The sequence below is a fragment of the Dechloromonas sp. TW-R-39-2 genome, assembly GCF_016864195.1.
In the GTDB taxonomy this organism is placed as follows: domain Bacteria; phylum Pseudomonadota; class Gammaproteobacteria; order Burkholderiales; family Rhodocyclaceae; genus Azonexus.
Genome location: NZ_CP045202.1, coordinates 336697 through 451174, shown reverse-complemented (window position 1 = coordinate 451174; position 114478 = coordinate 336697). Strand labels below are relative to the sequence as shown.

Here is a 114478-nt window from a genome sequence, read left to right as displayed (position 1 = left end):
CAAGCGCGACGGAATGGAAGCAACCGGAAAAACATGGAGCGCCGAGGAAGAGGCAGCCTTCAAGGCGCCAATCCGCGAGCAGTATGAAACCCAGGGCCACCCCTATTACGCCAGCGCCCGACTGTGGGACGACGGCATCATCGATCCGGCCGATACGCGCCGCGTCCTTGGCCTTGGCCTTTCTGCCTCGATGAATGCCCCGGCCGAAGAAACCAAGTTCGGCATCTTCCGGATGTAAGGAAAAGACATGTTTACGACACTCGAAATCGAACTCGCCGGCCAGGTGGCCACTATCTGGATGAACCGTCCGGAGATGCATAACGCCTTCGACGAAACACTGATCACCGAACTGACTGCCGCCTGCATCGCGCTGGATGAAGATGCCGACGTGCGCGTCGTCGTCCTCGCCGGACGCGGCAAGAGCTTCTCGGCCGGTGCCGACCTCAACTGGATGAAGCGAGCCGCCAACAACGGCGTCGATGACAATCTCAATGATGCTCGTGCGCTGGCTCGCATGCTGCGTGTTCTCGCCGAAATGAAGAAACCGACCATCGCCCGCGTCCAGGGCGCCGCTCTCGGCGGCGGCACCGGCCTGACCGCCGCCTGCGACATCGCCGTGGCTTCGACCAAGGCCTTCTTTGCTACCTCGGAAGTCAAATTCGGCATCATTCCATCGGCCATCAGCCCTTACGTCGTCCGGGCCATCGGCGCGCGTCAGGCCTATCGCTACTTCCAGTCGGCCGAGCGGATCGACGCCAGCCGTGCCCGCGAACTTGGTCTGGTCCATGAAACCGTCGAGCCTGAAGCACTCGATGCCAAGGTTGCCGAAATTGTCGCCGCACTGATCCAGGGGGGTCCGCTTGCCCAGGCTGCGGCCAAGGATTTGATCCGTGCCGTCGACAACAAGCCGATCAACGACAACGTTGTCGAAGATACCGCCCACCGCATCGCCCATTTGCGCGCCACGCCAGAAGCCAGAGACGGCATCGCCGCCTTCCTCGACAAACGCTCGCCGGCATGGATGGGGGAATAAGCCATGTTTAATAAAACGCTCATCGCCAAGCGCGGTGACCAGTCCCGCAGGGACGCAGCGACGAAGTCAAACTGCCTGCGTGCGCAGCACGCTCAGGCGATTTCCCCGCGGGAGAACCAGCATGTTTAACAAAATCCTGATCGCAAACCGCGGGGAAATCGCCTGCCGCGTCATCAAGACTGCCCGCCGCATGGGCATTCGTACCGTTGCCGTCTATTCCGAAGCCGATGCCAATGCGCGCCACGTGCGTCTCGCCGACGAAGCCGTGTTGCTTGGCCCGGCCGCCGCCCGCGAATCGTACCTGGTCGCCGACAAGATCGTCGAAGCCTGCAAGCGCACCGGCGCGCAGGCTGTCCATCCCGGCTACGGTTTCCTTTCCGAGAACGCCGACTTTGCCGACGCGCTGGCGGCCAACGGCATCGCCTTCATTGGCCCGCCGGCCTCGGCCATTCGTGCCATGGGCTCCAAATCCGAAGCCAAGAAACTGATGGGCAAAGCCGCCGTGCCGCTCACCCCGGGTTATCACGGCGATGATCAGACCCCGGCCCTGCTCCACAAGGAAGCCGATGCCATTGGCTACCCGGTACTGATCAAGGCTGCCGCAGGCGGCGGTGGCAAGGGCATGCGGCTGGTTGAAAAGAGCGAGGATTTCCCGGATGCACTGGCTTCGTGCAAGCGCGAGGCGATTTCCAGCTTCGGTGACGACCATGTATTGATCGAAAAATACATTACCAAGCCGCGCCACATCGAAATTCAGGTTTTTGCCGACTCGCTCGGCAACTGCGTCTATCTGTTCGAGCGCGACTGTTCGGTGCAGCGCCGCCACCAGAAGGTGCTGGAAGAAGCGCCGGCCCCAGGCATGACGCTGGAGCGCCGCCGCCAGATGGGCGAGGCTGCCGTTGCCGCAGCCAAGGCTGTCGGTTACGTCGGTGCCGGCACGGTCGAGTTCATCGCCAATCAGGATGGCTCGTTCTATTTCATGGAAATGAACACCCGCCTGCAGGTCGAGCACCCGGTGACTGAAATGATCACCGGGCAGGATCTGGTCGAATGGCAATTGCGCGTCGCCGCCGGCCAGCCGCTGCCGCTCGCTCAGGAGCAATTGCAGATTCGCGGCCACGCGTTGGAAGCCCGGATCTACGCAGAGGATGCCAACAAGGGCTTCCTGCCCTCGACCGGCAAGTTGATCCGCCTCGCCCCACCGGCTGAAAGCATTCACGTTCGCGTCGATACCGGTGTCGAGGAAGGTGACGAAATCACCCCCTACTACGACCCGATGATCGCCAAGCTGATCGTCTGGGACGAGCATCGCGATGCCGCACTGGCCCGCATGCGCAAGGCGCTGGCCGATTACCAGGTGGCCGGCGTGACGACCAATATCGATTTCCTGTCGCGCCTCGTCGCCTGCCCGGCTTTTGCCGGCGCCGACCTCGATACCGGCCTGATCGAACGTCAGAAGGACTTTCTCTTCCCGCCCGTTCAGGCCGTGCCGCGCGATGCGCTGCTCGTTGCAACGGTCGGCGAATTGCTCTGGGAGCAACACGAAGCGAAGCAGAAAGCCAAGACCAGCGGCGATCCGTGGTCACCGTGGCATGCCCGCGACGGCTGGCGGATGAACCTGTCCGCTGCCCGCATGGTCGGTTTCCGCGATGGCGACAGCCTGATCGAAGCACAAGTCCGCTACCAGCGCGATCAATGGGCGATCACTATCCATGGCGAAACGACGCTGGCGCGCGGTAAAAAACTGGACGGCGATGCTTTTGCCGTCGAACTCGACGACCGCCGGCTGGTCGCCAGCGTTGTCGCGGTCGACGACAAGCGCAGCATCTTTTTGAACGGCAGCACCTGCACGCTGTTGCGAGACGATCCGCTGCATCTGGTCGAAGCTGGCGGCGCCCAAGGTGGCGGCCTGACCGCACCGATGCCGGGCAAGGTTGTTGCGCTGCTCGCCCAGGTCGGTCAAAAGGTGGAAAAAGGCACGCCGCTGCTGATTCTCGAAGCGATGAAGATGGAACATACCATCACCGCGCCGGCCGCCGGCACCGTCAAAGCCTTTTGCTACGCCGCCGGCGAGCAGGTCAGCGACGGCGCGGCACTGGTCGAGTTCGAAACTGTTTGATTGACCAACGCCTTGTGGCGGCCAGACAAGCGGCCGCCACAAGCACAATAAATCGAATGCGCCCCCGCAAGAGGGGCCACGGAGACAAGATGAACATGCAAAGTTACGTCCACGGGGCCAGTAACCAACCCCTGATCGGCCAAACCATCGGCGCATATTTTGACGAGGTCTGTGCCCGCTTCGCCGAGCGCGAAGCACTGGTCGTTCGCCACCAGAACGTGCGGATGACTTACGCCACGCTCAAGGAAACCGTCGATAACCTAGCCTGCGGCCTGCGCCGTCTTGGCCTGAAACCCGGCGAGCGAATCGGCATCTGGTCGCAAAACAACACGGAGTGGGTACTCACACAGTTTGCCACCGCCAAGGCCGGCCTGGTGATGGTCAATATCAACCCGGCTTACCGACGCTCGGAACTGGAATACGTACTCAACAAGGTCGGCTGTCGCGCCCTGATCCTCGCCCCCAGCTTCAAGTCGAGCAACTATCTGGAAATGCTGCAGGATCTGGCACCGGAACTGGCCAGCGGCACACCGGGCGATATCCAGTGCGCCCGCCTGCCTGAGTTGAAGCACGTCATCCGGATGGGTGAGGAACGCACGCCGGGCATGCTCAACTTCGATACCCTGCGTCTGCCGGCTGCCCGTCACGAACTCAATGCACTGGCCGAACTGGCCGAAACGCTGCAATTCGACGACCCGATCAATATCCAGTTCACCTCCGGCACAACCGGCGCGCCCAAGGGCGCCACGCTGTCGCACCACAACATCCTGAACAACGGTTTCTTCATCGGCGAAGCAATGCGCCTGACACCGGAAGACCGCCTGTGCATTCCGGTACCGCTCTACCACTGCTTCGGCATGGTGCTCGGTAACCTGGCCTGCCTGACGCACGGCTCGGCAATGATTTTCCCCGGCGAAGGTTTCGATCCGCTGTCGACGCTTGAAACTGTCGCCGAGGAGCAATGCACGGCCCTGCACGGCGTTCCGACCATGTTCATCGCCGTGCTTGATCACCCCGATTTCGCCAAATATGACCTGTCGCGTCTGCGTACCGGCATCATGGCTGGCAGCCCCTGCCCGATCGAGGTCATGAAGCGTGTGCTCGACCAGATGCACATGAACGAAGTAACCATCGCCTACGGCATGACCGAAACCTCGCCGGTGTCCTTCCAAAGCTCGGTCGATGACCCGGTTGAGCGTCGCGTCTCGACCGTCGGCCGCGTCCAGCCACACGTCGAAGTCAAGATCGTCGATACCGACGGCCGTATCGTGCCACGTGGCACGGCCGGCGAATTGCTGACCCGCGGCTATTCGGTGATGCTCGGTTACTGGGGTGACGAAGTCCGGACCCGCGAAGCGATCGACGCCGCCGGCTGGATGCATACCGGTGATCTGGCGGTGATCGACGAAGCCGGCTACTGCAATATCGTCGGCCGCCTCAAAGACATGGTGATTCGCGGCGGCGAGAACATTTACCCGCGCGAAATCGAGGAGTTTCTCTATCGCCACCCGAAAGTGCAGGACGTTCAGGTGATCGGCGTACCGGATCCCAAATATGGCGAGGAACTGTGTGCCTGGATTATCCTGAAACCTGGCCAGAACGCGACGGACCAGGACATCCGCGATTTCTGTCAGGGCCAGATTGCCCACTACAAGGTGCCACGCCACATCCGTTTCGTCGAAAACTTCCCGATGACCATCACCGGCAAGATCCAGAAGTTCATGATGCGCAACGCGATGAAGCAGGAACTGGGCATTCAGGAACAAGCTCACGCCTGAGTAATCGCCGATTGACCCGATTCAAGGAAAGCCAAGATGTCGCTACCGAACAAAGTAAAGATTGTCGAAGTCGGGCCGCGTGACGGCCTGCAAAACGAAAAGCAGGTCGTTCCGACCGAAATCAAGATCGAACTGATCAACCGGCTGGCCGATGCCGGCGTCAGCGTCATCGAGGCCACCTCCTTCGTCTCGCCCAAATGGGTGCCGCAGATGGGTGACAACAGCGCGGTAATGGCCGGCATCACCCGCCACCCTGCTGCGGTCTACCCGGTTTTGACGCCCAATTTGCAGGGCTTTGACTCGGCCGTACAGGCCGGTGCGACTGAAGTCGCCATTTTTGGTGCCGCCTCCGAGAGTTTTTCGCGCAAAAACATCAATTGCTCCATCGCCGAGAGCCTGAAACGCTTCGAACCCATCGTTTCAGCCGCATCGGCACTGGAAATCAAGGTTCGCGGCTACGTTTCCTGCGTCGTCGGCTGTCCCTACGAGGGCGCCATCGATCCGGAACAGGCGGCCAGCGTCGCCCAGACCCTGTTCGACATGGGCTGCTACGAAGTCTCGCTCGGCGACACCATCGGCGTCGGCAATCCGGCTTCGATCAGCCGGATGATCGAAGCCTGCGCCAAACGCATCCCGGTCGCCAAATTGGCCGGCCACTATCACGACACCTACGGCATGGCGATTGCCAACATTCATGCCTCACTGCAGGCAGGCGTCTCCGTTTTCGACAGTTCGATCGCCGGGCTGGGTGGCTGCCCCTACGCCAAGGGCGCATCCGGCAATGTCGCGACGGAAGATGTTGTCTATTTATTGCACGGGCTAGGCATTGAAACCGGCATCGATCTGGCTAAACTGGCGCTTATCGGCGACTGGATTTCCAGTGCCATCAATCGCCCGAATGGCGCCAAGGCCGGCCGGGCTTTATGTAGCCAAGCGAGCGTGTGAGTCTTTTTTCCAGCGTCACCGATCTATTCAAACCAACTCCGCCTCCCAGTCCGATGCTCAGTCATGCATTCGACCGGGTTGCCGAGTTGGTCAATCCGATGCTCAAGGCGGCACCCGGTTTTCAGCACCGCCTGCAATTGCCGCTCGAACATGCCCTCGGCTATTGCGACGGCTTGATCGCTGCACTGCCTGGCCCGGTCGACATCAATCGACAGGCGTTTTCCAACGATCCGCTGGTCCATGCGCTGTTTGCAACCGCCGATGACATTGACCAGATGCTCGGCCGCAGCCAGGCCATTCGTGACTTTCTGGCCGAACCGGCTTGCTGGGAAAACGAATATTTTTACGCCTTGTTCGCCGCCCGCCGCCAGCAGAAAAAACAGCTCGGCATGGCCCAGCAGGGCGACATGATCCAGAACGACGTTCCCCAACTAGTTCTCTATTTCTCGGACCAGACGCTGATCGAACCCTGCTGCCAGCTTGAAACCACGCTGGAAAAACTCCGCCAGCGCGCGCTGGACAGTTTGCTGCGTACCTTCCATGACCACGTTGAAACGCTGCGTCAGGAACGCGAGGGCCTGCGCGCCGACGCCTCGGCCGAACGGGCGCACCTGACCATTCTGCAAGGCACGACACCGGGTAACGCTTACGAGGTACATACCCGGCATCTGGCCGACCTCGATGCACGCCTGCGCCAGACTGCCGAATTGTTGATGCCCGAGCACCTGATCGAGGCGCTGGCCGATTTCCTTCTGGCCCCCGAGCCATCGCTCAAACTGACCCCTTACAGCGTCAACGTTGACCGCCTCGGTGTGGTCAGCGATAAGACCGCCGATGACGATCTCAGCGTGCACACCCTCAATTTCCCGGAACTAACGGCCCGCGACAAGCGTCTTCATCTCGTCACACTCGCCCGCATTCACCGCGACGAGGCCCTTGAGGCCGTTGAAATGGTGCGCGACCAGCAACATCGTTTCATGCTCATCTAAATGCTCAAATCACCCTGTATCAACGTCTGCCGGATGGATGCCCGCAGCGGCCTGTGCACCGGCTGTTTCCGGACAATTGAAGAAATCACCGTCTGGGCACGTACGGACGACCATGAGCGGCGCAACATCCTGAACCGGATCGCTACACGCCGTTCAGCCAGCAGTGCTGCAGACACCGCCCCCCAGCGCCAGAACACGAACTGAATTCATGAACAACGAAGAAGATCTCTACCTCTGCGTCGGCATCTGTCAGGCTGACCCCGATTCCGGCTACTGCCTTGGCTGCGGTCGTCCACCAATCGATTCGCCGCAAATCGTCGCCGAACTCAGCCCTCCGGTTTTTTCAGCCCCCACGACAAGCAACGACCCGGATACGCCGGAATGAGTCTCGACCTGCCGGAAACACTGGTCGTTCTTGAGCGTGGTTGGCTCTCAGCCAACAATATTCTCTGTTTCGATGGCGACCAGGCCACCCTGGTCGACAGTGGCTATTCGACCCATGCTGCGCAAACCGTCGAACTGGTGGGGCACACGCTGGCGGGTCGATCCCTCAAGCGGCTGATCAACACCCATTCACACTCCGATCACATCGGCGGCAATGCCGCCTTGCAGGCCGCATTCGGCTGTGAAATTGCCGTACCGGCCGGCCTGCACGCCACCATTGCCGACTGGGATGAAGACGCCCTGCTGCTTTCGCCGCTCGGCCAGCAATCAACCCGCTTTCAACACGATCTGCTGATCGGAGCCGGCAGCGAACTGGAAATGGGCGAACTGGTCTGGCAGGCGCTGGCCGTTCCCGGTCACGACATGGAAGCGCTGGCCTACTTCAATCCGGAAAAAGGCATCCTGATTTCTGGCGACGCCCTGTGGGAAAATGGTTTTGGCGTCATTTTTCCGGAACTGCTCGGCGAAGCCGACGGCTTGCGAAGCACCCGGGAAACGCTGGACATGCTCGCTCGACTACCGATACAAACAGTCATTCCCGGCCATGGCAGCCCGTTTGCCACGGTCGACACGGCTTTTGAGCGTGCTTTTCGTCGGCTCGCCGGTTTCGAAGCCAATATCGAACTGCTCGCCTGGCATGCGATCAAGGTGATTACCGCCTTCGCCATGATGGAGAAGCGGCGCCTGCCGATTGCCGAATTCCCGACCTTCATTCTTGGCCTGCCTTTCGCCACCGACGTCAATCGCCGCTACCTCAATTTGCGCGACGACCAACTGGTCGAACGTCTGGAACGGGAACTCCTGCTCGTCAATGCCCTGCGAATGGAAGATGGTGAACTACTGGCCGGTTAGACGGGGTCAGGGCTTCGGCAAGGCCTGCTGAACCAGCCGGACCCAGTAATTAACGCCCAGGGTCAGCAATTCATCGTTGAAATCGTAATGCGGGTTGTGCAGCGTGCAGCCGCCGGTTCCCGGGCCGTTACCAAGCCAGACGTAGCAACCCGGCTTTTCCCGCAGCATGTAGGCAAAATCCTCTGCGCCCATAGACGGCAAGATATCAGTGAGCACTCGCTCTCTTCCAAATACCGATGCAGCAATATCCCGACAGAAATTTGCCTCCGGAACGCTGTTGACCGTAGGCGGATAGCGATGATCAAAATGAACACTGATCTGAGCCGCATTGGCCGCAGCAATCCCGCTGCACAAACGTTCGATCGCCCGCTCGACGCTTTCCTGAACCTCCGGCTTGAAACTGCGGATCGTGCCGCGCAACACCACTTCTTCCGGAATAATGTTCCAGGCCTCGCCGGCATGGAACTGGGTCACACTGACCACGGCTGAGTCGCAAGGATGCAATGTGCGGCTGACCACCGTTTGCAGGGCCTGGACCAGTTGCGCACCGGCGACGATCGAATCGACGCCCTGATGCGGCATCGCGGCGTGGCAACCATGGCCGCGCACGATAATTTCGAAACCACAGGTACCGGCCATGACCGGGCCAGGCATCACCGCCATTTCGCCAACAGGAATGCCCGGCCAGTTATGCAGGCCGAACACCGACTCGACCGGGAAGCGCTCGAACAAACCATCCTCGATCATCACCGCTGCGCCGCCCTCCGACTCTTCGGCTGGCTGAAAAATGAACACGGCAATTCCGTCAAAATCAGGTTCGGCCGCAAGATAACGGGCAGCACCGAGCAGCATCGCCGTATGACCATCGTGGCCGCAGGCGTGCATTTTCCCGGCATGCCGCGAATGATGGGGAAATTCGTTCAATTCGGCGAGCGGCAAGGCATCCATATCGGCCCGCAAGCCGATCATCCGGCCAGAAGTACCGGCCCGCAAGACACCCACCACACCGGTCTTGGCAATCCCGCGATGGACTTCGAGGCCGTAGCGTTCAAGTTCGCGCGCGACCAGATCGGCCGTTCTGTTTTCGTCGAAAGCCAGTTCCGGATGAGCGTGAATATCGCGCCTTTGCGCGGTCAACTCGGCGAGAAAGGGCAAATTGAGCAAAGGAAGGGTCGGGGGCATGGGTGTCTCCTTGTTTCCTTCAATTATGCCTTGGGTTGATCCGGCGCGTCGCCTTGATTATGCTCCGTCAGATGGATCTCATTCTGATTAGCGGCCTCTCCGGCTCAGGCAAGTCCGTCGCCCTCAATCTTCTCGAAGATGCTGGCTACTACTGCGTCGACAACCTGCCGGTCGTGATGCTGACTGTCCTTATCCGGATGCTCGGCGAAGAAAGCATCAAGAAAGTCGCTGTTGGCATCGATGCCCGCTCCGGTGATGGGATCGAACGCCTGCCGGGCAAACTGGAAATCCTGCGCGATGAAGGTATCCGGCTCAACTTCCTGTTCCTCTACGCCAACGATGAAACGCTGCTCAAGCGTTATTCCGAATCACGCCGCCGCCATCCGCTCGCTACCGAAGGCCAGACGCTGGAAGAGGCCATCCGCGCCGAGCGCGATCTGATCAGCCCGATTTCCGATCTCGGCCATCGTATCGATACCAGCAATCTGAAAGCCAACGCCCTGCGCGAGTGGGTACGCCAGTTCATCGAAGCCGAGCCCGGCCAGGGCCTGACGCTGATGTTCGAGTCGTTTGGCTTCAAACATGGCCTGCCGCTCGATGCCGATCTGGTCTTCGATGTCCGCTGCCTGCCCAACCCGCACTACGACCCGCAGTTGCGTCCACTGACCGGTCGGGACCAGCCGGTGGTCTCTTTCCTCGAAGCCGAAGCCGAAGTCTGCCGGATGCGCGTCGATATCCGCCGCTTCGTCGCCGACTGGCTGCCGAGCTATATCCGCGACAACCGCAACTACCTGACGGTCGCCATCGGCTGCACCGGCGGACAGCACCGCTCGGTGTATATCGCCGAGTGGCTAAGCCGCGAATTCGCCAGCCAGGCTCGTGTGCTGGTCCGTCACCGGACCCTGGCCGGCAGTTGATGCCCTGGCTGGCCCTGATTCGTCCGGGCGACTGGCTGATCCTGCTGGCCGGTATCGGCATTGTCGGCGTCAGCATCCCGGTTTTCTGGCAGGGAGGCTTGGCCGACCGCGCAATCATCCGCCAGGAAGGCCTGATTTTCGCTGAAATCGATTTGCGCAGCCGCAAGCTGCTTGAAGTCCCCGGCCCGCTCGGCACGACGCTGATCGCCATTGAACCGGGCCGCGCCCGCGTCGTCTCCGACCCCGGTCCACGTCAATATTGTGTCCGCCAAGGCTGGCTGATGCGCCCCGGCGAAATCGCCATTTGTGCCCCGAATCGCGTCAGTCTGCAAATCAGCGGCCGAACCCGTGTCTATGACTCGATCAGTTATTGAACTCCGCGTCAGCGACGAAGACCGGCGCGTGGCCTGGCTGGCAACGGCTGCCGTCGGTCTGTCACTGGTCGATGCAGCAATTCCCTCCCCGCTGCCCGGCATCAAACCCGGATTGGCCAATATCGTCACGCTCGTCGTCCTGGCCCGCTACGGCTGGGGCACGGCGGTCTGGGTCAGCGGCCTGCGTGTACTGGCCGGCAGCCTGCTGCTTGGCTACTTTCTTGCGCCCGGCTTTTTCCTGTCGCTAACCGGCACCACGCTCAGCCTGCTGGCGCTGGGCCTTGCCCACCATCTGCCAGGCCGCTGGTTCGGTCCGGTCAGTCTGTCCATCCTCGCCGCTTTTGCCCACATCGGCGGGCAGTTGCTGCTCGCCAGGCTCTGGCTGATTCCGCACGATGGCGTTTTCCTGCTGACGCCCGTCTTTGCCGGTGCGGCACTGTTCTTTGGCACCATCAACGGTCTGATCGCAGCTAAACTGCTGGCTGAACCCGCTGCTTCGGAACAACACCATGCCTAAGACCATCTGCCTTGCACTGACCGGCGCCTCCGGCATGCCTTACGGCTTGCGCCTGCTCGAATGCCTGCTGGAAGCCGGCTGCAAGGTCCAGTTACTCTATTCGCAGGCATCGCAAGTCGTTGCCCGGCAGGAAATGGAGTTCGAGCTGCCTTCGCGGCCAAGCGACGCAAAAACCGCACTGCTCGCCCGCCTTCCTGCGGTCGACGCCGAAAAACTGGCTGTTTTCGGGCGTGAGGAATGGTTTGCCCCGGTGGCTTCCGGCTCCAATCCACCCGACGCCATGGTCATCTGCCCCTGCTCGATGGGTACCTTGGCGGCTATCGCCCAAGGATTGGCCGACAACCTGATCGAACGCGCGGCCGATGTCGTCCTCAAGGAAGGCCGCAAGTTAGTGCTGGTTCCACGTGAAACGCCGTTTTCCGCGATTCATCTGGAAAACATGCTCAGACTGTCGCGGGCCGGCGCCGTCATCCTGCCGCCCAGCCCCGGCTTCTACCACCATCCTCAAAGCGTGCAGGACATTGTCGACTTCGTCGTCGCGCGCGTCATGGACCAACTCGGCATATCGCATACGCTGATGCAGCGCTGGGGCGAATAATGGGCTGGTTCGGCATCGGTCGGAACATGGGCGAATCACCCCGCGAAACCCGGGCAATTCCGCTCTTCCCGCTCAAGACCGTGCTTTTCCCCGGCGGCATCCTGCCGCTCAAGGTCTTCGAACAACGCTACCTCGACATGGCCGCAGCGTGCATGAAGGACAATCAGCCCTTCGGCGTTTGCCTGATTGCCCAAGGCGAAGAAACCGGTGCTGCCGCAGACACCCAGCCGGTCGGCACGCTGGCCCGGATCAGCCATTGGGACATGGAGCAGCTGGGCATCCTGCAGATCACTGCCCATGGTGGCCAACGCTTCCGCATCCTTGAAACGCAGCAGAACAAGGACAAATTGCTCGAAGCCGAGGTCGAGCTGATCGCCGACCAGAGCGCGACACTCCCTCCCCAGCATCAGCGCCTGCTCCCGCTGCTGCGCAAGATCATCAGCGACCTCGGCTCGGAACGCATGCCGGAGCCGCACCGCTTCGACGATGCCGAGTGGGTCGGTTATCGCATTACTGAAATATTGCCAATTCAGAATCTGGCCAAGCAAAAGCTGCTTGAACTCGACGATCCACTTTCCCGACTTGAAATTCTTGAGAAATTCCTCGTTCAGCGGAAGCTGCTCGATTAGTCGAGCAGCTAAAGGCAGCCCAAAGTTCGTCAGCCTTGCGATTGATTCGCCCGGACAACAGCGAAATTGATGCGCGTCGACGGCTAGAAAAACACGACCCACGTTACACTGTTGCAGCCTACACATCAGGAAGCACAATGAGCTTGGATGTTCGTACCATCATGCTGGTCTTTTCGGCCCTGACACTCATGTTTTCGGGCCTTCTGGCACTGGTAGGAAGATACACCGGCAACGTCAAGGGGGTCGGGCATTGGGCACTGGCCAATCTGCTGATGGCGAGCGGGTTTGCTTTCTCTTACTCGTTCAGCACTACCTTACCCAATCAATTGCTGTGGCCTATCGTTGCCGCATCGGTACTCATTGTTAGCGGACTTTGCCTCCAATACGCCGGCATCCAGCGTTTCAAGGAAAAACCGATCAACTGGAAATTCGTGGCGATAGCGGTGGCGGCAATATTCTTCAGCGGGATATGGTTCACCGGAATTCACAACAATGTCACCAACCGCGCAATTGTAAACTCCATCGTCTTCGGCATTGTTTTTATCGCCTGCGCTCGCGAATTATTGATCCCCGCCGAGGCACCACTCAGGATTGCCTACTGGCTGACAGGAATCAGCTTTGGCGCACTCTCCGTGCTGGTTTTCGCCAGGGCAGCCATCCTGTGGCAATCATCAACCGAATCCTACGGCCTTTTCCAGAACATCCCGATCAATCCGCTGACTTTCCTCGGTATCTGCCTGCTTCAGTTCAGCACCATGTTCGGCTTTGTTCTGATGCTTGCCTATCGCCTGGTCGGCGAACTGGCCAAACTCGCCTCGCAGGACCCATTGACTGGCGCATTCAATCGTCGCCGGCTGGAAGAGGAAGCCTTGCGGGTGCAAGCGCGCAGCATTCGTACCGGCAAACCAATGGCCGTCATGATGATCGATGTGGATCACTTCAAAACGGTGAATGACCGCTTCGGCCATCAAGTCGGTGACGAAGTCCTCAAGCACGTCGCAAAAATCATCGAAACAACCATTCGGGCAGACGACTATTTTGGCCGCTACGGAGGCGAAGAGTTCTGCATTTTGCTCCCCTCCACCGCCAAGGATGAAGCCTATGCGATGGGAGAGCGGTTGCGACAAATCTACGCCGACACGTCCTACCTGTTCGACGGCCAGCACATACACAGCACCATCAGCATCGGCATTGCCGACTCAGCCGATGTGGGAACAGAATTCAAAACCCTGGTCCAGGCGGCCGACAAAGCACTCTACGAAGCCAAGCAAGCAGGCCGCAATCTCGTCATGCAACACGCCAGCGTCGCGATGTTTGCTTGAATCCGGTTTGAATGCTTCCGGGCAAGGTTTTCTGCCAGTAGACTCTGCCCAGACAACAAAAAAGCCAACCGCATTTGGGTTGGCTTTTTCTTTTGCAGATCAACGACCTGCCTGAATTCGATGTGGAGCGGGCGATGGGAATCGAACCCACGGCTCTAGCTTGGGAAGCTAGGGTATTACCATTATACGACGCCCGCTCAGGCGTCCAGACCGGCATTCTAAGCGCAGAAGCAGCGCGGTTCAATCTCAATCGGCGAGTTTGCGATACTGGCCAGCGTGGAAAAGCAACGGAACGAGGTCAGCGGTTTCGTTGAAGCGTTCAACCCGGCCGATAAAAATGGTGTGGTCACCGGCGGGATGCTGGGTTTCGTTGGCGACTTCGAAGGTTGCACAGCAGTTCGGGAAGACCGGGGCACCACCTGCACCGGCTTGCCAGGGCAGGCCGACAAAGCGGTCGGTCGGCCAGGTGGCGAAGCGATTCGACAGATCCTGCTGGTCGACCGCGAGAATGTTGATGGCGTGGTGGCTGGTGCGGCGGAAGGCTTCGAGGTTGTGCGAGTGGTTGTCCAGGCACCAAAGGACCAGCGCGGGTTCGAGCGAAACGGCCGAGAAGGAATTGATGGTCAATCCAATCGGGTGGCCATCGGGGTCGATGGCGGTCACTACGGCGATGCCGGTGGCAAAGCGCCCAAGGGCGTTACGCAGGGCTCGGCTATCGGTCAGGGATTGGGTCATCTCGGTTTGATTTGCGTCAAAAGGCCGTATTATCCGTGCTCCCGGAGCACACGTCGAGGCAGAATTTGGCCAATCACCCTTCATTTAACGAACGCCTGATTGCCTGGCAGAAGATTGCCGGGCGTCACGACCTGCCCTGGCAGCAGACGCGCGACCCTTATCGCGTCTGGCTCTCGGAGATCATGCTGCAGCAAACGCAGGTCGCCACGGTGATTCCGTATTACCAGCGTTTTCTCGACAGTTTTCCCGATGTCGCCAGCCTGGCAGCGGCACCAATCGATCGGGTGATCGAGCATTGGGCCGGTTTGGGCTATTACGCCCGGGCGCGCAACCTGCATCGCTGCGCCCAGCAAGTTGTCGCGGTCTACGCTGGAAAATTTCCGGATTTGCCCGAGCAGCTCGCCGAATTGCCCGGTATTGGCCGGTCGACCGCAGCAGCCATCGCCGCATTTTGTTTCGGCAAAAAGGCGGCGATTCTCGACGGTAACGTCAAACGCGTTCTCTGCCGGCAATTTGGCATCGAAGGTTTTCCTGGTGCAACGGCAGTCGACCGCGAACTTTGGCGACTGGCCGAAAGCCTGTTGCCGGATAGCGATATCGCGGTCTACACGCAGGGCTTGATGGATCTCGGCGCAACCTTATGCACGCGCAGCCGGCCACGCTGCGATGATTGCCCGATGGGCAGCGACTGCATCGCCCGGCGCGATGGCCGGCAGGCCGAATTGCCGATGGCCAAACCCCGTCCGGCAGTGCCCGAACGTAGCGCCAGCTTTGTCCTGATCAGCGATGGTGCGCGATTGCTGCTTGAACGGCGGCCACCGAGCGGCTTGTGGGGCGGTTTGCTGGTTCCGCCGGAAGGCGAAACCGAGGCCGTACTCTCGCGACTCGGACTGCAAGCCTTGCAACAGCGCCCGCTACCGCCGCTCAAACATGCTTTCACGCATTTCCGCCTGACTTTGCAGCCGGTGCTGTGCACGGTTGCGCCGGTTCAGACAACGGGTGAAAGCGGGCTTGAGTGGATTGATTTGAGCCGGGCCGCCGAGGCCGGCGTACCGACGCCGATCAAGAAGCTGATCAGACAGGTTGCCAGCGCAAGGGGCTGATGCCCCAACGCTCGTAATCTTCGGCGCTGACGATCTGGCCGTAGTGGTTGCCGATCTTGCGCGACAGGTCGACCTCGACCGGTGCGACGTATTGCCGGCGTCCGCCATGGAAAATCACCCTGACCACCGGTGCCAGCAGGTTATCCTGGTGGATGCGCTCAACCACGCCGAGATGCCCGCTTTCCAGCTTGACCAGGGTGCCGACCGGGTAAATGCCGACGGTACGCACAAAAGCCAAGACCAGCTCGGGATCAAAGTCGCTGCCCCCTTGATCGAACAGCTGACGCAAGGCCAGCGACGGTGAAATGGCGGGCCGGTAAGGCCGATCCGAAGTCATCGCATCGTAGGTATCGACAATGGCCGCCATCCGCCCGGCCAGAGAAATCTCGTCGCCAGCCATGCGATAGGGATAGCCGCAGCCGTTGTAGCGTTCGTGGTGTTCCAGCACCACGGCGACCGAGGTTTCCGACAAACGGGTTGTCGCCTCCAGCACTGCCAGCCCTTCCTCGACGTGGCTTTGCACCACGCTGAACTCGGACTTCGACAACGAACCGGGGCGCGTCATCAATTTGGCATCAATCGCCGAATGGCCGATATCCTTGAGCATCGTGCCGAGCGCCAGCTTTTCCAGTTCCGGCTGGGGCATGCCTTGTTGCTGGCCAAAGGCGATGATCAATGCCGACGTCGCCACGGCATGTTCGGTGGCATAAGCATCCATCCGTTTCAAGCGGGCCAGCGGGGCCAGCGCATCCGGATTACGAATCACCGACTCGATCATCTTGCCGACGACCGGCTCAAGGCGCGCGGCATCGACATCGCGACCAGCCTGTGCGGCGAGCACCAGATCGGTCACCATGCCGCTGGCTTCGTGAATCAGGCGTGCGGCCCGGCGCCGCTCCTCGCCCAGCGACACCTTGGGCTGGCGGGCACGCACAGCCTCGACCAGCGTTTCAATCTTTTTCTCGACAACATTGATCCGGGCAATCGGCGACACAGGCGGCAGATCAAGCCCACGCTCGGTATCGATGCTGACGTCCTTGAAACCCTCGGCAATCAGTTTCTGGACATGCGCCTGATCGCGAATCGGAAAACGTCGGCGCCAGATCGAGTGGTCCAGCCAGCGTCGGTGCAAATCGACGACATACATGCCGGGCAACAGCTCATGAACGGAAATTTTGCGAATCACGCGTGCGCCCTGGCTGGCCTATTGCTCGGACTTGGCGGCTGCTTCGGCAGCCCGGCGCTCGGCCTTTTCCACCTGGCGCGCATGGCGGGCTTCGTGGTCGGCGCGTTTCTTTTGCTGGCGCTCGGCATCTGCCGCACGCCGCTTCAACCCTTCTTCAGCCTTGAGCGATTTGCTCGCACGCGTCGCAGCTTCAGCCTCGGCGGCTGCCTTGCGCTCGGCAGCGGTATCGCTCGCCCTGACGTCCAGCTCAGCCTCGCGCTTCGGCACTTCTGCAGCACGCCGTAATGCCTTGTCGCTGGCCTGCTCTTTTTTGACCTGACGCTCCATGGCCCGGCCTTCGTTATCCAGGCGCTGCCCTTCATTGGCCTCGGCGACGTATTCGGCCTGCACGGTCTCCTGGCAGGCATAAACCCGAAAAGTCTTGAAACACTCGGCGTTTTTCTTCTCGAACAGCTTGCTTGCAGCATCTTTCCTGGCCTTGCCATCGCGCTGCAAGGTAGCGGCTTTTTCAAGACGTGCCTCCCAGTCTGCAAGCTGGGCAGGATCAGGCGGGTTTTCTGCGGCCCCGGCCGAAAACGTAACTGCCAGCAAGGCAATTACGAGGGCAGCCACTGATAGGGGTCGATTTTCCATTTTTCAAAACTTTCAAAACTTGCGATGCGATCCTGCACCTTCGAAAGATCAACGATCTCGGGCGGGACGTAATGTGACTGGCCGGCATGGTAGAAAACACGCACTACCGGCTCCAGCAGATTGCCTTCGTTTTGCTCAGTGACGACGCCCATCCGCTTGCTTTCCAGACGGACCAGTGTACCAGCAGGATAAATGCCGATGGCACGAATAAACGATTGCACCAGTTGCGGATCGAAATGATGCGAGCTCCATTCGAGCAGTTTCTTCAGCGCCTGCGTCGGTGACATGCCACGGTGGTAGACCCGCTCCGACGAAATGGCATCGTAAACATCAACAATTGCCGCCATCTGGCCATGCAGGGAAATCTGCTTGCCGGACATGGCATGCGGATATCCCGTGCCGTCAAAGCGTTCGTGATGCTGGCTGATGACCTGCATCGATACCTCACCCAGCCCCGGCATCGTGCGCAACAGGTGAACACCTTCATCGACGTGCGATTTGATGCGCTCAAACTCGTCATCATTCAGCTTGCCTGGCTTGTTCAGGATTTCGTCCGGCACGCAGGCCTTGCCGACATCGTGCAGCAAAGCACCGAGGGCGAGTTCCTTGACTGTCTCACGGGGCAATTTCATGCCGCGGGCGAATGCCACCATCAATGCACAAACGCTGACCGAGTGCTCAAAAGTGTAATCGTCATGGGTCTTCAGATGCGCCAGCGGCAACAAGGCATCCTGATGGCGAAAGATCGAATCGACCATGTTTTCAACCAGCGGTTCGAGACGTTCAATCTGGATCTGCTGGCCCAGGCGAATATCTTCCAGCATGTTGCGCACGATCTTGTTGGCCTCGCCGTGCAAGCGCCGGGCACGCGCCACCTCTTCGCGCAATTCGACGACCACCGGCTTTTCGGCCTGCTTCTGGGCAATTTCCAGCATCCGGCGTTCAAGGTCGGCATTGACATCGTGCTGCGTCGGGGCGGCCCAGACATCGGCGCCCTTGATCGTGTCGATGTATAGCGTCTTGATACCCAGCTTGACGATCTTTTCAACCGTCGCCTGATCGCGTACCGCGAAGGCGTTGGAAAAAAACGGATGATCGAGCCAGCCACAATTCAAATCGTGGATGTACATCCCGGGAAGAAGCTGGTCGGCGCGAATCTGCTTGATCATGCACGGGATTTTATCAGCCCGCCGCTATAATTCGCCGCCAAATCAATGTTGCTGCCATGATCGCCCTCCGCCAAGTCACTTTTGCCCGCGCCGGCCGCCCGCTGGTCGTCGACGCCTCCGTCCAACTCCACACAGGCTGGAAAGTGGGCGTCGTCGGTGCCAACGGCTGCGGCAAATCCAGCCTGTTTGCCCTGCTCTCGGGCGAGCTGCATGCCGAATCCGGTGATGTCGAACTGCCGGCCAGCTGGCATATCGCCCGCGTCACGCAGGAAACACCGGCCCTGCCCGATGCGGCACTCGATTTTGTGCTGGATGGCGACCTTGAGCTACGTCGTGTCGAACGCGAACTGGCAGCGGCAGAAGCCCGTGGCGACGGTGAAGCGATCGGCCACCTGCACGCCCGTTACGGCGAAATCGACGGTTATTCAGCCAAGGCCCGGGCGGCCGAGGTGCTGCATGGTCTGGGTTTCAAGGACGCCGATTTCTCCCGGCCGGTCGCCGAGTTTTCCGGCGGCTGGCGGGTTCGTCTGAATCTGGCCCGTGCGCTGTCCTGCCGTGCCGACTTGTTGTTGCTCGACGAACCGACCAACCACCTCGATCTGGATGCCGTGTTCTGGCTTGAAAGCTGGCTGAAGAACACGCCCGCCACGCTGCTGCTGATTTCCCACGACCGCGATTTCCTCGATGCGGTGGTCGGCCAGATCATCGCCATCGATCTTCAGCGCCTGAGCCTGACCAGCGGTGGCTATTCCGACTACGAACGAGCCCGCGCCGCCCGTCTGGCCGCCCAGCAATCAGCCTTCGAAGCTCAACAGCGCGTCGTCGCCCATCTCAACAGTTTCATCGAACGCTTCCGCGCCAAAGCGACCAAGGCGCGTCAGGCCCAAAGCCGGATCAAGATGCTGGAGCGCATGGAAACCGTCGCCGCGGCTCACGTCGATTCACCTTTCCATTTCAGCTTCCGCGAGCCGAGCGCCCTGCCCGATCCCTTGCTGACCATTGAAAAAGCGTCTGCCGGCTATGTCGACCGCAAGATTCTCGACAACATCTCGATGACGCTGCGCCCCGGCTGCCGCATCGGCCTGCTCGGCCGCAACGGAGCCGGCAAATCGACGCTGATCAAGCTGCTGGCCGGAGCCATCGAACAATTGCACGGCGAACGCAAGGAAGCCAAGGCGCTCAACATCGGCTACTTCGCCCAGCACCAGCTCGAACAACTGCGCCTGGACGAGTCGCCGCTGCAACATCTGGTGCGTCTCGAACCGACGACGCCGGAACAGGAATTGCGCGACTACATCGGCGGGTTCGATTTCCGCGGCGACATGGCGATGCGCGCCATCGAACCCTTCTCAGGCGGCGAGAAATCACGGCTGGCGCTGGCCCTGCTGATCCGCACCAAACCGAATCTGCTGCTGCTCGACGAACCGACCAATCACCTCGATCTGGAAATGCGCGAAGCACTGACTTTCGCGCTGCAGGATTACGAAGGCGGCGTCGTTTTCGTATCGCACGACCGCCACCTGTTGCGCACCTGTGCCGACGACCTGCTGCTCGTCGCCGACGGCAAGGCGGTGGCTTTTGATGGCGATCTGGACGACTACGCCGCCTGGCTGGCCGCCCAGCGCAATGCCGAGCGGGCCGCCGAACCCGATGTCGCCGCCGAGAAAAATGAACGCCTGCAACAACGGGCCGATGCCAAGGCCAGCCGTCAGGCCGTGCTCGCCCAGCGTCGACCGCTGGTCAAGGAAATCGAGCAGCTGGAAAAGAAGCTGGCCAAGTGGAATGAGGAAAAAGCGGCGCTCGAAACGCAATTTGCCGATCCTGAGTTCTATGCTGCGGTCGACCGCGCCAAAAGCGAAGAAATGCACAAACAGGCCGGCTGGCTTGGCGAGCAGATCGACGAGGCCGAAATGCGTTGGCTGGAAGTCCACGAAGCGCTGGAAGCACTGCCGGCCGTCGACTGATCAGCGCAAATTTCGATGACCGGAACAGGACGGCAAGGGGCTTTTGTTATGCTGCCGCTTTTCACCGGCCGCCGCCTAAGCTGGCGATAAACCTATATTTTGGAGTGGCAGACATGGCCTCCTTGCAAGAACAGTTTTTGAAAGCCGGTCTGGTCGACAAGAAGAAAGTCCGACAGGCCAACCACGAGAAAACCAACCAGAAGAAGGACGAGCGCCGCAGCGGTACGCAAAGCGTTGATGAAATCCGTCTGGCAGCGCTCGAAACACAGCGCAAGAATGCCGAACGGGCGCGCGAACTGAACGCCCAGCGCGATGCCGCTGCCCGGCAAAAGGCCATCGCTGCGCAAATCGTCCAGATGATTCAGCAGAATCGCCAGGGCAAGGGTGGCGGTGACATCGCCTACAACTTCACGCACGACAACAAGATCAAGCGGATCTACGTTTCTGCTGCAGTCCAGACACACTTGGTTGCCGGACGGCTGGTCATTGTCTGCCAGGGCGAGAGCACCGAGCTGGTGCCACGGGTCATCGCCGACAAGATCGCCGAGCGCGATGCTTCGCTCGTCGTGCGGGTCAACAAGACCAGCAATGAGGTCGAGGCCGACGATCCGTATGCCGACTTCAAGATCCCTGACGATTTGATGTGGTAAATCCTGGTTGATCGGTGCCTGACGCAGGCCCGGTCAATCGACAAAACCCGTACAAAGCAGGCAAAAACCCGCCTTGCATCGGGTAAAATCCCGTTTTTCCGACTATTCCGCAGGAGCCCACCGTGAAAATCGTCTGCCTTGACCTCGAAGGGGTCCTTGTTCCCGAAATCTGGATCGAATTCTCCAAGCGTACCGGCATTCCCGAACTGATGCGCACGACGCGCGAAGAGCCGGATTACGACAAGCTGATGAGCTATCGCCTGAACATCCTGCGCGAGCACAAGCTCGGCCTGCCGGACATCCAGAAGGTGATCGCCGAAATGGGCCCGATGGACGGCGCCCGTGCCTTCCTCGACCAGCTGCGCGAGGACTATCAGGTCATCATCCTGTCCGACACCTTCTACGAATTCGCCCACCCGCTGATGCGCCAACTGGGCTGGCCGACGCTGTTCTGCCATTCGCTCGAAGCCGACGCCTCCGGCATGCTGGTCAATTACCACCTGCGCATGCCGAACCAGAAGCAGGAAGCAGTTCAGCGCTTCAAGGAACTGAATTTCACCATCGTCGCGGCCGGTGATTCGTACAACGACACCGCGATGCTCGGCGAAGCCCACGGCGGCATCCTGTTCCATCCGCCGGAAAACGTCATCCGCGAATTCCCGCAGTTCCCGGTGGTGCTCAACTACGACGCGCTGCGCGCCGAAATCGACAAGGCTTTCGCCAAGGCAGCTTAAGGCAACATGCACAACGACCGTTTCTACACGCTTTCCGCTTCCTGTCCCGACCAGGTCGGCATCATCGCCAAAGTGTCCGGCTTCATCGCCGGCCAGGGCGGCTGGATTCTTGAGTCCAGCTTCCATTCCGATGCGCTGACCAACCGCTATTTCATGCGGTTGGAGATCAAGGCCAGTTCGCTGCCCTGCCTGCTGGCCGAGTTCCGCGAACGTTTTCGGACGGAAGTTGCAGAGCCCCTGTCGATGGACTGGCGGATCAATGACAGCGCCGTCAAGAAACGTGTCGTCGTACTGGTTTCCAAGCAGGAACACTGCCTCTACGACCTGCTGGCCCGCTGGCAGGCCAAGGAACTCGATATCGAGATTCCCTGCGTCATCTCCAATCACGACACCTTCCGCGGCTTCGTCGAGTGGCACGGCATTCCCTTCCATCATGTGCCGGTCACGGCCGACAACAAGCAAGGGGCTTACGCCGAAATTCAGCGCATCTTCGACGACGTGCGCGGCGACACGATGGTCCTGGCGCGCTACATGCAGATCCTGTCGCCGGCACTGTGCGACGCGCTGCCCGGCAAGATCATCAACATCCACCATTCCTTCCTGCCCAGCTTCGCCGGTGCCAAGCCCTACCATCAGGCTTACACCCGTGGCGTCAAGCTGATCGGCGCAACCTGCCACTACGTGACCAGCGAACTGGATGCCGGGCCGATCATCGAGCAGGACGTCATCCGCATCGACCATTCGGACTCGCCGGACGACATGGTGCGCTACGGCAAGGATGCCGAAAAAACGGTGCTGGCCCGCGGCCTGCGCTATCACCTGGAAGACCGGGTGCTGGTGCACGGCAACAAGACGGTCGTCTTCCGCTGATGCTGATCCGGCGCGACGACTCCCTGCTGCTGGTCGTCGATCTCCAGCAAAAGCTGGCGCCGGCCATTTTTGAGGGCGAGCAGGCCATCGCCAACAGCGTTCGCCTCCTGAATGGGGCTCGCCAGCTGGGTGTTCCCGGCTTTGTCTCGGAACAATATGTGCGCGGCCTCGGCCCCAGTGTCGATGCCATTCGCGATGCCGCAACTGCGCAAATAGCGGCAAACTCCACGGTCAACGTCCGTTTTTTCGAGAAAACGCACTTTTCCTGCGCCGCGGAACCCGGTATCACCGAATTGCTGCGCAGCACCCATCGTTCACAGGTCATCCTGACCGGGACGGAAACCCACGTCTGCGTGCTGCAAACCGCATTCGGCCTGCTCGACGCAGGCTTTGAGGTTTATCTCGTCGCCGATGCCTCTTCTTCACGGACGGCGGCAAACCGGCAGTTCGCCATCGAGCGCATGCGTGCTGCCGGCATCGGTATCGTGACGACCGAAATGGTTCTCTTCGAATGGCTGCATCGAGCCGGCACCGATGAGTTCCGCGCCCTACTTCCACTGATCAAGTAAGCCCCTGGTCCGGCCGCCATGGGCGGCCGGCAGCGATGTGAATTCCGGACAAAAAAACGGGCACCCGAAGGTGCCCGAAGGGAGAGAGCAAAAAACCGTTTGAATTAGTGGTGGTAAGCCGTTTCGCCGTGCGAGGTGAGGTCGAGACCTTCACGCTCTTCATCTTCCGGCACACGCAGACCAATCACGATATCAACCAGTTTGAAGGCGACGATGGAGACCACGCCGGACCAGACCACGACGGTACCGACGCCCCACAGCTGGCTGATCACTTGTGCCGTCATGTCGTAAGGACCGACAGCATTGGCGACGTAGTCATAGACCCCCGTACCACCCAGTGCCGGGTCAGCGAAGACACCGGTGAGGATCGCACCGAGGATGCCGCCGACGCCATGCACGCCGAAGACGTCGAGCGAGTCGTCGATACCGAGCAGCTTCTTCAGGCCATTGACACCCCACAGGCAAACCACACCCGCCAGCAGGCCGATGACGATCGAGCCCATCACGCCGACAAAACCGGCTGCCGGAGTAATTGCCACCAGGCCGGCAACGGCACCGGAAGCAGCACCCAGCATGGAAGGCTTACCCTTCAGGATCCATTCGGCACACATCCAGGAGAGAGCAGCACAAGACGTGGCAACCCAGGTGTTGACCATGGCCAGCGCAGCGCCGCCTGAGGCTTCGAGCGCAGAGCCGGCGTTGAAGCCGAACCAGCCGAACCACAGCAGGGAAGCACCGATCATCGTGAAGGTCAGGGAGTGCGGGGCCATCGAAACATTGCCCAGACCCGTACGCTTGCCAATCAACCAGGCACCAACCAGACCGGCAACAGCGGCGTTGATGTGCACCACGGTACCGCCGGCAAAGTCGAGCGCGCCCTTCTGGAACAGGAAACCAGCCGTCTTGGCAGCAGCTTCACCAGCCGCAGCATCGATGTAGGCATCCGGACCGGCCCAATACCAGACCATGTGAGCCATCGGAATGTATGACAGCGTGAACCAGATGATCATGAAGACCAGGATCGCGGCAAACTTGGCACGTTCAGCAAAGGCACCGACGATCAGACCACAGGTAATCGCTGCGAAAGCGCCCTGGAAGATGACGAAAGCCAGCTCGGAGATGACAACGCCCTTGGAGAAGGTTGCGCCCACCGATTCGACAGTCACACCCTTGAGGAAGAGCTTGTCGAGCACGCCGAAGAACTCGTTGCCTTCGGTGAATGCGGCGGAGTAGCCGTAGATCACCCAGAGAACGGAAATCAGCGAGAAGGTGACGAACACCTGCATCAGCACCGACAACATGTTCTTGGTGCGCACCAGGCCACCGTAGAACAGGGCCAAACCCGGAATCGACATCAGAATGACCAGTGCAGCACTGACCATGACCCAGGCGTTATCACCCTTGTTGGGGACCAAGGGTGCAGCTGCCGGAGCAGCAACCGGGGTAGCTGCGGCTGGCGCAGCTGCAGCGACAGCCGCGGGGGCTGCAACGGCGGCGGCAACCGGGGTCGCTGCTTCCTTTTCTTCAGCCCAGGCCGGTGCGCCGAAGGTAACGGCACCGACCAGAGCAAGCAATGCAAATAGGCGTTTCATGGTTTGCTCCTTAAAGGGCATCGGTACCGGTTTCGCCGGTCCGGATACGAACAACCTGCTCAACGTCGAAGACAAAAATCTTGCCGTCACCGATCTTGCCGGTGCTGGCCGATTTTTCGATCGCTTCGATCACCTGATCCAGCTGCTCGCTCTTCACGGCAGCCTCGATTTTCACTTTCGGCAGGAAATCGACGACATATTCAGCGCCCCGATACAGTTCGGTATGCCCTTTTTGCCGGCCGAAACCCTTCACTTCAGTGACGGTGATGCCCTGCACGCCAATGGCAGACAGTGCTTCACGCACTTCGTCAAGCTTGAATGGCTTGATGATGGCGGTTACGAATTTCATGAATAATTCCCCAGTAGATTGTTAGCTTGTTTTCCACCGCCGGTGCCGGCCGGGTCACCCACGGTGGAAAAAGGCTTAAGTCAAATTAAAAAGTTTTGGTGAAAGACGCTGCCAGAACGCCCTTGGATGCATCCTTGGTTGCCCAGTTGTAGGCTTCACCGGATTTGCCCTTGGCCGTGGTATCGGTATAAGCCAGACCCACGACACCGAAGCCAACATCCTTGGTAGCGCCCAGCTTCCAGTCGGTGTAGGAAGCAGCACCGTAGTTCTTGATGTTCTGACGACCGAGGTGAGCGATCAGGTTGAACGTTTCATCAACCGGGTAGGTCACCGTCAGGTCGGTGTAGTTGGAACCTTGCGTCTTCGCATCGGCCGCAGTACCACCCCAGTTGAAAATGCTGTTGGAAACAACGTGGTTGTACTTCAGGCTGACGATCTTCCAGCTACCACCGATATAGGCTTCGGTCGTGTTTGCCGTCACGCCGGCGGCACCCTGAAACTGGCCTGGGTAGAAGTAACGAATAGCACCGACGTCATAACCGAAATCACCGATGGCACCCTTGTAGCCGCCGTAAAGGTCGAGCTCGACACGGTTACCCTTCTGAACCTGGAGGTCCTTGCGGTCGGTCCATTCAATCGAAGAACCCCAGGCGCCGATATACAGGCCGCTCGAATGGGCATAGTCGACACCGGCTTGCAGGGCTGGCTGGTGCTGGCTCTGGCTGATACCGCGGAAAACGTAGTCGGAAACGACGCCAACATTGGCGGTCAGGGCCGGAGCCGGGGCAGCATCTTCGGCGAAGGCCGGAACAGCAAAGGCACTAACCAGAGCCAGGGCAATCAGTGATTTCTTCATGGTTTCTCTCCTGCAAGCAAAATAAAATAAACAAAAATGTTTTATGCAGCTCAACAGTAGCAGGAGGCGTGCCAGCCTCATTTTTGATCAAAATCAAAGGATCTCCCTGCGATTACGGCTCCCAACCGAAAACAGACGCACCAATCGAGTGCGTAGACTTTATTGCCCGCACCACCGACGAGCGGCCATCCTGAAAAGTGACTTACGCCGCTGTGTTACACTGGCCGATCACGGAGGAACCTCATGCTCGACCCCAAAACCATGGAAGAAATCGGCGCCAAGATGAGCGCCCTGCTGGCCAGCTCACCCGCCAAGGACATCGAAAGAAACGCCAAGGCCGTCATGAGCGGCATGTTTTCCAAGCTTGATCTGGTCACCCGCGAAGAGTTTGATATTCAGGCTCAGGTGCTGGCCCGCACTCGCGAGAAGCTCAAGCAACTCGAAGCCCGTGTCGAGGCCCTGGAAAAAGCCCGCTCGGGCGAGTAATCCACATGGCGCTAGCCGTCGCTCACAGCCGAGGGCTTGACGGTCTCAACGCCCCACCGGTCATCGTCGAGGTTCATCTGGCCAGTGGCCTGCCCAGTTTTGCATTGGTCGGCCTGCCGGATACCGAAGTCAAGGAAGCGCGCGACCGCGTGCGCGCTGCCATCGTCAATTCCGGCTTTGAATTCCCGAGCAAGCGCATCACGGTCAACCTTGCCCCGGCCGATTTACCAAAAGAGTCGGGCCGTTTCGATCTGCCAATCGCTCTCGGCATCCTTGCTGCCAGCGGCCAGATTCCGGCCCGCGCACTGGCTGATTACGAATTTGCCGGCGAGTTGTCTCTTTCCGGGGAATTACGTCCGGTTCGCGGCGCACTGGCCATGGCACTCCAGACAGGCCAGGGCAAGGCCTTCATCCTGCCCGAAAGCAGCGCTCACGAAGCCGCCCTGACCGGGAGCGATCATATTTTTGCCGCCCGCTCCCTGCTTCAAGTCTGCGCACATCTGGGCGGCCAGCAGGCTTTACCCCGAGCTGTCGCGGTCGACGACAGAAAAGCGCCGGTTTTCCCCGACTTGAATGAAGTGCGCGGTCAGACACAAGCCAAACGTGTGCTGGAAATCGCTGCCGCTGGAAATCACTCGCTGCTGATGATCGGTCCGCCTGGCTCAGGAAAGTCGATGCTGGCGGCCCGCCTGCCCGGCCTGATGCCAGCCCTCGATCCCGATGCGGCACGCAGTTCGGCGGCCGTGCTGTCCCTCACCGGCCTGTTCCGACCGGAAAACTTCGGCGTCCGACCCTATCGCCAGCCTCATCACACAGCATCTGCCGTCGCGCTGGTTGGCGGCGGCAATCCGCCCCGCCCAGGCGAAATCAGCCTGGCACATCAGGGCGTGCTTTTTCTCGATGAACTGGTCGAATTTGATCGCAAGGTCCTTGAAACCCTGCGCGAACCGCTGGAGTCCGGCCGTGTGCACATTGCCCGTGCCGCCCGGCATGCTGAATTTCCTGCCGAGTTTCAGCTGATTGGGGCGATGAATCCGTGCCCATGCGGCTTTCACGGTGACAGCCAGGGAAAATGCCGGTGCACTCCCGACCAGATCGCCCGTTACCGCGGCAAGCTTTCCGGCCCGTTTCTTGACCGCATCGATCTGCTTATTGAAGTTCCCGCCCTGCCAGCCGACACGCTGGCCGAACAAGCCGCAGGAGAAGCATCGGCGACGGTTCGGGCACGCGTCGAAACAGCGCAGGCCCGACAACGGGCTCGCCAGCACAAACCAAATGCCCGCCTGAATTCAGCTGAAGTCGATCAGTGCTGCAGTCCCGATGAAGCCGGAAAACAGCTGCTTAAACAAGCCACTATACGGCTCAATCTGTCAGCCCGCGCCTGGCACCGCATTCTCAAGGTTGCACGCACCATCGCCGATCTGGCCGCCAGCCACGACATCACCGCCGCGCATATTGCCGAAGCCATCCAGTACCGCCGCCTTGCCCATGACTGAACCCAAAGCCGCACCGCGCGGCATTGCGCTGCTGCTTGCCGCGCTCTCGGCCCTCGGGCCATTCTCGATCGACACTTACCTGCCGTCCTTCCACGACATCGCCGACAAACTCGGGGCGACGCAGCTTGAAGTCCAGCAAACGCTCTCCGCTTATTTGCTGGCCTTTGCGGTGATGACGCTATGGCATGGCGCCATTTCAGACCGCTTTGGCCGACGCCGAGTCATTCTGATCGCCCTCGCCCTGTTCGGTATTGCTTCGGCCGGCTGCGTATTTGCGACCTGCATCGAACATCTCTGGTTCTGGCGCGCCATGCAGGGCGTGACCGCCGGGGCCGGCATCGTCATCAGCCGGGCGATTGTCCGCGATCTTTTCGACGGCCCGGCCGCTCAGCGCCTGATGTCGCAAATCACCATGATGTTTGCCTTGGCCCCGGCCGTCGCCCCCGTCATCGGTGGCTGGCTGCAAACCTTTTTTGGCTGGCGTTCGATTTTTGCCTTTCTTGTCCTGTCGACCGCAGCACTCTGGCTGGCCTGCTGGAAACTGCTGCCGGAAACCCTGCCGCCGGAAAAGCGCCAGTCGCTGCGCCCCGGCTACCTTGGCCGCACTTACTGGAAAGTATTTACCTCACCGGCGTTCCTCTTTGCCTGTGCGGCCCTGTCGCTGAATTTTGTCGGGTTCTTCATTTACGTCCTGTCGGCCCCGGTTTTCCTGATGCAGCACCTTGGCATCGATGAAACCGGCTTCCTCTGGCTGTTCGGGCCGGCCATGTGCGGACTGATGAGCGGCTCGTGGCTCTCCGGGCGACTGGCCGGAAAACGTTCCCTGAGCGGCACCATCGCACTCGGCTACGGAATAATGGCCAGCGCTGCGACGATCAACCTCGTGTTGAATCTGGCATTGCCGCCCGCCCTGCCATGGAGTGTGCTGCCGCTTTTTATTTACACCCTGGGTATGGCTTTGGCGATGCCCTGCCTGACCATCCTGGCGCTTGACCCTTTTCCCGATCAGCGCGGACTGGCGGCATCCTGCCAGACTTTTTTCCAGTCCGGATTCAACAGCCTGGCCGCCGGCCTGATCGCCCCGCTTCTCTGGGGATCGACCTTGACGCTGGCGCTCGGCATGGGTGGCATGCTGCTGCTCGGCGGACTGGCCGCACTGGCGCACCAGAAATCACGACTGTTGCCAGGGTAGACCGCGAAAACGCCAGCCGCCCAGCGTGCCGCGATGAAAATCCTCGTCAAGCGGACCTTCGAACCCTTCCAGCACATTGATCACCTGGGTAAACCCCGCCGCTTCGAGTGCCTGGCCGGCATCGAGCGAGCGCGTACCGCTCCGGCAAATGATCAGCACCGGCCGAGACAGATCTCCCTTGACCAGCCGCCGGACCTTGTCGGCAAACGCCGGGTCGATTTCCCAATCCGGCCCTTCCTGCCAGGCAACATGTTCGGCGCCAAGCGGATGACCGACATACATGTGCTCGATTTCCGTCCGGCAATCAAGCAGAACGGCTTCAGGCTGCAAGCCAAGCAAGGCGTAAGCGGCGGCGGGATCGAGGCTGTGCATCGGGGAATCCGTAAATCAGGGTATGCCGATATTATGAAAGCTTGTCAGCCAAAGCGTAAACTGGGCGAATCAACGATCGGGAGAATTCATGAAATTACGTCACTGGATCAGCAACGCCCTCGGCGCCTTGCTTGCCGCCTGCCTGCCGGCCTGCGACATGGTCAATCTGCCGAACATCAAACCCGGCATCACCAGCGCCAGCGAAGTCCGCTCGCGCATGGGCAATCCCGGCTTCGAATTCAGCAACCCGGATGGCAGCGTCACCTGGGAATACAGCCGCCAGCCAAGCGGGGTGCATTGCTACATGATCACCATTGGTGGCGACCAGATCGTCCGGACCATCGAACAGGTTCTGACCGAGACCAACTTCGCCCGCGTACGCGATGGCATGAGTCGCGATGAAATCCGCCGCCTGCTCGGCACGCCGGGCAGCAAAACCATCTTCGACAACCTGGGCGAAGACATCTGGGAATGGCACGTCGAAGGCACGCCATCGACAGAAGAAACCTACTTCATGGTGCATTTTGACCTGAAGACCGGCGGCGCTCGCAAGACCGCCAAGCGTGTGGCAATGAAAGGCTAAATAAATCAAGGCACTTGGCAGTCTTGGCAGCGGCCGGTAAACTAGCGGTTCTGCCGAGGAGCGCTGCGACCCTGAGATGGGGCCAGGCTCGGCAATGATCAACGGCGCTCGCAAACCCCAAACCGGTTTGTGGCGCCGTTCGTTTTTGCGGCGTCCCCGGTGTATTCAAGCTTTGCCGAGGTGATCCAGATGCAATCCGACCGTACCGCCGAACTATCCGCCCTGCTCCAGCAACGCCTGCTCGTCCTCGACGGCGCCATGGGCACCATGATCCAGCGCCACGGGTTGCAGGAAGCCGACTACCGCGGCACGAGGTTTGCCAATCACCCGCACGACCTCAAAGGCAACAACGACCTGCTGGTCCTCACCCGACCGGACGTGATCGGAGGGATCCACCGCGAATACCTTGAAGCTGGCGCCGACATTCTCGAAACCTGCACCTTCAATTCGACCGCCGTCTCGCAAGCCGACTACAAGCTTGAAGCCATCGTCTACGAACTGAATTTCGAAGGTGCCGCACTGGCCCGCCGCCTGTGCGACGAATTCACCGCTGCCAATCCAGCCAAGCCGCGCTTCGTCGCCGGCGTGCTCGGCCCGACCAGCCGCACCGCCTCGATTTCGCCGGACGTGAATGATCCGGGCTACCGCAACGTGACTTTCGACGCGCTGGTCACCGACTACCTCGAAGCGATCAGGGGCTTGGTTGAGGGCGGCGCCGACATCCTGCTCGTCGAAACCGTGTTCGATACGCTAAACGCCAAGGCGGCACTGTTCGCCATCGAACAATTCTTCGATAACGCCGGCCGTCGCTGGCCAGTGATGATTTCCGGCACGATTACCGACGCCTCCGGCCGCACCCTCTCCGGCCAGACCGCCGAGGCTTTCTGGAATTCGCTGAACCACGTCAAGCCACTCTCCTTCGGCCTGAACTGCGCCCTCGGTGCCAACGAACTGCGCCAGTACGTCGAGGAACTGTCGCGCGTCTGCGATTGCTTCGTCTCGGCCCACCCCAACGCCGGCCTGCCAAACGCCTTCGGCGGCTACGACGAAACACCCGAAATGTTGGCCGACGAAATCGAAAGCTGGGCCAAGACCGGCATCGTCAATATCGTCGGCGGTTGCTGCGGCACCTCACCGGATCACATTCGTGTCATTGCTCAACGGGTCGCTGCGGTCAACCCGCGAAAAGTGCCGGAAATCGAGAAGAAACTGCGTCTTTCCGGCCTTGAACCGTTCAATGTCGGCGCCGATTCGCTGTACGTGAACGTCGGCGAGCGGACCAACGTCACCGGCTCGAAAGCCTTCGCCCGCATGATCCTCGAAGGCCGCTTCGACGATGCGCTGGCCGTCGCCCGCCAGCAGGTCGAGAACGGCGCCCAGGTCATCGACATCAATATGGACGAGGCGATGCTCGACTCGCTCGCCGCGATGGACAAGTTCCTCAAGCTGATCGCTTCGGAACCGGATATTTCCCGTGTGCCGATCATGATCGACTCGTCGAAGTGGGAAGTTATCGAGGCCGGCCTCAAGTGCATCCAGGGCAAGGGCATCGTCAATTCGATCTCGATGAAGGAAGGCGAAGCCAAGTTCCTCGAACAAGCCAAGCTGGCCCGCCGCTACGGCGCCGCGGTGATCGTCATGGCCTTCGACGAAAAGGGCCAGGCCGACACCTTTGCCCGCAAGACCGAGATTTCCAAGCGTGCTTACGAGCTGTTGCTGAGCATCGGTTTCCCGGCCGAAGACATCATCTTCGACCCGAACATCTTTGCCATCGCCACCGGCATTCCCGAACACGACAATTACGCCGTCGATTTCATCGAATCCGTCCGCTGGATCAAGCAGAACCTGCCGCACGCCCACATTTCGGGTGGTGTTTCCAACGTCTCCTTCAGCTTCCGCGGCAACGATCCGGTGCGTGAAGCGATCCACACCGTTTTCCTCTACCACGCCATCCAGAACGGCATGACCATGGGCATCGTCAATGCCGGCATGCTCGGTGTTTACGATGATCTGGAACCGGTGCTGCGCGAGAAGGTTGAAGATGTCGTACTCAACCGCAATCCAGGCGCCGGTGAAGCACTGGTCGATTTCGCCCAGACGGTGAAAGAAGGCAAGGCCAAGGATAGCGGTCCGGATTTGTCGTGGCGCGAACAGTCGGTTGAGAAGCGCCTGGAACACGCGCTGATCAAGGGCATTACCGATTTCGTCGTGGCCGATACCGAAGAAGTGCGTGCCCAGTTGGAAGCCCGGGGCAAGCCGCCGCTCGCCGTCATCGAAGGCCCGCTGATGGCCGGCATGAACCACGTCGGCGACCTTTTCGGCGCCGGCAAGATGTTCCTGCCGCAAGTCGTCAAATCGGCCCGCGTCATGAAACAGGCGGTCGCCCACCTGCTGCCCTACATCGAAGCGGAAAAGACCCGTACCGGCCTGGGCAGCAAGGGCAAGATCCTGATGGCCACGGTCAAGGGCGACGTGCACGACATCGGCAAGAACATCGTCGGCGTCGTGCTCGGTTGCAACGGCTACGATGTCGTCGATTTGGGCGTCATGGTTTCCTGCGACAACATCCTGAAAGCCGCGCTGGAGCATCGCGTCGACATCATCGGCCTGTCCGGCCTGATCACCCCGTCGCTGGAAGAAATGGCCCACGTCGCCAGCGAAATGCAACGCCTGAACATGAAGCAGCCGCTGTTGATCGGCGGCGCGACGACCAGCCGCGCCCACACCGCAATCAAGATCGCCCCCAACACCGAAGGCGCCGTGGTCTACGTGCCGGACGCTTCACGCGCCGTTGGCGTCGCCACCAAACTGCTGTCCACCGAACAGCGCGACGGCTACATGGCCGAAATCGTCGCCGAATACGAGACCGTGCGTGCCGAACACGCCGGCCGCAAGGGTGCGACGATGGTCACGCTGGCCGAAGCCCGGGCCAACCGTTTCACGTGGAACGAGATTCATACCCCGGTTACTCCGAAGCAGCCGGGCCGTCATTCGCTGAACATCGATCTCGACAAACTGGTGCCGTATATCGATTGGTCGCCCTTCTTCCAAAGCTGGGATCTGGCGGGTCGCTATCCGGCCATTCTGCAGAACGAGCTTGTCGGTGAAACGGCTCGCCAGCTTTTTGCCGATGCCCAAGCCATGCTGGGCAAAATCGTCGCCGAACGGTGGTTGACCGCAAAAGCCGTGTTCGGCCTCTATCCGGCACGTGGCGAGAATGAGGACATCGTGCTCTACACCGATGAATCACGCAGCGAAGAACTGGCGCGCTGGGTCGGTTTGCGCCAGCAACACAAGCAGCCGAAGGGCCGTTTCAATGTCGCGCTGGCCGATTTCGTCGGCCAAAACGACTATACCGGCGCCTTTGCCGTGACGGCAGGCCTGGGGATCGACGAACACGTCGCGGCGTTCGAAAAAGCCAACGACGACTATTCGGCAATCATGCTCAAATCTCTCGCCGACCGCCTGGCCGAAGCCGCTGCTGAATGGCTCCATGCGGAAGTACGCACTCACTACTGGGGCTACTCGACGGATGAAAAGCTGGATAACGATGCGCTGATCAACGAGCAATACCAGGGCATCCGCCCGGCCCCCGGTTATCCGGCCTGCCCGGATCACACAGCCAAGCGCACCCTGTTTGCCTTGCTCGACGCACCCGCCAACGCCGGCATGCAGCTCACCGAATCCTGCGCGATGACGCCTGCAGCGGCCGTTTCCGGCTTCTACATCGGACACCCGGCAGCCAGCTACTTTGCCATTCCGAAAATCGGCCGTGACCAGCTCGACGATTGGACTGAGCGCAAAGGCATGACGCAGAAGGATGCCGAATACTGGCTGGCACCCCTGCTTTGATCGGCCGAGCAAAACTGCGGTCGAGCAAACGTCGACCGCAGCTTTTGTTTGCTTGAGCAAGATTTGCCCAAAGATCCATGACCATCCAGCACAACGTCGACCTCCGCGCCTTCAACACCCTGGCCCTTCCCGGGCAGGCGGCCCGCTATCTGAAAATCAGCGATCCAACCCAGTTGACCGCAGCAATGCCGGGCAAGGAGCGGCGTTTCATGCTCGGCGGTGGCAGCAACCTCGTCTTGACCGGCAATTTTGAGGGCCTGGTGCTGCACATGGCCATCCCCGGCAAACGCCTGCTCAAGGAAGATGCCGATGCCTGGTACGTCGAAGCCGGCGCCGGTGAAAACTGGCACGACTTCGTGCAGTGGACCTTGCAACAAGGCTGGCCCGGCCTGGAGAACCTGTCACTGATTCCCGGCACGGTCGGTGCTGCGCCCATCCAGAATATCGGTGCCTACGGGCTGGAAGTCGGCGATTGCCTGGAATCGCTCACCGCCTGGGATTTTGAAAAGCAGGCATTTACCACCTTCGACCGCGACACCTGCCGTTTTGCCTATCGTGACAGCCTGTTCAAGCAACAAGGCTGGCATTTGAGTGGCCGCATGGCGATCACCGCCGTTGTTTTCCGTCTGTCCAAAGCCTGGCAAGCCAATACACGCTACGCCGACATCACGCAGGAACTGGCGACCCGCCAGATTGCCAGCCCGACACCACAGGATATCGCCCAAGCGGTCATTGCCGTCCGCCAGCGCAAACTCCCCGACCCGACCCAAATACCGAATACCGGTAGTTTTTTCCACAATCCGGTCGTTGACCGCGAAAAAGCGGATCGGCTTGCCGCCGAGCATCCCACCTTGCCGCGCTACCCGCAGCCCGATGGCCGGGTCAAGCTGGCGGCCGGCTGGCTGATCGAGCAGGCTGGCTGGAAAGGCAAACGACTCGGCCCGGTCGGCATGTATCAAAAACAGGCGCTGGTGCTGGTCAATCACGGCGGCGCAACGGGTAACGATGTCAAACAGACCATGGCCGCCGTACAGAACGATGTCAGGGCTCGTTTTGCGGTCGACCTGACCCCGGAGCCGATTTTTCTCTGACCGACAGGCAAGCAGCGATCCCCGTTGCCAGTGCATCGGCCATCCGGGCCTGACGTTCCGGGTCGAGCAGTTCGAGTTCCTCTTCGCGATGCTTGATCACGCCGGCTTCGAACAGTACGGCCGGTAGCGTTGTGCGGTAGAGCATGACGAGATTGTCGTAGTACCACACGCCATTTTCGGCATCCGCCGCCAGGTGCTTGCGGCCATGCCATGGCGTCGGGACAAACCCCGCCCGCCGCAACTGACTGCCCATCGCCGAAGCGCAACGCAAGCTGGTCGCCAGATCAGGATTCTGGGCCGAAACAAAAATGCCGTAGCCGCGCTTCACATCGGTATAGCTGGTTTCCTGCCCGTCCCAATCCCAGTGCTTGAGATATTGCTCGCTGATCGAGTCATGATGGATCGAGATGAAAAACGCACTCCCCTTGGCCTGCAGAGGACGAGCGACAAGACTGCCGATATCCCCGGCAAAATTCACCTTGCGCAAAGGAAATCCCCGCTGGTCGACAGCCTCGGCCAACACCGCGGCAAAATCCTGATTGAAAGCAAACTCGCTGCGCCCGCGCGCACTGGTTGCACCGGAATCCTTCAGGCCATGCCCAACATCAATTGCGACAACAGGCTGGTCGCCAGATTGCGCGGTCGACACGCTGAACAGGTAAAAAAATAGTGAATGGATAAAACGCATGCAGGAATTATCGCGGCAAATTACCATGACTGCCTTCAAATCATGTTGAGTCAGCGATGCGGATCCCGGCCCTTTGTTTGCTTGCCCTCGCCCTGCCCGCCTGGGCGGAAGTGCAAAATGGGCAAACAGTTTATGAATCGACCTGCATTACCTGCCATGGAGAAGGCAAACTGGGCGCCCCCAGGTTAGGCGATAAAACCCGTTGGCAAAAACTGATTCGAGAAGGTCTCGATGATTTAGTGCCGGCAGCCTTGCGTGGTATCAGGAAAATGCCGGCAAAAGGCGGTAATGCAGCATTGAGCGATATCGAAGTCGCCAGCGCTGTTGTTTACATGGCCAACGCAGGCGGCGGAGAGTTTAGTTCACCCACCCTGGCCGATGCCGCCCGCTGGCGAACCAAGGCCAATCGTGGAAAGAAACACTAGGATGCCTGCACTCACCATTTTTTCCGCCGCCACGCCGGAGCCCAGCTACGATCGGCCACGGCCGGACCGCCTGCTGCAAGGTAATCCGCTACGCACCACGCATGAACATTTCCTGGCTGCCACGGGGCAGGTATCCGCCGGCATCTGGCAATGCGAACCCGGTGCCTGGAAAATTGCCTTTGCCCCGGGCAAAGACGAGTTTTTCTGCGTCATTGAGGGGCGTTTGCGAATCACCGATGAAAACGGGCAAGCCAGCGAGTTTTCAGCTGGTGAAGCTTGCGTTATTCCGGGCGGGTTTACAGGAGTTTTCGAGGTTATTGAAACGGTCCGCAAATACTACGTCCTGGTAGAAACTCAGCTATAAATTGCGCTATAGTCATTTGCCTCAGCCTACAAGACCGACAATATGACCGACGAGACACTTTCACCACGCGGGACCAGCGCCCATCAGCCAGACCTGAACTGGAGCCAGGTTCGCGAAACCGTTCTGATGCTTGAACTCTCGGCAGTTCAGATCGAAACGGCCATGAAGGACAGCAATACGTCGGTCGAAGTGCTGACGGACTCCTTCACCACCATGGCCGGCTATATGCGGATGATTTCCGAAACCGTCCAGACGCTGCCCGATCAAGGTGAAGTCGGCGTAGCCAAGCAAAATTTGAGCGGCGTTTCAGATCATGTTTCCAGCATGGTGCATCAAGCCATCATCGCCTTCCAGTTCTACGACAAGCTGGTCCAGCGCCTGGCCCACGTCGGCCTCAGCCTCGGTGATCTGAGCGACCTGGTGGCTGACCGCCAGCGGCTGTTCAATCCGGACGAATGGGTTGATCTTCAGAACCGGATCAAATCGAAATATTCGACCCGCGAAGAAATCGCCATGTTCGAAGCCGTCATGACGGGGACGCCGGTTCAGGACGCTGTCGATCAATTCATGTCCGAAATGAAGGAAAAGAGCGACGACATCGAATTGTTCTGAGCACATAGCGGCTGCGACGCACCATGTCCCCTTCCTGCGACCTTTCGATCGAGGCTCTGGAAGAGGCATTGGCGATTGCCGGTGTTGCATGCTGGATCTGGTTTCCAACGTCGCCCACACCGCTACGCTCAGTCAATTTTCATCACCTGCTCGGGTGCAACGATACTGCCCTGCCACGCAGCGCAACGGAATGGCTCAATCTCGCTCATCCGGAAGATCGCCCGAAACTTGCTGCGCTGTTCGCAACCCCATCGGCCACCGCAAATACCGAACGACGCACCTTCACCTTGCGCCTGCGTCATGCGTCCGGCCTGTGGTCGTGCTTCGACGTCAAGACTAGCCCCCCGGCGAGCGATAGCGCTCCGACAATCTTCACCTTTAGCGACATCACCGAGCAAAAGCAGACGGAAGCCGCCCTGCGCGACAGCCAGTTACGCTACCGGGCCCTTTACAACACGACGCCGCTGGCCTTCATCCTGTGGAACAGGCAGGGACACATTACCGAGTGGAATCGCCGGGCTGAAGATATCTTCGGTTGGTCAGCAGAAAAAGTCGTCGGCAAGAAAGTACATCAGCTGCTGTTGCCGGAGAATCTTCACGCAGCCTTCAGCGATTGCATCAAGGCACTGATCCGGGGAGCTGGCAATGGCAACTTTACCGGCCCGGTCATTGGCAAGAATGGCTTGCAGCTTGAATGTGCATGGCACAACGTAGTCTTGCGCAACCCCGGCGGAGGGCTGCTCGGCATCCTTTCGCTTGTCCAGGACGTGACGGAAGCGCACTCGGCCCATCTGCGGCTCGAAAAAAGCGAAAAAACGTATCGCACGCTGGTCGAAACCTCGCCTGATGCCATTCTGCTGACCCGTCTGGACGGCAAGCTGCAGATGGCCAACCAACAGGCGCACCAGCTATTTGGGCTGAATGAGCTCGATGACCTTTACACCACCAACATTACCGATCTGCTGTGCACCACCGGCGAGATATCGGGTCGCCCGGCATTTATTGAAAATCCCGATGAATTTGCCGGCCTGATCGCCAACTGCCAGTTACGCATGCAGCGGCGCAGTGGCGAACCTTTCGAGGCGGCCATCGCATTCACCACCATTTTGGACTATCGCGGCAAGTCGACCGGGATCGTTCTCTTTGTTCGCGACGTCACGGAAAAAATTCAGGCTGAGCGGGAACTTGAACTTCATCGCGAAGACCTGGAACGACTGGTCCAGGAGCGCACCCTGGAACTGGAAGGCACCCGTGATTCGCTGGCCCAGATCATCGATGGCAGCCCTGTCCCGACCTTTGTGATCGATGCCAGCCACACCATCACGCATTGGAACAAGGCCTGCGAACAGATCATCGGTGCCCCAGCCAGCCAGATGATCGGCACCAAAAATCAGTGGCAGGCGTTTTACCCCAATCCCAGGCCGGTGATGGCCGATCTGGTCATTGGTGAAGATGGTGACATGGTCAATCAACTGTATGCGAACAGCTACAGTCACTCGAAACTCGTCCCGGAGGGGATCGAGTCCGAGAGTTATTTCACCAAATTCAACCGCTGGCTTTTCTTCACTGCCGCGCCTTTGCGCAACCAGCAGGATGAAGTGATCGGCGCCATTGAAACCCTGCAGGATATTACCGAACGCAAACAAGCTGAAATCGCCCTGCTCGAAGCCAAGCGGCAGGCTGAAAAGGCGGCCAACGCCAAAGCCGAGTTTTTGGCCAATATGAGTCACGAGATCCGGACGCCGATGAACGCCGTGATCGGCCTGGCCCACCTGCTGCTCAAAACCGATATTTCCGGCAAGCAACGGGACTATGTTTCGCGTATCCACGGCGCCGGCCAGATGCTGCTTGGTCTGATCAACGACATCCTCGATTTTTCAAAGATCGAAGCCGGTCAGATGCTGCTGGAGAATGCTGAATTTCTGCTCGATGAAGTACTCGACAACGTGACGGCAGTCCTGATCCAGCGGGCACAGGAAAAAGGGCTCGAATTGCAGTATCTGGTTGAACCGGATGTTCCCGCCAGTTTGGTCGGTGATTCGCTGCGCATGGCCCAGGTACTGATCAATCTGATCGGCAATGCGATCAAGTTCACCGCCACAGGCTCAGTCTCGGTTTTTATCCGCCAGGTTGCGCGCCAAGGGAAACAGGTCAAACTTGAAATATCGGTCAAGGATACCGGGATCGGCATGTCTGCCGAGCAGCAAAGCAAGCTGTTCCAGGCATTCAGTCAGGCCGACAGTTCGATCACGCGAAAATTCGGCGGAACCGGGCTCGGCTTGATGATCTGCAAGCGCCTGACCGAAATGATGCAGGGCCATATCGAAGCCAGCAGCCAGCCAGGTGCAGGCAGTACCTTCGTTTTTACCGTCAAGCTTGGCATCGGCGCAGCACAGGGTGATCCACTGCGCCCAGGCCTGCGGCGGGCCCTGGTAGTCGATGACAATCCCCTGGCCCGGGCCGTACTCGCCAGACTGCTGGAAAAATCGGGCTGTAGTACTGTCATGGCCGAATCTGGAAAGCAAGCACTCACCCTCCTGGAAAGTTCCACGCCATCGGCCTTCGATTGCATCACCATCGATTTGAACATGCCCGACATGAATGGGCTGGAGCTTGCCGAAGCCATTCGCAACCTGCACCCCAAGCCCCCTCGTTTGGTGATGGTAACCGCCAGCGATACGACAACACTCGATACCGACCCACGCCTCGACATTTTCGACACAGTGCTCAACAAGCCGGTCACGGCAGCCCAGATCAACAAATTGCTGGCAACCCGGGAAATTCACAACCCAGGCACCACAAAGCCAATGACGGCACCTTTGGCCGGTTTGCGTATTCTGCTGGCCGAAGATATACCGACCAATCAACTGATCGCCTGCGAAATGCTTGAAGCGTTTGGTGCCACGGTTGAAACCGTTGATAACGGCGAGCGAGCCCTGCACAAATTGCTCGCAGAGGGAAAGACCTACGATGTCATCCTGATGGACATCCAGATGCCGGAAATGGATGGTCTCGAAGCAACCCGAAGAATCCGGGCCAGCGGGCGCTGTCCTGGCCTGCCGATCATTGCCATGACGGCACATGCCATGGATGAAGAACGCCAGCGCTGCATGGCCGCCGGTATGAATGACTTCATCACCAAGCCGATTGATCCAGCCCTACTTCAAACCAAGCTCGCACAATGGAAACCGACAGCAGAAATGGCACCAACACAGATGTCGACCGGGACAACCCCAATCCCCCCCGCTGAAGCACTTCCCGAATTGCCAGGGATTGATCAGGAAATCGGCTTGAAGCGGATGATGAACAAGCCAAAACTCTATGAAAAAGTCCTGCGTGACTTCCATGGGCGCTTTGCGGATGAAGCAGCAGCCATCCGCAAAGCGATTGCCGGACAGGATTTCGGTGAGGCAGAACGGCGTGCCCACAGCACCAAGGGACTGGCCGGCTCAATCGGCGCCACCCGATTGCAGGAAGCAGCCCTGGCCCTGGAGCAACAATTGCATCTTGCCCAAGCCCCGGTCGAATCGGTTTTCGAGCAATACGAACAGGCACTGACCGAAGTCATCGATGGCATTCGTACCGGTTTCGGGCTCTAGCCTTGTCGGCTAGGCCGACTAGAAAGCCTGTGGCGCTTCCCAGATGATATTGGCGTCCCGGCCGGCGCGACCGGTTCGCTCAAGCATGTCGATCAATGGCCAGGCACGTTGGCGAAACCCAACCGCCGGTGGTTTTTTCTTGCCCTTCTCATCAAGCTCTTCATCCTCCGGCGGGTCTTCCGACTGCGCTACTGCCTGACGCAGTTTTTCTGCTGCAAGCGGCATTTCCGGCGGGGTAAAAACGCCCCGCGCCGTTGTTTCCTTACCGATCGCCTGCAACAAGGCGGCAGCCGTTTCGGCAAACATCAACACTTCACCCGTCTCACTGGAGACAAATCGGACAAGCATGCTTATTTCCTTTCACTGCCCGGCTTTCGGGTTGTCAGATCAGCCGGCAATCATGCAAAATGAACTCAAGGGGGAGAGTTCAAATGACAATACATATTACCGCCAATCCCTTGGAGACAGGGACAGATGAGCTTGAGCGCCTGGCGCTTGAGGAATGCATCAAACGCCAACGGGTAGACCGGGAAGTTTCCGTTTTGGTCATACCGGCTGGCCGTTGTGAAGTCGCCATCAAATTTGCCCGCATGGGGGCACGCGTCACCGTGGCCGATCAGCCTGAGTTGCAGCGCGAGATTGAAGGCCGCATTCTGGCTGCCGGGCTGTCGGATGAAATCCGCTTTGTTCCTTGTGATTTCCCGGAATTTCCTGTCACAGCGCAAAATTCCCCGTTCGACCTGATCATTTCACGTCGCGGACTTTGCCGTCTGCCCTATCACGAGGCAAAAACAATCGTCAGACAAATGCTGCACCAACTCAAGATCGGCGGAAAACTTTATCTCTCGATCCTTGGCTTGCACTCCGAACTCAGCGAAGGTTATGCCGCTCGCGACCAGATCATCAACGAGCGTTTCGCCGAACTGTCGCCGGAGTTGGCCGACAAATACAACATTCGCGGCCCGGTTTCGCTTTATACCGAACGCAATCTCTTCATGTTGCTGCTTGAGGCGGGGGGCAGTGTGTTGCGCACCCTGACCACAACCTATGGCAATGTGAAGGGCATTGCTGTCCGGGTCTGAACATTGCGCATCGGCATTGACCTGGGCGGCACCAAGATCGAAATCATTGCCCTGGGCGATGATGGCCGTACTTTGTTGCGTCGCCGCACGGTAACCCCTCAGGGGGATTACATGGCAACCGTGATGACCTTGGCCGGACTCGTCGAAGCCGCCGAAGCCGAGTTGGGACGGCGCGGTAGTGTCGGTATCGGTATCCCCGGCACCGAGTCACCCACTGGCGGACTGATCAAGAATGCAAACTCGACCTGCCTGAACGGCAAGCCCCTGCGTCGCGACCTGCAAGCCGTGCTCCAGCGTGAAATCCGCCTGGCCAACGATGCCAACTGCTTTGCCTTGTCCGAAGCGGTTGACGGTAGCGGGCAAGGCGCTGAAATCGTTTTCGGCATCATCCTCGGTACAGGCGTCGGCGGCGGTATCGTCATCGATGGCAAGGTCATCCGGGGAGCCAATGCCATCAGCGGAGAATGGGGGCACAACCCCCTGCCCCTGCCGGCGCTGGATGATCTCCCCTTGCCGGATTGCTACTGCGGACGACAGGGCTGCATTGAATCCTATCTATCCGGCCCGGCGCTGGTTCGCGAGCACTTCAATCGCCACGGTCAACAGCTCGATGTTGCCGAAATCGATCGTCGGGCAAGCGCCGGTGATGCCGCTTGCGAAAGTACGCTGCAGCGCTTCGAGCAACGCCTGGGGAAGGCGCTTGCCGGGGTGATCAATATTCTTGATCCGCAAGTCATCGTCCTGGGTGGAGGCCTGTCGAAAATGACCCGGCTGTATCGGCATTTACCTGTCTGCTGCGGTCCACATATCTTTTCGGATGTTTTCCAGACACGTTTCGAACCACCCAAACATGGGGATTCCTCGGGGGTCCGTGGCGCCGCATGGTTGTGGAATTGATGGCACAATTCACCAACCATGGCCAAAATTTCACTTTTCATCGGCGATATTCGCCCACTTGCCGGCTCAGGACGCCCGACCGGCATTTACAAACAGCCTGTCACCGGGGCGCTTGAACTGACACTCACCGGCTTTGTCGGGGATGAACAGGCCGACAAGCGCGTGCATGGCGGGCCTGAAAAAGCCGTACACCTTTATCCGGCACGACATTACCAGCGACTCGCAAAACAATTCCCCGAAGCTGCCGCAGCACTTCAAGCCGGCAGCCTGGGTGAAAACATATCGACTGGCGAACTCGACGAAAGCAACGTCCGGGTCGGAGAGATTTATCAACTCGGCACCGCCCGTCTTCAAGTTTGCCAACCGCGCAATCCCTGCTGGAAGATCGATACCCGATTTTCCAGCGATGGCATGGCCGCCTTTATTGCTGAAAATTCGCTGACCGGCTGGTATTGGCGAGTTGTACAACCCGGCATCGTCAGACCGGGTGACGAACTGAACTGCCTTGAATCGCTCGACAGCCCGACACTGGCCGATGCCATGCAGCTTTGCCAGGCCCATCGCCCGGACCCAGCCGACCTTGAAAAACTGACCGACACTCCCGGCATCGCCGCTGACTGGCAGCGCAAAATTCGCGCGCGGGCCGACTGGTTACGGCGCAATACCCCCCTGACCCAGCCGCAAAGCGGCGTTCCACGTGAAACCTGAAAACCAGTGACCACCATCGATACCCGCAAACTCTGGATCCGGCTTTTCCTGCCTTTTGCCGCCGGCTACTTCCTCTCCTACCTCTATCGCACGGCCAATGCTGTCATCGGCCCCGTTCTGGCACGCGAACTCAACCTGGGCGACAATGCACTCGGCTTGCTGACCAGCACCTATTTTCTTGCCTTTGGCGCAGCCCAGTTACCCTTGGGTATGCTGCTCGACCGCTTCGGACCGCGGCGAGTCGAAGCCGGGCTCCTGCTGATGGCCGCAGCCGGCGCTGCCATTTTCTCGCTTTCCGACACGCTGGGTGGGCTGGCAACCGGTCGCGCCTTGATCGGGCTGGGCGTTTCGGCCTGCCTGATGGCCTCGTTCAAAGCCTTCGCCCAATGGTTTCCGGTTGAGCGACAAGCCTCACTGACCGGCTGGATCATGGCTTCCGGCGGGCTTGGCGCGCTGGCCGCCTCAAAACCACTTGAGCTGGCTCTAGGCTTTGCCAGCTGGCGGGAAATTGCCTTTGGGCTCGCTGTCACAACACTTTTCGTCGCTGCGGCACTATGGACCTTCGCCCCCGACAAGACGAGTGAAAGCAAGGGCGATGGTTTCGCCGCTCAACTGGCCGGCGTCAAGTCGATCTTCGGCAGCCGGCATTTCTGGCGCTATGCACCGATGGGCTTCTGTTTTACCGGGGGCTTCATGGCTGTCCAAGGACTTTGGGCAACACGCTGGATGTCGGTTCAGGAAGGCCTGGAAGCCGCAGCCATCGCCAGTCGCCTGACCTGGATGAGCGCCGCCATGCTGGGCGGATTCCTGTTCATGGGGTTCTTTTCGACGGCATTGCTGCGCCGGGGCATTTCGCTTGACCGTATTTATCGCTGGTCGATGACGCTGGCGATCGGCCTCCTTGCGTCGATCACATTTTTCCCGACCCTGGGTGGCAGTCTCGTCTGGCCGATCCTGGCCGCCTGCTTTTCGCTTTCGAATGTCTCTTATGCCCTGGTGGCACAAGCGTTTCCTGCCGCACTCTCGGGGCGGGCAAATACAGCACTCAATCTGCTGGTTTTTGCCGGGGCCTTTGGTCTCCAATGGGGCATCGGCATACTGGTGGACAACCTTCAGCACGGAGGCTGGTCGGGTGACGCAGCCTTCCGCGCAGCCTTCCTGACCCTGCTAGGCGGCCAGCTGCTCTCCTTGGGCTGGCTTTTCTTCAGCCGGCAACGCTGAACTGGCGAGGTCGACCTGCTGCATTCGGCCGACCTCGCCCGATTCGGAAAGATACAGCCCGGCCGCCCTGATCTGGCCAAGTAATTCATTGGATGCCGTTTTCAGCGAAAACGGGGCGTCGACCGCAGCCGTGTAAAGCGCCCCGATACCGCGCTCGGCCAAGCTCGAATAATGTTCGCCCGACCAGATACCCAACTGCCTGAAGGCTGGATCGGCTTCATCGACCCAGCCGTTGTGGTCAGAATCAAGGGCCGAGAGATCGGAAAACCCGTTACCGCTCGCCACACCAAACAACTCGCGCCCGTTGTCCGCCTTGCCATTCCCATTCCGGTCAAAGACCAGGAAACCGCAGCCGGCGCCCATCCCGGGAATTTGTTCGACACAGCCATCGGCATCAAGATCAAAATCAATCCGCCGATCCGTCAATTCAACGGCCTTGCCATCGAACGACAACATCAGCGGATCATGCAGAACGATGCTTCCGGATTCCTCATCGACTTTTTCGCTTTTAAATTCGCGAGCCATTTCAGTCACCATGCTGAAGTCGATTTCCCGGCCATCAGCAGTCTTCACCCGGCCGCTGGCACAGACCGTCGTTGTTTCTGATTCGCATACCCGCTCGCTCATCCGGCTGTGCCACTGAAAACCAAGCTGGCTCGGACTTGCCTGGTTTTTGTCGGACGGCAAACCCTGCGTTGTGGCGGCAAGGTTTTCCGGGCATTTTTTACCGTTGACCGCAGCCATGATGGCATCGACCAGGTTTTTAAGCAGCGTCGCAACGCGCTCCCGGGCCGCCGCTGCATCCTCCCCGGCCGTCGACGAAACACCGGCAAATACCTGACGGAAGTTGCTTTCGAACGAGATTTCAGTGCTACGGGTGTACTGGGTGTCGTGACTGGCCGACAACTGAACGTTCGATTCCTGAATTTTCATGACCCTCTCCTTGCACAATTGGGAGAACTCCCCTGCAAGGGCCGTGCCGGTCATAATTCGTAAGGATCGACCTCAATGTGCCAGCGCAGTTTCGAAGGTGCCTTGATGCCTTGAATCGCCTCGCGCCAATACGGCAAGAACGTCTGCAATGCAGGCCGGGAGTACGATTCGACGAGTAGCTGCCCACGCTCCAGATTGGCCAGCCGGGCCATTTTCATCGGGATGGGGTCATAAACCATGATGTTTTCGTGCTCGGCAATCAGCGGAACGGCTGCTGCCGCCGTCAGGAAAGCAATCGAATCCGCCATGTCCGGCGCCTCGGCCCGCAACATCGCCTGAAAGGCGTAAGGCGGGAAGCCTGCCTGCTCACGCTCCTTGAGCAGGGTTTCGGCAAATCCAGGGTAATCGTGCGCCACCAGTGCGGCATAAAGCGGGTGATCGGGGTACTGCGTCTGGATTAGAACCTCACCCTTCAGTTCAGCCCGCCCAGCCCGTCCGGCAACCTGCATCAACTGGGCAAAAAGACGTTCCGGCGCGCGCCAGTCTGCGGCAAACAAGGCCGAATCGGCGCCAAGCACACCAACCAGTGTCAGTTTCGGGAAATCATGGCCTTTGGCCAGCATTTGCGTGCCGACCAGAATATCGGCTTCACCACCATGGATTTTCTCAAGCACCGCTTCCCACTGCTTGCGACTTTTGACCGAATCGCGATCAACACGCAGGATACGCGCTTCCGGAAACTGCTCGACCAGCCATCCTTCAAGCCGCTGAGTGCCGCGCCCAAATGGCAGGATGTCCTGGTTGCCACAAGTTGGACAAGCCTTGGGAACACGATATTCAAAACCGCAGTGGTGGCAGCGCAAGCGGCGATCCGCCTGGTGCAGGACCATATTTGCGGCACACCGCTTGCACCGTGAAACCCAGCCACAGGCGGTACAGGCCAGCACCGGGGCATAACCGCGCCGATTGAGAAAGACCAGGCTCTGCTCACCGCGCGCCAGACGCTCCCTGATCGCGGCAATCAGTGGCTCGCTGACCCCTTCCTTGAGTGTAGCCTTGCGCGTATCGACCAAATGGACCGTCGGCAAACTGGCATCAGGATTGGCCCGTTCGCGCAAACTTAGCAGTTTGTAACGTTGGCCCTTGGCATTGGCCCAGGATTCCAGCGAAGGCGTCGCCGAACCGAGCAGAATCGGAACGCCAAGCTGGCGGGCCCGGAACACGCCAACATCCCGGGCGGAGTAGCGCATTCCATCCTGTTGCTTGAAAGAGGGATCGTGCTCCTCATCGATGATGATCAGACCAAGCTCAGGCATCGGTGTGAAAATCGCCAGCCGGGTACCCAGCACGATACGGGCTTCTCCCGAGAATGCCGCCCGCCAGTTGCGCTCACGGGCAGCCTCGGCCAGTTCGCTGTGCAACGCAACAACGCTGGTATCGATAAATCTGGCACGCACCCGGCCTTCAAGTTGTGGCGTCAGATTGATTTCCGGCACGAGCAGAAGAACTTGTTTGCCAAGAGCCAGGGCTTTATCAATCAAGCGCAGATAAACCTCGGTCTTGCCGCTACCGGTCACCCCATGCAGCAGATGGACTGAAAATCCCGCGGGTACATCGACCGCCTCGACGGCCTGTGCCTGTTCTTCGGTCAACTGCGGCAAACCGGATGGATCTGGCAAACGTCGTGCCCGAGCATTGCGACGGACCGGCGGATCAATCCGTTTCAGACCAGCCGGCAAGGCCTGCATGACCACTTCGCCGATCGCAGCTTGGTAGTAAGCACTCGCAAACTCACAGAGCCTTAAAAAATCGGCAGGCAAAGGAGGCAAGTCCTGCAATATCTGGCTTGCGGGTTTTAGCTGATCAAGCGGCCAGTCACTCTCATCCACCACGTCAAGAATGACGCCGAGTTTCTCACCCCGGCCAAATGGGACGCGCACGCGTCGGCCAATTGCTGCGGTCGACGCTGTCGGATCGAGATAATCGAACAAGCGGTGCAAAGGCAGATCGAGAGCAACACGCAGAACAGGCATGGGTAAGCCGGGTTTCTCCAAAAACGCTGTAACCCATTACAGAAAAAGGGTTTTTCAGCTTGTCCACAAAAACTGTGGATAACTTTGTGAGTTTCTTTTGGAAGTGAGCGCCAAGTAACGATTTTGTAAGGATTTCGTTACTTTGCCGAAATATTAGGCAAGACAACAAACCCAATAAATTCAATCACTTGATTAAAGCGCGATGTGTCAAGTGGTTTCCCGGCAAAATCATGAGCGGGATGGAAAACTCTGTGTATAAGTCAAGCTTCCCACCCCACTTATGCTATCACTTACGTAATAAACGACTGTGTCCATGCACCGCTTCAACCAAGGCGGTCACGCTTTCTGGCGGCGTAAATTGCGAAATACCGTGGCCGAGGTTGAAGACATGACCGGTATTGCCGGCACCAAAGCTGTCGAGCACTTTCCTGGCTTCGGCAGCAACGACTTCCGGCCCGGCGAACAGCACGTTCGGGTCGAGATTGCCCTGCAGCGCAACCTTGTCGCCAACGCGACGGCGGGCTTCACCGATATCGATCGTCCAGTCGAGGCCAACGGCATCGCAGCCGATGGCCGCAATTTTTTCCAGCCACAGGCCACCATTCTTGGTGAACACGATGCTCGGAATGCGCTGGCCGTCTTTTTCCTTCTTCAAGCCGGCCACGATGCGCTGCATGTATTGCAGCGAGAACTCCTGGTAGGCCGCATTTGATAGCGAACCGCCCCAGGTATCGAAAATCATCACCGCCTGGGCGCCGGAGTCGATCTGGGCGTTCAGGTAGGAAATCACCGATTCGGTGGTCACCGACAGGATCTTGTGCAGCAGGTCCGGCCGGCTGTACATCATTCCCTTGATATGGCGGAAATCGCTCGAACCCTGGCCTTCGACCATGTAGCAGGCAAGCGTGTACGGGCTGCCGGAGAAGCCGATCAGCGGCACCGAATTGTCCAGCGCGCGGCGGATTTCGGAAACGGCATCCATCACGTAACCAAGATGCTCGTACGGGTCCGGCGCGGTCAGGTTGTTGATCGCCCATTCCTCGCGCAGCGGACGTTCGAAACGCGGCCCTTCGCCTTCTGCGAAATAAAGACCCAGGCCCATCGCATCCGGCACGGTCAGGATGTCGGAGAACAGAATGGCGGCATCCAGATCGTAGCGGGCCAGCGGCTGCAGGGTAACTTCGCAGGCCATCGTCGGCGATTTGCACAGATTCAGGAAATTGCCTGCCCGCTTACGCGTTTCGCAGTATTCGGGCAGATAGCGACCGGCCTGACGCATCAGCCAGAGCGGGGTGTATTCGGTCGGCTCCTTGAGAAGGGCGCGCAGGAAGGTGTCGTTCTTGGGTCGGCTCACGGTGGGTTCCGCCTGAAAAATCGAAAGGCGGAATTATCCGCCTTTCTGGGGCTGCGGTCACTTACGCCAGAAAGCCGGGGTCAGCACCACTAGCAGGGTAAAGATTTCAAGACGCCCGAGCAGCATGGCAAAAATGCAGACCCAGGTCTGGAAATCCTCCAGCACTTCATAGGTTGTCGACGGACCAACCAGGCCAAGACCCGGCCCGGTATTGTTCACGCTGGCGACAATCGCAGTAAAAGCGGTAACGATGTCCAGCCCCGTGAAAGCGAGCACCAGGGTCAGCGACACAATGCTGACCATGTACATAAAGGCAAAGGCGAGCACTGCAAACAGGATAGGCTGCGATGCGACCTGGCCGCCGATCCGGATGTTGTACACCGCGCTCGGATGCATGGCTCGCAGCAATTCCCGATAGACCTGCTTGTAGAGCAGCAGGGCACGCATCATTTTGATGCCGCCCCCGGTCGACCCGGCGCTGGTGGCAAAACTGGACAGAAACAGCATCCACAGGGGCGCAAAAATGGGCCACAAGGCGAAATCGACGCTGGCAAAACCGGTCGTTGTGGCAATTGATACCAGATTGAAGGCGGCATGACGCATGGCCGTGTCAAGATCGGCGTAAATTCCGTCTTTCCAGATGTAGACCGCGACAACGAAAATACTGACCAGCGTCACACCGATAAACCAGCCGGCCTCCGGGTCCTGCAGATAGGGCCGCAGGGAACGGCCGCTGACGGCCAGGAACAGGGTGCCGAAATTCATCCCGGCAATCAGCATGAAGACAATTGCGACCGCTTCAATGGCCGGCGAATCAAAATAGCCGAAACTCGCATCGTGGGTTGAAAAACCGCCCAAACCCATCGTCGAAAAAGTGTGGCAAACCGCATCGAACCAGTTCATCCCGGCCAGACGGAAGGAGAGGCAACAGGCAACCGTCACGCCCAGATAAACCAGCCACAGCCCCTTGGCCGTTTCGGCAATGCGCGGCGTCATCTTGGCATCCTTCATCGGACCGGGTGTCTCGGCCTTGAACATTTGACGGCCGCCAATCCCGAGCAAAGGAAGCACGGCAATCGCCAGCACGATCAACCCCATGCCACCGACCCAGACCAACTGGTGACGCCACAGGTTGATCGACATCGGTAGCTGATCGATATTCGACAACACCGTCGATCCGGTCGTCGTCAAACCGGAGACGGTTTCGAAATAGGCGTCGGTATGGCTGATCCCGAGTTGGAGCATCAGCGGTATGGCAGCAAAGGCAGGCAGAACCGACCAGACCAGCACGACCATCAAAAATCCGTCACGAATGGTCAGTTCGCGTTTGCAATTGCGATAGCGATACCAGAGGAAAGCCCCGCTCAACATGGTCAAGCCAAAAGATTCGTCATATACCGCCTGCGCACCGTCATTGGTCGCATACGAGAGAATCAGCGGCGCCAGCATGGTCAGACCGAAAAGCATGATGATCATGCCCAGAGCACGGTAAACGGGGGCAAAGCGGGTCATGATCGCCCCTTAAAGAAAGCCGAAACTGACCTGGAAAAGCTTTTCGACCTTCTTGACCAGCTTTTTCCGGGTGCAGAAAACAATCACATGGTCATTTGCCTGAATCACCGTGTCGTGATGGGCGATCTCAACCTCGCCATGCCGGGTAATTGAAGTCCAGTCATCGGTCTGGCCAATCACCACCGCCTTGTCGAAATTGCGAACCAGGGCGGCAACGGTTACGCCGTGCGGCCAATCGATTTGGTCGATGCGACGACCGACGATCTTCGATGTGTTCGCATCGCCGTGCGCGACCAGCTCCAGGGCCTCCGCAGCACCGCGCCGCAAGGAGTGCACTTCCGCCACATCGCCCTGGCGCACATGGGCCAGCAAGGTACCGATCGATATCTGGGCGGGCGAGATTCCGATATCGATCGGGCCACCTTCGATCATTTCGGCATACGCCCGGCGATTGATCAGGGCAACCACCCGCTTGCAGCCCAGACGCTTGGCCAGGCTCCCCGCCATGATGTTGTCTTCATCATCGTTGGTCAGCGAGAGAAAGAGGTCCATTTCCGCAATGTTTTCCTGCTCGAGCAACTCCTCATCGGTCGCATCACCGAGCAGAACCAGCGTATTTTCAAGCTCATTGGCCAGAAGCTCGGCGCGCTCCGGGCGTCCTTCGATCAACTTGATTTCATAGCGCTTATCAAGCGCCTTGGCGACCCGCAGGCCGATATTGCCGCCCCCGGCAACCATGATCCGCTCAACCGGCGTCATCATCCGGCGCAATTGGCGCAAAACCGGACGGATATGCTCCGCAGCGGCCAGCAGAAAAACCTCGTCCCCCGCCTCGACAACCGTCTCGCCTTCCGGGAAAACCGCCTGATCGCGCCGGAAGATCGCTGCAATCCGGGCATCCATCCCGAAGGGTAGCAAAGCCTTCATCTGCTTGATCTGCTGACCGACAAGCAGGCCGCCTTCGTACGCCCTGACAGCAACCAGGCTGACCCGGCCCTTGGCAAAATTGAGTACCTGCAAGGCCTCGGGAAACTCGATCAGGCGCTGGATGTAATCGGTGATCACCTGTTCCGGGCAAAGCGCGAAGTCGACCGCGAAATTATCGGGCGAGAGCAAGGTGGCGTCTTCGAGAAAATCCCGCGAACGCAGGCGGGCAATCCGGGTGGGAATATTGAATACGCTTTGCGCCAGCTTGCAGGCAACCAGATTGCTCTGGTCGCTTTGAGTCAGCGCAATCACCATATCGGCATCCTCGGCACCGGCACTGCGCAAAACCGAAGGCGTCGCCGCATCGCCGACGACCGTGCGTAAATCGAGCCTATCCTGCAACTTGGCCAGGCGTGCCGCATTGCTATCGATCACCGTGATGTCGTTTTCTTCGGAAACCAGCCCTTCGGCCACACTGGCACCGACCTGGCCGGCCCCCAGAATGATGACTTTCATGCGTATCCCCCGCCCGACAGCGATTTATTCTTCGTTGCGCTTGCCCAGCTTGACGTCGAGTTGCTTCAGCTTGCGATACAGGTGCGTCCGCTCCAGCCCGGAACGCTCCGCCAGCTTGGTCATGTTGCCCCCTTCCAGACGCAGATGATGCTCGAAATACAGCTTTTCAAAGGCATCGCGCGCCTCGCGCAAAGGCTGATCGAGCAAGGGCAACAAGGAGGCAATTTCACGATTGCCGCCCTCCTCGCGTGGCATGACGCGACTCACGTCATCGGCCGAGATATCCTCTTCCAGCGCCGTCAGGGCGAGGTTGCGAACCAGGGCATAAAGATCGGTCCAACTGGCTTCCGGCAGGTTCTTCCAGGGCAGCGTGCGCAATGCGTTCAACGCACCGGTCGAAAAACGACGCGGCTGGACTTCACCGCGTTCGACAAAATTGGTTAACAGCAAACCGGCAATTTCCGGCAACTCATCGGCGTGCCCGGCCAGCGAGGGCATTGCCACCCAGACCTCGCCCAAACGGGCCAGCAATTTGCTGTCCCAACCAGACTCCGCGAGCGTACCGAGCGAACTGACCGTTGCAGCGACCAATTGCAAATTGAGCTTTTCAAGCCGGTCGACCGCGAAAGCCAGGTTCATCTGCTGCATTTTGCCGAGCACGGCCAGATCCGGCACAAACAGCACGCCGCCGCTGACTTTCTCGAGCATTTCCTGGGTCAGCGCACTGCTGACACCGGACAGATCGAGCCAAGGCGCACGCGGCGGCTGCAAGGTACGCGCGCAAATTTCAGCCATGCCCCCCGTCGCTCCCTTGAGCAGCAGGACCGATGCCTTGGCCGCAGCCTGCTCCAGCCGACGCTTGAACTCCTTGACGAAGGCGGAACGCCCGAATGCCTCCAGCGTCAGTGGCGGACGCAGCGGCGGGGAATCGTGCTTGAGTGCCTTTTGCACGGTCGACAACAGTTTTTGCAGCGCAATCGGTTTTTCGAGGAAATCGAAAGCACCGAAGCGAGTCGCTTCGACGGCCGTATCGATCGTGCCATGACCGGACATCATCACCACCGGCATGTTCAGATGACCTGCCGCGTGCCATTCCTTGAGCAGCGAAATACCGTCGGTGTCCGGCATCCAGATATCCAGAAGGACCAGATCCGGACGCAATTCGTTACGGATACTGCGCGCAGTCCCTGCATTTTCAGCCAGACGCACGTCATAGCCCTCGTCGATCAGGATTTCCGACAGTAGTTCGCGGATTCCGACTTCGTCATCAACGACCAGAATTATTGCCATGCTTGGCTTCCTCCTCCTTCACCAGGGGCAAGCGGATATCGATCCGTGCGCCGCCCTCGGGTGCATTGCTGATTTCAATGGTGCCCAGATGTTCTTCAACGATTTTCTTGACAATGGGCAGACCCAGGCCGGTACCGCGCGCCTTGGTCGTGACATAAGGTTCAAATATCCGTGGCAACAACTCTACCGGGAAACCCGGGCCATTGTCGCTGATTCGCAAGCAGGCATAGCGGCCGGCCGCTTCGGTCAGGATATGAATGATGCTGGCACCCCGCCCTTCGAGTGCATCTTCCGAATTGCGCAACAGATTGTGGATGATCTGGCGCAACTGGGTCGCATCGCCCAGCACCGGGGGCAGCGTATCGGACAGGGTTGTTTCGATTTCGGCTGACGAACTTTCGTAAAGCCCGAGCACTTCGCGAATCAGCTCATTCAGATCCAGCGAAGCCACTTCAGGGACCGGCAGCCGCGCATAGTCGCGGAAATCATCAACCATGCGCTTCATGGCCTGAACCTGGTTGATGATGGTCTGCGTGCCGCGCGCCAGCATATCGGCATCGCCATTGATCAACTTATCGGCCAGTTTGAACTGCAAGCGCTCAGCCGACAGCTGGATCGGTGTCAGCGGGTTCTTGATTTCGTGCGCCAGACGTCGCGCCACCTCGCCCCAGGCGGCACTGCGCTGGGCAGCGATGATTCGCGTCACATCGTCGAAAACGACGACATCGCCGCCGCCGCTGGCATCTGGCAGCCGTGACCCGCGCAGCAATAAAACCTGGGGCATGCCGTTCGGGCGCTCAAGTTCCACCTGCGCCTGCCATTCGATTTCTTCCGTCGCCGAGAAATGCTGGCGAATGAATTCACCCATCACGCTCTGGCGCGGCCACTGGGCAACCTCCTCGCCAATCAGGCCGACAAAATCGTCATTCAGGATGGTCAAGGCGCCTTCATTGACGGTGCGCAGAACGAAATGGCGATCAAAGACCAATACCCCGGCAGACAGGTTGGCCAGAATCGATTCAAGATAACCGCGCGCCGATTCCAGTTCTGCCCGATGGCGCTCGGTTTCGCGGCGCGCCTCATCGAGCTGGCGGGTCATCTGATTGAACGATTGCGTCAGGATCCCGAGTTCGTCGCCGCTGTAGATCGCCTGGCGTGGCGAGAAGTCGCCCTGCGCCACCGCCTGCGTCCCTTCGGCCAGAATATAAAGCGGCGCAGCCAGCCGGCGGGCCATCACGTAAGCCAGGGCGAAAGCACCAAAAAGCGCGACCAGCACGGTCAACGTCAACGTCAGGGCGTAAATCCGCGTCAGCCCTTCACGCGCCAGCTGTAATTCCTGGTAGTCGCGATATACGCCCTGGACGGCATCCGCATCCTGGGCCAGGCTGGGTGGTACCGAATGTGTCAGCTGCAGGATGCGCGGCTCTTCGAAAACATCGCGCGCCGCCACCGGAACCAGCACGCGCAAGTACAGCTTGCCGCCATCGCCCTCGACCGTCGCCACGGCACGCGAACTGCGCGCCTGCTTGAGTTGGGCCTGACTCGGCAAATCGGGCAGCAGGCTGCTCAGCTCGCTGGTTGCGCTGGACAGCAATTGCCCGCCCACGGAGAACAGCGCAGCCGACTGGACGCCTTTTTCCTCACGCAGGCGAAGCAATGCCGAGCGCCGCGAACTTTCCTGCAGGTCCGAAAGTTCAAGCGCCATGCTGCGTCCCTTGTCCGCCAAGTCGGCAAGCAATGAATCCAGTGCCGAACGACCGAGGTGCAGACCGGATTCAAGCGCTTTTTCAACACGGACATCGAACCAGCTTTCAATCGATCGCGTAACAAACTGGACCGAAACACCATAGACCAGCGCGCCGGGCAACACAGCGATGACACCAAACATCAACATCAGCCGCAGTTTCAGCCGGGCGCCAAAGACTTGTGCCCGGTAATCCCGCCACAGCGAACGTAACTGCCAGCCGACCAGGCCGAGCATGGCCAGGGCCAAAACGATGTTGAGCCCGATCAGCAGCGGATAATTGCGCGAAAAAATAACGGTATCGGCCGCCGTGGACATCAGCAGCAGGAACCAGACGATTCCACCGAGCGCAGCAGCAAATGCGCCGCCAGCAGCAAGCAGGCGCTTCACTTGGCCTCCACCGCAGGCAATGACGGTAGTACCAGCTGCCAGGTTTTCCAGTCCGAATTCAGGCTCCATTCCTTGTTGCCCAAGGCGCTGATCTGGAAAGGACGGGGTAGTTGGGTAATGTCGAGACGCAAGCGCAGCTCGGCCAAATAAGGGTCGCCGGCCCGCAGGGTGCGGATGTCATTGCGTTCGATGACCAGCCAGTTGCGCAGTCGCGACAAGACACGCAAGGCATCCGACAGGCTGGAAAACGACTGGTGCAAGCCGCCGGTAGACAAACGATATTGGCGGGTCAGCGCATGGTAGGAAAGTCGGTAAGTCTGGCTGCGGCTGACCAGCTTTTCGTCGAGCCAGTACCAGCGGCCCCGTGAAAGCTCGAAATCGACGACAAAATGGAGAACAACCCCCTTGGTCACCGCTTCTTCGAGGCGATTGTTCAGATCGAAAGCAAAATCTGCCGATAACGAATAGCCGTCATCGCCTGCAGCAAGTTGCGGGCTGCTGATCTCGACTTCTGCGGTCCACGCCAGAAAAGGCACGAAAACCAGAAGAAACAGCCAGCGGCGCAATTGCTCAGTCAATTTTTTCGAGCAGGCAGTAATAAAAACCATCATGTTCAGCAGTCGGCAACAGCTGCTCCTCGTGTCGGCAACGAGCCTTGGGCTGACGGCTCAGGAAACGTCCGATCTGACCCTTGTTTTCGGCAGGAAAGACCGAGCAGGTGACGTACAGTAATTTACCCCCCGGTCGAACAACCCGCCACAGGACGTCGAGGATGCGCGACTGGGTCGCAGCAAAGCTGGCGATGTCGGCTTCACGACGCAGCCACTTGGCATCCGGATTGCGTCGCACGACGCCGCTGGCCGTACAAGGTACGTCAGCCAGTACAGCATCGAACAATTCGTTGTTCCACCAGGTATCCAACTTGATGCAATCAGCCACCTGGATCGTGGCGGACAAGCCAAGACGGGCCAGATTTTCCTCGATGCGCCGGCAACGCGACGCTTTCAGGTCCAGCGCCAGCAAATCGAGTTCAGCCTGTTCGAGCAGATGTGCCGTCTTGCCCCCGGGCGCGGCACAGGCATCAAGCACACGACTGCCCGGCACTGGTGAAAGCAGGCTTGCCGCCCTCTGGGCGCCAGGGTCCTGGACCGAAAACAAGCCATCGGCAAAGCCCGGCAAACGCTCGACCGGCAAGGGTTTGGCAAGCGCCAAGCCAGCCTCACCAACAGCTTGCGAAACAATGCCTTCCGCCGTCAAACGTGCCTGATATTCATCTCGCCCGGAGCGCCGGAGATTGACGCGCAAAGCCATTGGCGGCGCTGAGTTGCCAGCTGCGACAATATTTTTCCATTCATCCGGATAGGCTGCCTGCAATTCGGCCAACCACCAATCCGGATGCTGTGAAAGTGCCAGTTCGTTCTGCGACAATTCGGCAAGCAGCGCTTCCTGCTGCCGCAAAAAGTTGCGCAACACGCCATTGACCAGCCCCTTGAAACGGCCTTCAACCAGTTCACCCGCCGCAACAACCGCTTGGTCGACAACGGTGTGCGCTGCATCCGGGCGGGTTTCCAGGCGATAAAAGGCGACCAGCAGCAAAGCCCGCACTTCCGGCACTTCGAGTGGCTTGCTCAGCAAACGGGCGAGAAAAAAATCACCCCTGCCATAGCTGCGCAAACTGCCATAAACCAGATCCTGAACAGCTGGCCGAGCCGCCGGATCAACCCGGGTGAGCAGGCCATCGGCCAGGCTCTGGCCGGCAAAGACGGCGGCATCGATGCGCGCAGCGCTGAGCAGCGCAAAAGCGAGGGAATTAAGCGGCAATGTAGACATAGGCTCCGATTATCGCACGCTGCATAATGCGGCAATGCCGAAACACCTGCTTATCCTCGTCTTTTTACTGATCAGCCCACTAGCCGAAGCCTGGAACGGGGCTGGCCACCGTTTGAGCGCCTTGATTGCCTGGCAACAGATGTCGGAAAAAACCCAAGGCGCGGTGAGTGAGGCGCTGGCCAGGCATCCCGACCATTCACGCTGGGCAGAAAAAGCCGGCACATCCGAAGCTGCCGCGATTTTTGCCGAAGCATCGACCTGGCCCGACGCTATCCGCAACGATCCGCGTTTCTACGACGAGGGCCGGCAATCCGCCACGCCGGCAATTCCCGGTCTGCCCGACAATGCACGCCACAAGCATTGGCACTACGTTGATCTGGATAAAAATGGCCAGCGGACCGAAGGTGAAATCGACCATCAAATCGACCGGCTCACCCAATTGCTGCGGTCGACCGCGAAAGCAGAGCAAATTAGCCATGCCCTGCCCTGGCTGATGCATCTGGTTGGCGACATTCACCAACCGCTCCACGTCGGCCATCACGATGACGAGGGCGGCACAAAGACGGAAATTGAAAACCCGCTCAACAGGCGCCAACCCTTTTCCTCCCTGCATGCCTACTGGGATGAGCTGCCCGGCCCTTCGTCATTGCGCGGGAAACGTCTTGAAAAATTTGCCGGCCGGCTGCTGGAAACATACCCCGCACCGAGCCAGGGAAACACGCTGCTCTGGCGCGATGAAAGCCATCGCCTGCTGGGCAGCGCTTACCCGCCAAACGGCAGCCTCTTGCCGGCCATTACGGAAAGTTTTGACGAACAAAGCCGGCACATCGCCAATCGCCGGATCACCGAAGCAGGTTATCGGCTTGGTCGCTTGCTGGAACGCATCTTTGCCGCACGGGTTTCACGTGAAACCCCCTAGAATCGAATCATGAATGGTTTGCACCTGATCGCCGACCTGCACCAGTGTCGCTGCGCCCCCGAGTTTCTGCTCGATGCCCCCGGACTCGAAACATTCTGTGTCGACGCCTGCACTCGCCACGGGCTCAGCGTCGTCGGCCGGTTTTTTCACCCGTTTCGCGATCAACAAGGCAATCCGGCCGGCGTAACCGGCACCGTCGTGCTGGCTGAATCACATCTGGCCATCCACACCTGGCCCGAGATCAACAGCGTGACCCTGGATGTTTATGTCTGCAACTTCAGCGGAGACAACAGCGAACGGGCACATGCCCTGTTCAGCCAAGTGATCGATGCGTTCAAACCAACGCACAGCGAAAAAAAAGAGGTGGCACGCGGCCACCTCGGTTGATTGCCAGGCGCAATCAGGCAGGCAGGTCGAAACGGTCGCCCACTTTGAGTGGATGCCCGGCCAGGAATTGCTGGACCGGCAAGCGCTTGCCACCTGCTTTTTGCAATTCCGAGACCGCCAAAGCCCCTTTGCCGCAGGCAACCACGATGGTGCTGCGGTCGACACTCAGGATTTGGCCGATTTCACCACTGCCGGCGACCGGTGCCGCCTGCCAGAGTTTGACCGTCTGTCCGCCGAAGACGGCTTGCGCACCTGGAAATGGGTTGAAGGCACGAATGTGCCGGTCCAGCTCAACAGCGTCTCTCGACCAGTCAATCAGGGCTTCGGCCTTTTCAATCTTGTGAGCATAAGTCACCCCTTCAGCAGGCTGTGGCTCGGCAGGCAAAGGCAGGCGGCCCAATGCCTCGACCACCAGTTTTGCCCCGAGATCAGCCAGTCGGTCGTGCAATGAAACCGTGGTATCGGTCGGTTCGACCGCAAAAGCACCACGCAACAACACCGGCCCGGTATCCAGCCCGGCCTCCATCTGCATGATGCAGACACCGGTTTCGGCGTCGCCGGCCAGCAATGCCCGCTGGATCGGCGCAGCTCCGCGCCAGCGCGGCAGCAAGGAGGCATGAATGTTGATGCAGCCATGGCGCGGCAAATCGAGTACCGACTGCGGCAGAATCAAGCCGTATGCGGCAACAACCATGACTTCGGCTTCAATGTCGGCGATTTTTTGCTGGGCAACCGGATCTTTCAGCGTGAGCGGCTGAAAAACCTCGATGCCGTGTTCCACCGCCAATTTCTTGACCGGCGAAGGTTGCAGGTTCATTCCCCGGCCAGCCGGACGGTCCGGCTGGGTCAAGACGAGCGCCACCTCATGTCCGGCCGCAATAATGGCCGCCAGGGCCTGCGCAGCAAACTCCGGTGTTCCGGCAAAAATCAGCTTCATGCCGTTACCCGCGCCTGTTTGGCCAGCTTGCCTTTGATGCGCGTCTGCTTGAGTTGCGAAAGGTGATCGACAAACACCTTGCCGTTGAGATGATCCAGTTCATGCTGAATACAGACAGCCAGCAAGCCATCGGCTTTCAACGAACATTTCTTGCCATCGAGATCGAGATAATCGACGGTGACATGCTCGGCCCGTTCGACCTTTTCATAGATACCGGGGACGGAAAGACAGCCCTCCTCACCCGTCTGACCGCCATCGCTTGCGGCGATACGCGGATTGACCAGAACCAGCAGATCGTTTTTCTCTTCCGAAATATCGATCACAACCAATTGCTTGTGTACATCGACCTGGGTTGCGGCCAAGCCGATACCGGGCGCTTCGTACATGGTTTCAGCCATGTCGGCAGCCAGTTTTCGGATGCTGCCATCAATGGTGGCAATGGGAACCGCGACTTTTTTCAGACGGGCATCGGGGAAACGCAAAATGGGTAGAAGTGCCATGAGAGAACCGGAATAAAAGCTTGATCGCTTAGGATATTACATGCAGAATCTCAAGTAATTTTCGAGATATGGAAACGGATTCGACCGTCGCTGTTCAGACAGTTCCGACTACTCCGCGTTCCACCGGCACGTGAGGTACGACATGGTTCGCATTATATCCGCGCTCATTCTGGCTGTGACGGCCGTCTGCGCATCTGCTGCCGAACCACTCACCCTGGTCGACAACCCGCCCGACCGCCATATCGTTGTCCCCGGCGACACACTCTGGGGAATTTCCGGCAAATTCCTCAAACAGCCCTGGCGCTGGCCCGATATCTGGCAAATGAACAAGGCCGAGGTCAAGAATCCGCACCGCATTTACCCCGGCGACATCATCATGCTCGACATGTCGAGCGGCAGTCCGCGGCTGAAAATCGGCAAACCGCTCAACCTCAAGGCTCAGCCCAAGGTTTATAGCGAAGCGGTTCAGCAGATCATCCCCAGCATTCCCTCGAATGTCATCGAACCTTTCATCTCCCAACCGCTGATCATTGAGCCGGGAGAAACCGAAAGCCCGATCCGTATCGTTGCCACGCAGGAAGACAGAATGTTCCTGGGCAATGGCGATGTTGCATTTGTGACCGGCATTCCGGACGCCAGCGTCGAAAAATGGAATGTCTTCCGCACCGGCAAACCCCTGAAGGATCCGGATACCGGCGAAGTCATCGCCCACGAAGCCTATTTCCTCGGCAATGCCCGCCTGGTTCAACCCGGAGAACCTGCGGTCATGCGCGTCACACTGGCCAAACAGGAAATCGGCCGTGGCGACCGCTTGTTGCCGGCGCCGCTCCCGGACATCATTGCCTACGTCCCGCATCGGCCGGAAAACGACGTCTCTGCAAAAATCATGTCGATTTACGGTGGCGTCAGCGAAGCGGGTGCCGGATCAGTCGTAACGCTCAATCGCGGCAAGAATGATTCGCTTGAAGTCGGGCATGTCCTCGCCCTCTTCCGCAAGCGTGTGTCTGTCGGCCTGGACGACAACGGCCGCCGTGTCCGCACACCGATTCCCGAAGAACGCTACGCACTGGCCTTCATCTTCCGGGTATTCGACCGGGTCGCCTACGCGCTTGTTGTCGAATCGTCGAAGGCCGTGATGATCGGTGACGCTGCCAAAAATCCGTGAAAAACACTGAAGGCCTAGCCGCCTGGTTGCGGCTGACCTTGATCCCCGGCATTGGCGGCGAGACGCAACGAAAGCTTCTCGCCGCTTTCGGTTTACCCGAAGCCATTTTTGCGGCCGGCCGGCTGGCAGTCCGTGCGGTCATCGGTCAGCGCGCAGACCTTCTTTTCGATTTTGACCCTTCAGAACAGGTCGACCGCAGCATTGCCTGGGCCAGCGAAGCGAACCAGCACATCCTGACATTGGCCGACCCGGCTTATCCGGCCACACTGCTTGAAATTGCCGACCCACCCAACGTCATCTACATCCGCGGCAATCCGGCATTACTCGCCAAACCGGGTCTGGCCATGGTCGGCAGCCGCAATGCCACGCCACAAGGCATGCAGACGGCCGAAAGCTTTGCCCGCACACTGGCGGGGAAAGGCTTGACCATCATCAGCGGACTGGCGCTTGGCATCGATGCGGCGGCACATCGTGGCGCCCTTGCGGCCGACGGCCAAACAGTTGCGGTTATCGGAACCGGGGCCGACCGGCTCTACCCGGCCCGCAACAAGGAACTGGCTCTCGCCATTGCCGACAAAGGCGCGATCATCTCCGAGTTCCCGCTGGGAACGCCCGCAATGGCCGCCAATTTCCCACGCCGGAACCGGATTATCTCGGGCCTGTCGCGAGGTGTGCTGGTTGTCGAGGCAGCACCGGAAAGTGGCTCCCTGATTACCGCCCGACTGGCCGGGGAGCAAGGCCGTGAAGTATTCGCCATTCCTGGCTCGATCCACTCGCCCGTTGCGCGCGGTTGCCACAAGTTGATCAAGCAGGGGGCCAAGCTGGTTGAGACGGCGCAGGATGTCTTCGAAGAACTGGGCAATATGGCGCAGCCGGAGCCGCTTCCCGAACTGATGATTGATCAGGATTCACCGCTCCTTGCAGCGCTTGGACATGATCCATGCAGCCTCGACGAACTCGGTGCCCGGACCGGTCTCCCGACCGATCAATTGCTCACCGCGCTACTGACGCTGGAGCTGACGGGACAACTGGCCACCCTGCCCGGCAATCGCTACCAGCGCATGAACTAATTCGCTGCATATATATAGATGGCTTGCCAAGCCGCTCGCCGCGCACTTATCATGCCCCGGCACTCATCAGGCAGAACCCATGACCAAAAAGCTAATCATCGCCGAAAAACCTTCTGTAGCAGCCGACATCGCCAAGGCGCTGGGAGGGTTTACCAAGCACGACGACTATTTCGAAAGCGACACGCACGTGATCTCGTCGGCCGTCGGCCATCTGCTCGAACTCTCTTGTCCTGAAGAATTCGAAGTCAAGCGCGGCAAATGGTCTTTTGCCCACTTGCCGGTCATTCCGCCGCACTTTGCGCTGAAGCCGATCGAAAAGACCGAGTCCCGCCTCAAGGTGCTCAACAAGCTGATCAAGCGCAAGGATGTCGAAAGCCTGATCAATGCATGTGACGCGGGGCGCGAAGGCGAGTTGATTTTCAACTACATCGCGCAGCACAGCAAAACCACCAAACCGATCCAGCGTCTCTGGCTGCAGTCGATGACCCAGGGCGCCATCCGCGACGGATTCACCCGTCTGCGCCACGGCAACGACATGCAGGGCCTGGGCGATGCCGCCGTCTGCCGTTCTGAATCCGACTGGCTGGTCGGGATCAACGGTACACGGGCGATGACCGCCTTCAATTCGAAAACCGGCGGTTTCCACCTGACCACCGTCGGCCGCGTACAAACACCGACACTGGCCATCGTCGTCGAGCGCGAAAAGAAAATCCGCGAATTCAAGCCACGCGACTACTGGGAAGTGGAAGCTGAATTCGCTGCCAAGGCCGGCAACTACAGCGGCAAGTGGTTCGACGAAGGCTTCAAGAAGGCGGATGACGAACACGCCCGTGCCGACCGCCTCTGGGAAGAAAAGCGAGCCGATGCGATCCGTGCAGCCACACTCGGCAAGCCCGGCATCGTCAGCGAAGAAGCCAAGCCGGAAACCCGTTTATCACCGCTACTCTTCGATTTGACAAGCCTTCAGCGCGAAGCGAACGCTCGCTTCGGCTTCTCGGCCAAGACCACGCTGTCAATCGCCCAGGCGCTCTACGAAAAGCACAAGGTCCTGACCTATCCGCGAACCGATTCGCGCTGCCTGCCGGAAGACTACCTGCCGACAGTCCGTGAAACACTGACCATCCTGACCGGCGAAGGTGCCGGCAAGGGTCACGACGAAGTGCTGCTCGCCCGTTATTCGCCGTTTGCCCATCAGATCCTGGCGCGCAACTGGGTACTGCCGAACAAGCGCATCTTCAACAACGCCAAGATCAGCGATCACTTCGCGATCATCCCGACACCGCAGGCACCGAAGAATCTCAACGAAGTCGAACAAAAGCTCTACGACTTCGTCGTGCGTCGCTTCCTCTCAGTCTTCTTCCCGGCCGCCGAATACCTAGTGACCACCCGCATCACCCGCGTCGAAGGCCATCCCTTCAAGACCGAAGGCAAGGTGCTGGTCAATCCGGGCTGGCTTGCCGTGCATGGCAAGGAAGGCCAGGAAGGCAGCGAAGGCAACCTCGTCGCGGTCGACAAGGATGAAAAGGTCAAAACCGAGGAAGTCACGGTCAAGGCCAACGAAACCAAGCCACCGCCGCGCTACTCGGAAGCTACCCTGCTCTCCGCCATGGAAGGCGCCGGCAAGATGGTCGACGACGAGGAACTCAAGGCGGCGATGGCCGGCCGTGGCCTCGGCACACCGGCGACGCGTGCCCAGATCATCGAAAACCTGATCGGCGAGCAGTACATGCTGCGCGAAGGCCGCGAGCTGACGCCGACCGCCAAGGCTTTCTCGCTGATGACGCTGTTGAACGGCCTCGGCATCAACGAACTGACCCAGCCGGAACTGACCGGCGACTGGGAATGGAAACTTGGCCGCATCGAAAAGGGCGAATTCACGCGCGACGAATTCATGCGCGAAATTGCCGAAATGACGCGCCACATGGTCGAACGCGCCAAAACCTTCGATAGCGATACGATTCCTGGCGATTTTGGTGTGTTGACCGCGAAATGCCCCCGTTGCGGCGGTGAAATTCGTGAAACCTACAAGAAATTCCAGTGCGGCGGCTGCGACTACTCGTTGTGGAAGATCGTTGCCGGCCGTCAGTTCGAACCGGCCGAAATCGATACCCTGATCAACGAAGGCCAGATTGGTCCGCTGACGGGTTTCCGCAACAAGATGGGCCGCACTTTTGCCGCAGCCATCAAGCTGAATGACAACAAGGAACCGGAATTCGACTTCGGCCAGGACAAGGCCGACGAAGCCAACAGCGAACCGGTCGACTTTTCAGCCCAGACAGCACTTGGCAAATGCCCGAAATGTACCGGCCAGGTCTACGATCATGGCGCCTCGTACGTCTGTGAAAAATCAGTCGGTCCCGACAAGAGTTGCGATTTCCGCTCCGGCAAGGTGATCCTGCAGCAACCGATCGATACCACGCAGATGTCCAAGCTGCTCAACGAAGGCAAGACCGAACTGCTCAAGGAGTTTGTCTCGAACCGGACGCGCCGTAAGTTCTCGGCCTATCTGGTCGCCAAGGATGGCAAGGTTGGCTTCGAGTTTGAGAAAAAAGTCGCCAAGCCGAAAGCCCCAGCCAAGAAAAAGGCCGCCGCGGCAGCAGACGAAGCCTGATCTGATTCGAGCATCGGTTGAAAAAAAACCTCGGTGAATCACCGAGGTTTTTTTATGCCGGAAAATCCTGCCCGGGTTTCACGTGAAACGCTCAGCGAACAGCCGTTACACCGGGTAACTGACAAGACAGCACCGCAGCACGCACGGCATCGATGGCCTGCGGGCGCGGAAAAGTGACACGCCAGACCAGGCCGACAGTACGTGAAGGCTGAGCCCCTTCAAAAGGTAAAACGGCAACCATCGCTTCCTTTTCCTTCAGCGGGTCGGCTGCAGTACAAGGCATGACTGCCAGCCCGGCTCCGCTCGCCACCATGTAACGGATGGTTTCCAGAGAACTGCCTTCGATCGAATGTTCAAGCGCATCGGGCGCCGTCAGCCGAGGGCAGGATTCAAGCACCTGATCACGGAAGCAATTGCCCTGCCCAAGCAGCAACATGCTCTGGCCGTCGAGTTCATCCGCCTGAACGGACTGACGCCCAGACCACGGGTGAGCAGACGGCACAACAACCCGGAACGGTTCTTCATAAACCGGCTGGGCGACCAGCCCGGTTTCGGCCAGTGGCAAGGCAATCACGATGACATCCAGCTCACCGGCCTTGAGGGCGGGAATCAGGTTTTCAGTGAAGTCTTCCTTGAGGAAGAGAGGCATGGCCGGCGCATGCCGATGCAAGGCGGGAATCAGCTGAGGCAGCAGATAAGGAGCGATGGTGTAAATCACGCCGACGCGTAGCGGGCCGCTCATCGGGTCTCGACCGGAGCCGGCGATTTCCTCGAGCCGCACGGCCTCTTCAAGCACACGCCGGGCTTGTGCAACGATGCGCTCACCCAGCGGCGTGATACGGACATCCGAGGCACCCCGTTCGAAAAGTGGCGCCCCCAGTTGCCCTTCAACCTTCTTCAAAGCAACCGACAAGGTCGGCTGGCTGACATGGCAGGCGTCTGCCGCCTTGCCGAAATGGCGCTCACGGGCGAGCGCCACGATGTAGCGCATTTCGGTCAGGGTCACTTGGAATAGCCCAGTTTTTGCAGGTCGACCGCGGTCAACCAGCGCCACTCGCCGGGTTTCAGATCATCCGGCAAGGTCAGCTCACCCAAGGATTCGCGATGCAGCGCCTCGACCCGATTACCGGCCGCAGCGACCATGCGCTTGACCTGATGGTACTTGCCGCTGGTCAGCGTCAGGCGCAACAGGTGCTCGCCGGCAATTTCAGCGGCCGAGGCGGCAATCGGCTCAGGCTCATCATTCAACAGCACACCGGCCAGCAAGGCATCGATCAGCGCCTGATCGACAGGATGTTTGGTCGTCGCCAGGTAAACCTTCGGCACCTTGCGCTTGGCGGAAGATAAAACGTGGTTGAGCTGGCCATCATCAGTAATCAACAGCAGACCGGTCGTATCTTCATCGAGCCGGCCAATCGGCTGGACATCACGCTCACGCAATTGAACCGGAAGCAGGGTCAGCACACTGGGATGATGCAGCGGCTTGCGCGAACACTCGTAGCCGACCGGCTTGTTGAGAATCACGCTGGCGAATTCAGCATAAGGCCAATCCACGCCATCGACGGTAAAAACCAGTCCCTGGGTTTCAATCTCGGCGAAAGGATCGTCACAAATCTGACCGTTGACCGCGACACGTTCGTGGCGGATAAGCGCCCGGCAGCCCTTGCGAGTGCCGAAGCCATGTTTTTGGAGGAGTCGTTCTAGTTGCATGGCGGGAATGCTAACATCCAGCCATGAATTTCGAACATCTCATCCAGATCAACGACCCGGAAAACCCGCTGGTCGACACCTTGAGCCGCGACCAGCTCTGGCAGGGCCTGCTGCAACGCGTTGAAAACCCCATCCCCTTCCTGCCGGGACTTGAGTCCTCAAGCATTCTCGAACGCCATGGCAATACGTTGCTGCGCGAACTCGATTTCGGGCCGGCGACGATCCAGGACCGCGTCACGATCACGCCGGGAACAGCCGTCCGCTTCGACATCCTGCCCTCCGAAGCCCATGCCGGCGGCAGCCTGACGATCACCATCGAAGAGCCTGAACCGGATTTTCTCTTCCTCCGCTTTGCCTACGAAACGACCCTCGCGATCGATCCCAACTCGGAAGATCGGGCCTATATCGACTATGTCAAATCGGCTTACCACCAGTCCGATGTCGATTGCGTACGGCTGATCCGGATGTTTGCTGCCGGCGTAACACTCCAGTAAATCGCAAACAAAAAGGCCGGTCGCATGCTGCGCCGGCCTTTTGCGGTCTACCCGCCGAAATCGGAGGAAACGATTGCTTAATTAACGCCCTGGCTGGCCAGGTAATCCTCGTAACCGCCGAGGTAATCAACAATCCGGCCATCGTTCTTGACTTCCAGAACGCGGGTCGACAGCGACGAAACGAACTCGCGATCGTGCGAGACGAAGATCATCGTACCCGGGAATTTTTCCAGGCCGCTGTTCAACGCCTCGATCGATTCCATATCCAGGTGATTGGTCGGCTCGTCCATAACCAGCACGTTATGCTTGGACAGCATCAACTTGCCGAACAGCATGCGGCCCTGTTCGCCCCCGGAAATCACATTTACCGGCTTCTTGACGTCGTCGCCGGAGAATAAAAGACGGCCGAGCGTGCCGCGAATCAGGGTTTCCAGATCGCCGCCATCTTCAATCGTGGCGCGGGCATAACCGGCAATCCATTCGGTCAAGTTCTCTTCCGACTTGAAGGCTTCGCTGTGATCCTGCGCGTAATAGCCCGGATTGGCCTTTTCAGCCCACTTCAGCGTGCCAAACTGCGGCTGCAGCTCGCCCATCAGCAATTTCAGGAAGGTCGTCTTGCCGACGCCGTTTTCACCGATCACGGCGATTTTTTCACCGGCATTGATGGTCAGCGTCAGGTTGTTAAAAATCTTGCGCTCGCTGCCTTCGTAGGTGAAGGAGAGATTCTCGATCTCGACGGCCTGGCGGTGCAGCTTGGCCTTCTCGTCGTAATCGAAGCGGATCCACGGGTACTGGCGCGATGACGGCTTGACGTCTTCCGGCTTGAGCTTGTCGATCAGCTTCATCCGGGAAGTCGCCTGCTTGGCCTTGGAGGCATTGGCCGAGAAGCGGCGGACGAAGGTCTGCAGTTCGGCGATACGTTCCTTGGCCTTGGCGTTGGCGTTCTGCTGACGCTCGCGGGCTTGCTGCGCGGCTTCCATGAAGTCGTCGTAGTTGCCGGCGTAGGTCGTGATCTTGCCGTAGTCCAGGTCGGCCATGTGGGTACAGACCTGGTTCAGGAAGTGACGATCGTGGGAGATGATGATCATCGTCGACTCACGAGCATTGAGGATGTCTTCCAGCCAGCGGATGGTGTTGATGTCGAGGTTGTTGGTCGGTTCGTCGAGCAGCAGGATGTCCGGATTGGCGAACAGCGCTTGGCAGAGCAGCACACGCAGCTTCCAGCCGGGTGCCACTTCGCTCATCGGGCCATTGTGCTGGCTGGTCGGGATACCGACACCGAGCAGCAGCTCGCCGGCACGGGATTCGGCGGTGTAACCGTCGTATTCGCCGACCTTGCCTTCAAGCTCGGCGGCCTTCATGTAGTCGTCTTCGGTCGCTTCCGGGTTGGCGTAGATCGCGTCACGCTCCTGGATCGCTGTCCAGAGTTCCTCGTGGCCGGCCATCACCACATCGAGGACACGCATGTCTTCGTAGGCAAACTGGTCCTGTTTCAGGTAAGCCATGCGCTCATGCTTCTCTTTCGAGACATTGCCGGCCGACGGCTCGAGTGCGCCACACAGAATCTTCATGAAGGTCGATTTGCCGGCACCGTTGGCACCGATCAGGCCGTAGCGATAGCCTTCGCCAAATTTGACATTAACGTTTTCAAACAGGGGTTTGACCCCGAACTGCATGGTGATATTGGCGGCGACAAGCACGGCGATTCCGATCTGCGAATTGGCGTAAAACAAACGGTAAAACAAGGGGTCGAATTTTACCTGTTTTCAAGGAGTTGACCGCAGCAAAGGCGGATTTTTGCTGCACTGCGGTGTAAGATTTGCGGCCACAAGAAAAACCCTCGTGATTGAGAGACAGCACCATGGTTCCACACCTGACCACCGCCCTCACCGGCCCCCTGCTTGAACTCGAACGCAAGTTCCTCGAAAGCAGCCCACAGATCGAACACTGGCTGCGTGGCCAATGGCAGGAATACACCCCGCCGTTCTACTCGTCGTGCGACTTGCGCAATTCGGGCTTCAAACTGGCACCGGTCGATACCAATCTCTATCCCGGTGGCTTCAACAACCTGAATCCGGCGTTCCTGCCGCTTTGCGTGCAGGCGGCGATGAGTGCCATCGAAAAATTCTGTCCCGAAGCGCGCAGCCTGCTGCTTATTCCGGAAAACCACACGCGCAACCAGTTCTACCTGCAGAACGTCGCGCAACTGGTCGATATCCTGCGCCAGACCGGCCTCAATATCCGCCTCGGCTCGATGCTGCCGGAAATCGACAAGCCGACGCCGATCGATCTGCCGAATGGCCGTCAATTGCTGCTTGAGCCCCTGGTTCGCAAAGGCAACCGCCTGGGTGTCGATGGTTTCGAACCTTGTGCCGTATTGCTGAACAACGATCTTTCAGCCGGCATCCCCGATATTCTGAAAAATCTGCACGATCAGGTGGTGTTGCCACCGCTGCACGCCGGTTGGGCAGTGCGCCGCAAATCCAACCACTTTGCCGCCTACGATCAGGTGGCCAACGATTTCGCCAAGGAAATCGGCATCGACCCGTGGCGCATCAATCCGGCGTTCTCGGTCTGCCGCAGCATCAATTTCCATGAGCGTCAGGGCGAGGAATGCCTGGCCGCCAACGTCGCCGCCGTGCTCGATATCGTCAAGGAAAAGTACAAGGAATACGGCATCGACGAAACGCCCTACGTGGTGGTCAAGGCCGACGCCGGGACCTACGGCATGGGCGTCATGACGGTGCGCGATGCGGATGAAGTCATTGCACTCAACCGCAAGCAGCGCAACAAGATGAGTGTGATCAAGGAAGGCCTCGAAGTCTCCGAGGTGCTGATCCAGGAAGGCGTGCATTCCTTCGAGACGCTCAACGAAGCCGTTGCCGAACCGGTGATCTACATGATCGACCGCTACGTCGTCGGTGGCTTCTATCGCGTGCATACCGGGCGCGGCAAGGACGAGAACCTCAACGCACCGGGCATGCATTTCGAACCGCTGGCCTTCGAAACCGGCTGCAACCTGCCCGATTACCGCTGCGGCAATCCGGATTCACCGCCCAACCGCTTCTACGCTTATGGCGTGGTTGGCCGCCTGGCCTGCCTGGCCGCCGCGGTTGAGCTGGAACGCACCGCGCCAGAAGAAGTCGGCATCTAGTGGCCCAGCAGCTGCACTTCGAACAGCAAGCCTTCGGGGCGAGCAGCCGCTCGCTCAAGCTGGCTTTCGTTCTCGATCCGCTGGATTCACTCAAGGCCTGGAAAGACTCGTCGATTGCCATGATGCGGGCGGCTGAAAAGCATGGCCATGAAGTTTTTGCCATCGATGCCGCAACGCTGGGCTGGCGACGTCCGGAACCCGGCCACCCCGGCGGGGTTTTTGGCGAGGCGGTACATTTGCGCCTGCGTCCGGACGACCATGACTGGTACCGCGAAACCGGCCGCGAATACTGGCCACTGAAAGCCTTCGACGCCGTCATCATGCGGCGCGACCCGCCTTTCGATTTTGAATATCTAACCGCAACCTGGTTGCTCGAACGCGCCGAGGCCAATGGTGTCAAAGTATTCAACCGGCCACGCGCCCTGCGCGACCATTCGGAAAAAATCGCGATTGCCGAGTTCGACCAGTTCACCCCGCCGACGCTGGTGGCGCGCGATATCAACCAGTTGCAGCACTTCATCGAGGAATACAGGGACGTCATTCTCAAGCCGCTCGATGGCATGGGCGGCAGCCAGATTTTCCGCATTCACCGCAACGACCCGAACCGCAACGTCATTCTCGAAACACTGACCCACGAAGGCCGCCGTACGGTCATGGCGCAACGCTACCTGCCGGAGATCAGCCAAGGCGACAAGCGCATCCTGCTGATCGCCGGCAAGCCCGTGCCCTATTGCCTGGCACGCATTCCGAAAGCCGGCGAAACCCGTGGCAATCTGGCGGTTGGCGGGACCGGCGTGGCGCAGGATCTTTCGCCGCGTGATCGGGAAATTGCCGAAACACTCGGCCCAATTCTTCTGAAGCGCGGATTGATGCTGGTTGGCCTTGATGTCATCGGCACGCATCTGACTGAAATCAACGTCACCAGCCCGACCTGCATGGTCGAGATTCGCCAGCAAACCGGTTTCGATGCCGCCGGTGCGTTCATCACCGCCATTGAACACGCATGCGGCGTTTCCTGAGTGCCCTCGGGCTGGTATTGCTGCTTGGGGCATGCCACCGACCGGCAGTACAGGAACAACAAGCCTACGTCTTTGGCACCCGGGTTGAAGTACTGGTAGCCAGCGCCGACCCGGCACAAGGCCGCCAGGCCATCGCCGCCGTATTGCAGGAATTCGACCGCTTGCACCAGCATTACCATGCCTGGCAGGACTCCGAGCTGACCGCAGTGAATCGCGCCATCGCTCGGGGAGCTCCGGCCGACGTCACGCCTGAACTCGCCGCTTTCGTCCGCGAAGCTGCCTCCCTGAGCCAGCAGGGCGATTATCTTTTTGATCCGGGCATCGGGCAATTGATCGGACTTTGGGGATTTCAGTCCGACGAATTCAAGGCAGAACTGCCGTCGACCGCAGCACTCGATGCCTGGCGCATCGCACGACCTTCGATTGCCGACCTGACAGTGAGCGGCAACACGATACGCAGCCGCAAAAAACAGGTCGCCCTCGATTTTGGCGGCTATCTCAAAGGTGTCGCCCTCGATCGGGCTGCCGCCATCCTGCGCGCTCAAGGCATGGCCAATGCCCTGATCAACATCGGTGGGAATGTCATGGCGCTGGGTTCGAAAAATGGCCAAAAATGGCGGGTCGGCATCCAGCACCCACGCCAGCCCGGCCCAATGGCAACGGTCAGCCTTGAAGATGGCGAAGCGATTGGAACATCCGGTGATTACCAGCGATTTTTCGAACACGATGGGCAACGTTACCCCCATCTGCTCGACCCACGCAGCGCCTATCCGGCAGCGCATACGCAAGCCGTCACGGTCTTGATTCCCCCCGGTCCGAAGGCCGGCACCTTATCTGATGCCAGTTCCAAACCGATTTTTATCGCCGGCCCTGCAGACTGGCAGGAAATGGCCAGGAAAACTCAAATTGGCCTCGTTTTGCGCGTTGACCGTGACGGCCATGTTTTTGTAACCGAGGCCCTGAACAAGCGTATTGAATTTGTCGGCAAACCTGCCGAGCTGACTGTCGTCCCCTGATTCACCGCAGAAATCGGGACAGTCGGGTGGCACTTATTCCGGCGACCGGGAATCAATCGTCAAGGTAACCGGCCCGTCATTGATCAGGGAAACCTGCATATCGGCACCAAAAATACCGGTTTCTACCGATTTTCCCAGTCCAATCGAGAGTTTTCCGACAAATTTTTCGAATAATGGTCCGGAAATATCCCCCCGAGCCGCTTTATTCCAGGATGGACGGTTGCCCTTTTTAACCGAGGCGTAAAGCGTGAACTGGGAAACCGCCAGAATATCGCCCGCAACCTCCTGGACAGAGCAATTCATCACCCCGTTCTCATCAGAAAAGATGCGCATACGCAGTATCTTGCCGACCATCCAGTCCAGATCGGCTTCCTCATCCCCTGCCTCAAAGCCGGCCAGAACAAGCAAACCAGCGCCTATTTTCCCGACAATTTCGCGGTCGACCGCGACAGAAGCCTCAATGACACGCTGAACAACTACCCGCATTCAAAATTATCCTGTTGTTCGAAGAAGATTATTTATTACTTTTGATCAATCACTTAAAAGAAAAAAGGCTCTTTCCAGAGCCTTTTTTCTTCACTTTAAATGCATGCAAGATTGTCGGATGACACAGAAAGTGAAAAATCACCCGACGGTAAATAACGCAATTTTCACTATTGGTGGCACAGAAGCAAAGCCTTCGTGTCACCAATAGTGAAAAAACCTGTATTGCGTGCCAAAGATGTTGAAAATATATATGCGATATCTTTGACTTGGATGACGATTAGATTTGGCGACTAATGCTCCCAATAGCTAGGCTCGCGAACATCAACCAAATCATCAACCGCAGGCCACCTCTCCTTGTGCAGTGGATCAATCCAATTTGCTCGAGCACGTAGGCGAGACTTCCTTTCCCGGTAACCAGTTTTGTTGGCCGCTCATCATTGGCGAACACCCGACGTACCAACCGGCGAAGTAGCGTCCTCGGATAAGTCGGCCAATCGAAGAAAAGCCGATATTCGTCCAAGCGGCCATGGGAACCAAGCTTCAAGCTGCCCATTACCCGCATCAGTTGGAGCGCCTGCGACAAAGCTACTTCTAGAGGATGACCTTCAAAAGAATAGCCTGGTGGCAGCGTAATCCCTGGGTGCGTGGCAAAAAGCTCTTTTCGCAGATTAGAAATAGATCCAACGGCGTGTGATCGACTTCGACTCGTTCCAAAATGTTCGAGACTTTGGCTACCGTGAAATCGGACGCGACATTTTCCTAAAGCATGGAAAGCAGAATTTAGGCGATATAGATTTAGCGTTACATCATGATGGTAGCGGGCATACTTTGCTCGTGGAAGGGAAAGGCCATGCGCTGCCATTGGACGTATATTTCAACTCCCCCTTGGCTATCGCTGCTCATCTAAAACGAACACGCGACTGGGAAAACAAGGTACAGGGAAGAATTAGGTATCTCAAGAACCACAATTTGGACTTTAAGGTTACTGAGCCATGTGACTATATTATCGTGACTCTGCATCCCGAGATGCTGTCGCACGTTTCTTCAGTGATGACCCTAAGCATTAAGGAGTTTCAACATTGGCTCGCATCTGGCCGAAATGTATGTCAGTTCAGCGAGTTCTTCGAGAATTTTTACCGTCCTAACGAGCCCACCATATCCGAGGCCGAGATGCAGCAAATGTACGAAGATGGCCTTGTTCTTGCGCGGGTGGCTCGCTAGACGGTAACTTTTCGTTCCATCGAAGACAGTTGATGGCCTTTTCCGGTTACTAGCTACGAATTAAGGGCGTGAATTTACGGTCAACAATCAAAAACGGTCTGATCGAGGTTTGAGAGCATAAGACAGGTTCGAATGAGTTTTACGCGCAGGATATCCGGCAGGTATCGGTACTCGCGGCGTTCGACTCCAGTACCTGTTTCAAGTGATGAACACAAATCGCAACGGCAGCGAGACACATCAAGAGGTCAAACTATGAGCGTTATGAGCAATCATCTTCTGTCTGCGACTGGGAGCTTCGGATTAGAGTCAGCACACTCTATGGTCTTGAAGGCTTGGCGCGAGTATCAGCGGTGCACAAATGCAGGGTCGAATGACGACCGTCGTGATGCTGCGATCAATTGTGCAATCACGTTGTGGCATCTGAATGACTGGGTATGGAACGGGATAGCTACCTCAGCCCGCGACAAGTTAGAGTTGAAAAGCTTCTTGGGTGTGACCGGGCGTCGACTAGAGAAGGATGACCTTGTTAAGTGGGCCGTAACCACATGCCCTGAGTTGAATGTCTGTCAATCCATCTGCAATGGCTCGAAGCACGTTGTGTGCTTGGGGATCACGGAGGCCCGAATGACCCCTGGCAGTGATCAGAAGACGTCGGAGGGAGAAAAGACAGTCGGTCACTTGGAAATCGTGGACGCCGGAGGAGTGCGTGATGGAATTGAAGTGCTCTATAAAGCCATTGAGTTTTGGCACCATCACGCAACGAATGACAATGTGCTCCGCTAGGCCGTCGTAGAGAAATCATCATCTCCGATTCTGCTGCGTTCGAAGGCAAGGCTCCCGCTCGACACCTCCGGTTACTTTACAGGTCTCGGTGCAACGAGCGCTTTGTGGCTTCGAAATCATCGCCGAAATGTCCGCAACGGGCAGGAGGGGTGACTTCGTCGGACTAGGAAGCAGTCGTTTAGCGTGACGGGCCGTTGAAGGCATGCTCACCGAGGCATTGCTGACCGAATTAGCCAGGCCCTCGAACAGCCGTTCTGGCCGAATTGCCGCTCAAAGAAACAAAAAGGCTCCATCCGGAGCCTTTTTCCATTTTCTATGTCAGTAATTTTTCACTAACTTGGCACAGTTTTCACTTTCTCTGTCATCCGACAAAGATCGTTAAATATCGATCCGGGCATTCAAGGCATTGGTTTCGATGAAAGCACGACGTGGCTCGACCAATTCACCCATCAGCGTCGTAAAGATTTCATCGGCAGCAATTGCATCGTCGATCTGAACACGCAGCAGTCTGCGAACTTTTGGATCCATCGTGGTTTCCCAAAGTTGCCCTGGATTCATTTCGCCCAAGCCTTTGTAACGCTGCTTGCTGATGCCACGCTCGACATCGTTAAGCAGCCATTGCATCGCTGTACCAAAATTGGTCACTGCCTGCTTCTTTTCACCGCGTGCCATGAAGGCACCCGGTCCAAACAGATCGGCCAATGTTTCGGCAGTACGACGTAACTGCTGGTAATCGCCCGAAAGAAGAAGATCATCATCGATGATGCCGACCTTCAGGTTTCCGTGATGCATTTTTTCAACGCGCAAGGTCCAGCGTTCCTGGATATCGTCAAATTTCGGCACAACGCGGATACCGCTGATCAGGTGCTTGGCAACTAGTTCGGCACTTTCCCGAGCCAGATTTTCGCTGGAAAGATCAATTTTCAGATTGTGCTGAACCAATGTCTTGAGCACTTCCGGATTGACCAAGTGGGAAATGCGTTCAATCACCGATTCCGTCAGCAACCAGGAACGGGCCAATTCCTCAAGTGCCGGGCCAGTCACGGGCTCAGCACCGGTACGTGGCGTCAGGCTGGCTTCATCCATCGCCATGCGCAGCAGGAACTGGTGGTATTCCTGATCGTCCTTCAGGTACCGCTCGGTCTTGCCATGCTTGACCTTGTAGAGCGGCGGCTGGGCGATATACACGTAGCCGCGCTCGATCAGTTCCGGCATCTGGCGATAGAGCAGCGTCAGCAGTAGCGTACGGATGTGCGCACCGTCAACGTCCGCGTCGGTCATGATGATAATGCGGTGGTAACGCAGCTTCTCGATCTTGAACTCGTCCTTGCCGATCCCCGTGCCAAGCGCGGTAATCAACGTGACGATCTGTTCGCTGGAGATCAGCTTGTCGAAACGGGCCTTTTCCACGTTCAGCACCTTGCCGCGCAGCGGCAGGATAGCCTGGAACTTGCGGTCGCGACCCTGCTTGGCGGAGCCGCCTGCAGAGTCACCCTCGACAATGTACATTTCGCACAATGCCGGATCTTTTTCCTGACAGTCAGCCAGCTTGCCGGGTAAGCCGATACCGTCGAGCACACCCTTGCGACGCGTCAGCTCACGGGCACGGCGGGCAGCTTCACGGGCGCGCGAAGCTTCGACGATCTTGCCGGTAATGATTTTGGCGTCAGCCGGACGTTCGAGGAGAAAGTCAGCCAGTTTCTGGGCAACAACTTCTTCAACCGCCGGACGGGCTTCCGAAGAAACCAGTTTCATCTTGGTCTGCGAGGCAAACTTGGGATCCGGCATCTTGACCGACAGTACGCAGGCCAAGCCTTCGCGCATGTCATCGCCAGCGATTTCAACCTTGGCCTTCTTGGCGATTTCGTGTTCGTCGATGTACTTGTTGATCACCCGCGTCATCGCAGCACGCAGGCCGGTCAGGTGGGTACCGCCATCGGACTGCGGAATGTTGTTGGTGAAGCAGAGAACCTGTTCCTGGTAGGAATCGTTCCACTGCATCGCCACTTCGACACCGATGGTGACACCGGTATCGCCAACCTTGGCTTCGCCCGCCGAGTAGAAAATACTGGGATGCAATACCGATTTGCTGCGATTGATGTACTCGACGAAGCTTTGTACACCGCCGGCAAAGGCAAACAATTCATCCTTGCCATGACGCTGATCAACCAGGCGAATACTCACACCATTGTTCAGGAAAGACAGTTCGCGCAGACGTTTGGCGAGAATTTCATAATGAAATTCGACATTGCCAAAAATTTCTTCATCAGCCGAGAAATGCACCTCGGTACCGCGTTTTTCGGTATCACCCTGAATTTTCAGTGGCGAAACTTCGAATCCATCACGAACTTCAATGACGCGGTCGACGGGCACACCACGGTGAAATTCCATGAAGTGCTTCTTGCCATCGCGACGGATGGTCAGGCGCAGCCACTTGGACAAGGCATTGACGCAGGAAACACCGACGCCATGCAAACCACCGGAAACCTTGTAGGAATTCTGGTTGAATTTGCCGCCGGCGTGGAGTTCAGTCAGTGCAATTTCAGCCGCCGAGCGCTTTGGCTCGTGCTTGTCGTCCATTTTGACACCGGTCGGGATACCCCGACCGTTGTCGATGACGCTGATCGAGTTATCAACGTGGATCGTGACGGTAATATCGTCGCAATGACCCGCCAGCGCTTCGTCAATCGAATTGTCGACGACCTCGAAAACAAGGTGGTGCAGGCCGGTACCATCGGATGTATCACCGATATACATGCCCGGACGTTTGCGGACAGCCTCCAGACCTTCAAGAATCTGGATGCTTGCTTCGCCGTAGGCCGGAGAACCGTCCTTCGGGTTGTTTTCTTCGCTCATTGCTTGGGTTCCACGTGAAACTTGGATTTTCTTTCAGGGTTCAGATACGCATCGGCATGACAACGTATTTGAAGCGCTCATTACCGGGAACAGTAATCAGCGCACTGGAATTCGCATCGTTGAAGCTCCACTGGATTTCTTCAGTGTGAACATTGTTCAACACATCCAGCAAATAGCCGACGTTGAAGCCAACATCGATGACGTCACCCTGATAGTTTACTTCAATTTCGTCCTGAGCTTCTTCCTGTTCGGCATTCGCAGCAATCAGCTTCAAGCTGTTTTCACCCAAAACGACGCGTACACCGCGAAATTTTTCATTGGTCAGGATCGCTGCACGGCTCATTGCCTGCATCAACGACTGGCGGCCAACCGTCAGATGATTCTTCAGCGTTGCCGGAACAACCCGTTCGTAATCAGGGAATTTGCCGTCGATCAGCTTTGACACCAGAACGACAGAACCAAAATTGAAACGAACCTGGTTGGCCGTAAGCGTAATGTTCAGCGGCTCATCGTTATCAACCAGCAAGCGATTCAGTTCAAGCACGGTCTTGCGCGGCAGAATCATTTCCTGGCGCGGCAAGTCAGCATCGATTTCAACGCTGGCAAAGGCCAGACGATGACCATCCGTTGCTACGGCACGTAGTTCCTTGCCCTCGACCAACAGCAGAAGACCGTTCAGGTAGTAGCGCACGTCTTGTGCTGCCATGCTGTACTGGGTCTTGCCAAGCAGTTGGCGGAACGCCTTCTGGGAAATGGCAAATTGACGCGTTTCACCTTCAGCCATCGTCATTCGCGGGAAATCATCGGCCGGCAGGGTCTGCAGGCTGAAACGGCTCTTACCGGCACGAACCTGAAGACGCTTGTCTTCGAGCACAAGGCTGACTTCCGTGGTATCCGGCAGCGAACGCAGGATTTCTTGCAGTTTGCGTGCACCAACAGTCACTGCACCGTCACCCTCGCCGGCTCCTACTTCTGTCGAAGTCGTGATTTGAATCTCGATATCGGTTGCGAGAAGGGTGAGTTTTTCGCCTTTCTTCTCAAGCAGGACATTGGAAAGAATAGGCAGGGTGTGACGTCGTTCAACAATCCCCGATACCGACTGCAAAGGGGCAAGAAGCGTGTCTCTATGGGTTTTAATAAGAACCATAAATTAAATTCCTAAGTAGACTATATCGGGAATGACTCTGTGGATAACTGAAATTTATTGTTTAATTTCAAATGGTTGAATACGTTTTTTGTTCTTGGTAAAGCTCTGGATTGCTTGAGGATGAAATCGGGACAATTTTCTCACAAAGCTGAAAGACACAGACAACTCACATTTTAGAGACAAGTTTTCCACAAGTTTATACACAGAAAATTTGTCTCAGATTGTTCCCAGTGTTTTCGAAGAATGCTCTGCAAAGTAAAAAGGTTGGCCGGAAATTGGTTTGTAGAAGCTTTTATATAAGAACTATAAATAAATCTACTACTGATACTACCTCAGGAATGAGTCTGTTGATAACTGTAAATTTTATATAAAAATCATCTACTTAAATCTATTTTTTGCCTCTTGAAAACTACCCTTGAAAGCTGTGGATCAATGTCGAACAATTTTTTCGTTCAATTGAAAATCCAAGTTTGCTCACAATTGCCTGACAGCTTTCCCTCAGACTTATCAACAGATCAGCCTTTAAGTACCTGTAAAAGGACATGCAGGTCATGGTTGAGTTCGTTTTCTTTGGTGCGCAAGCTGTCGATTGTCTTGACGGCATGAATGACTGTTGTGTGATCACGGCCGCCGAATGCATCACCAATTTCAGGATAGCTGTGTGAGGTCACTTCACGGCACAACCACATTGCAACTTGCCGGGGACGTGCGATGGCACGTGTCCGTTTTTTTGAAAACAGGTCTGCAACCTTGATCTTGTAGTAGTCGGAAACTGTTTTCTGGATGTTATCCATGCCGACATTGCGGACAGAGCCGATCAAATCCTTGAGCGCTTCCTTGGCAAGATCGAGTGCAATCAAGCGGCCATGGAAAGACGAATAAGCCAGGACCTTCTTGAGCGCCCCTTCCAGTTCCCGGACGTTCGAACGCAGATGCTTGGCAATGAAAAATGCAACTTCGTCATCAAGCTGTAACCCTTCAGCCTCGGCCTTTTTCTTGAGAATGGCAACGCGCATTTCCAGTTCGGGCGGCTCGATCTGGACCGTAAGACCCCAGTCAAAGCGCGTCACCAGACGATCATCAAGTCCGTTGATGTCTTTCGGATATGTGTCGCAGGTGATGATGATCTGTTTGCGGGCTTCAATTAACGCATTGAACAGGAAGAAAAATTCTTCCTGGGAACGGTTCTTTCCGTTAAAAAACTGAACGTCATCAAGCAAAAGAACATCAAGCGTCCTGTAGCTGCGCTTGAAGGAATCGAAGGATTTTTGCTGATAAGCCCGGACTACGTCGGAGTAATAGTCTTCAGCATGTACGTAGCGAACGATTTTTTCCGGATTTTCAGCAAGGATGGTATTGCCGATGGCATGAATCAAATGGGTTTTACCCAGTCCAGCCCCACCGTAGATGAAAAGTGGGTTGTAGGCACCGCCCGGATTGTTTGCAACTTGAACAGATGCTGCCCGGGCCAGATCATTTGCCTTGCCGACAACCAGGTTGTCGAAAGTGAAAGAAGAAAAAAGGCGTGATTTTTCGTAGTTGCTGGTTCGGCCGCGAGGTTTTTCGGAAGGAACTGGACTGTTGTTGGAAGTATTAGTGCCGGCAGTCGGTGTCTGAGCGGTATTTGTCGTGTTTGAAGCTGGCGCTGATGAGCGGCCACTGCCAATGGTCAGAGAAATAGTGACTGGGGCAGAAAAGAAAGCCTGTGCATATTCTTCAATGCGGCCGAGATAGCGATCGCGTACCCATTTTTGAATAAAGCTGTTTGGTGCGATCAAGCGCAAGCCATCAAGCGGCGTGCTTTCGCCTTCGAGCCTGAGTGGTTTGATCCAGGTATTAAATTGCTGTGCGGGCAATTCCTGCTCAAAACGGAGCAAACATGATTCCCAGAAACCGGCCATTGCCAACAACACTCCTTACTGCACAATCAAAAAATGAAAAACTGCAGTATTAACTAATTGATTTAATTGGTAAATATATAACAAAATTGGCGGCTCACCGGCCGCCTTCAGGGCGCTTATTCTACCCCTCATCCACAATGTTATCCACAGCGTTGACAAATAATTGAACTTGACAGAGCACCCTAAAGCACGGTGTAATCACGTGTTTTTCTTAGCACATCAAGGGATTACCAACATGAAACGCACGTATCAACCGTCGGTCGTGCGCCGCAAGCGCACCCATGGCTTCCTGGTTCGTATGCGCACCAAGGGTGGCCGTGCAGTTATTGCTGCTCGCCGCGCCAAGGGTCGCTCACGCCTGGCCGTATAAACCGGACGTTCGGCGAGGTGGAACAAACCTTCGCCAGACGCTATCGCCTGACAAAAACGGATGAGTTCTCATCCGTTTTTGGTTTCAGGAGGGCGATTCGCGGACAACTGCTGATGTTGCACTACCAACCCAGAGCTGCCGAATTTACGGAAGCCAGGCTTGGCGTCGTCGTTGGCAAAAAACTCCTAAAACGTGCTGTTGACCGTAACAAAGTCAAACGTATCATTCGGGAGCAGTTTCGCGTTCAAAAATCGAGTCTGCCAGCCTGTGATCTGGTTGTTCGCTTGGCTGTAAAGCCTGGCTTACTGGATGGCAAGCAATTGGCTGGCGATTTTCTCGCCCTGCTGGATAAACTGCGGCGGCCACGGCCAAAGCAGGACGCACGATGAAATACCTGTTGATAGGGCTAGTCCGAGTCTATCAATATGCAATAAGCCCTTTTTTAGGGCGAAGCTGCCGCTATTTCCCGACCTGTTCGGAATATACGGTGGAAGCAGTACAGAAACACGGTGCCATCAAGGGTGGCTGGCTGGGTGCGAAGCGCATCTGCCGCTGTCATCCCTGGCATCCCGGTGGGTACGATCCGGTACCCTGATTTGAGAATGCTTGATTACGTAGGCAGTTCATGGACACTCGACGCCTGATTCTGGTTTTGATCTTCACTTTCTCCAGCTTCATGCTGTGGGAAAACTGGCAGAAGTACAACCAGCCCAAGCCGCCGGCTGAAGCTGGTGTAGCTACTGTCGCTGGTGCCGCACCGAAGCCTTCGGCAAACCTGCAGGCTGGTAATGCTTCTGGCGCTGCGCCGGTCGTTGCACCAAGCGTTTCTGCTGCTGAAACCTTTACGGTCAGCACCGATCTGGTCAAGGCAACCATTTCTGCCCAAGGCGGTGATCTGGTTAACCTTGAGCTGCTCAAGTACAAGGAACACGATAACAAGGATCAAACTTTTGTCCTGTTCGACAGCAAGCACCATTACATCGCACAAAGCGGCCTGATCGGCCAGGGTTTGCCGACGCATCGTTCTGTTTTCAAGCGAGTAGCGGGTGAAAATTCGCTGGCTGAAGGCAAGAATGAACTGAAGATTCGCCTTGAGGCCGCAGGTGAAAATGGCGTCACGCTTGCCAAGATTCTGACCTTCAAGCGTGGTTCCTATGCAGTGGATGTTGCCTGGGAAATTACCAACGGCAGCGACAAGCCCTTTGCGCCGCATGCTTATTACCAGCTACAACGTGACGATGTCGTGCCTGCAGGTGAAACCAAAATGGTCTCCACCTTTACCGGTCCGGCTGTCTATACCGACGGTGAAAAGTATCAAAAAATCACCTTCGAAGATATTGGCAAGGACAAGGCAAAATTTGCCAAGACGGCTGATAACGGCTGGCTGGCCATCGTCCAGCATTACTTCGTTGCTGCCTGGGTACCAAAGGACAAGACAGCACGCGAGTTCTACATGCGCAAGCTTGAAGGTAGCAATGTCTTCCAGGCGGGTGTGATTGTGCCGGTTGCCGAGATTGCACCGGGTGCCAAGGGGGAAACCTCAGTCACGTTGTTTGCTGGCCCGCAGGAACAATCTGCGCTCAAGCAAATCGCTACCGGACTTGATCTGGTGGTTGATTACGGCTGGTTGACCGTTGTTGCTGCCCCGATTTTCTGGGCACTGGAAGCAATCCACAAGCTGGTCGGCAACTGGGGCTGGGCGATTGTCCTGCTGACCATCATCATCAAGGCCATTTTCTTCCCGTTGTCCGCCGCTTCCTACAAATCGATGGGCAAGATGAAGTTGCTGACGCCACGTCTGATGCAACTGAAAGAACGTTTTGCTGATGACAAGCAGCGCCTGAATCAGGAAATGATGAAGCTGTATCAGACCGAAAAGGTCAATCCGCTCGGTGGTTGTCTCCCGATTCTGGTTCAGATTCCAGTGTTCATCGCCCTTTACTGGGTGCTGCTGGGCGCCGTTGAAATGAGGGATGCACCGTGGATCCTGTGGATCAAGGATCTGGCTTCGCCGGACCCCTACTACATCCTGCCGGTCATCATGATGGCTTCGATGTTCCTGCAGACCAAACTCAACCCGACGCCGCCGGATCCGATCCAGGCCAAGGTGATGATGGCCATGCCGCTGATCTTCGGTGTCATGTTCTTCTGGTTCCCGGCCGGTCTGGTACTCTACTGGGTGGTGAACAACGTCCTGTCGATCGCCCAGCAGTGGCAGATCACCCGCATGCTTGAAGCGGGTGGCAAGGCTGCCAACGACGCCAAGGCATAAAGTGTGAAATCGGACACAATCGCTGCCATCGCCACGGCCCCCGGTCGTGGCGGTGTTGGCGTCATCCGCATCTCGGGCAGCGATTTGCTGCCCTTTGCTTTTGCGCTGACGGCAAAAGAACCCAAGCCGCGCTATGCCACGCTGGCCGATTTCAAAGCAGCTGATGGCAGCACGATCGACAGCGGTCTGCTTCTCTATTTCCCGAATCCTGCTTCTTTTACCGGCGAAGATGTACTCGAACTACAGGGGCACGGCGGCCCGGTGGTCATGCAGATGCTGCTTGCCCGTTGTCTCGATCTGGGTGCGCGGCTGGCCGAGCCCGGTGAATTCAGCCGACGTGCTTTCCTGAATGGAAAACTCGATCTGGCCCAGGCAGAAGCTGTTGCCGATCTGATCGATGCAGCAACAAGCAGTGCAGCGCGCTCTGCCGTGCGTTCCCTGCAGGGTGAATTTTCCAAGGCGATTCATGGCCTGACCGATGAATTGATCAACCTGCGCATGCTGGTTGAAGCAACACTCGATTTTCCGGAAGAAGATATCGATTTTCTCAAGGCGGCCGATGCTTTTGGCCGGCTTGAGCGCTTGCAACTGAAACTGGCTGAAATTTTCGATCGGGCCGGTCAGGGCAAGTTGTTGCAATCCGGGTTGCACGTAGTACTGGCCGGACAGCCCAACGTCGGCAAATCGTCGCTGCTCAATCGTCTGGCCGGTGATGACCTGGCCATTGTCACGCCGATTGCAGGGACAACTCGAGATGCGCTGCGGTCGACCATCCAGATTGAAGGAATTCCGCTTCACATCATCGATACTGCCGGGCTGCGTGAAACCGATGACGAAGTCGAAAAAATTGGTATTGAACGGAGCTGGCGCGAAATCGAGCGCTCCGATGTGGTGTTGCTGCTGGTCGATGCCCGCAGCGGTGTGACCGAAGCCGACCGTGAAATCCTGGCCCGCCTGCCGGAAAGATTGAAGCGGGTTACGGTCTACAACAAGATTGATTTGTCCGGCGCTCTGGCTGAACGCCACGATGAACCCGATACGACAGCGATTTCCCTCTCAGCTCGTTCTGGCGATGGAATCGAGCTATTGCGTCAGGAATTATTGCGCATTGCAGGCTGGCATCAAGCAGAAGATGTATTCATCGCCCGTGAACGGCATTTGCGGGCACTGGCTTCGGCCCAGGAGCACATTGCGGCAGCGCGTCATGTTGTCGAAGGCTATTTGCCGGCTCTCGAACTGTTTGCCGAAGAACTGCGTCTGGCGCAGCAATCGCTCGGTGAAATCACCGGTGAATTTACGGCTGATGACCTGTTGGGGGTCATTTTCAGCCGTTTTTGCATCGGAAAGTAATCCGCTTATTCGCGCTCGGCTTCGAGACGATTGCGGCGAATGATGGCGTCGGCGATTGCACGACTCAGCGTGTCGGCGTCCGGCAGATTATTCGGACGGAAGACGATGAGCGGGATACCCAGGCTTTGCAGGGCATCGCGCTTCTCTTCTTCTGCCATCTGGCCGCTCTCGTCGGCGGTGGGCCAGGAAATTTCGATGGCGGCGATAATCGAGAAATCAGCCCCGCAAACGATGAAATCGACCCCACGACCTGCCATGCCGCTCAGCCGATGAGCTTCCTTCCGGCCACGCAGCAGGGCTAGTTGGGCAACACCAACCTGGCTGAAAATGGTCATGTTGGGCATGGCCTCGCGCAAGCGATGGTAGAGTTCCTGCTCGCTCTCATTCAGCAGCCGATAAGACTTGCGCCTCGGTGTTTCGATGAAACGTGTTTCCTGATCCAGGTTGAGTGCTTGTTGCGCCCGATCCTTGCGGCCGGTTTTCTGGCTGACAGGTGAGATTTTTGACTCAGTGCGCCCGCTGTCTTTTTTACCGCGCAAAAGCAGGATCAAGCCAAGACCCAAAGCGGCAACCAGCATGCCGATCGTAAAAAAATCCATTTTTCGATTTCCAGATTTCCAGAACGAAATGATGACATGAATATCAAGCCAGCAGATAGTCAGGATGATGAATGATGGAATTGCTTGAAATTGGCATGTCTGCCCTGGTTTTTGCCGCATTTCTGGCGGGTGCGATTGATGCAGTGGTCGGTGGTGGTGGATTGATCCAGATTCCGGCCCTATTCGCCGCCTTGCCTGGCGAGTTGCCTGCCACCTTGTTCGGGACCAACAAATGCGCCAGCGTCGTCGGCACGGCAAATGCAACCTGGCGTTACGCGCAGAGAGTCCGCATGCCATGGCGAACCATATTGCCCGCCGCGCTATCTGCCTTTGCTTTGTCCTATCTCGGTGCTGCTGCTGTTGCCTGGTTGCCCAAAGATGCCGTCCGGCCACTCATTTTGCTTTTACTCATCCTTGCTGCGGTCTACACCCTGAAACGGAAGGAATTCGGCCAGGTGCACCGACCGGGGCTCAGTGGATATCGTGAACTTTGTTTTTCGCTGTTGTTGGGTGGCGTGATCGGGTTTTATGATGGTTTTTTCGGACCGGGAACCGGCAGCTTCCTGATTTTCCTGTTTGTCCGATATTTTGGTTTTGATTTTCTGCATGCATCCGCCAGCGCCAAGGTCGTGAATGTGGCAACCAACCTGGCTGCCCTCATCTATTTTGTGCCGAACGGTTACTTCCTGCCCTTGCTTGCCGGTCTCATGGCACTGGCCAATGTTTGCGGTTCGCTTGCTGGAACCATCCTTGCGCTGAAATATGGCAGCGGCTTTGTCCGCCGGGTATTTTTGTTTGTCGTTGGAATACTGATCATTAAATTTGCCTGGGATACGCTGGCGCTTTTGCTGCATATCTAGTTCGTCACAAAAGGCTGATTTTTCTAATAAAATTAGCTACTTCGTCGAAGGAAGATTCTATGCGCATCACGCTTGTTCACCCTGCCGGGTTCAATTTCGTACCGGGACAACCTGATTTTTCGGTATTGGCCAATCGGATGCCGCCCATCGGCATCATGCAACTGGCTTCCTGGCTGGAAAAATTCGACCATAGCGTGCAATTGCATGACTGCCTCGGCCCTTATGCGCCGCCGACGATTGCTGAAAATGCCGAGATTGTTCTTGCGACAGAACCTGAGATGGTGGGTTTTTCAGCGACAACTTCAGGTTTCATGGATGCTGTTGAAATCGCCACCTACATCCGCCAGCGTCGCCCGGAGATCAAGATCGTCTTCGGCAATGTGCATGTCTCCTCGCTGGGCGCTCCGGTTCTCGAAGAGTTTCCTGAAATTGATTACCTGGTGATCGGCGAAGGCGAAGGTGCGCTGCTCGATCTGGCCGATGGCAAGCCGCTCAAGGACATCGGCAACCTAATCTATCGCGATGAAAGCGGCAAGATCCACATCAACCCGCGGCGCGACCGCATCCTCGATCTCGACGAACTGCCCTTCCCGGCCTACGAGAAGCTGGCCGGCTTTCCGCATGCTTACCACCTGCCGTTGTTCGCCTACGAAAAGCGTTATGGCGCGACGATGATCACCTCGCGCGGTTGTCCCTACACCTGCTCGTTCTGCGACCGCACGGTGTTCGAGCGCCTGTACAAGACCAACTCGGCGCAATATACCTACGACCACATGAAGTACCTGCGGGACAACTTCGGGGTCTATCACATCAACATGTACGACGACCTGTTCACGGCCAAGAAGCAGCGCGTCATGGACCTGTGCCAGTTGCTGATCGACAAGCCGCTCGGCGTGCAGTGGAACTGCGCCATCCGCACCGGACATACCTCGGACGAAATGCTCGCTCAGCTCAAGAAAGCCGGCGTGCTGATGGTCTCGATGGGCGTCGAATCGGCCGATCCGGGCATGATGGAACGTCACAAGGCCGGTGTGACGCTAGCTGCGGTGCGTGACACGGTGCGCCAGATCCACGCCGCCGGCATGCGTGCCAAGGGCCTGTTTATTTTCGGCATGCCCGGCGAGACACCGGAAACCGTCAAGGTGACCAGCGATTTCATCCTGTCGCTGGAGCTGGATGAGATGAACATGACCAAGTTCAGCCCGCTGCATGGCGCACCGATCTGGGAAGAATGCGCCAGCCAGGTGTCCGGCGATTTCATCGAGGATTGGCGCCTAATGAATTGCCTGAATTTCGTTTTCCTGCCGCATGGCTTCAAGTCGCGCGAGGAAATGGATGCGCTGTACAACTGGCATATCAAGCGTTTCTACGACAGCAAGGGTTATCGCCGGCGCTTCGCCAAGCGGCTTTGGGCACATCGCTGGAGTCTTTGGCACATCCTCAAGCATTTGCCGGAAACCATCGCGGCCGCCCGTTATTTCAGTGCCAACAAGGAACAGCTGGAAAAGGCCAAGCGCGAGTTCAAGCTGCATCCACGCCAGCCGCAGGGCTTGAAGCCTTATCTCAGCCCGGATTTGCAGGTCGATAACATTGTCTCGATGTCGCCGATCAAGATTTCCCGGCGCGAGGCGATGAAAACGATTCTTCCCGCTGCCGGGGAAGGGACATCCTGTTGCACGCCGCCGGCCATCAAGGCAGCGGTATAATTGGAATCCCGGGGGGGTGATGATGAAATTTCAGAAAAAATCGACTGGTTTTCACTGGTTGACCGCAGTAATTGCGGTACTTGCGTTGAGTGCATGCAAAAACGCTGAGAACAAGGTGGATGATCCGGTCAAACCGGTGGTCGAAACAAAAAAAGAAGAAGCCTACGCACGAAACGGTTACGCCTGCTGCAACCTGCACTACGAGGGCGACTGGATCAGTGATTCGAATCTCGCCCAACTCGCTTTCATCCCGGCCGGAACCCCCATCAAGGTCAAGAAAATCGATGGCTACCGCGCATATGTCGAGGTTGATGGCAAAGCCATGCGCTTGGGGCATGACTATGGACGGGCGCAGGAAAGTACCGAGCAGTGGGTCAACAAGATCGTTGTACTGAATGATCCGAAACTGACGATGGCCAAATTTTCGCCAGTCGTCCGCAAAGCGATTGAAGCCGGCAAGCTGACCAAGGGAATGACCAAGGAGCAGGTCATCATGGCTGTCGGCTATCCGCAGACCAATGAAAATCCGAAACTGGACGGCCCTTACTGGCGCTACTGGTGGTCGAGTTTCGGGCCGTACTACGTTTATTGGTCAGGCAACAAAGTCAAAAAAATTGACGGCCATTCGGAAACCGTCGCTCACATGACCTACAAAACAAAATAATTCTTCGCCACCACAGAGAGTCGAATAGGCAGCAAATCATGGAACAACAAGCGAAGGCAGCGGAGAGTCAGACGTGTGATGTCCTGGTTATCGGTGGTGGCCCGGCCGGTACGACCATTGCGCCGATTCTGGCCGAAAAGGGCTACAAGGTCGTTTTGCTCGAAAAAGCGCGGCATCCACGCTTTCACATCGGTGAATCGCTGTTGCCGGCGAATCTGCCGCTTTTCGAAAAAATGGGGATTGCCGACCAGGTCAAGGCGATCGGCATGGAAAAATGGGGCGCCGAATTTGTTTCGCCGAACCACGACAAGATGTCGCAGTGTTTTCACTTTGCCGATGCCTGGGACAAATCGATGCCCTACGCCTACCAGGTCAAGCGGGCTGAATTCGATACCATCCTGATCCGCAACGCCGAGAAAAAAGGTGTCGAGGTCCATGAGAACTGCAAGGCCAGAGCCGTCGATTTCCTGCCGGACAATAGCGGTGCCAACGTTTTGGCCGAGCATGACGATGGTCGCCAGGTTGAATGGAAGGCCCGATTCGTGGTCGATGCTTCCGGCCGCGACACATTTCTTGCCAATCGTTTCCAGATCAAGCATCGCAATCCGAAACACAATAGTTCGGCAATCTATGGCCATTTCTCGGGTGCCAGGCGACACGAGGGACAAGCGGAAGGCAATATCACCATTTTCTGGTTTGAACATGGCTGGTTCTGGTTCATTCCGATGCAGGGCGATGTCACCAGTGTCGGGATGGTGACCTGGCCGTATTTCATGAAAACCCGCGGTCAACGGAATATTGAGCAGTTTTTGCGCGATGGGATCGACATGTGCCCGGCGCTGGCTGATCGGCTGAAAATGGCAACCTTGGTCAATCAAGTTGAGGCGACCGGTAACTTTTCTTACGTTTCGGAGCGCAATCACGGGGCCAACTATCTGTTGTTGGGCGATGCCTACGCCTTCATCGATCCGGTGTTTTCGTCCGGTGTTCTGCTGGCCATGAACAGTGGGCTCATCGGTGCCGAGGCGATCGATACCTGTCTGCGCAAGCCGGCCGAGGCTGCGGCAGCACTCAAGCGTTTCGACGCCCTGATGAAGCATGGCCCCAAGGAGTTTTCCTGGTTCATTTATCGGGTCACCAACCCGATCATGCGGGACTTCTTCATGTATCCGAAGAATATTTTCCGGGTCAAGGAAGCCCTGCTCTCCGTGCTGGCCGGGGATATTTTCGGCAAGACACCGATCTGGCGTTCGATCGGGATGTTCAAGGTGCTTTATTACATTGCCAACATCATCCAGCCGCGAAGGGCTTTCACAGGCTGGAAACGTAGGCGTTTCAATATTCGCCGGGTTGACGACACGGCCATCAATTCAATCTAGTGAATCTCTCGTTTCTTTCCGACTGCGCTGTTCAGGATCTGCCTTCGGCCTTGGCCGAACGGGCAGACCATGTGCTTGGCGGCAGCGCCATCGGCTTTCCGGCTGGTTCCGGCAAAAAGACCGACTGGCCGCTTCAGACGGTTGTCACGCCTTTGCTGGGCGGCAACCGCGAGATGATGGCTGAAGCCTGGTTGAGCGATGTGGTTTGCCTGTCCGGTGAGTTTGAAGGGATACGCTGGCGTTGTGCCGGCCCGCTGCTGTTCGGTGTGATTGAACTGGATGAAGCTGATTTTGCCGGGCAAGCAGGCAGTTCACCGCTCCAGGAAGCCAGTGCCGAAGCTTACCGCCGGATATTTACCTTGCTCGATGCGCAGCAACGGCCACATCTCTGGCGTGTCTGGAACTATCTGTCGGATATCAATATGGAGACGGCCGGACTCGAGCGTTATCGCCAGTTCAATATCGGTCGCCAGGACAGCTTCCTCGAATTTTCCCGGGGGGCTACCGGCAATGTGCCGGCAGCATGTGCTCTGGGCGTCGCGGGCGGTCCGCTGAGCATTGCTTTCATGGCCGGCATTCACCCGGCTGTGCCTGTTGAAAATCCGCGCCAGGTCAGTGCCTACAACTACCCGAGCGAGTATGGTCCGCGCAGCCCGATTTTTTCGCGGGCGGTACTGGCCTATCTTCCGGCGCAGGAAGTCCTGTTCATTTCCGGCACGGCGAGCATTGTCGGCCATCAGACCGTGCATCCGGGCGATTTGGCCGGGCAATGTCGGGAATCGCTGGCCAATATTGCCGCGGTGCTTGCCGAAGCCAACCGCCTTGCCTGTTCGGACACCTTTGTCATGTCCGAGCTTTCCTTCCGTGTCTACATTCGTCATGCCACCGATTTTCTGCCGGCGCGCAATATCTTGCTGCCGCTGATTGGTACCGACGTCGAAATTGTCTTTGTTCAGGCAGATATCTGCCGACACGACCTGTTGATTGAAATAGAGGCTTTTGCCTTGCACTTTCTGGGGAATCGTTGATGACCAGCCCACAATACCGCCGGATTATCCGTTTGATCGCCTTGAGTCTTGGCCTCTCTTCCGGCGCGATGCAGGCCGCTGAAGAAAAGCCCCTGTGGGAAATTGGTGCGGGTGTCGCTGCCTTCAGCTTTCCGTCTTATCGCGGTTCGGACCAGACCAATAATTTCCTGATGCCGGTTCCGCACTTCACTTATCACGGTGATTTTCTCAAGGCGGACCGTCACGGTATACGCGGCAGTTTCTTCGATTCCGACCGTCTCGACCTGACGCTCAGCGTCGCTCTTTCTCCGCCGGTCAGCAGCAAGGACATTACGGCGCGGGCCGGGATGTCCGATCTGAAGGGAACCTTTGAAATCGGTCCTGAAATGGATGTCACATTCTGGCGTTCGGACAACAAGGCCCGCTTCATCAAACTGCTCATGCCCTTGCGCGCGGCGATTACCGTTGAAGGCTCGCCCAAGGAAATCGGCTGGGTTTTCCATCCCAAGCTGAATATGGACATTACCGATTTGCCGGGCATGCCGGGCTGGAACCTGGGAATGCTGGCCGGCCCCCTGTTCGGCGATCAAAAGCAGCATGCCTACTATTATTCGGTCGATCCGCGCTATGCCACGGCAGGTCGACCGGCCTACGAAGCCAAGGCAGGTTATGCCGGCATGCAATATCTGCTGGCCCTGTCGAAGCGCTTCCCGGGCTATTGGCTGGGTGGTTTTGTCCGTTACGACAATCTTGGCGGATCGGTTTTTGAAGACAGCCCGCTGGTGCGCCAAAAGGATTACGTTGCGGCGGGTGCGGCGATCACCTGGGTTCTCGGCGAATCCTCCACCCGCGTGAGGGTGAATGACTGATCAGGGTCGGACAGGCAAGCCGTGGTGGATTGCCTACGAATATCTGGCCATGTTCCTTGGTCTTGGTGCGCTGGCCCTGATTTGCCTGGGCTGGCTGCCATTCGCCATGATCCTGTATCCACTTTTGCCGCGCCGGCTTGGCCAGCCCTGTGGCCGGTTCATGATTTCAGGCGGTTTCCGGGTTTATTTGTCGATCCTGTCCTTTTTCTGCGCCTGTCGTTTCGAGCTTTCCGAGCTTGATCAACTGCGCGATGAAGGCCCGTTGATTCTCGCGGCCAATCACCCTTCCCTGCTCGATGCCGTGATGATCGTGTCGCGCCTGCCGAATGCAGTGTGCGTCATGAAAGCTGCGCTGATGGACAATATCCTGTTCGGTGCGGCGGCTCGGTTAGCCCGCTATATTCGCAACAATGCGCCACTCGAAATGATCCTCAATGCCCGGGAGGAACTTGCCAGTGGCGCGCAACTGGTCATTTTTCCGGAAGGTACGCGGACGAGCGACTTTCCGATTGATTCTTGCTCGCCAAGTACCGGCCTGATTGCCGGACGGACATCCATTCCGGTACAAACCTTGCTGATCGAGTTCTCCACCCCTTATCTGGGCAAGGCCTGGCCGTTGTTTCGCCGACCGATCTTGCCTTTGCACTGCACGATTCGCCTGGGCCGCCGTTTTTCTGCCCCGGGCAATGTCGAAGCATTTACGCGCGAGCTTGAAGCCTATTTCCGCAGTGAACTGAAAATCACTGCGCAGGGCTTGTCGACCGCAGCATTCGTTGCCTGATGGATTTCCATGCCTGAAGTTTCTGCGACGCATCTCGTCATCATTCCCAGTTACAACCCCGGTCCCAAGGTTCTCGATACCGTGCGGGCGGCCCGTGCCCAGTGGGCACCTGTCTGGGTGATTGTCGATGGCAGCACCGATGGCAGCACCGAGCAATTATTGGCGCTGGCCGAGCACGATGCCGGATTGCGCATCGTTGTCCTGCCGCAAAACAGCGGCAAAGGCTCGGCTGTGCTTGAAGGTATTTCACAAGCCGCGGCGGCTGGATTCACGCATGCGCTGACGATGGATTCGGATGGCCAGCATCCGGCACAGCTGATTCCCGATTTCATGGCCGCCTCGCAGGCGCAAGCTGGGGCGATGGTGCTTGGCAAGCCGGTATTCGATGCCGATGCGCCTGCCTTGCGGGTCAATGGCCGCAAGGTATCGAATGGCTGGGCCAACCTGGAAACGCTGTGGATGGGGATTGGCGATTCCTTGTATGGCTTTCGGGTTTATCCGATCGCGCCCTTGAAACGGATCATGCAATCGAACCGTTTCATGCGGCGTTTCGATTTCGATCCGGAAGCGGTGGTCCGACTTTGCTGGGCGGGCGTCAGACCGGTCAATATTGATGCGCCGGTGCGCTATTTCAGAGCTGATGAAGGGGGCGTTTCGCATTTCCGTTATTTGCGTGACAACACGCTGCTGACCTGGATGCATACGCGCCTGTTCATCGGTTTCGTGATTCGCCTTCCACTGTTGATACTCCGCAGGTTCCAATGAACACGACAGAAGTATTCCTGATCGCGATGACGATCATTTTCACCCTGCCCTACCTGATCTGGCGGGTCGGGCGGACTGACTATTACGCCCCGTTGGTCGTCGTCCAGATCATGACCGGTATCCTGCTCGGGCCGGGCGTTCTTGGCCGTGCTTTTCCCGATTACTACAGTTTTGTCTTTACCCCGGCAGTCGTTCAGTCGTTGAACGGCATTGCCTGGTGGGCGGTCATGTTGTTCGTGATGATTGCCGGTATCGAGCTGGATCTGAAAAAAGCCTGGGCGCATCGCCGTGAAAGCTCGATCACCGCCGGGCTGGCACTGGGCACACCGTTGCTGTTCGGTTGTCTTGCTGCCGCCATCCTGATGCTTGACGATGGCTGGATGGGTCCCCGGGCATTGACCTGGCAATTTATCCTCGGTGTCGGCATGGCGTGTGCCGTGACCGCACTGCCTATCCTGATCCTGTTGATGGAGAAGCTCGATGTCCTGCGTCAGCCGATCGGCCAGCGCATCCTGCGCTATGCCAGTCTTGACGATATCGCCATCTGGGGCGTCCTGGCGCTGATCCTGATGGACTGGGAACGGGTCGGCAAACAACTGGCTTTCCTGATTGCCTTTGCCGTCGCCGGTTACGCTTTCCGTCAGTTGATGATGCGCCTTAACGAACGCGACCGCTGGTACGTCGCCTTGATCTGGCTGGCGCTTTGCTCCTTCGGTGCGGACTGGGCGGGCCTGCACTTCATGGTCGGCGCTTTCCTGGCGGGCGCGATCATCGAGGCGGAATGGTTCAACCAGGAAAAAATGGATTTGATGCGCCATCACGTCCTGCTGGTCATCATGCCTGTCTTCTTCCTCAGTACCGGGCTGCGGACCAATTGGGCGCTGGGTGGCGAAGCAGTTTTCGTCGGTGCCGCCTTGCTGCTTTTCGCATCGATTGCCGGCAAGCTGCTCGGAATCCGCTTGGCCGGGAAAATTCTCAAATGGCAACCCGGCGAAGCCAGCATCATTGGCTGGCTGCTGCAAACCAAGGCGCTGATCATGATCATCTTTGCCAACATTCTGCTCGACAAGCAGATCATCACCAGCGAAGCCTTCACCGCCTTGTTGCTGATGGCGGTGGCCAGCACGATGCTGACCGTGCCGGTTGTCGCCCCCAAGCTGGCGCGCATGAAGGAAATCATTTTTCGCAGTAATTGAGCGGCTTTCGATCAGGAGCAAGTCATGGGGATGAACAGCGAGTACGTAGAAATCGAGCCGGCCCGTGCTGCGGTCGACGCATTGGAAGGCCCCGTTTTGATTGAATTCGGTGCGCCCTGGTGTGGTCACTGCCGCGCCGTTCAACCTTGGCTGGCTGGCGTCATGGACGGTTTTCCGGCTATCCGGCATCTGAAAATCGAAGATGGACCGGGGCGACCTCTGGGGCGCTCGTTTCACGTGAAACTCTGGCCGACGCTGGTGCTGCTCAAGCAGGGGGTAGAAACGGGTCGTCTGGTTCGTCCGGCCGATGAACAGCAGATTCGATCCTTGTTGCTCCAATCCATTGAATAATTAAAATTTTTCGCAAAATTTGATTTGGCAATATTCCTTTTGTAATAGATATATTGGATTATTCTGGACAAAAGAAATAGAGGGTTGGGCGCATGAAAAAGAATCTGCCGGTCACGCAAATCGAAAGGCCGTTTCCTGACGGTAAATACCTTGTCTCACGGACCGATCTCAAGGGAATAATCACCACGGCGAACAGCGTGTTCGTTGAGATGAGCGGCTTCAGCATGGCTGAGCTGATCGGGACGAACCATAACCTGGTGCGCCATCCCGACATGCCTCCCCAGGCTTTTGCTGACCTGTGGACGACGGTGAAGGCTGGTCGGCCGTGGCGTGGCATCGTCAAGAACCGTTGCAAGAACGGCGATTTTTATTGGGTCGATGCACTGGTTGTTCCAGTGATTCAGGCAGACCGGATTACCGGTTACATGTCGGTTCGCCACAAACCGAGCCGCGAGCAAATCGCCCAGGCCGATGCGCTATATCAGAAACTGAATGCCGGTGCCGCCCGCTTGCCGACGCCGGGCCTGTGGCAAAAAACCAGCCTGCGGAGCAAGTTTTTCGGGGCTGTCAGCTTCATGGTCCTGGCCAATATCCTCGGCGGGGCGATCAATCTGTTCGGGGCCGATTTCGGTTTCAGTCACGAAACGACGACTCACCTGCTGCGCTTTCTTGGCATCTCCAGTATTGCCGTTGGTTTGGGGTTGATGGCCGTACAAAACAAGGTTTTCGACATTACCGGCCGGATTGCCAGTCGCCTGAACCATATTACCCAGGGCGATCTGACCGATACGATTCCGCTGCATCGCGTTGATGAACTGGGCAAGTTGAATGATGCGCTGGTCGTCATGCAGACGCATTTGAAAATCATGATTGCCGAGATTGCCGGGGCGGCTGAGATTGTTTCCGGTAACTGCGACCAGCTATCGGTCCAGGCCAGCGAAACGCATGCCGTATCGGAAGTGCAGTCGGAGGCGGTGACCAGGATCGCCGCAGCCATCGAGCAGATCAATGCATCGATTGCCGAAGTGTCGAACGGCGCGATGCATGCCGCCGAGGCGGTGAACAATTCCCAGCGGCTGGTCGGCGATGCCGGTAGCCAGATGGATCTCAGCCGGCAGGCCTCGGCCAATGTGGTTGCCACGGTATCCCAGGCCGGCAATACGATGGCTGAATTGTTCAAGTCGATTCATGCGATCGGTACGGTGACCCGGACGATTGAAGAGATTTCCGACCAGACCAATCTGCTGGCCCTGAATGCGGCGATCGAGGCGGCACGGGCCGGTGAAGCCGGTCGTGGATTTGCGGTTGTTGCCGACGAGGTGCGCAAGCTGGCCGAACGAGCCAGCCAGCAAACGCGGGAGATCACCACGACTGTTTCGGAAATTCAGCGCGTCACCCAATTGGCCGTCAGCGAAATGGAAAATGCCGGAAATTTCGTGTCGACCACGGATCGCGCCATGGTGCTGGCTCAACAAGGCCTGCAGGAAGTCACGACACATGGCTGCGTGGTGTCTGGTTTATCGCGCGATATTGCCCTGGCGACTCGCGAACAGAGCGTGGCTGCAGAAGATGTCGTCCGGCAGGCTGAGTCGATTGTGGCCGGCGTCGATCAGAGTGTTGCTGCGATCAGCCGGATGCGCGATCAGGCCGGTGAAATGAGTGCGGCGTCGAATGACCTGAAGGAACTGGTCAAGCACTTCAAGTTTATCGGCTAGATCATCGCGCCGTTGATCGAGATGACCTGCCCGGAAATATAGGCTGCGTGCTCGGAGGCGAGGAAGGCGACGAGATCGGCGACTTCTTCCGGGCGGCCGGCACGTTTCATCGGGACGATGGATTTGATCGTTTCCACATCGAACGCGCCGGCGATCATGTCGGTCGCGATAATGCCCGGCGCCACGGCGTTGACCGTGACATTGCGGCTGGCCAGCTCAAGTGCCAGCGATTTGCTGGCCGCATGCAAGGCGCCCTTGGCCGCCGAATAATTGACCTGGCCGCGGTTGCCGGTAATCCCGGCGATTGATGAAATGGTGATGATGCGTCCCCAGCGAGTGCGAATCATCGGCATGGTCAGCGGCTGGGTAACGTTGAAAAAGCCGTTCAGCGAGACGTCGACCACGCTATCCCATTGTTCGCCCGACATACCGGGGAAAACGGCATCGGCGTGAATGCCGGCATTGTTGACCAGAATCTGGATGCTCCCTGCTTCGAGCAGCGTGGCCAAGGCAGCGGCAGTGGCCGCGCGATCGGTGACATCGAAGGCCACGGCTTCGGCGCTACCGCCGATAGCGGCGATTTCTGCTACAACGGCGGCTGCCTTGTCGAGACTGCGGTTGGCATGGACGATGACATGCAGGCCATCCTTGGCCAGGCGTTTGCAGATGGCAGCACCGATGCCGCCGCTACCGCCAGTGACGAGCGCACGTTTCATGGATTTTCCTTGCCGAGCGCATCGGCATCGAGCACGACGGCGGCACGGCCTTCAAGCAGGCAGCGGCCGTCATGGCTGAGTGAAAACTGATAGAGGATATGGTTGCTGTCGCCGGACAGGCGTTCGGCCTGGACGCACAACTCGCCGGCCAGATCGTCGAGCCGGGCGACATGCAGGGTGACGCCGCGCACGCTGGTCAGGTAGCCCTGGCGCGGTCTGTCGCTGGTGCCGGCGAGTAAGGCGCCGTGTACGGCCATCGCCTGGGCGGCATATTCGATGCCGTTGGCTGCACCAAGCCGGTCTGCGGCACGCAGCGGGTTGGCAGGGTCGGCATGACTGGTGGCGCGGCAGGAAATGGCCGTTTCCGACCAGTCGACCACGGCATCGAGCAGACACATGTCGCCATGGTGGGGAATGCGTCGGGCGATCCAGTCGTGGTCGAGTGTCAGCATGGCTGCAGGTCGATGGACAACTGCATCGGCGGCAGATAGTCGATGCAAACCGGACCGTATTCGCCACGGGCCAGCCTTTGCAACAGCGGCAGGCAGCGTAATGCGGGGATGCTGGTGCGCAGGTTTTCCAGCCCGGCGTCGGCCATTTTTTCAGCCGCTTCCGTACTTGGCGTGACCATGATCCGGGCCACCGAGCGCTCGGTCTTTTCCGGCGTCAGCAACAGGCCGAGACCGGCGCAATCGGGGGTGTCGCGCTTGCTGAACAAGGGTTCCGGATATTCGCTGTCGTAGGCGACGAGCATGGTGGCTTGCCGGTCGACAATCACTTGGCCGAGCGTATCGAGCAGTCCGGCACCGAAGCCGGCGTCGAAGGCGCCGATCACCTGGCTGGGAGCCATCGATTGGGTGGCAATTCCCCAGTAGCCGGCGCCGGCGTTATGCACCGAGTTATGAAAACGGGTCGGCGAAACCTGGCGATCATCGCTGGCCAGTTGTTCGCACAAGGCGTGGCAGTTGTGACCGTCAGCGCCGGATGCGGCAAAGACGGTAGCCAGCTGGCTGACATCGGCGCCCGCATTGGCGGCGGTTTCAAGGCCGATGGCCAGGGTCAGTTTGACCAAGCGGCTGGCCCGCCGACGTTCGGCCGGTGGCAGGATGCTTGGTACCGGCAGAATCGATGGTGCTGCGGTGTACGGCGCAGCGCCGCGCAAAATGCTGCAGGCGCTTGCCCAGTCGGGCAGGCCGGGGGCGAGCAGGCCGATACCTTCGATCCAGACGGTCAGGGGGGTCGGGGTCATGGTGCGACTCCAAAAACAAGGCTGCAATTGCTGCCGCCGAAGCCGAAGGAGTTGGTCAGCGCATGACGAACCTTGGCCGGACGGCTATTCAGCAGGTAGTCGATGGGAATGGCCGGGTCCGGCGTTCCGGTATTCGGGCTGCCCGGTAGCAGATCGTGGGTCAGCGCCAGGGCGCAGACAATCGCTTCGACCGCACCGGCCGCGCCCAGCGTATGGCCGGTCGCACCCTTGATCGAGCTGCAGGGAACGCGATTGCCGAACAGTGCGGCAACCGCCTTACCTTCTGCCGCATCGTTGGCCGGCGTGGCGGTGCCGTGCAGATTGATGTAATCGATATCGCCGGTCTGCAGGCCGGCCGAGCGCAACGCCGCTTCCATGGCCAGGCGTGCGCCCAGTCCTTCCGGGTGCGGTGAGGACATGTGATAGGCGTCGCTTGATTCGCCGGTGCCGAGCAGCAGGACGGCGCCCGACGGCGTATCGGCCGGCAAGCGTTCGAGCAGCGCAAAGGCGGCACCCTCACCGACCGAAATGCCGTTGCGCGTCGCGTCGTAAGGCCGGCATGGTGCCGACGAAGTCAGTTGCAGCGAGGCAAAGCCGTGCAATGTCGTCAGGCACAGGCTGTCCACGCCGCCGACGATGGCCGCATCGATGGTCCCCAGCGCCAATTGACGGGCCGCTGCAGCAAAGACCTTGGCGCTCGATGAGCAAGCCGTTGAAATCGCCAGGGCCGGGCCTTCGAGCGCGAAATAGTCGCGGGTGAATTCGGCGACCGAAAAGGCATTGTGTGTCGTGCGATAGATGAAATCTTCCGGCAGGGCGCCGCTGACCGGATCGCGTCGGCGATAGGCCTGCTCGGTTTGCAGGATGCCGGCCGTGCTGGTGCCGAGGAAAATGCCGACGCGGGTCTTGCCGTAGCGGGCAATGGCGGCCCGGACATGGCTTGCGAAGCCATCCTGTTCCAGTGCCAACTGGGCCAGGCGGTTGTTGCGGCAATCGTAGCGGGTAAGCGATTCGGGCAGTTTCTGGGCGTCGACCGCAGTGACTTCGCCGATCCAGGTATCGAGATCGACGGTTTCGAAATCGCAGGGTTTCAGGCCGCTGCGGCCATCGCGCAGGCCAGCCAGCGTTGCATCAAGCCCGTGGCCGAGCGTGGTGGTTGCGGTGTAGCAGGAAAGAAGGAGCGGGGACACGGCGGACCTCGAATTCATGAACAGTGAATTTTATCAGAGGGGCCTGCCCCCGGTTGGCTGCCCGTTCAGTTCGTCTCGGCCCGGCCCAGGCAAGTGCGGTAACGCCCTTCGACGCGCCGGGCAAACCATTCTGTGGTCAGCTGACGGCTGATTTTCGGGCTTTTGAGATCGATCTGTGGCATTTGTTGACGCGGCAGCAAGCGCCCGGCCGAAACTTCGGCCAGCCGGAACAGCCGGTTGAACAGCGGGCTGTCGCCGAAACCGGCTGATTTTTCGAGGAGCAGGTCGCGCCGGATTTCGGCCCGATTCATTTGCAGGCGCGCAGCCAGGTCGCCCAGCGCGGCTTCGACGCTGCTCGGGGTGGCGCTTGCCCTGCCTTTTTCATAGCGCAGCAGATCGCCATCCAGGCTGAGCGTTTGCCTGGTCAAGCGATTCAAGGCGGCCTGGAAGGCGGCATTCCGGCTGCTGTAGCGACCGGCGTTGAAATCGGCGAAGCGGTAAAGCACATCGTCGTAGGGGGCCGGATAATCGAGCAGGATGGCGGCACCGAAATAAACGCCACCGCGCCGGGTGAACACCTCATCGCGGATGTTTTTGCCGAGGGGATAGGGATAAGGTTTTTCCCGCGCATGTTCCTCGGCGAAGGCGATGCTGACCTGCATCGGCCCGGCGGTGTGTACCGGGTTGTAGTCTTTCAGCCAGCGCTGGCCGAAAGGCAGTTCGGCAATCATGTCTTCGTACAGCGCGTTGAGCTGTTTTTCGGTTTTCAGCGCATTGATCCGGTCGGCATAGGTTTTGCCATCCGGCGAGGTCTTTTGCAGCACCGCCCGGAGCACGAATTTGGGCATGCCGAATTTGCCGACGCGCTCTTCCAGGCCTCGCCAGACGATATCGGGCAATCCGGGGACGACCGGGTCGGCCTGGAAAGTCGATTCCTGCTCGATCACGGCAATGCTGGCGCAGTAGGTTTGCGCAGCGGCCGGAATATTCAGGTGCGTGTAGGCGGTGTGCAGATCGCCGGCCCAGCCGGCCCTATCCTTGACGTTGGCCGGAATCAGCCGGGCGATGCGCTGGCGCAGTTCGGCTTCCGGCAATTCGGACCACGGAATGGTGCGTGCTTGCCCGCTGGGTGTCGCCATGTCGCCGGGCAGAACCGGCCCAGGCGGATTGTCGATCGATGTACAGCCAGCCAGCACAAGCAGCGGCAGCCATCGGAAAAGCATCGGGCGCATGCCGGGGATCAGGCGGCGGGAACGCGGCAGATCAGCATGATGTTGGCGAAAGGTTTGCCTTCATTCATCGGCAGCGTTTCGACGACAAAGCCGAGGCTTTTCAGCAGTTCAACCCATTCGACCAGCTTGCGGCCATACAGGGTCGGCAGGCGATGGCCGCGAACGAAGGTCACGGCATGATCGACCCAGTTGCAGATGTGGTACGGCAGGCCGGCGCCCTTGTCGCCGACGCGGGTCAGGAACAGGCCGCCCGGCGGCAGGGCGGCACGGATGCGCTTGAGTACATCTTTCTGGCGCGCGTGATCGACGTAATGCAGGGCATCGAGGATGGTCACGACATCGGCCTGACCGAAATCGACCTTGCACATGTCGCCCTGGCGAATGCTCACAATCGGGTGATCCAGCCCGAAAGCCTGGCTGGCGCGGTCGACATCCTTTTGCATCAATTCGTAGCCGAGCAGTGCCAGCGGCTGCGGCGCCGGCGCCCAATCAGCCGGCCAGTTGCCCTGTTCGTACAGCTTGCGGGCGGCCAGCAGCCAGGCAAACAAACTGCCCTGACCGCAGCCGAGGTCGAGAAAACGCCCTTGAGCCGGGAAAATGCCGCGCTTGAGCAGTTCGCGGAAGATGCAATCGGAGGAAAGTTTGCCGCGTGCGTAGTGGTAGGCGAAGCGGCTACCGTTGCGAAAGGGGCGACTGGCATCGTCGAGCAGGGTTTGCAGGAAGCGGGAGGTCATGTCAGGGCGGCGGGAAGGGTTACGGGGGTCAGTCCGGCTGCGCGGATTTCATGCAGCAGCTTGGGCAGAACGGAAAGAATGACGGGTTGGCCGGCGCTGTTGCGTGCGCTATTGCCGTCGTGAATGAGCAGAATGTCGCCGGCGGCGAGATTTTGGCAAAGCCGGCCAAGCACGATGGCCGGATCTGCCTCGCATGTGTCGTAGCCGCGCCGTGTCCAGGCGGCCAGTTGCAAGCCTAGATGGGTCAGGACCGGGTCGAGGAAGGGATTGCGCAAGCCGGCGGTCGGCCGGAAAAAGCGTGGCGGCTGGCCGGCAAGTTCGCCGAGGATGGCCTGGGCGCTTGAAATATCGGCCTTCATGCGCCGGTAGCCGAACAGGGAAAAGTGCCAGGCATGAGCCTCGCCATGATTCTCGATGCTGTGGCCGCGTGCCACGATTTCGCGGCAGAGGGCCGGATATTGCCGGGCATGCCGTCCGATGCAGAAGAAACTGGCTTTGACCCCGGCGCCATCGAGCATGTCGAGCACCTGGGGGGTAACCTCGGGGTCGGGACCATCGTCGATGGTCAAGGCGATTTCACCACGCCGGCAGGCGCTTTCCGGCAACCGGGTCAGGGTCGGACCGAGCCAGTTGCAGCGTGGCAGAAGACCAGCCAAGGTGATGATGGCGTGATTGACGATGAGTGCGGCGACCGCCCATGGCCAGCCCGCAGGCAGGGCGAACAGGCTGAATACGGCCGCCAGATGGGTGGCCAGTGTCAGTTTGAGGGTGAGATTGGGCGACCAGGAACGGGGCATCGTTTATCTGGGGAATAAGTCACTGTGCAGGAAATGGTCCCACAAAACCTGCCATACCGGCCATTCATGGCCGCCGGGAACGGCCAGCGAAGCGTGATCGGGGAAGCATTCGGCAATCTGGCGCATTCCGTCGGCAAAGCGGTCTTCGCTGCCGTAACCGACGAATACGGGAAGTCCGGCCGGTGGGTTTTTCAGCCACTGCCAGGCACGAAATTCAGGGTCATCGAGTTGCTCGGGCGTCGGCTGCCATTGCGCCAGACCGCCGGCCCGGGCAATCGCATTGGTTGTCAGTCGCGAGCCGGGGTAAGGCGCGAGCAGGCACAGGCCATCGAAGGCGCCGGGTGTATCGGCGTTGTGGCACAGCGTCAGCAGGCCGCCGAGCGAAATGCCGCCGAGCCAGATTTGACGGTAGCCCTGCTCTCGGGCCGGCGCGATGATCTGCGCCTGGAGCGCCGGTAGTGCCGTGCCACTGGAAATTTGCGCCAGATCGAGGTCGACCGCGACAAGGTCGAGCTTCAGGCCGAGATCCGTGACGCGGCTGAAAAAACCAGCCGTGACGTAGTCTTCCGGCTTCATATAGGCGCCGGGCAACAGCACCATCAGTGTCGATGCGCTCGAACACTGCTGGATGGTCCGTAGCGTCGGGCTCATCCGGTGGTTCCACGCGGCGCGAATATCGCTGCCAGCAGCAATGCCAGCACGGCGCCGGGGCCGACTGTCACGCCGACGGCGTGCAGGATCGGCACGTTGGACAGGCCGAGCGTGCCGAAACCGATCGCTGTGGTCAGGTTGGCGACCAGCATCGAAGCCAGTGTTTCCGGATCGGGGCCGGTCGTCTCATCGGCCCGGTCGAAAAACAGGGCGTAATTGGAACCGACCGCGACAATCAGCAGCATGCCGATCAGGTGCAACAGGTGCAGGCGTTCGCCGAGCAGGTGCAAGCCGCCAATGACGATCAATACGGCAAGAATCAGCGGCAGCAGGACACGCCCGAGCCGGCGCGGCGAACGCAGGGTGATGGCGAGCAACAGGATGATGCCGATCAGGCCGGCCAGCGAAAGTTGCGATGCTTCGTGCAGGTAATCGTTGTAAAGCTTGTCGAACTCGCCCTTCATGTCGATGAACAGTGCCTGCCCGGCTGTGTCTTCTGTCAGCGCGGCACGCACGGCCGCGGCATCGATCATTGCGCTTCCGTCTTGTGGCGGGCGCAGCGGCAGCAGGACGCTCCAGCCCTTGGCATGCTTGAGCAGCATGGCATCGACCGCGAGGGCCAGCTGCGTACCGGCCAGCGAGGCCGGTGTGATTTTCGGTTGCCGGCGGGTCGATTCGATATCGGCAAGAAAGCGATCGAGTTTGCTGGCGGCCAGCGGCGCATCCTGCAGCACGGCCTTGAGGCGGAGTGCAAGCTCATCGTTTGACGGCAGACTGGCTTGCCGCTGGGCCTGGCTCAGCTGGCTCGGCAGGAAACGGGTCGGGCTGTCGTAGCCGCCGAGCAGCCCGCGCTCGACCAGGCGATCCAGCTGCAAGCCGGTACGTTCGGCCATTTGCAGGGCGGTTTCCTGGTCTGCGGCATTGATCACGACAAGGTAGCGCGAATCCGGTGCGGCCATGTCGGCGCGCAGTGCGAGATCGACTTGCTGATCGGCCTGGCTGACCGGGCTGAGGGCCGACAATTCAGGGTTCCACAGTGAATCGCGGTCAAGATAAAGCGTTGCGGCCGCCGCGATTGCCAGTGCGAGCATGGGCCAGCGCAGTCGCTGGACTTGTCCGATGCTGCGTTCCAGCAGATGGCCGAGTGGCGTCAGATCGCGGCGTTCTATCGTTGTGCCGGCTAGTTGTGGCAGTACGAAGCGAGTGACCAGTGCCGCGGTCAGGACGCCGGCCAGCGAATACAAGCCGAGTTGGGCCAGGCCGGGAAAGCCGGAAAAGAGCAAGGCGGCAAAGCCGGAAATCGAGGTCAGTACGCCAAGCCGGATGGTTGGCCAGAAACGTTCGCGCCAGGCATCGACGCCCATCCGGCTGGATTGCACGAAGTAGTAGATCGAGTAATCGACGGCCTCGCCGATCAGCGCCGAACCGAAGCCAACGGTGATGCCGAAAACCGTGCCGTAAGCCAGGCTGACGGCGACGACGCCGGCCAGCGCACCGGAAACGACGGGCAACAGGCCGAGCGTGAGGAGCCGGAAGGAGCGATAGACGAAGAACAGCACGGCAATGATGGCGACGCTGCTGATCAGCGACAGCTGGCTGACTTCATCCTTGATCGTGGCTCGCGAATTGACCGCGAACAGGCCGGGGCCGGAGAGTGCCAGGCGGGCATCGCTCAGGCCGCTTGCCGTCCGGCTCTCGGCGAACTGCTGGCGAATCAGCTGGATGGCGTTTTCCTGGCCATCGGTATCGGAGCCGAGGGCACGGGTCTGGATCAGCAGCATGGCGCGTTCGCCGTCACGCGAGGCCCAGACGCCGGCCCGGCTGGCAGGCTGGGCGCCGGCATTGAGCTGGCTGAGGATATCGACCAGTTCGCCGGTCGGGTCGCTGGTCAGCAGCGGCTTGAGCATCATGCCGGCCGGCGAGGCAAGTAGGTCGATGCTGTTCGAAATGGCATTTTTCAGGCCGTCGACCGTGAAACGTTCGGGCCGGACGCTCGGGCTGAGCAGATAGCGGTGCTTGAATAGAAAGTCGCGGTCGGCTGATTCGCTGCCACTTTGACCATTCTGAACCGAAGCGAATTCGGGCATTTTGCCGAGTCGACCGCGCAAATCGCGCGACAAGGTGGCGCGTTGTTCAACATCGCCGCCGCTGATCGCGACCATCAGCAATCGGGCCACTGCCCCTTCCTTGAGCTGATCGACCAGCACCTGTTGCTCGGCCGTCGGCTTGGACGGCAGGAAGAACGACATGTCGGCGGTAAACCGGCTGTGCCAGACGATTGCAGCGCCGGCCAGCATGGCCAGCAGCCAGAGTAGAAAGCTGCGGCGGGCGGGGCTCATCGGTTGTCGATCGGTTCGATGCTCATCACCGAACGGTCGCCGTCGGCCTGCAGGTACTCAATGTTGCGGATCTGGTTCTTGCTGCCGCTGACGGTAATGCGCTGCACCAGGGCGGCAATCTTTGGGTCGCTCGGCAACAGCGTCAGCGTCCATTTATCCAGATTGCCGGCCAGGAAGAGCGCGTAGTTTTTCTCCAGCGCGGCGCGGTTGCCGGTCAGTGTGCCGCGAATGCTGTCGATGAAGGCCAGCGCTTCCGGCTGGTTGCTCAGGTTGATTGTCAGTTTCTGCTTTTCGCGCTCGATGCTGAGCATGTCCTTGTCGAGCAGCAGGGTTTCAACCTTGGGTGTCAGCGTGCGTTTTTCCAGCCGGTCGGGGGCGGTGTAGCTCATTTCGCCGCTGGAGACGACCGGCTTGTCGAGTACGGCAAGGTATTTTTTCTCGACGAAACGGGCCTTGCCGCCTTTGTGGCGGGCCAGTTCGCCCATCAGCTGGCCGAGGTCGAAGGCGGCCAGGGCCGGGAGGGTGAGTGCCGCGAGAATGAGGCCGGCAAAAAGTCGCTTGATCATTTTTTCTGCCAGAAATCGAAGAAGTTGAACCAGTTGTAAGGTGCCAGGCGGCAATAGTGGCTCAGCCGGTCGGCGTAATGCTGCTGCGCGGCGCGAATCGCGGCATCGCGTTCGCTGCGCGGCGTGTCGGTGAAATCAGCCAGCGCTTCGAAGTGTATCCGGTAGTGGTTGCCGCCCAGGTAAAGGCCGGTCATGAAGAACACCGGACGGCGCAGCATCGCGGCGAGGCGGAAGGGGCCGACCGGAAATGGGGCCATTTCGCCGAGAAATTCGCAGTCGACCGTGGGATCGTCACTCAGGCTGCGGTCGGCAAGAATGCCGACAAGGTAGCCTTGATCGAGTTTGTCGCGGGCTTCGAGCATCGATTCCATACGGCCGAGCGAGATGATGTCCTGGGTTGCCGCCGGGTTGATCGCCTCCAGCGTGGCGTTGATCTTGCGGGCATTTTCCTCGTACATCAGCATGGCGACCTTGAGCCCTGCCCTGCCCCGGCCGACGGCGCGCAATACTTCAAAGCTGCCGAGATGGGCGCCGATCAGCACTGCACCGGTTTGGGCGGCAGCCAGTTCATGCACCGGGTCGGCGCCGATGACTTCGATGTCGAACAGGTCGAAACGGTCGTTGAGCAGATAGATACGGTCGTGAATGGTGCTGGCGAAGCTGAAGACGTGACGAAAGCCGTCTGACCATTCCGCCCAGCGGCCGAGCGCACGGTGCAGATATTCACGGCTGAAGTGGCGGGCGCGCGGCGCAAAAAGTACGTAATAGGCGGTGATGCCGTAGAGCACGACGCGGCCGATGGCCCGGCCGAAGGTCAGCGAAATCCAGACCATCAGGCGGAGGATGGCGAGGTTGCTGCGTTCCTGCTGACGCAGCCAGCTTGGCGTGGCCGGCCGGGTCATGGCGCCGGTGTCAGGCTGCCGGAGGCAACGTCACGTCCGGCGGCGCGGACGGTAAAGGCGATGGCGCCGCTCGGCTTGGTCAACAGGCTGAAGGTCAGTTCTTCCTGCGGGGCGACCGGGCTGAGAAACTTGGCGTTGCCGATTTGCCAGCCGGAAACCGGGCGTTCCAGCAACTGCTCGGTGAACCGGATGGCCTGATCGAGCAGCACAACGCCGGGCACGATCGGACGACCAGGGAAATGACCGGCAAAGCTCGGATGATCGGCCGGTACGGACCAGTGGTAATCAGCGCTCGACATGTCCGACCTTTTCGTTGAACAGTTCGAGCAACTGCTTGCGCGGTAGCTTGCCGGTGCTGTTGCGCGGCAGTGCATCCATGAAGACGACCGGACGCGGCAGGAAAATCGGATCGACGCGCTGGCGCAGTTCGGCCTGCAACTGGCGGCTGTTCAGGCCGGGGGCGACGACGAAGGCGCATAGCCGGGTGATGCCGTCCGGGTTCAGTTCGTCGGGCAGGAAGAAAGCTGCATCGGAGACGCCGGGCACGGCGCAGATCTGATGATTGAGGTAGGCCAGCGAAGTGCGTTTGCCGGCGATGTTGATCAGGTCGGCATGGCGGCCATGCAGGATGAAACAGCCGTCAGGCAGGATCTCGATGACATCGGACAAGGCGATTTCACGTTCGATATGACCGCCTGAGGCAAAGGTGACGTCCTCTTCCTGGCGCAAGCGAACGTCGGGCAGCAACTTCCAGGCTTGGTCGGCCGTTGTCTGGCGGCTGGCGACCTGCCCCGTCTCTGTCGAGCCGTAGATTTCGTAGAGCGGCGCGCCAAAGCTTGCCTCGGCATCCCGAGCCAATTGGGCCGACAGCGGTGCGGTGGCCGAAAGGATCAGTGCAACCGGCGGCAGTTCGAGGCCGGCGGCGAGCAGTGCGGAGAGATGGAACGGCGTGGTGACCAGCATCCGGGGTTGCGGTACGGCGTTCAGCGCGGCAACGATATCCTGCGGATAAAACGGCTTGCCGGCCCAGAACGGGGCTTGGGCATGCATCGCAAGCAGCACGGTCGATTCGAAACCGAAGCTGTGCTGGGCGGGAACGGTGCCGACAACGTGATGTACTTGCCGGTTGATGCCCAGCCGCTCGGCTTCGGCATAGGCGCTCTGGACGATGAAACCCCAGGTCTTGTCGTGGGCAACCGGCGTGCCGGTCGAGCCGGAGGTGTACAGCCGGACGGCAGTCCGGTTGGCCGGGATGAGCGGGATTTCACCGATATTTTCGCGGTCGACCGCGCCAAGTTCGGGAAAATCGAGACGCGGCAGATCGAGGCTGTCGAAATCGTTGTCGCACAGGCAGAAAACATCGGGGCTGGCGGCTTGTATCTGGCGCAGTGTTTCGGGCGATTGCGAGGCGGGCTGCAGGCTGATCCTGTCGCTGACCAGGCCGGCCGCCAGACCGACCGTGAAACGATAGCGGTCCTGGCACAGGTTGAGCATGTGCCGGCCGGCCGGCAAACGGGCAGCCAGGGCGAATGTGTCGGCCAGAAAGTCGGCAATGCTGACCGGGCCGTTCTGCCGCCAGGCAAAAATATCATCGAGTGGCGCGGGGGCGAGGAGCGGAACCAGGCTCATGAACTTTCTGTCTTTTGGCGGGTGGAAAGGCGATAGCCGCGGATGGTGTCAGCGATGCTCGACTGATCTTCCGGCGGCAGTGCGTGCCGCCGTACAAGATGTTCGATGACGAACATCAGGGCGATCAATACGGTGCCAAGCAGGTTGGCGAAGGTCGACCACACGCTCGCCGGGGCGAAGACGAACAGGATGGCGGAGATCAGCGCGGTCAGCATGAAATAGCTTGTCCAGGCGATCGTCACGCGCCGCGTGTATTTTTCCTTGATCGGCGAAATGACGCCATCGTGGGCCAGTCGGGCGAAATGGGTGACGAGCGGCACGTGACCTTGCAACAAGGTACGGCCGAACAGGGTGCCGAGCGCCAGATTCGTCCCGACGTGCTGGATAAAGTAGAGCAGCGCGATGTTCTGACGCAGCAGCGGCCACTGCCAGATCAGCACGGCAAGCATGGCCAGGCTGCCGAGTGTGACCCGCAGGGGGCTGCCGACGCGCCAGAGGACGATGACGACAATCGCCAGGAGCGGCGCACAGGCCAGTGCGGCAGAGAGGTCGGAGGGGCTGTCGCCGGCGCTGCCGTAGTGGGCCAGCACAGCCCAGGCGACGACCAGCAGGCCGACCGCAAGACCGCGCAGAATGGCGGTCGGGCCCAACCCGGTCATTTCGTTCGCTGGCTGGCGATATGGGTTGCCAGGGCGCGCAGTGACGAGAAAATACGAATATTGTCTTCGTTGTCCGAACGTAACTGGAAACCATAACGTTTCGAAATAACCAGCGCCAGTTCAAGAATGTCGATTGAATCCAGCCCCAGGCCATCGCCGAACAGCGGGGCATCGGCTTCGATTTCATCGGCGGCCAGGTCGAGGTTGAGCGCTGAAATGATCAGTTCGGCCACTTCCGGCAAAAGTGCTTCGATGGCTTGTTGGGCAGAGTCTTGGGTCATCGCAGTGATTTCCGTGAACTAGGCATTGACGCTGCGAAACGCGAGCACCGCGTTGCTGCCGCCAAAAGCGAAGGAATTGGACAAGGCGGCGCGCAGGGGCTTGCCGCGCCGCGCCGTCGTAACGTGGTCGACGCCAAGGCAGGCCGGATCAGCCTGGTTCAGGTGAGCGGTCGGCGGAATGGCCTGTTCGCGCAGGGCAAGGACCGTGATGATCGCTTCGATCGCACCGGCTGCGCCGAGCTGGTGGCCGTGCATGGACTTGGTGGCGCTGACGGCCAGGCGGCTGGCACGCTCGCCAAAAACGGCTTTCAGGGCCGAGATTTCGACCGGGTCGCCTTCGGCGGTTGCCGTACCGTGCGCATTGACGTAATCGATCTCGTCGGCCAGCAGGCCGCCGTCGGCCAGGGCTGCATGCAATGCGCGAACCTGGCCGGCCGCTTCCGGGCGAACCAGGTGGCTGTGGTCACAGCTTGTGCCATAGCCGACCAGTTCAGCGTGGATGCGGGCGCCGCGCGCCACGGCGTGTTCCCAGTCTTCGAGCACCAGCGCCGCCCCACCCTCGCCGAGGACCAGTCCGGTCCGGTCGGCGCTGAAGGGCCGGCAGGCGGTTGGTGAGCTTGTTTCATCGCCGCTGGCCATGACGCGCAGCGCTTCCCAGGCACGGGCCACGCCGTAGGCTTGCGGGACATCGGAGCCACCGGTCAGCATGATCGTTGCTTCACCGCTGCGCACGCGTCGGAAAGCTTCGCCGATGGCGATGGCTGACGAGGCGCAGGCAACGGTATGGCTCATGCTGACACCGCCTAGCCCGAGCTGGATCGAAATGTGGGCATTGGCCGCGTTGTTCATGCCGAGGATGACCGAGAGCGGTGAGACGCGCTCGCGACCCTTCTGCCACAGTTCGCGATAGCCTTTTTCATAAGCCAGCGTGCCGCCTAGCGCGGTACCCCAGGCGACGCCCCAGTTTTCGCGGTTTTCAGCGGGTTGACCGCGCAACAGGCCGGCATCTTGCCAGGCATCGAAGGCGGCTGCGGTGCCGAGCTGGGCGAAGCGGTCCATGGTGCCGGCCAGCGGCCGACCGAGCGTCGCATCGGCGTCGAAAGCCGGGCAACTGACAAAAGGAATGCTCAGGGGGCGGGGAATGTCGTCGGTCAGCAAATACCGTACGGCAGATTCACCGGCGAGCAGACGCGCAAAGAAGTCGGGCAGGTCGCCGCCGTAGGGGCTGATCAGACCCAGCCCGGTGATTGCTACCCGCCGCTGGCTCATCGCTCAGCTCTGTTCGCTGCGGAGTTGATCCATCAGCGTCGCCATTTCGCCAACGGTTTTCGGGCTTTTCAGATCTTTGGAAAGCGTGATGCCGAAACGGTCTTCAAACTCGAACATCAATTCGAGCAGCATCAGCGAATCGACCCCCAGATCATCCAGGGGAGCGTCGGGAACGACCGTATCCGGGGAAATCCCCAGTCGGTCATGAAGAAATTCGCGGATCAGGCCAAGAGAATCCATAGTGGGCAGCATTTTAGCCGAATGGCTTATATTTACAAAAATTTAGGCACTTTTTACCCGGCAGATTACTGAATCTTGCCCAGGCTCTGAAGGAAGGCGGTCGTATCCTGGAAACCGACCACGCGAATCGTCTTGATTTCCTTGCCGGTGGCATCGAAAAACAGGATGCCGGGCGGTCCGAACAAGCCAAAACGGGCGAGTAGCGCCTTGTCGTCGGCCGTGTTGGCCGTGACATCCGCCTTGAGCAGCTTGAAACCGGCGAGTTTGGACTGTACAGCGGGATCGGCAAAGGTAAAGCGTTCCATTTCCTTGCAGGAAACGCACCAGTCGGCATAAAAATCGAGCATTACCGGTTTGCCGGCTGCGCGGACGGCTTGTTCGAGTTCGCTGACACTGCTGACTTTCTCGAACGCCAGCTTCGGGCTTTCTGTGGCCAGGGCTTGCCCGCGCAGGCCGGCGAGCGGTTGCAGTGGATCGCGATTGCCGGCCAGCGCACCGATCAGCAGGGCCGCGCCGGTCAGCAGCATGACGATGCCGATGCCTTTCCAGAAACGGTGCCAGCCCTTGGCATGTGGTGGCAGCGGATCAAGTGCGTGCAGGAAAATGGCCGGGATGATCAGCAGCGCCGCCCAGGCGAGCATCTGGGCAACCGCCGGAATCACCGGCGAAACCAGCCAGACGGCCGTGGCCAGCAGCAGAACGCCGAAGCTTTTCTTGACGGCTTCCATCCATGCGCCGGCCTTGGGCAGTAGCGTGCCGGCCGATAGACCGACGATGAGCAGCGGCACGCCCATGCCGAGTGCCATCAGGAAGAGCGCCATGCCGCCGAGGACGGCATCGCCGGTCTGGCCAATGTAAAGCAGTGCGCCGGCCAGCGGAGCCGCAACGCAGGGGCCGACGATCAGGGCCGAGAGCGCGCCCATGATGAAGACGCCGATACCGCGCCCGCCTTGCAGATGGCCGGATTCTTCCGACAGTTTGCTTTGTAGCGCAGTCGGCAGTTGCAGTTCGTAAAAGCCGAACATCGAGAATGAAAGAATGACGAATACCGTCGCAAAGCCACCCAGTACCCACGGGTTTTGCAAAGCGGTGGAAAGTAGCGTGCCGGTCAGTCCTGCCGCAATGCCGATGGCCGAATAAGTCACGGCCATGCCGAGCACGTAGGCGAGAGACAGGGCAAAGCCGCGGCTGCGCGAAATCCGGTGGCCCTGGCCGGCGATGATGCCGGACAGGATAGGAATCATCGGAAAGACGCAAGGCGTCAGCGACAAGCCCAGTCCGGCCAGAAAAAAGAAGGCAAGGTTGGCCAGGAAGCCGGCATTTTTCAGGGTTGCGGCAATTGTGCCGCTTTCGTCGCCGTCGACCGCAGCAATCGCGGCGGGAGTACTGCCCGGGTCGGGCAGGGTCAAGTTCAGTGCCTGGGTTTGCGGCGGGTAACACACGCCGGCATCGGCACAGCCTTGCGAGGTGACATTCAGCTTGATCGGCAACGCACCGGAAACGCTGCGTTCAACAGGCAGGCGGACGATGGCGCTTTTGTAATAAACCTCGACCTTGCCGAAATTTTCGTCGTTCTTTTCCTTGCCCTTGGGTAAAACGGGGTTGCCTGCGGTGGCTCCTTCAGCCTCGATGCCGAAACGGAACTTGTCGCGGTAGAGGTAATAGCCTTTGGCGATCTCGAAGCTGATTTCGACCGTCTGTCCATCGATCGCACGGGCGGTTGGCTTGAAGGCAACGGCCGGGTCGAGAAATTCCTGGGCGTGGACCAGCGAGCTCAGGAAGGCAAGAAGCAGGAAAAGTGTGCGCATCATGATTTGAGTGTTTCTGCGCTGACCCAGTTCAAATAGGCCGGTAAACCATGCGTGATCGGCAGCGCGATGATTTCGGGCACTTCGTAGGGGTGGCGTTGGCGGATGGTGGTTTCAAGCGCCGCGTAGTTTGCTGCGGTCGACTTGATCAACAGGGGAATTTCGCTGGCCGATTCGACAGCGCCCTGCCAGCGGTAGATCGATTCGACGCGCGGCAGGATATTGACGCAGGCCGCCAGGCCGCTTTCGACGACGGCCAGCGCAATCGCATTGGCGACGCTTTCATCCGGGCAGTTGGTGAGGATCAACAAGGGTTCCATGGCCTGATTCTACTTGAGCAGGCGACGCCGGGTCAGGCGCAGTGCAATGGCAAAGGCGATGGCCGTTGTGGCCAGCAGCACGCCAATATGGATCAGGGCGTTGTCCGGGAATTGCCCGGCAAGCAGCGGCCGGACCAGGGCAACGCCCTGAGCCAGCGGTAGCCAGCCACCGATGGCGGTAAGCCAGCCAGGCAATTGCTCGGTCGGGAAGAAAACGCCGGAAATCAGTGTCATCGGCGTGATGAACAGCGTGAAGTAGTACATGAAAAAATCGTAGGACGGCGCCAGCGCATTCCAGATCAGCCCCAGTGCCGCGAAAGCCAGTCCAGTCAGGACAATCGCTGGCAGCGCCCAGAGAACGAGGTTGCCGCTGGTCAGCCCCATGGCGCTGATCACGACCAGGATGGCCGCCCCGGAGAAGAGCGATTTGGTCGCGGCCCAGAACAGTTCGCCGGCGACGACATCGTTCAGGCCGAGCGGCGTGTTGAGGATGGCATCCCAGGTTTTCTGGACGTGCATGCGCGAGAAGGACGAGTACAGGGCTTCGAAGGTTGCCGAGTTCATGGTCGACGCACAGACGGTGCCGGCCGCCAGAAACGCGACATATGGCCGGCCGTCGACGCTGGGCAGCATGGCGCCCAGGCCGTAACCCAGCCCCAGCAGGTAGATCAGCGGATCGGCCAGATTGCCCAGAATCGATGGCAGGGCGAGCTTGCGCCAGACGAGAAAATTGCGCTGCCAGACAGGGCGCCAGCCAATACTCAGCGATATGGGCGGCATGCGTGCGCTCCCGGCAAAATGAAATAAGGCTGCCATTTTACTGTGAAGTCGTGCCGCACAATCCTGGCAAGTTGATGGTGCCGAAAAGCCGGGCAGCCAATTTGGCCCCGAGTCGAAGGTCGACCGCAGTCATCGCGGAATGGCTGGCCGGGATGTCAAAATAGCAACATGACACCGCCTGCCATTCTGCTTTCGACCCTTAACGCCAAATACATCCATGCTTCGCTGGGATTGCGCTATCTGCTGGCCAATATGGCCCGCCATGGCGGCGCTGAACTGCGCGCCGCAACGGTGTTGCGCGAATTCACGATCGCCCGCCCGGTCGCCGAAATTGTCGATGCGTTGCTCGCCGAACTCGGCGAAGCTCGTGATGGCGTCCGCCAGATCGTCGGTTTCGGGGTTTATATCTGGAATGTGCGGCAGACGACCGATGTCATTCGTCAATTGAAGGCCCGGCGTCCCGCGTTGATCATTGTCCTGGGCGGGCCGGAAGTGAGCCATGAATGGGACGAGCAGGAAATCGTCCGGTTGGCTGATTATCTGGTCACCG

112 protein-coding genes, 1 tRNA gene and 1 riboswitch (2 of these 114 running past the window's edge) are annotated in these 114478 nt (G+C 58.7%); of the genes, 62 read left to right on the top strand and 51 right to left on the bottom strand.

Annotation, left to right across the window (positions count from 1 at the left end; translation table 11 throughout):
* The 9 genes from GBK02_RS02200 to GBK02_RS02160 form a co-directional block, all read left to right on the top strand.
* Positions 1-238, top strand: partial view of a carboxyl transferase domain-containing protein gene (locus GBK02_RS02200; protein ID WP_203468151.1) — the end only. 1370 nt of this gene lie to the left of the window's left edge; only the last 238 of its 1608 coding nucleotides appear in the window; its start codon lies off the left edge, out of view; the stop codon is at positions 236-238.
* A gap of 9 nt (positions 239-247) precedes the next feature.
* Positions 248-1033: an enoyl-CoA hydratase/isomerase family protein gene (locus tag GBK02_RS02195; protein ID WP_203468150.1), complete on the top strand. Its 786-nt coding sequence runs from the start codon at positions 248-250 to the stop codon at positions 1031-1033.
* Between the two features lie 121 nt (positions 1034-1154).
* Positions 1155-3152, top strand: coding sequence for an acetyl/propionyl/methylcrotonyl-CoA carboxylase subunit alpha (locus GBK02_RS02190; RefSeq protein ID WP_203468149.1), 1998 nt, complete (start codon positions 1155-1157; stop codon positions 3150-3152).
* An 89-nt stretch (positions 3153-3241) separates the two neighbouring features.
* A complete protein-coding gene (locus tag GBK02_RS02185) occupies positions 3242-4930 on the top strand; it encodes an AMP-binding protein (RefSeq protein ID WP_203468148.1) in 1689 nt (562 codons plus the stop codon).
* A gap of 36 nt (positions 4931-4966) precedes the next feature.
* Positions 4967-5875: a hydroxymethylglutaryl-CoA lyase gene (locus GBK02_RS02180; protein WP_203468147.1), complete on the top strand. Its 909-nt coding sequence runs from the start codon at positions 4967-4969 to the stop codon at positions 5873-5875.
* The gene (locus GBK02_RS02175; protein WP_203468146.1) at positions 5872-6864 is read left to right on the top strand and encodes a hypothetical protein; all 993 of its coding nucleotides are present in this window, start codon (positions 5872-5874) and stop codon (positions 6862-6864) included. The genes GBK02_RS02180 and GBK02_RS02175 overlap by 4 nt, the downstream gene beginning before the upstream one ends.
* Positions 6865-7068 (top strand): DUF1289 domain-containing protein, encoded by a 204-nt coding sequence (locus tag GBK02_RS02170; protein ID WP_203468145.1) that lies wholly within the window; start codon positions 6865-6867, stop codon positions 7066-7068.
* A 4-nt stretch (positions 7069-7072) separates the two neighbouring features.
* Positions 7073-7249 (top strand): DUF1289 domain-containing protein, encoded by a 177-nt coding sequence (locus tag GBK02_RS02165; RefSeq protein WP_203468144.1) that lies wholly within the window; start codon positions 7073-7075, stop codon positions 7247-7249.
* Entirely contained in the window at positions 7246-8160 is a 915-nt protein-coding gene (locus GBK02_RS02160) for an MBL fold metallo-hydrolase (protein WP_203468143.1), read from the top strand. Before GBK02_RS02165 ends, GBK02_RS02160 begins: the two co-directional genes overlap by 4 nt.
* A 6-nt stretch (positions 8161-8166) precedes the next feature.
* On the opposite strand, the gene GBK02_RS02155 is transcribed toward GBK02_RS02160, so the two are convergent.
* A complete protein-coding gene (locus GBK02_RS02155; RefSeq protein ID WP_203468142.1) occupies positions 8167-9342 on the bottom strand; it encodes a M20 aminoacylase family protein in 1176 nt (391 codons plus the stop codon).
* Between the two features lie 71 nt (positions 9343-9413).
* Between GBK02_RS02155 and rapZ the strand changes: the two genes are divergently transcribed.
* The 6 genes from rapZ to GBK02_RS02125 all read left to right on the top strand — a co-directional run bounded on the left by rapZ (position 9414) and on the right by GBK02_RS02125 (position 13699).
* Positions 9414-10259 carry an RNase adapter RapZ gene (rapZ, locus tag GBK02_RS02150; protein WP_203468141.1) on the top strand — a complete coding sequence of 282 codons (846 nt, stop codon included), beginning with the start codon at positions 9414-9416 and terminating at the stop codon, positions 10257-10259.
* Positions 10259-10633: a NusG domain II-containing protein gene (locus tag GBK02_RS02145; protein WP_203468140.1), complete on the top strand. Its 375-nt coding sequence runs from the start codon at positions 10259-10261 to the stop codon at positions 10631-10633. Before rapZ ends, GBK02_RS02145 begins: the two co-directional genes overlap by 1 nt.
* Positions 10614-11150, top strand: coding sequence for a Gx transporter family protein (locus GBK02_RS02140; protein WP_203468139.1), 537 nt, complete (start codon positions 10614-10616; stop codon positions 11148-11150). Before GBK02_RS02145 ends, GBK02_RS02140 begins: the two co-directional genes overlap by 20 nt.
* A complete protein-coding gene (locus tag GBK02_RS02135) occupies positions 11143-11748 on the top strand; it encodes a flavin prenyltransferase UbiX (RefSeq protein WP_203468138.1) in 606 nt (201 codons plus the stop codon). The genes GBK02_RS02140 and GBK02_RS02135 overlap by 8 nt, the downstream gene beginning before the upstream one ends.
* Positions 11748-12377: an LON peptidase substrate-binding domain-containing protein gene (locus tag GBK02_RS02130; protein WP_203468137.1), complete on the top strand. Its 630-nt coding sequence runs from the start codon at positions 11748-11750 to the stop codon at positions 12375-12377. Before GBK02_RS02135 ends, GBK02_RS02130 begins: the two co-directional genes overlap by 1 nt.
* 137 nt (positions 12378-12514) lie before the next feature.
* Entirely contained in the window at positions 12515-13699 is a 1185-nt protein-coding gene (locus tag GBK02_RS02125) for a GGDEF domain-containing protein (protein WP_203468136.1), read from the top strand.
* A gap of 123 nt (positions 13700-13822) precedes the next feature.
* On the opposite strand, the gene GBK02_RS02120 is transcribed toward GBK02_RS02125, so the two are convergent.
* Both GBK02_RS02120 and GBK02_RS02115 read right to left on the bottom strand, forming a co-directional pair.
* Positions 13823-13896 (bottom strand) — tRNA-Gly (locus GBK02_RS02120).
* Between the two features lie 49 nt (positions 13897-13945).
* Positions 13946-14434, bottom strand: coding sequence for a flavin reductase family protein (locus tag GBK02_RS02115; protein ID WP_203468135.1), 489 nt, complete (start codon positions 14432-14434; stop codon positions 13946-13948).
* 65 nt (positions 14435-14499) lie between these two features.
* Between GBK02_RS02115 and mutY the strand changes: the two genes are divergently transcribed.
* Positions 14500-15537, top strand: a complete 1038-nt coding sequence (gene mutY, locus GBK02_RS02110) for an A/G-specific adenine glycosylase (protein WP_203468134.1) — start codon at positions 14500-14502, stop codon at positions 15535-15537.
* On the opposite strand, the gene GBK02_RS02105 is transcribed toward mutY, so the two are convergent.
* From GBK02_RS02105 to GBK02_RS02095, 3 genes are read right to left on the bottom strand one after another with little or no spacing between them, the layout of a single operon-like run.
* Positions 15509-16723: an HD-GYP domain-containing protein gene (locus GBK02_RS02105; protein WP_203468133.1), complete on the bottom strand. Its 1215-nt coding sequence runs from the start codon at positions 16721-16723 to the stop codon at positions 15509-15511. The genes mutY and GBK02_RS02105 overlap by 29 nt on opposite strands.
* A gap of 18 nt (positions 16724-16741) precedes the next feature.
* On the bottom strand, positions 16742-17335 hold the full coding sequence (locus GBK02_RS02100) for a hypothetical protein (RefSeq protein WP_203468132.1): 594 nt from the start codon (positions 17333-17335) through the stop codon (positions 16742-16744).
* A complete protein-coding gene (locus GBK02_RS02095; protein WP_203468131.1) occupies positions 17320-18525 on the bottom strand; it encodes an HD-GYP domain-containing protein in 1206 nt (401 codons plus the stop codon). The genes GBK02_RS02100 and GBK02_RS02095 overlap by 16 nt, the downstream gene beginning before the upstream one ends.
* 56 nt (positions 18526-18581) lie before the next feature.
* Here GBK02_RS02095 and GBK02_RS02090 point away from each other — a divergent pair, with 56 nt between their 5' ends.
* The 5 genes from GBK02_RS02090 (at position 18582) to GBK02_RS02070 (ending at position 23312) form a co-directional block, all read left to right on the top strand.
* Positions 18582-20489, top strand: a complete 1908-nt coding sequence (locus GBK02_RS02090; RefSeq protein ID WP_203468130.1) for an ATP-binding cassette domain-containing protein — start codon at positions 18582-18584, stop codon at positions 20487-20489.
* 113 nt (positions 20490-20602) lie between these two features.
* Positions 20603-21139, top strand: a complete 537-nt coding sequence (locus tag GBK02_RS02085) for a DUF2058 domain-containing protein (protein WP_203468129.1) — start codon at positions 20603-20605, stop codon at positions 21137-21139.
* Between the two features lie 122 nt (positions 21140-21261).
* Entirely contained in the window at positions 21262-21873 is a 612-nt protein-coding gene (gene thrH, locus GBK02_RS02080; RefSeq protein ID WP_203468128.1) for a bifunctional phosphoserine phosphatase/homoserine phosphotransferase ThrH, read from the top strand.
* A 6-nt stretch (positions 21874-21879) separates the two neighbouring features.
* Positions 21880-22743 carry a formyltetrahydrofolate deformylase gene (gene purU / locus GBK02_RS02075; protein ID WP_203468127.1) on the top strand — a complete coding sequence of 288 codons (864 nt, stop codon included), beginning with the start codon at positions 21880-21882 and terminating at the stop codon, positions 22741-22743.
* Positions 22743-23312 (top strand): hydrolase, encoded by a 570-nt coding sequence (locus GBK02_RS02070; protein WP_203468126.1) that lies wholly within the window; start codon positions 22743-22745, stop codon positions 23310-23312. The genes purU and GBK02_RS02070 overlap by 1 nt, the downstream gene beginning before the upstream one ends.
* 104 nt (positions 23313-23416) lie before the next feature.
* On the opposite strand, the gene GBK02_RS02065 is transcribed toward GBK02_RS02070, so the two are convergent.
* The 3 genes from GBK02_RS02065 to GBK02_RS02055 form a co-directional block, all read right to left on the bottom strand.
* Positions 23417-24904, bottom strand: coding sequence for an ammonium transporter (locus tag GBK02_RS02065; RefSeq protein ID WP_203468125.1), 1488 nt, complete (start codon positions 24902-24904; stop codon positions 23417-23419).
* 10 nt (positions 24905-24914) lie between these two features.
* On the bottom strand, positions 24915-25253 hold the full coding sequence (gene glnK, locus GBK02_RS02060; RefSeq protein ID WP_119489942.1) for a P-II family nitrogen regulator: 339 nt from the start codon (positions 25251-25253) through the stop codon (positions 24915-24917).
* 85 nt (positions 25254-25338) lie between these two features.
* Complete coding sequence (locus tag GBK02_RS02055; RefSeq protein ID WP_203468124.1) at positions 25339-26109, bottom strand: TorF family putative porin; 771 nt, start codon at positions 26107-26109, stop codon at positions 25339-25341.
* Between the two features lie 243 nt (positions 26110-26352).
* Between GBK02_RS02055 and GBK02_RS02050 the strand changes: the two genes are divergently transcribed.
* Genes GBK02_RS02050 through GBK02_RS02040 form a run of 3 tightly spaced genes read left to right on the top strand, consistent with a single transcriptional unit; the run spans position 26353 to position 29283 of the window.
* Positions 26353-26595 (top strand): accessory factor UbiK family protein, encoded by a 243-nt coding sequence (locus GBK02_RS02050; protein ID WP_203468123.1) that lies wholly within the window; start codon positions 26353-26355, stop codon positions 26593-26595.
* A gap of 5 nt (positions 26596-26600) precedes the next feature.
* Positions 26601-28091, top strand: a complete 1491-nt coding sequence (locus GBK02_RS02045) for a YifB family Mg chelatase-like AAA ATPase (protein WP_203468122.1) — start codon at positions 26601-26603, stop codon at positions 28089-28091.
* Entirely contained in the window at positions 28084-29283 is a 1200-nt protein-coding gene (locus GBK02_RS02040) for a multidrug effflux MFS transporter (protein WP_203468121.1), read from the top strand. The genes GBK02_RS02045 and GBK02_RS02040 overlap by 8 nt, the downstream gene beginning before the upstream one ends.
* On the opposite strand, the gene GBK02_RS02035 is transcribed toward GBK02_RS02040, so the two are convergent.
* Complete coding sequence (locus tag GBK02_RS02035) at positions 29263-29655, bottom strand: rhodanese-like domain-containing protein (protein ID WP_203468120.1); 393 nt, start codon at positions 29653-29655, stop codon at positions 29263-29265. The genes GBK02_RS02040 and GBK02_RS02035 overlap by 21 nt on opposite strands.
* An 88-nt stretch (positions 29656-29743) precedes the next feature.
* Between GBK02_RS02035 and bamE the strand changes: the two genes are divergently transcribed.
* The 3 genes from bamE (at position 29744) to murB (ending at position 35181) form a co-directional block, all read left to right on the top strand.
* On the top strand, positions 29744-30238 hold the full coding sequence (bamE, locus tag GBK02_RS02030) for an outer membrane protein assembly factor BamE (RefSeq protein WP_203468119.1): 495 nt from the start codon (positions 29744-29746) through the stop codon (positions 30236-30238).
* A 49-nt stretch (positions 30239-30287) separates the two neighbouring features.
* Positions 30288-30355, top strand: a riboswitch (S-adenosyl-L-homocysteine riboswitch).
* 72 nt (positions 30356-30427) lie between these two features.
* A complete protein-coding gene (gene metH, locus GBK02_RS02025) occupies positions 30428-34090 on the top strand; it encodes a methionine synthase (RefSeq protein WP_203469269.1) in 3663 nt (1220 codons plus the stop codon).
* 77 nt (positions 34091-34167) lie between these two features.
* Positions 34168-35181, top strand: coding sequence for a UDP-N-acetylmuramate dehydrogenase (murB, locus tag GBK02_RS02020; protein WP_203468118.1), 1014 nt, complete (start codon positions 34168-34170; stop codon positions 35179-35181).
* On the opposite strand, the gene GBK02_RS02015 is transcribed toward murB, so the two are convergent.
* Complete coding sequence (locus tag GBK02_RS02015; protein WP_203468117.1) at positions 35132-35869, bottom strand: N-acetylmuramoyl-L-alanine amidase; 738 nt, start codon at positions 35867-35869, stop codon at positions 35132-35134. The genes murB and GBK02_RS02015 overlap by 50 nt on opposite strands.
* A gap of 77 nt (positions 35870-35946) precedes the next feature.
* Between GBK02_RS02015 and GBK02_RS02010 the strand changes: the two genes are divergently transcribed.
* From GBK02_RS02010 to GBK02_RS01995, 4 genes are read left to right on the top strand one after another with little or no spacing between them, the layout of a single operon-like run.
* Positions 35947-36294: a cytochrome c5 family protein gene (locus tag GBK02_RS02010; RefSeq protein ID WP_203468116.1), complete on the top strand. Its 348-nt coding sequence runs from the start codon at positions 35947-35949 to the stop codon at positions 36292-36294.
* Between the two features lies 1 nt (position 36295).
* On the top strand, positions 36296-36658 hold the full coding sequence (locus GBK02_RS02005; protein ID WP_203468115.1) for a cupin domain-containing protein: 363 nt from the start codon (positions 36296-36298) through the stop codon (positions 36656-36658).
* A gap of 42 nt (positions 36659-36700) precedes the next feature.
* Positions 36701-37270, top strand: coding sequence for a hypothetical protein (locus GBK02_RS02000; protein ID WP_203468114.1), 570 nt, complete (start codon positions 36701-36703; stop codon positions 37268-37270).
* 23 nt (positions 37271-37293) lie between these two features.
* Positions 37294-40869 carry a PAS domain S-box protein gene (locus GBK02_RS01995; protein ID WP_203468113.1) on the top strand — a complete coding sequence of 1192 codons (3576 nt, stop codon included), beginning with the start codon at positions 37294-37296 and terminating at the stop codon, positions 40867-40869.
* 18 nt (positions 40870-40887) lie between these two features.
* On the opposite strand, the gene GBK02_RS01990 is transcribed toward GBK02_RS01995, so the two are convergent.
* The gene (locus tag GBK02_RS01990; protein ID WP_203468112.1) at positions 40888-41217 is read right to left on the bottom strand and encodes a DUF1840 domain-containing protein; all 330 of its coding nucleotides are present in this window, start codon (positions 41215-41217) and stop codon (positions 40888-40890) included.
* An 83-nt stretch (positions 41218-41300) separates the two neighbouring features.
* Between GBK02_RS01990 and GBK02_RS01985 the strand changes: the two genes are divergently transcribed.
* From GBK02_RS01985 to GBK02_RS01970, 4 genes are read left to right on the top strand one after another with little or no spacing between them, the layout of a single operon-like run.
* Positions 41301-41951, top strand: a complete 651-nt coding sequence (locus tag GBK02_RS01985) for a methyltransferase domain-containing protein (RefSeq protein ID WP_203468111.1) — start codon at positions 41301-41303, stop codon at positions 41949-41951.
* Positions 41952-41954: 3 nt separating this feature from the next.
* A complete protein-coding gene (locus GBK02_RS01980; protein WP_203468110.1) occupies positions 41955-42848 on the top strand; it encodes an ROK family protein in 894 nt (297 codons plus the stop codon).
* Between the two features lie 18 nt (positions 42849-42866).
* Positions 42867-43556, top strand: coding sequence for an MOSC domain-containing protein (locus GBK02_RS01975; RefSeq protein WP_203468109.1), 690 nt, complete (start codon positions 42867-42869; stop codon positions 43554-43556).
* Between the two features lie 6 nt (positions 43557-43562).
* Positions 43563-44777: a nitrate/nitrite transporter gene (locus GBK02_RS01970; RefSeq protein ID WP_203468108.1), complete on the top strand. Its 1215-nt coding sequence runs from the start codon at positions 43563-43565 to the stop codon at positions 44775-44777.
* Here GBK02_RS01970 and GBK02_RS01965 read toward each other — a convergent pair.
* From GBK02_RS01965 to rsmB, 9 genes are all read right to left on the bottom strand, one after another.
* A complete protein-coding gene (locus tag GBK02_RS01965) occupies positions 44724-45710 on the bottom strand; it encodes a hypothetical protein (protein ID WP_203468107.1) in 987 nt (328 codons plus the stop codon). The genes GBK02_RS01970 and GBK02_RS01965 overlap by 54 nt on opposite strands.
* A gap of 50 nt (positions 45711-45760) precedes the next feature.
* Entirely contained in the window at positions 45761-47743 is a 1983-nt protein-coding gene (locus GBK02_RS01960) for a primosomal protein N' (protein WP_203468106.1), read from the bottom strand.
* 286 nt (positions 47744-48029) lie between these two features.
* Complete coding sequence (hemE, locus tag GBK02_RS01955; protein WP_203468105.1) at positions 48030-49097, bottom strand: uroporphyrinogen decarboxylase; 1068 nt, start codon at positions 49095-49097, stop codon at positions 48030-48032.
* A gap of 57 nt (positions 49098-49154) precedes the next feature.
* Entirely contained in the window at positions 49155-50609 is a 1455-nt protein-coding gene (locus GBK02_RS01950) for a TrkH family potassium uptake protein (RefSeq protein ID WP_203468104.1), read from the bottom strand.
* A gap of 9 nt (positions 50610-50618) precedes the next feature.
* Positions 50619-52052, bottom strand: coding sequence for a Trk system potassium transporter TrkA (gene trkA, locus GBK02_RS01945; protein WP_203468103.1), 1434 nt, complete (start codon positions 52050-52052; stop codon positions 50619-50621).
* A 24-nt stretch (positions 52053-52076) separates the two neighbouring features.
* Positions 52077-53342, bottom strand: coding sequence for a sigma-54 dependent transcriptional regulator (locus GBK02_RS01940; RefSeq protein WP_203468102.1), 1266 nt, complete (start codon positions 53340-53342; stop codon positions 52077-52079).
* Entirely contained in the window at positions 53320-55476 is a 2157-nt protein-coding gene (locus GBK02_RS01935) for an ATP-binding protein (RefSeq protein ID WP_239003128.1), read from the bottom strand. The genes GBK02_RS01940 and GBK02_RS01935 overlap by 23 nt, the downstream gene beginning before the upstream one ends.
* On the bottom strand, positions 55473-56054 hold the full coding sequence (locus tag GBK02_RS01930) for a DUF4390 domain-containing protein (RefSeq protein WP_239003126.1): 582 nt from the start codon (positions 56052-56054) through the stop codon (positions 55473-55475). Before GBK02_RS01930 ends, GBK02_RS01935 begins: the two co-directional genes overlap by 4 nt.
* Positions 56047-57306, bottom strand: a complete 1260-nt coding sequence (gene rsmB, locus GBK02_RS01925) for a 16S rRNA (cytosine(967)-C(5))-methyltransferase RsmB (RefSeq protein ID WP_203468100.1) — start codon at positions 57304-57306, stop codon at positions 56047-56049. The genes GBK02_RS01930 and rsmB overlap by 8 nt, the downstream gene beginning before the upstream one ends.
* A gap of 34 nt (positions 57307-57340) precedes the next feature.
* On the opposite strand from rsmB, the gene GBK02_RS01920 reads away from it, so the two are divergent.
* Both GBK02_RS01920 and speD read left to right on the top strand, forming a co-directional pair.
* A complete protein-coding gene (locus GBK02_RS01920) occupies positions 57341-58225 on the top strand; it encodes a S1/P1 nuclease (protein WP_203468099.1) in 885 nt (294 codons plus the stop codon).
* A 9-nt stretch (positions 58226-58234) separates the two neighbouring features.
* A complete protein-coding gene (gene speD / locus GBK02_RS01915; RefSeq protein WP_203468098.1) occupies positions 58235-58612 on the top strand; it encodes an adenosylmethionine decarboxylase in 378 nt (125 codons plus the stop codon).
* A gap of 13 nt (positions 58613-58625) precedes the next feature.
* On the opposite strand, the gene fmt is transcribed toward speD, so the two are convergent.
* Positions 58626-59549 (bottom strand): methionyl-tRNA formyltransferase, encoded by a 924-nt coding sequence (fmt, locus tag GBK02_RS01910; RefSeq protein ID WP_203468097.1) that lies wholly within the window; start codon positions 59547-59549, stop codon positions 58626-58628.
* On the bottom strand, positions 59546-60049 hold the full coding sequence (gene def / locus GBK02_RS01905) for a peptide deformylase (protein ID WP_203468096.1): 504 nt from the start codon (positions 60047-60049) through the stop codon (positions 59546-59548). The genes fmt and def overlap by 4 nt, the downstream gene beginning before the upstream one ends.
* Before the next feature lie 142 nt (positions 60050-60191).
* On the opposite strand from def, the gene GBK02_RS01900 reads away from it, so the two are divergent.
* The 3 genes from GBK02_RS01900 (at position 60192) to GBK02_RS01890 (ending at position 64895) form a co-directional block, all read left to right on the top strand.
* On the top strand, positions 60192-61214 hold the full coding sequence (locus tag GBK02_RS01900) for a LysM peptidoglycan-binding domain-containing protein (RefSeq protein WP_203468095.1): 1023 nt from the start codon (positions 60192-60194) through the stop codon (positions 61212-61214).
* Entirely contained in the window at positions 61211-62284 is a 1074-nt protein-coding gene (dprA, locus tag GBK02_RS01895; protein ID WP_203468094.1) for a DNA-processing protein DprA, read from the top strand. The genes GBK02_RS01900 and dprA overlap by 4 nt, the downstream gene beginning before the upstream one ends.
* Before the next feature lie 79 nt (positions 62285-62363).
* Positions 62364-64895: a DNA topoisomerase III gene (locus tag GBK02_RS01890; protein WP_203468093.1), complete on the top strand. Its 2532-nt coding sequence runs from the start codon at positions 62364-62366 to the stop codon at positions 64893-64895.
* Between the two features lie 91 nt (positions 64896-64986).
* On the opposite strand, the gene GBK02_RS01885 is transcribed toward GBK02_RS01890, so the two are convergent.
* Together GBK02_RS01885 and GBK02_RS01880 are read right to left on the bottom strand one after the other, a co-directional pair.
* Positions 64987-65901 (bottom strand): hydrogen peroxide-inducible genes activator, encoded by a 915-nt coding sequence (locus tag GBK02_RS01885; RefSeq protein ID WP_203468092.1) that lies wholly within the window; start codon positions 65899-65901, stop codon positions 64987-64989.
* Positions 65898-66605 (bottom strand): pseudouridine synthase, encoded by a 708-nt coding sequence (locus GBK02_RS01880; RefSeq protein WP_203468091.1) that lies wholly within the window; start codon positions 66603-66605, stop codon positions 65898-65900. Before GBK02_RS01880 ends, GBK02_RS01885 begins: the two co-directional genes overlap by 4 nt.
* 23 nt (positions 66606-66628) lie before the next feature.
* Between GBK02_RS01880 and GBK02_RS01875 the strand changes: the two genes are divergently transcribed.
* On the top strand, positions 66629-67099 hold the full coding sequence (locus GBK02_RS01875) for an SRPBCC family protein (RefSeq protein WP_203468090.1): 471 nt from the start codon (positions 66629-66631) through the stop codon (positions 67097-67099).
* 77 nt (positions 67100-67176) lie between these two features.
* Here the strand turns inward: GBK02_RS01875 and GBK02_RS01870 are convergent, their stop codons facing one another.
* Complete coding sequence (locus GBK02_RS01870) at positions 67177-68799, bottom strand: ABC-F family ATPase (protein WP_203468089.1); 1623 nt, start codon at positions 68797-68799, stop codon at positions 67177-67179.
* A gap of 161 nt (positions 68800-68960) precedes the next feature.
* Between GBK02_RS01870 and gshA the strand changes: the two genes are divergently transcribed.
* Genes gshA through GBK02_RS01855 form a run of 3 tightly spaced genes read left to right on the top strand, consistent with a single transcriptional unit; the run spans position 68961 to position 72288 of the window.
* A complete protein-coding gene (gshA, locus tag GBK02_RS01865; protein WP_203468088.1) occupies positions 68961-70253 on the top strand; it encodes a glutamate--cysteine ligase in 1293 nt (430 codons plus the stop codon).
* The gene (gene gshB, locus GBK02_RS01860; RefSeq protein WP_203468087.1) at positions 70253-71272 is read left to right on the top strand and encodes a glutathione synthase; all 1020 of its coding nucleotides are present in this window, start codon (positions 70253-70255) and stop codon (positions 71270-71272) included. The genes gshA and gshB overlap by 1 nt, the downstream gene beginning before the upstream one ends.
* Entirely contained in the window at positions 71257-72288 is a 1032-nt protein-coding gene (locus GBK02_RS01855; protein ID WP_203468086.1) for an FAD:protein FMN transferase, read from the top strand. The genes gshB and GBK02_RS01855 overlap by 16 nt, the downstream gene beginning before the upstream one ends.
* Before the next feature lie 33 nt (positions 72289-72321).
* Here the strand turns inward: GBK02_RS01855 and dtd are convergent, their stop codons facing one another.
* On the bottom strand, positions 72322-72774 hold the full coding sequence (gene dtd, locus GBK02_RS01850) for a D-aminoacyl-tRNA deacylase (protein ID WP_203468085.1): 453 nt from the start codon (positions 72772-72774) through the stop codon (positions 72322-72324).
* 690 nt (positions 72775-73464) lie between these two features.
* Here dtd and GBK02_RS01845 point away from each other — a divergent pair.
* The gene (locus GBK02_RS01845) at positions 73465-73995 is read left to right on the top strand and encodes a hypothetical protein (RefSeq protein ID WP_203468084.1); all 531 of its coding nucleotides are present in this window, start codon (positions 73465-73467) and stop codon (positions 73993-73995) included.
* A 1161-nt stretch (positions 73996-75156) separates the two neighbouring features.
* On the opposite strand, the gene gyrB is transcribed toward GBK02_RS01845, so the two are convergent.
* From gyrB to dnaA, 3 genes are all read right to left on the bottom strand, one after another.
* Positions 75157-77634, bottom strand: a complete 2478-nt coding sequence (gene gyrB, locus GBK02_RS01840) for a DNA topoisomerase (ATP-hydrolyzing) subunit B (protein WP_203468083.1) — start codon at positions 77632-77634, stop codon at positions 75157-75159.
* Between the two features lie 40 nt (positions 77635-77674).
* Positions 77675-78781 (bottom strand): DNA polymerase III subunit beta, encoded by a 1107-nt coding sequence (gene dnaN, locus GBK02_RS01835; RefSeq protein WP_203468082.1) that lies wholly within the window; start codon positions 78779-78781, stop codon positions 77675-77677.
* 515 nt (positions 78782-79296) lie between these two features.
* A complete protein-coding gene (dnaA, locus tag GBK02_RS01830; RefSeq protein ID WP_203468081.1) occupies positions 79297-80682 on the bottom strand; it encodes a chromosomal replication initiator protein DnaA in 1386 nt (461 codons plus the stop codon).
* Positions 80683-80917: 235 nt separating this feature from the next.
* On the opposite strand from dnaA, the gene rpmH reads away from it, so the two are divergent.
* The 5 genes from rpmH to mnmE are packed head-to-tail and all read left to right on the top strand — an operon-like array spanning position 80918 to position 84674.
* Positions 80918-81052 carry a 50S ribosomal protein L34 gene (rpmH, locus tag GBK02_RS01825; protein ID WP_203468080.1) on the top strand — a complete coding sequence of 45 codons (135 nt, stop codon included), beginning with the start codon at positions 80918-80920 and terminating at the stop codon, positions 81050-81052.
* Positions 81053-81069: 17 nt separating this feature from the next.
* Positions 81070-81441, top strand: a complete 372-nt coding sequence (rnpA, locus tag GBK02_RS01820; protein WP_203468079.1) for a ribonuclease P protein component — start codon at positions 81070-81072, stop codon at positions 81439-81441.
* Positions 81438-81647, top strand: a complete 210-nt coding sequence (gene yidD / locus GBK02_RS01815; protein ID WP_203468078.1) for a membrane protein insertion efficiency factor YidD — start codon at positions 81438-81440, stop codon at positions 81645-81647. The genes rnpA and yidD overlap by 4 nt, the downstream gene beginning before the upstream one ends.
* Before the next feature lie 30 nt (positions 81648-81677).
* Positions 81678-83324: a membrane protein insertase YidC gene (gene yidC / locus GBK02_RS01810; protein ID WP_203468077.1), complete on the top strand. Its 1647-nt coding sequence runs from the start codon at positions 81678-81680 to the stop codon at positions 83322-83324.
* Positions 83325-83327: 3 nt separating this feature from the next.
* Positions 83328-84674: a tRNA uridine-5-carboxymethylaminomethyl(34) synthesis GTPase MnmE gene (gene mnmE, locus GBK02_RS01805; protein WP_203468076.1), complete on the top strand. Its 1347-nt coding sequence runs from the start codon at positions 83328-83330 to the stop codon at positions 84672-84674.
* 5 nt (positions 84675-84679) lie between these two features.
* On the opposite strand, the gene GBK02_RS01800 is transcribed toward mnmE, so the two are convergent.
* Positions 84680-85273: a DUF2726 domain-containing protein gene (locus GBK02_RS01800; protein WP_203468075.1), complete on the bottom strand. Its 594-nt coding sequence runs from the start codon at positions 85271-85273 to the stop codon at positions 84680-84682.
* A gap of 71 nt (positions 85274-85344) precedes the next feature.
* Here GBK02_RS01800 and GBK02_RS01795 point away from each other — a divergent pair, with 71 nt between their 5' ends.
* The 11 genes from GBK02_RS01795 to GBK02_RS01745 all read left to right on the top strand — a co-directional run bounded on the left by GBK02_RS01795 (position 85345) and on the right by GBK02_RS01745 (position 96566).
* Positions 85345-86133 carry a sulfite exporter TauE/SafE family protein gene (locus GBK02_RS01795; RefSeq protein WP_371810503.1) on the top strand — a complete coding sequence of 263 codons (789 nt, stop codon included), beginning with the start codon at positions 85345-85347 and terminating at the stop codon, positions 86131-86133.
* 59 nt (positions 86134-86192) lie between these two features.
* On the top strand, positions 86193-87839 hold the full coding sequence (locus tag GBK02_RS01790) for a B12-binding domain-containing radical SAM protein (RefSeq protein ID WP_203468074.1): 1647 nt from the start codon (positions 86193-86195) through the stop codon (positions 87837-87839).
* A gap of 19 nt (positions 87840-87858) precedes the next feature.
* Positions 87859-88503, top strand: coding sequence for a hypothetical protein (locus tag GBK02_RS01785; RefSeq protein WP_203468073.1), 645 nt, complete (start codon positions 87859-87861; stop codon positions 88501-88503).
* A 38-nt stretch (positions 88504-88541) separates the two neighbouring features.
* A complete protein-coding gene (locus GBK02_RS01780; protein WP_203468072.1) occupies positions 88542-89882 on the top strand; it encodes an NAD(P)/FAD-dependent oxidoreductase in 1341 nt (446 codons plus the stop codon).
* Complete coding sequence (locus GBK02_RS01775) at positions 89882-90910, top strand: hypothetical protein (protein ID WP_239003124.1); 1029 nt, start codon at positions 89882-89884, stop codon at positions 90908-90910. Before GBK02_RS01780 ends, GBK02_RS01775 begins: the two co-directional genes overlap by 1 nt.
* Positions 90910-91758 (top strand): MipA/OmpV family protein, encoded by an 849-nt coding sequence (locus tag GBK02_RS01770; protein ID WP_203468071.1) that lies wholly within the window; start codon positions 90910-90912, stop codon positions 91756-91758. The genes GBK02_RS01775 and GBK02_RS01770 overlap by 1 nt, the downstream gene beginning before the upstream one ends.
* Complete coding sequence (locus GBK02_RS01765; RefSeq protein WP_203468070.1) at positions 91751-92539, top strand: 1-acyl-sn-glycerol-3-phosphate acyltransferase; 789 nt, start codon at positions 91751-91753, stop codon at positions 92537-92539. The genes GBK02_RS01770 and GBK02_RS01765 overlap by 8 nt, the downstream gene beginning before the upstream one ends.
* 9 nt (positions 92540-92548) lie before the next feature.
* Entirely contained in the window at positions 92549-93304 is a 756-nt protein-coding gene (locus GBK02_RS01760) for a glycosyltransferase family 2 protein (RefSeq protein ID WP_203468069.1), read from the top strand.
* Positions 93301-94500, top strand: a complete 1200-nt coding sequence (locus tag GBK02_RS01755) for a cation:proton antiporter (RefSeq protein ID WP_203468068.1) — start codon at positions 93301-93303, stop codon at positions 94498-94500. Before GBK02_RS01760 ends, GBK02_RS01755 begins: the two co-directional genes overlap by 4 nt.
* Before the next feature lie 24 nt (positions 94501-94524).
* On the top strand, positions 94525-94851 hold the full coding sequence (locus GBK02_RS01750; RefSeq protein ID WP_203468067.1) for a thioredoxin family protein: 327 nt from the start codon (positions 94525-94527) through the stop codon (positions 94849-94851).
* A 92-nt stretch (positions 94852-94943) separates the two neighbouring features.
* The gene (locus GBK02_RS01745; protein WP_203468066.1) at positions 94944-96566 is read left to right on the top strand and encodes a PAS domain-containing methyl-accepting chemotaxis protein; all 1623 of its coding nucleotides are present in this window, start codon (positions 94944-94946) and stop codon (positions 96564-96566) included.
* On the opposite strand, the gene fabG is transcribed toward GBK02_RS01745, so the two are convergent.
* From fabG to GBK02_RS01645, 20 genes are all read right to left on the bottom strand, one after another.
* Positions 96563-97282, bottom strand: coding sequence for a 3-oxoacyl-ACP reductase FabG (gene fabG, locus GBK02_RS01740; protein ID WP_203468065.1), 720 nt, complete (start codon positions 97280-97282; stop codon positions 96563-96565). The two genes, GBK02_RS01745 and fabG, sit on opposite strands and share 4 nt — an antisense overlap.
* Positions 97279-97734: a hotdog family protein gene (locus GBK02_RS01735; RefSeq protein ID WP_203468064.1), complete on the bottom strand. Its 456-nt coding sequence runs from the start codon at positions 97732-97734 to the stop codon at positions 97279-97281. The genes fabG and GBK02_RS01735 overlap by 4 nt, the downstream gene beginning before the upstream one ends.
* Complete coding sequence (locus GBK02_RS01730; RefSeq protein ID WP_203468063.1) at positions 97728-98531, bottom strand: beta-ketoacyl synthase chain length factor; 804 nt, start codon at positions 98529-98531, stop codon at positions 97728-97730. Before GBK02_RS01730 ends, GBK02_RS01735 begins: the two co-directional genes overlap by 7 nt.
* Positions 98528-99721, bottom strand: a complete 1194-nt coding sequence (locus GBK02_RS01725; protein ID WP_239003123.1) for a beta-ketoacyl-[acyl-carrier-protein] synthase family protein — start codon at positions 99719-99721, stop codon at positions 98528-98530. Before GBK02_RS01725 ends, GBK02_RS01730 begins: the two co-directional genes overlap by 4 nt.
* A 65-nt stretch (positions 99722-99786) precedes the next feature.
* Positions 99787-100944: a DUF1615 domain-containing protein gene (locus tag GBK02_RS01720; protein ID WP_239003121.1), complete on the bottom strand. Its 1158-nt coding sequence runs from the start codon at positions 100942-100944 to the stop codon at positions 99787-99789.
* 17 nt (positions 100945-100961) lie between these two features.
* A complete protein-coding gene (locus GBK02_RS01715; RefSeq protein WP_203468060.1) occupies positions 100962-101687 on the bottom strand; it encodes a class I SAM-dependent methyltransferase in 726 nt (241 codons plus the stop codon).
* Complete coding sequence (locus GBK02_RS01710) at positions 101684-102484, bottom strand: polysaccharide deacetylase family protein (RefSeq protein WP_203468059.1); 801 nt, start codon at positions 102482-102484, stop codon at positions 101684-101686. The genes GBK02_RS01715 and GBK02_RS01710 overlap by 4 nt, the downstream gene beginning before the upstream one ends.
* A gap of 3 nt (positions 102485-102487) precedes the next feature.
* A complete protein-coding gene (locus GBK02_RS01705) occupies positions 102488-103135 on the bottom strand; it encodes a hypothetical protein (protein ID WP_203468058.1) in 648 nt (215 codons plus the stop codon).
* The gene (locus GBK02_RS01700; RefSeq protein WP_203468057.1) at positions 103132-105474 is read right to left on the bottom strand and encodes an MMPL family transporter; all 2343 of its coding nucleotides are present in this window, start codon (positions 105472-105474) and stop codon (positions 103132-103134) included. The genes GBK02_RS01705 and GBK02_RS01700 overlap by 4 nt, the downstream gene beginning before the upstream one ends.
* Positions 105471-106040, bottom strand: a complete 570-nt coding sequence (locus GBK02_RS01695) for a LolA-related protein (protein ID WP_203468056.1) — start codon at positions 106038-106040, stop codon at positions 105471-105473. Before GBK02_RS01695 ends, GBK02_RS01700 begins: the two co-directional genes overlap by 4 nt.
* The gene (locus GBK02_RS01690; protein ID WP_239003120.1) at positions 106037-106942 is read right to left on the bottom strand and encodes an acyl-CoA synthetase; all 906 of its coding nucleotides are present in this window, start codon (positions 106940-106942) and stop codon (positions 106037-106039) included. Before GBK02_RS01690 ends, GBK02_RS01695 begins: the two co-directional genes overlap by 4 nt.
* Positions 106939-107241, bottom strand: coding sequence for a 3-hydroxyacyl-ACP dehydratase FabZ family protein (locus GBK02_RS01685; protein WP_203468055.1), 303 nt, complete (start codon positions 107239-107241; stop codon positions 106939-106941). The genes GBK02_RS01690 and GBK02_RS01685 overlap by 4 nt, the downstream gene beginning before the upstream one ends.
* Positions 107228-108571, bottom strand: coding sequence for an AMP-binding protein (locus tag GBK02_RS01680; RefSeq protein WP_203468054.1), 1344 nt, complete (start codon positions 108569-108571; stop codon positions 107228-107230). Before GBK02_RS01680 ends, GBK02_RS01685 begins: the two co-directional genes overlap by 14 nt.
* The gene (locus tag GBK02_RS01675; protein ID WP_203468053.1) at positions 108568-109230 is read right to left on the bottom strand and encodes a hypothetical protein; all 663 of its coding nucleotides are present in this window, start codon (positions 109228-109230) and stop codon (positions 108568-108570) included. The genes GBK02_RS01680 and GBK02_RS01675 overlap by 4 nt, the downstream gene beginning before the upstream one ends.
* Positions 109227-109484, bottom strand: coding sequence for a phosphopantetheine-binding protein (locus tag GBK02_RS01670; protein WP_305852118.1), 258 nt, complete (start codon positions 109482-109484; stop codon positions 109227-109229). Before GBK02_RS01670 ends, GBK02_RS01675 begins: the two co-directional genes overlap by 4 nt.
* A 45-nt stretch (positions 109485-109529) precedes the next feature.
* Complete coding sequence (locus GBK02_RS01665; RefSeq protein WP_203468051.1) at positions 109530-110780, bottom strand: beta-ketoacyl synthase; 1251 nt, start codon at positions 110778-110780, stop codon at positions 109530-109532.
* Between the two features lie 3 nt (positions 110781-110783).
* Positions 110784-111020 (bottom strand): acyl carrier protein, encoded by a 237-nt coding sequence (locus tag GBK02_RS01660; RefSeq protein WP_203468050.1) that lies wholly within the window; start codon positions 111018-111020, stop codon positions 110784-110786.
* A 65-nt stretch (positions 111021-111085) separates the two neighbouring features.
* Positions 111086-112828: a protein-disulfide reductase DsbD gene (locus GBK02_RS01655; protein ID WP_203469264.1), complete on the bottom strand. Its 1743-nt coding sequence runs from the start codon at positions 112826-112828 to the stop codon at positions 111086-111088.
* Positions 112828-113148 carry a divalent-cation tolerance protein CutA gene (cutA, locus tag GBK02_RS01650; protein ID WP_203468049.1) on the bottom strand — a complete coding sequence of 107 codons (321 nt, stop codon included), beginning with the start codon at positions 113146-113148 and terminating at the stop codon, positions 112828-112830. The genes GBK02_RS01655 and cutA overlap by 1 nt, the downstream gene beginning before the upstream one ends.
* Positions 113149-113157: 9 nt before the next feature.
* A complete protein-coding gene (locus tag GBK02_RS01645; protein WP_203468048.1) occupies positions 113158-113928 on the bottom strand; it encodes an ABC transporter permease in 771 nt (256 codons plus the stop codon).
* Positions 113929-114096: 168 nt separating this feature from the next.
* Here GBK02_RS01645 and GBK02_RS01640 point away from each other — a divergent pair, with 168 nt between their 5' ends.
* Positions 114097-114478: the beginning of a B12-binding domain-containing radical SAM protein gene (locus tag GBK02_RS01640; protein ID WP_203468047.1), read on the top strand. The gene runs 1235 nt beyond the window's last position; only the first 382 of its 1617 coding nucleotides appear in the window; it begins with the start codon at positions 114097-114099; its stop codon lies beyond the right edge, outside the window.

Bases quoted from the DNA above. Each gene is read 5' to 3' on its own strand.
- GBK02_RS02195 (WP_203468150.1), top strand. From the start codon at position 248: ATGTTTACGACACTCGAAATCGAACTCGCCGGCCAGGTGGCCACTATC.
- GBK02_RS02190 (WP_203468149.1), top strand. From the start codon at position 1,155: ATGTTTAACAAAATCCTGATCGCAAACCGCGGGGAAATCGCCTGCCGC.
- GBK02_RS02185 (WP_203468148.1), top strand. From the start codon at position 3,242: ATGAACATGCAAAGTTACGTCCACGGGGCCAGTAACCAACCCCTGATC.
- GBK02_RS02180 (WP_203468147.1), top strand. From the start codon at position 4,967: ATGTCGCTACCGAACAAAGTAAAGATTGTCGAAGTCGGGCCGCGTGAC.
- GBK02_RS02170 (WP_203468145.1), top strand. From the start codon at position 6,865: ATGCTCAAATCACCCTGTATCAACGTCTGCCGGATGGATGCCCGCAGC.
- GBK02_RS02165 (WP_203468144.1), top strand. From the start codon at position 7,073: ATGAACAACGAAGAAGATCTCTACCTCTGCGTCGGCATCTGTCAGGCT.
- GBK02_RS02160 (WP_203468143.1), top strand. From the start codon at position 7,246: ATGAGTCTCGACCTGCCGGAAACACTGGTCGTTCTTGAGCGTGGTTGG.
- GBK02_RS02155 (WP_203468142.1), bottom strand. From the start codon at position 9,342: ATGCCCCCGACCCTTCCTTTGCTCAATTTGCCCTTTCTCGCCGAGTTG.
- rapZ (WP_203468141.1), top strand. From the start codon at position 9,414: ATGGATCTCATTCTGATTAGCGGCCTCTCCGGCTCAGGCAAGTCCGTC.
- GBK02_RS02145 (WP_203468140.1), top strand. From the start codon at position 10,259: ATGCCCTGGCTGGCCCTGATTCGTCCGGGCGACTGGCTGATCCTGCTG.
- GBK02_RS02140 (WP_203468139.1), top strand. From the start codon at position 10,614: ATGACTCGATCAGTTATTGAACTCCGCGTCAGCGACGAAGACCGGCGC.
- GBK02_RS02135 (WP_203468138.1), top strand. From the start codon at position 11,143: ATGCCTAAGACCATCTGCCTTGCACTGACCGGCGCCTCCGGCATGCCT.
- GBK02_RS02130 (WP_203468137.1), top strand. From the start codon at position 11,748: ATGGGCTGGTTCGGCATCGGTCGGAACATGGGCGAATCACCCCGCGAA.
- GBK02_RS02125 (WP_203468136.1), top strand. From the start codon at position 12,515: ATGAGCTTGGATGTTCGTACCATCATGCTGGTCTTTTCGGCCCTGACA.
- GBK02_RS02115 (WP_203468135.1), bottom strand. From the start codon at position 14,434: ATGACCCAATCCCTGACCGATAGCCGAGCCCTGCGTAACGCCCTTGGG.
- GBK02_RS02095 (WP_203468131.1), bottom strand. From the start codon at position 18,525: ATGATCAAGCAGATTCGCGCCGACCAGCTTCTTCCCGGGATGTACATC.
- GBK02_RS02090 (WP_203468130.1), top strand. From the start codon at position 18,582: ATGATCGCCCTCCGCCAAGTCACTTTTGCCCGCGCCGGCCGCCCGCTG.
- GBK02_RS02085 (WP_203468129.1), top strand. From the start codon at position 20,603: ATGGCCTCCTTGCAAGAACAGTTTTTGAAAGCCGGTCTGGTCGACAAG.
- purU (WP_203468127.1), top strand. From the start codon at position 21,880: ATGCACAACGACCGTTTCTACACGCTTTCCGCTTCCTGTCCCGACCAG.
- GBK02_RS02070 (WP_203468126.1), top strand. From the start codon at position 22,743: ATGCTGATCCGGCGCGACGACTCCCTGCTGCTGGTCGTCGATCTCCAG.
- GBK02_RS02065 (WP_203468125.1), bottom strand. From the start codon at position 24,904: ATGAAACGCCTATTTGCATTGCTTGCTCTGGTCGGTGCCGTTACCTTC.
- glnK (WP_119489942.1), bottom strand. From the start codon at position 25,253: ATGAAATTCGTAACCGCCATCATCAAGCCATTCAAGCTTGACGAAGTG.
- GBK02_RS02055 (WP_203468124.1), bottom strand. From the start codon at position 26,109: ATGAAGAAATCACTGATTGCCCTGGCTCTGGTTAGTGCCTTTGCTGTT.
- GBK02_RS02050 (WP_203468123.1), top strand. From the start codon at position 26,353: ATGCTCGACCCCAAAACCATGGAAGAAATCGGCGCCAAGATGAGCGCC.
- GBK02_RS02045 (WP_203468122.1), top strand. From the start codon at position 26,601: ATGGCGCTAGCCGTCGCTCACAGCCGAGGGCTTGACGGTCTCAACGCC.
- GBK02_RS02040 (WP_203468121.1), top strand. From the start codon at position 28,084: ATGACTGAACCCAAAGCCGCACCGCGCGGCATTGCGCTGCTGCTTGCC.
- GBK02_RS02035 (WP_203468120.1), bottom strand. From the start codon at position 29,655: ATGCACAGCCTCGATCCCGCCGCCGCTTACGCCTTGCTTGGCTTGCAG.
- bamE (WP_203468119.1), top strand. From the start codon at position 29,744: ATGAAATTACGTCACTGGATCAGCAACGCCCTCGGCGCCTTGCTTGCC.
- metH (WP_203469269.1), top strand. From the start codon at position 30,428: ATGCAATCCGACCGTACCGCCGAACTATCCGCCCTGCTCCAGCAACGC.
- murB (WP_203468118.1), top strand. From the start codon at position 34,168: ATGACCATCCAGCACAACGTCGACCTCCGCGCCTTCAACACCCTGGCC.
- GBK02_RS02015 (WP_203468117.1), bottom strand. From the start codon at position 35,869: ATGCGTTTTATCCATTCACTATTTTTTTACCTGTTCAGCGTGTCGACC.
- GBK02_RS02005 (WP_203468115.1), top strand. From the start codon at position 36,296: ATGCCTGCACTCACCATTTTTTCCGCCGCCACGCCGGAGCCCAGCTAC.
- GBK02_RS02000 (WP_203468114.1), top strand. From the start codon at position 36,701: ATGACCGACGAGACACTTTCACCACGCGGGACCAGCGCCCATCAGCCA.
- GBK02_RS01995 (WP_203468113.1), top strand. From the start codon at position 37,294: ATGTCCCCTTCCTGCGACCTTTCGATCGAGGCTCTGGAAGAGGCATTG.
- GBK02_RS01990 (WP_203468112.1), bottom strand. From the start codon at position 41,217: ATGCTTGTCCGATTTGTCTCCAGTGAGACGGGTGAAGTGTTGATGTTT.
- GBK02_RS01985 (WP_203468111.1), top strand. From the start codon at position 41,301: ATGACAATACATATTACCGCCAATCCCTTGGAGACAGGGACAGATGAG.
- GBK02_RS01975 (WP_203468109.1), top strand. From the start codon at position 42,867: ATGGCCAAAATTTCACTTTTCATCGGCGATATTCGCCCACTTGCCGGC.
- GBK02_RS01965 (WP_203468107.1), bottom strand. From the start codon at position 45,710: ATGAAAATTCAGGAATCGAACGTTCAGTTGTCGGCCAGTCACGACACC.
- GBK02_RS01960 (WP_203468106.1), bottom strand. From the start codon at position 47,743: ATGCCTGTTCTGCGTGTTGCTCTCGATCTGCCTTTGCACCGCTTGTTC.
- GBK02_RS01950 (WP_203468104.1), bottom strand. From the start codon at position 50,609: ATGACCCGCTTTGCCCCCGTTTACCGTGCTCTGGGCATGATCATCATG.
- trkA (WP_203468103.1), bottom strand. From the start codon at position 52,052: ATGAAAGTCATCATTCTGGGGGCCGGCCAGGTCGGTGCCAGTGTGGCC.
- GBK02_RS01940 (WP_203468102.1), bottom strand. From the start codon at position 53,342: ATGGCAATAATTCTGGTCGTTGATGACGAAGTCGGAATCCGCGAACTA.
- rsmB (WP_203468100.1), bottom strand. From the start codon at position 57,306: ATGTCTACATTGCCGCTTAATTCCCTCGCTTTTGCGCTGCTCAGCGCT.
- GBK02_RS01920 (WP_203468099.1), top strand. From the start codon at position 57,341: ATGCCGAAACACCTGCTTATCCTCGTCTTTTTACTGATCAGCCCACTA.
- speD (WP_203468098.1), top strand. From the start codon at position 58,235: ATGAATGGTTTGCACCTGATCGCCGACCTGCACCAGTGTCGCTGCGCC.
- fmt (WP_203468097.1), bottom strand. From the start codon at position 59,549: ATGAAGCTGATTTTTGCCGGAACACCGGAGTTTGCTGCGCAGGCCCTG.
- def (WP_203468096.1), bottom strand. From the start codon at position 60,049: ATGGCACTTCTACCCATTTTGCGTTTCCCCGATGCCCGTCTGAAAAAA.
- GBK02_RS01900 (WP_203468095.1), top strand. From the start codon at position 60,192: ATGGTTCGCATTATATCCGCGCTCATTCTGGCTGTGACGGCCGTCTGC.
- GBK02_RS01890 (WP_203468093.1), top strand. From the start codon at position 62,364: ATGACCAAAAAGCTAATCATCGCCGAAAAACCTTCTGTAGCAGCCGAC.
- GBK02_RS01880 (WP_203468091.1), bottom strand. From the start codon at position 66,605: ATGCAACTAGAACGACTCCTCCAAAAACATGGCTTCGGCACTCGCAAG.
- GBK02_RS01875 (WP_203468090.1), top strand. From the start codon at position 66,629: ATGAATTTCGAACATCTCATCCAGATCAACGACCCGGAAAACCCGCTG.
- gshA (WP_203468088.1), top strand. From the start codon at position 68,961: ATGGTTCCACACCTGACCACCGCCCTCACCGGCCCCCTGCTTGAACTC.
- GBK02_RS01855 (WP_203468086.1), top strand. From the start codon at position 71,257: ATGCGGCGTTTCCTGAGTGCCCTCGGGCTGGTATTGCTGCTTGGGGCA.
- dtd (WP_203468085.1), bottom strand. From the start codon at position 72,774: ATGCGGGTAGTTGTTCAGCGTGTCATTGAGGCTTCTGTCGCGGTCGAC.
- gyrB (WP_203468083.1), bottom strand. From the start codon at position 77,634: ATGAGCGAAGAAAACAACCCGAAGGACGGTTCTCCGGCCTACGGCGAA.
- dnaN (WP_203468082.1), bottom strand. From the start codon at position 78,781: ATGGTTCTTATTAAAACCCATAGAGACACGCTTCTTGCCCCTTTGCAG.
- dnaA (WP_203468081.1), bottom strand. From the start codon at position 80,682: ATGGCCGGTTTCTGGGAATCATGTTTGCTCCGTTTTGAGCAGGAATTG.
- rpmH (WP_203468080.1), top strand. From the start codon at position 80,918: ATGAAACGCACGTATCAACCGTCGGTCGTGCGCCGCAAGCGCACCCAT.
- yidD (WP_203468078.1), top strand. From the start codon at position 81,438: ATGAAATACCTGTTGATAGGGCTAGTCCGAGTCTATCAATATGCAATA.
- yidC (WP_203468077.1), top strand. From the start codon at position 81,678: ATGGACACTCGACGCCTGATTCTGGTTTTGATCTTCACTTTCTCCAGC.
- GBK02_RS01800 (WP_203468075.1), bottom strand. From the start codon at position 85,273: ATGGATTTTTTTACGATCGGCATGCTGGTTGCCGCTTTGGGTCTTGGC.
- GBK02_RS01795 (WP_371810503.1), top strand. From the start codon at position 85,345: ATGATGGAATTGCTTGAAATTGGCATGTCTGCCCTGGTTTTTGCCGCA.
- GBK02_RS01790 (WP_203468074.1), top strand. From the start codon at position 86,193: ATGCGCATCACGCTTGTTCACCCTGCCGGGTTCAATTTCGTACCGGGA.
- GBK02_RS01785 (WP_203468073.1), top strand. From the start codon at position 87,859: ATGATGAAATTTCAGAAAAAATCGACTGGTTTTCACTGGTTGACCGCA.
- GBK02_RS01780 (WP_203468072.1), top strand. From the start codon at position 88,542: ATGGAACAACAAGCGAAGGCAGCGGAGAGTCAGACGTGTGATGTCCTG.
- GBK02_RS01770 (WP_203468071.1), top strand. From the start codon at position 90,910: ATGACCAGCCCACAATACCGCCGGATTATCCGTTTGATCGCCTTGAGT.
- GBK02_RS01765 (WP_203468070.1), top strand. From the start codon at position 91,751: ATGACTGATCAGGGTCGGACAGGCAAGCCGTGGTGGATTGCCTACGAA.
- GBK02_RS01760 (WP_203468069.1), top strand. From the start codon at position 92,549: ATGCCTGAAGTTTCTGCGACGCATCTCGTCATCATTCCCAGTTACAAC.
- GBK02_RS01755 (WP_203468068.1), top strand. From the start codon at position 93,301: ATGAACACGACAGAAGTATTCCTGATCGCGATGACGATCATTTTCACC.
- GBK02_RS01750 (WP_203468067.1), top strand. From the start codon at position 94,525: ATGGGGATGAACAGCGAGTACGTAGAAATCGAGCCGGCCCGTGCTGCG.
- GBK02_RS01745 (WP_203468066.1), top strand. From the start codon at position 94,944: ATGAAAAAGAATCTGCCGGTCACGCAAATCGAAAGGCCGTTTCCTGAC.
- fabG (WP_203468065.1), bottom strand. From the start codon at position 97,282: ATGAAACGTGCGCTCGTCACTGGCGGTAGCGGCGGCATCGGTGCTGCC.
- GBK02_RS01735 (WP_203468064.1), bottom strand. From the start codon at position 97,734: ATGCTGACACTCGACCACGACTGGATCGCCCGACGCATTCCCCACCAT.
- GBK02_RS01730 (WP_203468063.1), bottom strand. From the start codon at position 98,531: ATGACCCCGACCCCCCTGACCGTCTGGATCGAAGGTATCGGCCTGCTC.
- GBK02_RS01720 (WP_239003121.1), bottom strand. From the start codon at position 100,944: ATGCTTTTCCGATGGCTGCCGCTGCTTGTGCTGGCTGGCTGTACATCG.
- GBK02_RS01715 (WP_203468060.1), bottom strand. From the start codon at position 101,687: ATGACCTCCCGCTTCCTGCAAACCCTGCTCGACGATGCCAGTCGCCCC.
- GBK02_RS01710 (WP_203468059.1), bottom strand. From the start codon at position 102,484: ATGCCCCGTTCCTGGTCGCCCAATCTCACCCTCAAACTGACACTGGCC.
- GBK02_RS01705 (WP_203468058.1), bottom strand. From the start codon at position 103,135: ATGAGCCCGACGCTACGGACCATCCAGCAGTGTTCGAGCGCATCGACA.
- GBK02_RS01700 (WP_203468057.1), bottom strand. From the start codon at position 105,474: ATGAGCCCCGCCCGCCGCAGCTTTCTACTCTGGCTGCTGGCCATGCTG.
- GBK02_RS01695 (WP_203468056.1), bottom strand. From the start codon at position 106,040: ATGATCAAGCGACTTTTTGCCGGCCTCATTCTCGCGGCACTCACCCTC.
- GBK02_RS01690 (WP_239003120.1), bottom strand. From the start codon at position 106,942: ATGACCCGGCCGGCCACGCCAAGCTGGCTGCGTCAGCAGGAACGCAGC.
- GBK02_RS01685 (WP_203468055.1), bottom strand. From the start codon at position 107,241: ATGTCGAGCGCTGATTACCACTGGTCCGTACCGGCCGATCATCCGAGC.
- GBK02_RS01680 (WP_203468054.1), bottom strand. From the start codon at position 108,571: ATGAGCCTGGTTCCGCTCCTCGCCCCCGCGCCACTCGATGATATTTTT.
- GBK02_RS01675 (WP_203468053.1), bottom strand. From the start codon at position 109,230: ATGACCGGGTTGGGCCCGACCGCCATTCTGCGCGGTCTTGCGGTCGGC.
- GBK02_RS01665 (WP_203468051.1), bottom strand. From the start codon at position 110,780: ATGAGCCAGCGGCGGGTAGCAATCACCGGGCTGGGTCTGATCAGCCCC.
- GBK02_RS01660 (WP_203468050.1), bottom strand. From the start codon at position 111,020: ATGGATTCTCTTGGCCTGATCCGCGAATTTCTTCATGACCGACTGGGG.
- GBK02_RS01655 (WP_203469264.1), bottom strand. From the start codon at position 112,828: ATGCGCACACTTTTCCTGCTTCTTGCCTTCCTGAGCTCGCTGGTCCAC.
- cutA (WP_203468049.1), bottom strand. From the start codon at position 113,148: ATGGAACCCTTGTTGATCCTCACCAACTGCCCGGATGAAAGCGTCGCC.
- GBK02_RS01645 (WP_203468048.1), bottom strand. From the start codon at position 113,928: ATGCCGCCCATATCGCTGAGTATTGGCTGGCGCCCTGTCTGGCAGCGC.